Below are 115343 nucleotides of genomic sequence, written 5' to 3'. Positions count from 1 at the left end.
CGCCGGACTCGTCGGCCAGCAGGTACAGCAGCCCCACCAGTGAGGCGCTGCTGACGATCTCGCGGCGGTCGATCATGCCGCGCACCCGGTGCAGCGGCACCCACTCGATGCGGTCTGACTCGTTCTGCTCCGTCGGCGGGCCGATGCGGGTGGCGCTGTCCGCGCGGAAGACGTGGTGCTGCGAGTCGGTGATGCCGTTGGCCGGCTCAGCGTACAGCAGCGGCCGCATCGGCCCCGGCCGCCAGCCGGTCTCCTCCTCCGTCTCCCTGGCCGCCGCCGCCAGCGGGGTCTCGCCCTCCTCGACGAGGCCCATGGGCAGCTCCCATGCCCAGGAGTCAGTGATGAAGCGGTGCCGCCACATCATCAGCACCTCGCGCCGCTCGTTGACGACCGCGGCGACCGCCAGGTGGCGCAGGCGCACGACGCGGTACTCGACGCGCTGGCCGTCCGGCTGCTCGACGTCGACGACCGAGAGATTCACCCAGCGGTCGGTGAGGATCTGCCGTTCCCCGTGGGTCTTCCAGCGCATCCGTGACACGGTCGCATCCTGGCACGGGCGGCCCGGCCCGTGGCCGCCGCCGAGCAGAATCCCCCGGACGGGTGACGGCGGGAACGGCCGCGTACTCTGCCCGCCGCCGCGCTGTCTGGCACACCGCGGCGGCCGGTGGGTTTCGCCCGCGTGACATTCCTGTCAGTTCCCGTGGGGAATTCCCTTCCCATAGCCCGTGGCATATAGGGGCATGACAATTTTCGTATGGCCATTCCTCTGTCCGCTGCGGTGGCGCTGCTGATAGAAATCCCTGGGTCGGCTGCGCGAGCGGAGGAGTTCGGATGGAGTACACCCCCTGGTCACTGCTGAGCGATGCCGGGCTCATCGCGGTTCTGCTCGTCACCGGCACCGTCGCCCGCGCCCGGCTGCGGATCGTGCAGCGCCTGATGCTGCCGTCCAGCGTCATCGCGGGGTTTCTCGGGCTGCTGCTCGGGCCGGAGATCCTGGATGTGCTGCCGTTCTCCAGTGAACTGGGCACGTACGCCTCCGTTCTCATCGTCGTCGTATTCGCGTGCCTGGCCCTGACGAACGAATCGGGATTCGGCGGATTCGGTAAATCAACGGGTAATTTCTCGCTCTACTCGATCGGCAGCTACGCGGTGCAGGTCGGCATCGGCGTCGCGTTCGCGCTGGTGGTGCTGGGACCGCTGTGGGACACGCCGGACGAGTTCGGCGCGCTGCTGTTCGCCGGGTGGGCGGGCGGCTTCGGCACGGCCGCTGCGCTGGGCACGGCGTTCGAGGAGAACGGCTGGGAACAGGCCAGTTCGCTGGGCTTCACGTCGGCGACGGTCGGCATGCTCGTCGGCATCGCCGGCGGGATCATCATCACCAACTGGGGCGCGCGGCGCGGCTATGCCAAGGGCGTCGGCAGGTTCGAGAACCTGCCGGACGAGCTGCGCTCCGGCCTGATCGCCTCCGCCCGGGACCGCGAGGCGACAGGGAGGGCGACCACCTCGGCTGTGTCGATCGAGCCGCTCGCGCTTCAGGTCTCGCTGGTCGCGGCGGTGTCGGCGGCGGCGTACGGCATCGCCGAGTGGGCCGGTGACCTCTACCCCGACTTCGCCGTGCCGGTGTTCGCGGTGGCGTTCCTCGTCGGCCTGCTGCTGCGGCTCGCCGGGAGCCGGACACCCGCCTGGAACTACGTGGACCCGCAGACCCTCAGGGGAGTCTCCGGCGCCGCGACGGACGTGCTGATCGTCTGCGGCATCGCGTCGATCGTGCCGAGCTTCGTCGCCGACTACGTCACGCCGCTGGTGCTCCTGCTGGTGCTGGGGCTCGCGCTGTGCCTCGTCCTCTTCCTGGTCGTGGCGCCGCGCGTGTTCGACGAGAACTGGTTCGAGAAGGCGCTGTTCACCTGGGGCTGGGCCACCGGCTCGGTCTCGACCGGCGTGGCGCTGCTGCGGATGAGCGACCCGAAGCTGGAGTCGCGGACGCTCGACGAGTTCGGCCTCGCCTACCTGCCGCTGGCGCCGGTCGAGACGCTGACCGTGACGCTGACGCCGACGATCATCGCGGGCGGGGCGGTGTGGGCGCTCGCCGGAGGGTGGACGGCGCTGGGCGCGGTCATGCTCGTCCTCGCCCTGGTCCTGGCGCGGGGAGCGCTGACGCCCCGGGGCCGCGCCGGGGCCCGCTGAGAGGGCCTGCAACGGACCGCCGCCGGGGAGCCGGGGACGGACGAACGGGAGAGGTGACGGCACCATGAACGACAACGACGGCACCGCCGGGCGCGGCTACGACGTGGCGGTGGTCGGCCTGGGCGCGATGGGCGCCATGACCGCCTGGCGGCTCGCCCGCGCCGGGGCGTCGGTGATCGGCTTCGAGCAGTTCGGGCTCGCCCACGACCGGGGCGCCTCGGCAGGGGAGTCGCGGCTGTTCCGCATGGCGTACCACGAAGGCGCCGGCTACGTGCCGATGCTGCGCCGGTCGCGCGAGCTGTGGGACGAGCTGTCGCGGGCCAGCGGGCTGCCGCTGTTCCTGCCGACCGGCTGCCTGTCGATCGGCCTGCCGGACCTGCCGCCGATGCGGAACGTGCGGCGGTCCGTCGAGGAGCACGGCCTGCCGCATGAGGTGCTGACCGGGGCGGAGCTGGCCGCCCGGTACCCGCAGCATCTGGCGCTGCAGGGCGAGATCGGCGTGCTGGACGTGAACGGGGGCGTGCTGCGGCCGGAGCTGGCCGTGCTGGCCGCCTGCGAGCGCGCCCGCGCGCACGGGGCGCGGCTGCTTCACCACACGCGTGTCGACGAGGTCCGCTGGGACGAGCGCGGCGGCGGGGTGCGGATCGAGGCGGGCGGGACCAGGTACACGGCGCGGAAGGCCGTGGTGACGGCGGGCCCGTGGAGCGCGCGGCTGGTGCCGTTCCTGCGGGGGCGGCTGACCGTGAAGCCGCTGGTGCTCACGTGGTTCGCGCCGTCCGATCCGGGGGCGTACGCGCCGGAGCGTTTCCCGGCGTTCATCCGTGACACGGAGGGCGTCCACCTCTTTGGGGTGCCGATGCTCGACGGGATGTCGGTGAAGACGGGCTTCGCTGACGTGTGGGAGCCGCTGCCGGGGCCCGAGGCGTTCACCCGGGACTGGGACGAGGAGCGGCTGCGGCCGGTGAGCGAGGCGGTGCGGCGCTTCCTGCCGGGGCTGCATCCGGATCCGGTGCGGCACGACGTGTACCTGGAGGGGTATCTGCCGGACCGGACGGCGCTGGTGGACTGGGTGCCGGAATCCGGGGAGCGGGTGCTGGCGCTGGCCGGGTTCTCGGGGCACGGCTTCAAGCTGGCGCCGGTGTTCGGGCAGATCGCCGCCGACCTGGTCCTGGCGGGCGGCAGCGGCTTCGACCTGACGCCGATGTCCGCCGGCCGCCTGGCCTGACGCGCGCGGGCGGTCACGACTCCAGCAGCCAGCGGCGGAGCCGGGCGGCAGGCCCGCCGGGTGCGCCGGGTTCTTCCGCGGCGCCTGCGGTGACGACCGACAGCGGGGTGACGGCGTACGGCTCCGCCAGCGCCACGCAGGTGACACCCGGCACGGATATCCGCGTCGACGTCTCCGGCACCAGGGCCAGCCCCAGCCCGCACGCCACCATGCCGAGGATGGCCTGGTCGTTGCGGGCCTCCTGGCGGAAGCGCGGGGAGAACCCGGCCCGCATGCAGACCGCCACGAGCGTGTCGAACGCCACGGGCGCCAGCGAGCGGGGGAAGCAGATCAGGTCCTCGTCGGCGAGCCGCGCCAGCGGTACCGGGCGGCCGCCCGCGCCCGGTGCCGCCAGCGGGTGACTGGCGGGGACGGCGCAGTACAGCGGCTCGTCGGTGAGCCGTGTCACCGTCAGGCCGCTGCCCTCCTCGGCGCGGGTCATCCGGCACACGCCAATGTCGATCGCGCCGGTGCGCAGGGCCTCGACCTGGGTGCGCTGCCCCATCTCGTAGACGCGGGGCGCCAGGGACGGGTGCTGCCGCAGGAAGCCGGGCAGCACGCGGGGCAGCAGGCCGGAGACGGCCGAGGCGATGGCGCCGATCCGCAGCACCGTGGGTTCGGTGCCCTGGGCGTGCGGGAGGAGTTCGGTCACCTCGCGGGCCCGGTCGAGCAGGGCGCGGGCCTCAGGCACGAGCAGCCGGCCGGCGGCGGTCAGCCGCAGGCGGCCTCTGGTGCGGTCGAAGAGGGTGACGCCGAGCCGCCGTTCCAGCCGGGTGATGGCCTGGCTGAGCGCGGGCTGCGCCATGTGGAAACGGCGGGCCGCGGCTGTGACGCTCATCTCTTCCGCCACGGCGAGGAAGTAACTCAGCGCCCGCAGGTCCACCATCTCCGTCATGCGCACCAGCGTGGGGGACACGGCCCCGGTGCACGAGCCCGGGGCGCCCGCGGTTGGCGCGCGGGAAGCCGCGAAGAAATGATTTTGCAGACTGTGCAGCTTTTCGTACTCTGCACCGTGTGACAGGAACGGGGGACGCTCCCGAAGGGCTGCGGGAGCGGAAGAAGCGGGCTACGCGCGCGGCCCTGGCGGAGGCGGCCATCCGGCTGGCGGCACGGCACGGCGCGGAGAACGTGACGGTGGAGGCGATCAGCGCGGAGGCTGGGGTCTCCGCCCGCACGTTCTTCAACTACTTCGACTCCCGCGACGACGCGTTCCTCACCGTCGATGCCGATTTCGGCCCCCGGGTGCGGCGGCTGGTCCTCGACGCCCCGGCGGCGCTGCCGCCGCTGCGGGCGGTGCGGGAGGCGCTGGCGGCGGAGCTGGCGGACGTGACCAGGCGGCGCGAGCTGTGGGAGCTGCGGGCGAAGGTGTTCCAGCAGTCCCCGCACCTGCTGGCCCGGGGCATCGGCGCCCACCAGGCGGAGGAGCTCGAACTGGCCGCCGCCATCGCGGAGCGCGTCGGCCAGCGGTCCGGGACGGCCGGGGGCGAGGAGCCCGGCCTGTACCCCCGGCTGCTGGCGGGGGTGGCGATGACGGCGGTGCGCGTGTCCATCGAGTGGTGGAGCGCGGGCGGCGCCTCCGATCCGTTCCTCGACATCTTCGCCCAAGTCTTCGACCACCTGGCGGCCGGGCTTCCCGCCCCCCGCTGACAGGCCCGATTCCGTTGCGACGGAGAAGGACGTTCTGAGTGCAGTGAGCAGCGATATGACCCAAGCCGTGGGCGCCCCCGACGAGGCGCCCACATCCATGACCAACCGGCAGATCCTCCAGGCCATCTCCGGCCTGATGGCGGGCATGTTCGTCGCGATCCTCGCCGGTACCGTGGTAGCCAACGCGCTGCCGCGCATCATCGCGGACCTCGGCGCGAGCCAGTCCTCCTACACGTGGGTCGTCACGGCGGAGCTGCTGGCGATGACCGCGACGGTGCCGCTGTGGGGCAAGCTGTCCGACCTCTACAACAAGAAGCTCCTGCTCCAGCTCTCGCTGCTGATGTTCGTGATCGGCTCGCTGCTGGCGGGCTTCTCGCAGCACGTGAGCCTGCTGATCTTCAGCCGCGTCGCCCAGGGCATCGGCGCGGGCGGCCTGACGGCACTCGCCCAGGTCGTGATGGCGGCGATCATCCCGCCGCGGCGGCTGGGCAAGTACGCGGGCATCTTCGGCGCGGTCTTCGCCGTCGGCACGGTGGCCGGGCCGCTGATCGGCGGCGTGCTGGTGGACACCTCCTGGCTGGGGTGGCGCTGGTGCTTCTTCATCGGCGTGCCGTTCGCGCTGACGGCGATCGTGCTGCTGCAGCGCACGCTGAAGCTGCCGACTGTGCGGCGTGAGGTGAAGATCGACTACCTGGGCGCGTTCCTGCTGGTGGCGGGGGTGTGCGCGCTGCTGATCTGGACGACGCTGGCGGGCAACGAGTTCGACTGGGCGTCCTGGCAGACGGCCGCCCTCACCGGCGGCGGCACCGTGCTGCTGGTGGCGGCGGTCATCGTCGAGGCGCGGGTGCCGGAGCCGGTCATCCCGCTGAAGATCTTCCGCAACCGCACGGTGTCGCTGACCACGATCGCCAGCTTCTTCGTGGGTGTGGCGATGTTCGGCGGCACGGTCTTCCTGTCGCAGTACTTCCAGGTCGCGCTGGGCAAGTCGCCGACGGTGGCGGGCCTGATGAGCCTGCCGATGATCCTCGGTCTGCTGATCTCCTCCACGGTCGCGGGGCAGATCATCAGCGCCACCGGCCGCTGGAAGAGATACCTGATCGCCGGTGGTGTGATCATGACCTCGGGCCTCGGCCTGCTGGCCACCGTGGACGCGGACACCGGCTTCGGGCTGCTGAGCGTCTACATGGCGCTGCTCGGCATCGGCGTCGGCATGCTGATGCAGAACCTGGTGCTGGCGGCGCAGAACGACGTGCCCGCCGCAGAGCTGGGCGCGGCCACCTCGGTGCTGTCGTTCTTCCGCAGCATGGGCGGCACCATCGGCACCAGCGTGCTCGGCGCCGTGCTGGCGAACCGCGTCGCCAGCGAGCTGGGCGGCGGATCCGGCACGCAGGGCGGCGGCCACGGCTCCGTGCCCGACGTGACGCAGCTGCCGCCCGAGGTGCGTGCGGTGATCGAGCACGCCTACGGCGTGGCGACGGCCGAGCTGTTCCTGCTGGCCACCCCGTTCGCCGCACTGGCGCTCATCGTCGTGCTGTTCATCCGGGAGAAGCCGCTGAAGACCACCAGTGGCATGGAGCGCCTCGCGGCCGAGTCGGCTGAGGCGGCTGAAACCGGCGGGTCCGGCGGGCCCGGCGAGCCGGGGGCTTCCAAGGAGCCGTCGGTGATGCACTGAGCGCGCCGCCGCGACGGGCGGGCAACGACGGCAGGGCGTCCGGTCACCACGGGTGGCCGGGCGCCCTTCGTACGTGTGGTGAATACCCCCTACGGGTATATAGCCCGGCACGAGCAAAATACCACCCTGGGGTATCCTCGGCGTGAGGAAGTGAGACGGACGATGACAGGCACCACCCCCGGGACCACCGAGCCCGCCACCCAGGTCGAGCTGGCCATCGACGGCATGACCTGCGCCTCGTGCGCGGCGCGCGTCGAGAAGAAGCTCAACCGCATGGACGGCGTGACCGCCACGGTCAACTACGCCACCGAGAAGGCCAAGGTCACCTACGGCGGGGACGTCACCGTGGCCGACCTCGTCGCCACCGTCGAGGCCGCCGGCTACACCGCCACACCCCCGCCGCCCCCGCCCCCGCCGGCCGGAGCCGGGACCGGCACGGGCACGGACGCCGCCGGGGCGCGCAGCGAGGCCGGTGCCGACCCCGAGGAGGCCCGGCTGCGGCTGCTGCGCCACCGCCTGCTCGTCACCGTCGCGCTGGCCGTCCCGGTGATCGCCATGGCGATGATCCCGGCCCTCCAGTTCGAGTACTGGCAGTGGCTGTCCCTGACGCTGGCCGCGCCCGCCGTCGTCTGGGGCGGCTGGCAGTTCCACCGCGCGGCCTTCACCGGCGCCCGGCACGGCGCAGCCACGATGGACACCCTGGTCTCGGTCGGCACCCTGGCCGCGCTGCTGTGGTCCGGCTGGGCGCTGTTCTTCGGGGACGCGGGCATGCCCGGCATGACGCACTCCTTCGAGCTGACCATCGAGCGCGGCAACGGTGCCTCGGCCATCTACCTGGAGGCGGCGGCGGGCGTCACCGCCTTCCTGCTCGCCGGCCGCTACCTGGAGGCGCGCGCCAAGCGCCGCGCCGGGGCCGCGCTGCGCGCCCTGCTGGAGCTGGGCGCCAAGGACGTCACGGTGCTGCGCGACGGCACCCAGCGGCGCGTGCCCATCGCGGAGCTCCGCCCCGGCGACCGCTTCCTGGTGCGGCCCGGCGAGAAGATCGCCACCGACGGCGTGGTCGTCGAGGGCTCCTCGGCCGTGGACGCCTCCCTGCTGACCGGCGAGTCCGTGCCCGTCGAGGTCGGTGCGGGCGACACCGTCACCGGCGCCACCCTCAACGCCGGAGGCCGCCTGGTGGTGGAGGCCACCCGCGTGGGAGCCGACACCCAGCTCGCCCGCATGGCCCGGCTGGTCGAGGAGGCGCAGAACGGCAAGGCCGCGGCCCAGCGGCTCGCCGACCGGGTCTCGGCCGTCTTCGTCCCCGCCGTGATGCTGCTGTCCCTGGCCACGCTCGGCTACTGGCTGGCCGACGGCGCGGGCACCACCGCGGCCTTCACCGCCGCCGTCGCCGTGCTGATCATCGCCTGCCCGTGCGCCCTCGGCCTCGCCACCCCGACCGCGCTGCTCGTGGGCACCGGCCGGGGCGCCCAGCTCGGCATCCTCATCAAGGGACCAGAGGTGCTGGAGCAGACCCGCGCCGCCGACACCGTCGTCCTCGACAAGACCGGCACCGTCACCACCGGCCGTATGACGCTGCTGGCCGTCCACCCCGCCCCGGGCGAGGACGCCGCGCGGGTGCTGCGGCTGGCGGGCGCCCTGGAAGCGTCCTCCGAGCACCCCATCGCCCGCGCCATCGTGGACGGCGCCGAGCGGGCCGGCGGGGAGCCGCTGCCCGCCCCCGAGGAGTTCACCAGCGTCCCCGGCCTCGGCGTGCACGGCCGGGTCGGCGGCCACGACGTGGTGGCCGGCCGCGAGCGGCTGCTGACCGAGCGGTCCGTCACGCTGCCGGAGCCGCTGGCACGCGCCAAGGCCGAGGCAGAGGCGGCGGGACGCACCGCCGTCGCCGTCGCCTGGGACGGCGAGGCCCGGGCCGTGCTGGAGGTGGCCGACGCGGTCAAGCCCACCAGCGCGGAGGCCATCCGGCGGCTGCGCAGCCTCGGCCTGCGGCCCGTGCTGCTGACCGGCGACAACGAGCGGGCGGCCCGCGCGGTCGCCGCCGAGGTCGGCATCGACCGCCCGGAGGACGTCATCGCCGGGGTCACGCCCGAGGAGAAGGTCGCCGTCGTCCAGCGGCTGAAGGACGAGGGCCGCACGGTCGCCATGGTCGGCGACGGCGTCAACGACGCCGCGGCACTCGCCACCGCCGACCTGGGCCTGGCCATGGGCACCGGCACCGACGCCGCCATCGAGGCCGGCGACCTGACCCTGGTGCGCGGCGATCTGCGCGCGGCGGCCGACGCCATCCGCCTGGCCAGGAAGACGCTGTTCACCATCAAGACGAACCTGTTCTGGGCCTTCGGCTACAACGTGGCCGCGCTGCCGCTCGCCGCCGCGGGCCTGCTCAACCCGATGCTGGCGGGCGCCGCCATGGCGTTCTCCTCCGTCTCGGTCGTCGCCAACAGCCTGCGGCTGCGCACCTTCCGGGCCGAGGCGGGCAGCTGACCCGGGACCGCCGGCGGGGGGCCTCGCACCAGCGGGCCCCTGCCGGGCGGGCCGTGCCCCGTCGCCGTGCCCGTTCCCGTGCCCGTTCCCGTCATCCGGAAGATCCCATGCCGCCCCAGCGGTCGCACTCGTCCCTTACCGTCAGTGACCATCAGTGACGATGCTGGCACGCACCACTGACAACCGCCGGAACCCCGCAGCCGCCCGCCGTCGTTGACGGCACGGAACGGAGTGGACGCGAGAGCCAGAGGTGGCACCGATGTCGATGTTTGACCGGATCAAGGACACGGCGCGCCAGCGCTTGCAAGGGGGCTCGTCGTCCCACTCGGGGGGCCTGGGCCGGCTGGGCGGCGGCAGCGCCGGCAGCGGCAAGAAGTCCCAGCTGGTGTCGATGCTGAAGTCGCAGCTCGCCGCGGCCAAGAGCGAGCTGAAGAGCGGCGCCTACCGGGACGCCAGCATGGCGATGTGCGCGCTGGTGGCCGCCGCCGACGGCACGGTGGACGCCTCGGAGCGGCAGCGCATGGAGTCGCTGATCGTCAGCAACGAGGTGCTGCAGAACTTCCCGCCCGACGACCTGCGCAAGCGCTTCAACAAGCACGTGGACCAGCTGATGTCCGACTTCCCGTCGGGCAAGTCGACCGCCCTCCAGGACATCGCGAAGACGAAGAAGAAACCCGCCGAGGCGCGCGCCGTCGTGCAGACCGGCATCGTCATCGCCGGTGCCGACGGCTACTTCGCCCAGTCCGAGCAGGACGTCATCCGCGAGGCCTGCCACGCCCTGGGACTCGCCCCCACGGAATTCGGCATCTGACGCGGCGCGGCCCCCGCCCCGCCCGCCCCGTGTCCCCGCGACGGAGGACGGCGGGCAGGGCGGCGCGAGGGCCGCGCCGTACGCCGCTGCGGCGGCAGACTGCTCAGGAGGACGCCGGGCGGCGCACCGACAGGTGCAGCTCGCGCAGCCGCGCCTCGTCCACCGGGCTCGGCGCGCCCATCAGCAGGTCCTCGGCGTTGCCGTTGAGCGGGAACGCGATGGTCTCGCGGATGTTCGGCTCGTCGGCCAGCAGCATCACGATGCGGTCGATGCCCGGCGCGATACCGCCGTGCGGCGGCGCGCCGTAGCGGAACGCCCGCAGCATGCCGCCGAAGTCGCGCTCCACGTCCTCCTTGCTGTACCCGGCGATGGCGAACGCCTTGTACATGATCTCCGGATCGTGGTTCCGGATGGCGCCGGAGGACAGCTCCACCCCGTTGCACACGATGTCGTACTGCCAGGCCAGCACGTCCAGCGGGTCCGTCTTCTCCAGCGCCTCAAGCCCGCCCTGCGGCATGGAGAACGGGTTGTGCGAGAACTCGATCGCCCCGGTGTCCTCGTTCCGCTCGAACATCGGGAAGTCCACGACCCAGCAGAACCGGAAGACGCCCTCCTCGAAGTGCCCGGCGCGCTTGGCCGCCTCTACCCGCACCGCGCCCATGATCTTCGAGACCTCGTCGAACTCCCCGGCCCCGAAGAAGATGGCCGAGCCGGGCCCCGCCTGCACGGCCGTGAGCAGCGCCTCGGTGTCCGCCTCGCTGAGGAACTTGGCGATGGGCCCGGTCAGCTTCCGGTCCTCGCCGACCCGCACCCACGCCAGCCCCTGCGCGCCGAGGCTGACCGCGAAGTCACCCATCTCGTCGAAGAACCGGCGCGGCTGCCCCGCCGTGTCCGGCACCGCCAGCGCCCGCACGTGCTTGTCGGCGAACGCCTTGAAGCCATGCCCCGCGAAGATGTCCGACACGTCGGTCAGCTCCAGGCGCGCCCGCAGGTCCGGCTTGTCGGTGCCGTACCGCAGCATCGCCTCGCGGAACGGGATGCGCGGAAACGGCGAGGTGACGTGCCGCCCGCCGCCGAACTCCTCGAAGATCTCGGTCATCACCTTCTCGATGACCTGGAAGACGTCCTCCTGCTCGACGAAGCTCATCTCGACGTCGAGCTGGTAGAACTCGCCCGGCGAGCGGTCTGCGCGCGCGTCCTCGTCGCGGAAGCACGGCGCGATCTGGAAGTACCGGTCGAAGCCCGCGATCATCAGCAGCTGCTTGAACTGCTGCGGCGCCTGCGGCAGCGCGTAGAACGTCCCCGGGTGGAGCCGCGAGGGCACCAGGAAGTCGCGCGCGCCCTCGGGCGAGGTCGCCGACAGGATCGGCGTCGCCATCTCGGTGAAGCCCTGCGCGATCATCTTCTGCCGGATCGCGGTGATCACGGCGGACCGCAGCATGATGTTGCGGTGCATCCGCTCGCGCCGCAGGTCGAGGAAGCGGTACTCCAGGCGGCGCTCCTCGTTCACCCCGTCGTCGGAGTTGATCGTGAACGGCACCTGCTCGCTCGCGCCGAGCACCTCGACCTCGGTGACCTCGACATCGATCTCACCGGTGGGCAGCTCCGGGTTGACGTTCTCCTCGCCCCGGCTGACGACGCGGCCGTCGACGCGGACCACGGTCTCCTTGGGCAGCGAGCTGAGCCGTTCGCTCACGGCCTGCCCGGTGGCGGTGTCCGGGTGGACGACGAGCTGCGTGATGCCGTAGTGGTCGCGCAGGTCGACGAAGAGAATGCCGCCGAGGTTCCGGCGATTGTGCAGCCAGCCTGACAGCCGGACATCAGAGCCGATGTCCGAGGAACGCAGCTCGCCGCACGTGTGGGACCGGTACCTATGCATCGTCGCTTCCGCTTGTTCAGTGAGGTGGCAGGCCGACGGCCACTCAGCCTACCGCCCCGGCACCTCTCTGCTCGCCGAGGCCATGAAGATCTGCATAAAGTAGGTCAATATGGGCACGGAGGAGGCGGTGCACGAGGCGCCGGAGGACGAGCTGGACGACGGGCTGGACGACGCGCTGCGCGCCACCCGCACCGGCCGCTGGCGCTGGGACAGCACCGCGGGCGGCTACACGCTCGACGCCGTCGCCGCGAAACTGCTCGGACTCCCGCCCCGCCCCGCCACCGTGCCCGAGGCCGTCGTGCGCGGCCGCTTCCACGCCGAGGACTACATCGCGGGCCAGCGCTCCCTCGCCTTCTCCGCCGCCGAAGGCGGACTCGCCGAGACCCAGATGCGGGTCGTCGACGCCCAGGGCACGGTCCTGCGCACCGTCCGCCTGCGCGTCCAGGCCATCGCGGACGGCCAGCGCTCCGGCCAGCCCTCCCACATGCTCGGCCTGATGTGCGAGCTGCCCTCCCGGGACCACGCCCCGCCGCCGGAGAGTACGACCTGGCGGCGCGCGCACGAGGCGTTCCTCCTCGACACCAGCCGCGCGCTCTCCGAGGCCGAGACCACCAGGGACGTGCTCCGGGTGGTCGGGGGCCTCGCCATGCCCGACTTCCAGCCCGCGGCCATCAGCGTCTACGGACGCGAGGGCAACGAGATCCGCGTCACCGAGTACGTCGAGAGCGTGCCCAGCAACTACTCCCCGGAGCAGCGCCGGGCCGTGGCCACGCTGCCGCTCGACGCCCCGTTCCCCGCCGCGCAGGTGGCACGGACCGGGCGGGCCGTCTACCTGCACAGCCCCGAGGAGTACGCCGAACGCTTCCCCGAGGCCTGGCCCAGCATCACCCCGTTCGGCCGGCAGTCCTGGGCCTACCTGCCGCTGGTCGTCGCCGGGCGGACGCTCGGGGTGTGGATGACCGCCTTCACCGAGCCCGCCGCATTCACGTTCGAGGAACGCGCCCTGCTCACCGGCATCGCGCGGCTGCTCGCCCAGGCCCTGGCCAGAACCTTCCTGCACGACACCGAGCGGCAGCTGACGGCCGACCTCCAGCACACAATGCGGCCCGCCCCCACCCCCGAAGTCCCCGGCATGGACATCACCGCCCGGTACGTGCCCACCGGCGCCGGGCTGAAGGTCGGCGGCGACTGGTACGACGTGATCCCGCTGCCGTCCGGGCGCTTCGCCCTCGTCATCGGGGACGTGCAGGGCCACGACGTCAGGGCCGCCGCCACCATGGCGCAGCTGCGGATCGCGCTGCGCGCCTACGCCTCGGAGGGACACCGGCCGGACGCGGTGCTCGCGCGTGCCTCACGTTTCCTGGCGACGCTGCCGGCCGAGGGCATCGAGGCCAGCGGGCACCCGGCCGACGAGGACGACGACGCGACGGAACGGTTCAGCTCCGACCAGCGCTTCGCGACCTGCCTGTACATCGAGGCCGACCCGCCCTCGGGGACCCTCGACATCGCCCGCGCCGGGCATCTGGACCCGGCCATGATCATGCCGGACGGGTCGCTGCTGACCCGGCCCACCGCGGGCGGGCTGCCGCTCGGCCTCGACCCCGACGGCGACTACCCGACGACGCGCCTGGTGCTCCAGCCCGGCGAGACGCTGCTGCTGTGCACGGACGGACTGCTGGAGACGGGCCGCCGCGACCTCGACGAGGGCTGGGCACGGCTGCGCGAGGCGATGGCGGGGCAGGCGGGCGAGCCGGTGACGGAGCTGGCCGACACGCTCATCGACACCGTGCGCTCGGGCGACGCGGCGCCGGCCACGGGCGACGAGGAGGACGACATCGCCCTGCTCCTGCTGCGCCGCCCGGCCACGCAGCGGCTGGACGCGACGACACCGGCGCGGCGCGTGGTGCTGACCATCGCCCAGACCGAGAGCGCCCGCGTCGCGGAGGCGCGCGGCCAGCTGGAGGCGCTGCTGCACGACTGGGCCGACGAGGAGCGCGTGTTCGGCGCCACGCTGCTGCTCTCGGAGGCGCTGACGAACGTCCTCACCCACACCGACGGCGACGCGGTGCTCGTCGCCGAACTGAGCGGACCGCCCGGGGACAGGCGGCTGCGCGTGGAGGTGGCCGATGCCAGCGACGAACTCCCGCACCTCCGCGACCCTGGCGAACTCGCCTCGACGGGGCGCGGACTGGTGCTGATGGACTCCTACGCCGACGACTGGGGCGTCGCCCCGCGCGGCTCGGGCAAGGCCATCTGGTTCGAACTGGCCGAGATCCCTCCCGTCACACCCGCTGGGCCCTGAGCCGCCGCAGCAGCGCTTCGCCCCGGCGAGGGGTGGGATGAGGAGGTCGCTCTGTAGGCGCGACCGAGGACCGCGAAGGCTCCCGCCTGGGTAGCAGAAGGTCTTCGACAACGACCCCCGTCCGCTCCCGCCGCTTCCCGTAACTACCGACCCACCGCCGAACCGGGCCGAGGACTGTTCCTGCTCCAATACCTGGCAGCCCGCTGGGGCTCCGAACTGTCGGCGACGCACCCTTCGGCAAGAGCGTCTACTTCGAACTTTTTCACTGAGTCACCAGTGGCCCCCACAATGCAGTAAAAGGCGCGCCGAAATAATTTCCGGTGGCGGTCAGCTGGTACGGCTCGATGCCTGTGGTCGCGCGCTGGTAGGTGATACCGCAAAGCGGCTCATCGTTGGCGCGGTTAGGGGTGTAGGGCTCGCCGATGGCGGAAACGAGTCATTAGGATCAACTGCATCCCGTTTGCCTAATTCGCTCGTCATGCAATTGAGTGCCGAGCCGCTGGATATCCATTCTCCTTTCATTGCTGCTCTCATTACTGTGACTCAGTCCCAGTAGTACTATCACTTCCACAGAGAAATAGATGAGATCACTGTCTTGGTCCCGACATTCCGAATAAGCACGAAAGTGGTTTTCGTCTACATAACCTCCGTCTCCTGTGTTGACTCTGTCGGGAGCAGAAGGGCCATCCCATACGCTGGTCGCCTCCAGAAGGTTGGGCTTGTCAGTAGTAAGGTAGCTGAAAAGGTCAATTGCTCCTTGATCTGATCTTTCCGGAACAGTCAGCATGCAGTTCCATGAGTAATCATTGTTACGCACGCTAAGGTTCCCTTGCACCTCTCCTGCAGAAAGGAAAGGCGCTACGTGTTGTGCATCGAGGTGAAGTTCGCAGGTATCTGGAGGCACAACCAGCTCATCTTTGCCGCCCGAAGAGCCACGTCCGCCGTAGCTTGAGAAGAGGTGATGGTCGACGACGTCGGGACTGCTCAGACTTGCGGCGATCATGAGTTCGTCGGCCATATTCTCCGGCCAGGGGGCATCGTCGTCGGCGGTGCGGTAGGGGGCGTTGAGATAGGAGAGAGTCTGGTCGAAGAATTCTTGGTCGATGGAGATGCGGGACCGCCCCAGCAAATCAAAGGCGATGTCGTATCCGAGGGAGTCGTCCGAACCGAGCTGCTGCGCACCGGCTTCATTGAAGGCGTCGAGGCGCTCCAGGTAGCGCTGACCTTCTGGATTTTCCTCGGTCCACCTTTCGTACGCCACGGTCCCGGGTCTGGCGGGGACGCGCATCGCGGCGGCCAGTGCCGTCCCCATGGAAGCGAGGAGGTGCTCCGAGCCATCCATCGACTCGACGCGTTCAGCTAGCCGGAGGAATTCCTCCATACCCAAGTCGTCAATGACGGCTTCCGCGAAGGCAGGATCACTGGCGTTGCCGTCCATGTAGCCAGCGAGCAGGGCGACGTCCTCGTCGGTGAATTCATCCTTTCCTGAGACTGATACGAACTCTTCAGCTTTGGTCTTGGCTTCAACCTGCCAGTCCGCTAGCTGGAGACCTTCTGCCTGGAATGGGCTTCCCTCCGGGATGTAGCTTGGCCGGTTGCCGCTTGCATACAGGGGACGGTCTACGATGCCGTCTTTGTCGTGGTCGTTGCGGAGGATGTAGGCGTTCTCCCGCAGCTGGATAGCGGCATCGCGGAGCCAGGTCTGGAGCGAGGTGAGACTGGCCATCTCCGCGGTCGCGTCGGCTTCGCGCGCTCGTCGGAACAGGTCGGTCAGCTCCCCGTATGTACCACCGTCGTCGGGAGTCCACATCAGGTCGGCGAGGTGGTCCAGGTCGTCGGGGTTGGCGGTGCGCCAGTCTTCGGACATGTGCGGTGCGGCTTCCCTCCCGCCGGGCTCCCCTCCCGGCGTCGTCCGAGCTGGTCGCGGGCGCGGAGCATGACAACGTGTGGGTGCTCCGTCACTCTAAGCAGAGAGGCGGCGACGTGGACAGGGGAGGGAGAGTTCTGTTACCGGGACTTCACTGCGTGTCCACGCCAGGGGGAGCCCAGGGGAGGGAGCGCGGTGGCGCCTCAGCCGTACATGCGGCGCATGGTGTAGTCGACCATCTCTTCCACGGCCTGCGCGTCGAGGACGAGACGGTGGTCGCCCTCCATGTCGAGGGCGAAGCCGTAGCCGGTCGGGAGCAGGTCGAGCACCTCGCCGCCGGTCACGGTGAAGTAGCGGGATTCCTTGCCCGCGTAGCGGCGCAGCTCCTTGAGCGACGTGAAGAGCGGGATCACCGGCTGCTGGGTGGTGTGCAGCGCCAGGAAGCCGGGCGTCTCGCCGCGGGGGCAGTAGATCTTGGACGACAGGAAGGTGTCGTGGAACTCCTCGGTGGACAGGGCGCCCGAGGTGTACGCCCGCAGCGCGTCCGTCAGGGAGGGCGGCGCCGGCGGCGCGGCGGCCGGAGCGGCCTGCGCCTGTGTCTGCTCCGGGTACAACTGCTGACCCTGCTGCCCGGCGTATCCCTGGCCCGGCGGCTGCGACGGAGCGCCGTAGCCCTGCTGCTGGCCGCCATACGCGGACTGGTCGTAGCCGTACATGGCGGAAAGCGTACTGAGCGGATCCGCCGGGCGCCACGTCCGCTCTTGCGCCTGGTTACTAGCGGGTAGCATGATGGGTGTTACCTGTTGGTACGCGCAGCACGGCAGCGACGGCAAGGAGTCGAGGCATGGGCCACTACAAGGCGAACCTCCGTGACATCGAGTTCAACCTGTTCGAGGTCCTGGGCCGGGAGTCTGTCTACGGGACGGGGCCCTTCGCCGAGACCGACGCCGACACGGCGCGCACGATCCTCGCCGAGATGGGCCGCCTGGCCGAGGAGCAGCTCGCGGCCTCCTACATCGACGGCGACCGCAATCCGCCGGTCTTTGACCCGGAGACCCACACCGCGCCGCTGCCCGAGTCGTTCAAGAAGAGCTACCGCGCGTACATGGAGGCGGAGTGGTGGCGCCTGGGCATCGGCGAGGAGCTGGGCGGCACGACCGCGCCGCGCTCGCTGATCTGGGCCTGCGCCGAGGCGGTCCTCGGCTCCAACCCGGCGATCTGGATGTACGGCTCCGGCCCGACGTTCGGCCAGGTGGTCTGGGACGAGGGCACCGAGGAGCAGCGCCGCATCGCCCAGCTGATGGTCGACAAGCAGTGGGCCGCGACGATGGTGCTGACCGAGCCGGACGCCGGTTCCGACGTCGGTGCCGGGCGTACCAAGGCCGTCCAGCAGCCCGACGGCACCTGGCACATCGAGGGCGTCAAGCGCTTCATCACTTCGGGTGAGCACGACCTGAGCGAGAACATCATCCACTTCGTGCTCGCCCGCCCCGAGGGCCACGGGCCGGGCACGAAGGGGCTGTCGCTGTTCCTGGTGCCCAAGTACGACTTCGACTGGAAGACCGGCGAGCTCGGCGAGCGCAACGGCGTGTTCGCCACGAACGTCGAGCACAAGATGGGCCTGAAGATCTCCAACACCTGTGAGATGACCTTCGGCGCCCACGGCAAGCCTGCCAAGGGCTGGCTGCTCGGCGAGAAGCACGACGGCATCCGCCAGATGTTCCGCATCATCGAGTTCGCCCGGATGATGGTCGGCACGAAGGCCATCGCCACCCTCTCCACCGGCTACCTCAACGCGCTGGAGTACGCCAAGGAGCGGGTGCAGGGCCCGGACCTGACGCAGTTCTCCGACAAGACCGCGCCTCGCGTGACGATCACGCACCACCCGGACGTGCGGCGGTCGCTCATGATGCAGAAGGCGTACGCCGAGGGCATGCGCGCCCTGGTGCTGTACACCGCCAGCATCCAGGACACCATCGCCGTCAAGCAGGCGGCCGGGGAGGACGCCAGCGCGGAGATCGCGCTCAATGACCTGCTGCTGCCGGTGGTCAAGGGCTACGGCTCGGAGCGCTCCTACGAGATGCTGGCCAGCTCGCTGCAGACCCTGGGCGGCTCCGGCTACCTCCAGGACTACCCGATCGAGCAGTACATCCGGGACGCCAAGATCGACACCCTCTACGAGGGCACGACGGCGATCCAGGGCATGGACTTCTTCTTCCGCAAGATCGTCCGCAACCAGGGCCAGGCGCTGACGGCGCTGGCGGAGGAGATCAAGAAGTTCCTCGCCGGGGAGCCGGGCGGCGACGCGCTGGCGGCGCCGCGCGAGCAGCTGGCGAAGGCCGCGGCCGACCTGGAGGCGATCGTCGGCGTGATGCTGACGGACCTCGCGGCCACCGAGAAGGACGTGAAGTCGCTCTACAAGGTGGGCCTGAACACCACGCCGTTCCTGCTGGCCTCGGGCGACGTCATCACCGCCTACCTGCTGCTGCGGGGCGCCGCCGTGGCCGCCGCCAAGCTGCCGGAGGCGACCGGCGACGACCGCCCGTTCTACGAGGGCAAGATCGCCGCGGCCCGCTTCTTCGCCGCGACCGTGCTGCCGCACCTGGCGGCGGTGCGGGCGACGGCCGAGGCCACGGACCTGTCGCTGATGGAGCTGCCCGAGGAAGCTTTCTGACGCAGCCGCGCCACGCGAGTGTGGCCGGGCCCCGGTCGCGGCGGGGCAGGTGCTCCCCCTGCCCCGCCCCTTCTGGACCGGGGCCCGGCCCTTTCCTGCGGCGCGGGTTCCTCCCACGGCTCGCTCGAGCGCAGCGGCGGCGGCCGCAGGCCCGGGGTGCGCCAGCTCTGCGCCAGGGCAGCGGGGGCGGCGGACCGGGCGGTCCCCCGGGACCGCTGCCGCCGGTCAGGGACGGCTTCCGTATCGTGGGAGGATGCGCGCTCCGTTCGACCGGACTCACACCGAGGACCTCATGGGGTTCCTCACGTCCTCGCCCTCCCCGTACCACGCCGCCGCCACCGCCGCCGCCCGGCTGGAGAAGGCCGGCTTCCGGCAGGTTGAGGAGACCGCCGCCTGGGACGGGGGCACGGGCGGCCGGTTCGTGGTGCGCGGCGGCGCGATCATCGCCTGGTACGTGCCGGAGGGCGCCAGCGCCGCGACGCCGTTCCGCATCATCGGCGCGCACACCGACTCGCCGAACCTGCGCGTCAAGCCGGTGCCGGACACCGGCCGTGCGGGCTGGAAGCAGGTCGCCGTCGAGATCTACGGCGGCACGCTGCTGAACACCTGGCTCGACCGCGACCTGGGCCTGTCCGGGCGGCTGGCCCTGCGTGACGGCAGCAGCGTGCTGGTGAGCGTCGACCGGCCGCTGCTGCGGGTGCCGCAGCTCGCGGTGCACCTGGACCGGGGTGTCAACGACGGCCTGAAGCTGGACCGGCAGCAGCACATGCAGCCGGTGTGGGGCATCGGCACGCCGTGCGAGGGCGAGCTGGTCGAGTTCCTGGCTGCCGAGGCCGGTGTCGGGCCGGGCGAGGTCGCCGGCTGGGACGTGATGTGCCACAGCGTGGACGCGCCCGCGTTCCTCGGCCGCGACCGCGAGCTGCTGGCCGCGCCGCGCCTGGACAACCTGCTGTCCGTGCACGCCGGGGTGTCGGCGCTGGTCGCCGCCGCGGCCGTGCCGTCGCCCGCCTGCGTGCCGGTGCTGGCGGCGTTCGACCACGAGGAGATCGGCAGCCTGTCCGACACCGGCGCGCAGGGCCCGCTGCTGGGCACGGTGCTGGAGCGGTCGGTCGACGCCCGCGGCGGCGGCCTCCAGGAGCGGGCGCGGGCGCTGGCGGGCTCCGTCTGCCTGTCGTCGGACACCGGCCACGCGGTGCACCCGAACTACCCGGAGCGGCACGACCCGGGGCACCACCCGGTGCCGGGCGGCGGGCCGCTGCTGAAGACGAACGTCAACCAGCGCTACGCGACGGACGCCAGGGGCCGGAGCCTGTTCCTGGCGGCGTGCGAGCGTGCGGGCGTGCCGTGGCAGCCGTTCGTCTCCAACAACGCGGTGCCGTGCGGCACGACGATCGGCCCGATCACGGCGGCGCGGCACGGCATCGCCACCGTGGACGTCGGGGCGGCGATCCTGTCGATGCACTCGGCGCGTGAGCTGTGCTCGGTGGACGACCCGCACCACCTCGCCAACGCCATGACGGCCTTCCTGACGTCCTGACGCGGCGTCAGCGGACCGTGACGGGCGTGGGGTGCGGCTGTCACGGGATCGTGAACTCGCCGGTGCATGCTGGTGGTTCACGGGGGCGGGTCGCACCGCACTGCACGGCGGTGCGGCTCGTCCCCGGCAGGCCACGGACTCCCTTACATCACGGCCTAGGATCTAGGCTCCAGAAAGCATTCACCGGCTGCCCCCGCGCAGCGTAACGTGTGAACACCCAACCGAGCGTCCAGCGTTCAACCGCTAGAGGGGTCCCGTGAGCGTCCACCCGAGCCTTCAGCCGTCCATCGATGCCTGGACACAGTCGATCGAGGCGATATCCGAGCTGGTCTCCTCGCTGGTTGACGGGGAGTGGAACCGGGCGACCGAGTGCCCGGGGTGGTCGGTGCGTGACGTCGTCTCGCACGTGATCGGCGGGGAGTGCGAGGCGCTTGGCGATCCGCGGCCGATCCACACGCTGCCGCGGGACCTGTTCCACGTGACGGACGAGAAGAGCCGTTACATGGAGGTCCAGGTGGACGTCAGGCGTCACCACACCGGCCCGGAGATGACGGCCGAGCTGGAGTACACGATCATCCGCCGCTCCCGGCAGCTGCGGAACGAGAAGCGAGCGCCGGACGCGTCGGTCTCGCACCCGGTGTACGGCTCGATGACGCTGGCGGAGTTCCTCGAGCTGCGCGCCTTCGACGTGTGGGTGCACGAGCAGGACCTGCGCCGGGCGCTGGGCAAGCCGGGCAACCTGGACAGCCCCGCCGCGCAGATCGCCCGGGACGTGCTGCTGGGCAGGCTGCCGGACGTCGTCGCCAAGACGGCGGCGGCGCCGCGCAAGTCGGCCGTGGTCTTCGACATCAGCGGCCCGGTGGAGTTCCTGCGGACCGTGCGCGTCGACGACAAGGGCAACGGCCGGGTCGACGGCAGCCCGTCGCTGGGCCCGGTGGTGACCTTCACCACCGACTGGGAGACGTTCGTGCGCCTCGCCTGCGGCCGGGTGCGCCCGAAGAAGGTGGCCGACAAGCTGAAGATCGAGGGGGATCCGGGGCTGGCCGACCGCATCCTGGGCGGCTTCCCGAAGACGTTCTGACCGGCCGGGAGGCCGAGCGGGCTAGCCGCGCACGGCCTCCTGCCCGGTGGAGACCGTCAGCTCGATCGGGCCGTCCTCCTCCGGGTTGTACGGGTCGCCCGCCGCGGGTGACTGGTCGACGACCATGTCCCGGCCCTTGAGCACCTCGTCGCGGTAGTTGAGGTCCTCGTCCAGGACCCAGCCGGCGGCGCGGATGCACTCCTTGGCCGAGTCGATGTGGACGTCGTAGAAGTCGGGCATCATCAGCGCGCCCGGCTCCTCCTCCTGGTCCCAGTACTCGCCGGCCTCCGTGCACTCCTCAGGGTCGATCGTCTTGCTCGGGTCGCCCTCCCGGAAGCGGCGCTCGCGCTGCTGCTCCTCCTCGGTGTTCTCGCCGTTGCCGGGCTCGACGGTGCTGCTGTTCTCGCCGTCGGCCTCCGTGTTTTCCCCGCCGTTCCCGCCGCCGCTGTTGACGACCACGACGATCGCGACGGCCGCCACCACGGCGATGGCGATGACGGAGGCGAGGGCGACCATGAGCGTGGTGGACCGCTTGCCCTCCGCCGCCGGTGGCGCCGGGGGCTGGGTGGTGAGGTGGTACGGCGGGGTGACCGGGCCGGTGGTGCCGCCGGGGTAGCCGTAGGCGCTGCCGCCCGGCGCGGGCGTGGCCGGGCCGTAGGGCGACGCGGGCGTCGGCGGGGCGGGCGCGCCGAACTGCGGGAACACCGCCTGCGCGACGGCCGCGCCGCTGTCGCGCGCCTCGTGTGCGCCCGGCACGATGCGCGGCGTCGCGCCCGTGAGCGTGCCCGTGACGCGCTGGCACTCGGCGCGGAACTCCTCGGCGCTGGAGAACCGTTCGTTGGGGTTCTTGCGCATGGCGCGCATCACCAGGGCGTCCACGGCGGGCGGCACGGCCGTGTTGATCGAGGAGGGCAGCGGCGGCTCCTCCTGCACGTGCGCGTAGGCGATCGCCAGCGGCGAGTCCGAGTCGAACGGCAGCCGGCCGGTGAGCAGCTCGAAGAGCATCACGCCGACCGAGTACAGGTCGGAGCGGGCGTCCACGCCCCGGCCCAGTGCCTGCTCGGGGGAGAGGTACTGCGGCGTGCCGACGACCATGCCCGTCTGCGTCATGGACGTCACGCCGGACTGCATGGCGCGCGCGATGCCGAAGTCCATGACCTTGACCACGCCGCGGCGGGTGATCATCACGTTGCCCGGCTTGATGTCGCGGTGGACCAGCCCCATCTCGTGGCTGATCTCCAGCGCCGCCAGCACGTCGTCGGTCACCGACAGCGCCCGCTCCGCGGTCATCGCCCCGAAGCGCTTGACGTCCTCCTCCAGGACGGCGCGCAGCGGGCGGCCCTCGACGTACTCCATGACGATGTACGGCACGGGGACGCCGTCGATCACGTCCTCGCCGGTGTCGAAGACGGAGACGATGTTGGTGTGGGTGAGCTTGGCGACGGACTGGGCCTCACGCTTGAAACGCTCGCGGAACGCGTCCTCGCGCCCCAGGTCGGCGTGCATGGTCTTGATCGCGACCTGCCGCTCGAGCACCGTGTCCCAGGCCAGGTGCACCGAGGCCATGCCGCCCTTGCCGAGCAGGTCGCGCAGCTGGTAGCGCCCTCCGCCGACGGATCGGCCCGCGTAGCCGCCCGGCGTCGGCGCGCCCTGGTCACTCATCTGGTGTGTCCCCCCTGTCAGCGGTGCGGAGTGCGGCGGAGCGGCGAGCGTCGTTGCGGACCGGTTCCCGGCCCAAGTCTGCCTGAGCGCACTTTGACGTCAAGCTCGTTGTCCGTTCCGTGATCGCCGCCACGGACCGTCCGGGCCGGGCGGAGTCAACTTGTCAGTCTGCCCTCTGAACCGGTTTGATGGCACCGCGACCAAGCGACAACGGCGAGGACTGATGGCACAGGACGAAGGCGCTGCGGGCCCTGAGGAGAGGGGGTCCGAGGCGGCCGGTAGCCAGGTGCCCGGCACGCCCGATTCGCCCGAGACGTCTGAGACCCCCGAAGCTTCCGAAACTCCGGAAACTCCCGAGATGTGGGGGAACAACGGCCTCGTGGGCGAGGGCCGTTACCGCCTGACACACCGCATCGGCCGCGGTGGCATGGCCGAGGTGTTCGCCGCCGAGGACGTCCGGCTCGGCCGTCCTGTCGCCATCAAGCTGCTCCGCCCGGACCTGGCCGAGGACCCGGTCTCCAAGGCCCGCTTCACCCGCGAGGCGCAGTCCGTGGCGGGCCTGAACCACCACGCGGTGGTCGCGGTCTACGACTCCGGCGAGGAGTACATGACCACCACCACGGGGCGCGGCAGCGTCGTGCCCTACATGGTGATGGAGCTGATCAACGGCCGCACCATCCGCGACCTGCTGGTCAACGCCGAGGCCCCGCCGGTGGAGCAGGCGCTGCGGATCGTCTCCGGCGTGCTGGAGGCCCTCGCCTACAGCCACCAGCACGGCATCGTGCACCGCGACATCAAGCCGGCGAACGTCATCATCACCGACACCGGCAGCGTGAAGGTGATGGACTTCGGCATCGCCCGGGCCCTGCACGGCGCCGCCCAGACGATGACGCAGACCGGCATGGTCATGGGCACGCCGCAGTACCTCTCGCCCGAGCAGGCGCTGGGCAAGACGATCGACACCCGCTCCGACCTGTACGCGGTCGGCTGCCTGCTGTACGAGCTGCTGGCGCTGCGGCCGCCGTTCACCGGCGAGACGCCGCTGTCCGTGGTGTACCAGCACGTCCAGGACACGCCGCGGCTGCCGTCGGAGGTCTCGCCGTCGTCGCCGCCGGAGCTGGACGGCCTGGTGATGCGGGCGCTCGCCAAGGACCCCGACGACCGGTTCCAGTCGGCCGAGGAGATGCGCGGCCTGGTGCAGTACGCGCTGCGCATGCTGGAGGAGCACGGCGGCCACACCGGCGGCCTGTGGAACACCGGCCCCACCGGCGTCACCGGCACCACCCCCGCCATGGGCACCCCCGCCCCCACCCGCGCGACGCGGGCGCCGGGGGCCGAGACGCCCACCGGGCAGCTCGCCGCGCCCATGCTGCTGGGCGACCCGGACGAGGGCGGCGCGGGCGGCTCCGGCGGCGGGCGCACCGGCGGCCGCGGCCGCCTGCTGCTGGTCGCGCTGCTGGCGGTGGTGGCCATCGGCACGGGCGTGCTGGTCGCCGCCAACCTCGGCGGTGACTCCGGCGGCAACGGCGACGCCGAGCAGAGCCAGACCGATGACGACCGCGGGCGGGAGGACGACCGCGGCACCGGCGGCGCGGGCGGCGACGACGACAGCGGCGAGACCCCGTCCACCGACGGCGTGGGGGACGACGGGACGCAGCAGGACTCGGACTACTACCAGCCCGAGGACCCGTCGTGGAGCGACGACGGCTCCACGCCGGACGCGCCCGAGCAGAGCGAGGGCGGGCAGCCGACCGGCGACGACACGTCCTCGCAGCCGGAGGACCCCGAGCCGGAGCAGCCGCCGGAGCAGACCGAGGAAGAGCCGGACGACCCGCTGCCGACGGACGACACGGAGCCCGAGGACCCGACCGACCCCACCACGTCGCCGACCGGTGAGGAGACGGACGGGGGCAGCGGCTCCGACGACGGCTGAGGTGGCGCCGCCGCTGTCCGGGCGCACGCTCTCCGCGGTGCTGCGCCGGTATGACGCGGGCGAGCCGGTGTCCTGCGAGCCCCTGTCCGAGGGCCTGCTGAACCACGGCTACCGGCTGGCCACCACCCGGGGCCGGTTCTTCCTCAAGCACCACCTCGACGACGTGGACGCCGCCCGCCCGGCCCGGGGCGGCACGACGGTCCGCGTGCTGCGGCGCCAGCACCGTGCCATGGCCGAACTCGCGCGCCTCGGCCTGCCCGTGACGCCGCCGGTGCCGGACCGCGACGGTGAGACGGTCGTCGTCCACCGGGGGCGGCGCTACGCGCTGCACCCGTGGGTCGAGGGCCGCCACCGCCGCGGCGGCGAGCTGAGCGGCGCCGACTGCCGCCGCCTGGGCGCGCTGCTGGGGCGGGTGCACCGGGCGCTGGAACGCGTCATAGTGCGCCCGGCCGGAATCCCCGCCACGGCCGCCGCGGCCGAGCCGAGCGACACGTACGCGCTGATCGACCGGCTGCTGGCGCGCGTGCGCGAGCGCCCGCGCCGCAGCGGCTTCGACGAGCTGGCCGAGCACCGGCTGCTGGAGCGGCGCGAGCTGCTGCGGCGGCACGCCCACGCCAAGCCGACCGCCGAGCAGATACCCGCGGCCGGGTGGGTGCACGGCGACTTCCACCCGCTGAACCTGCTGTACCGGGGCGGGTCCGGCGCCCCGGGGGACGGGCCCGACGAGCCGGTCGCGATCATCGACTGGGACCGGCTGGGGGTGCAGCCGCGCGCCGAGGAGGCGGTGCGGGCGGCCGCTATCTTCTTCCTCCGGCCCGACGGCGGGCTGGACCTGCCGAAGGTGCGGGCCTACGCCCGCGCCTACCGGCGGGCCGCCGGGGCCCCGGCAGAGGAGCTGGCCGCCGCCGTGCACCGCGTGTGGTGGGAGCGGCTGAACGACTTCTGGATGCTGACCTGGCACTACGAGCGGGGGGATCACCGGGCCGATCCGCAGTTCCCGGCGGCCGCCGCGCTGGTGGTGTGGTGGACGCGGAACGCGCCGGCGGTGCGCGACGCCTTCTGCGACTGACCGCCGCCGGGCCGGGCCGCCGGGCAGCGGCGCGTCAGCGGCGCTTTTCGGCCTTGCGCCGTGCGACGTACGCGGCGGCCTGCGACCGCCGCTCCATGCCCAGCTTCGCCAGCAGGCTGGACACGTAGTTCTTGATCGTCTTCTCGGCCAGATGCAGCTCCTCGCCGATGGCCCGGTTGGTCAGCCCGTCCCCGATCAGGTCAAGGATCCGGCGCTCCTGGTCCGTCAGCCGGGCGAGCCGGTCATCACCGCCCTCCGCGGGTCCCCCACCGCGCAGACGTTCGAGTACGCGCTGGGTGGCGTCGGGGTCGAGCAGCGACTTCCCGGCCGCCACGTCGCGGACCGCCGTCAGCAGTTCCGCGCCGCCGATGGCCTTGAGCACGTATCCGGAGGCGCCCGCCATGATGGCGTCGAAGAGCGCCTCGTCGTCCGAGTACGACGTCAGCATCAGGCACTTGATGGACTCGTCCCGCGAGCGGACGTCGCGGCAGACCTCCACGCCGCTGCCGTCGGGCAGCCGCACGTCCAGCACCGCGACGTCGGGCCGGGCGGCCGGGATGCGGGCGACCGCTTCCGCGGCGGTGCCGGCCTCGCCGACGACCTCGATGTCCGGCTCCGCGGACAGCAGGTCGCTCACGCCCCGCCGCACCACCTCGTGGTCATCGAGGAGAAACACGGTGATTTGTCCGTCTTCGGGCACGCAGCAAGTGTCACACAGCCCGGCCTGGCACGCGCTCTGACGCGTGGCCCGATTGCCGTCCGATCCCTTCCGGTCCTCCGGGCAGCGGCGCTACGGTGCGAGTGTCCCACGGCTTTGCGAAGCTATGGATCACGTGGACCAGTGTCGTTCCACGCCGATGCGTAACGCCTGCCGAATACTTGGATTTCCCAGTAAATCCGCAGGTCAGGGCACTTGCGCGAGTCGTGGCTCCTCTGGGTACCGTGCTTCTAGCGGGCCGCCGAACGGGACGCGAGAAACGACTGTGGTCTGTGAGAAACCGCTCGGCTCCGTCCGCGCCGCACCCACCCCGTGCGCCGCACGGGTCCGGGCGGACCGCACTGGCCGCCCGGTGACCCCGGGGGCCGGACCGACGGAGGAGCACGAGTGACCGTGGAGACGACCACCGCAGCCGGCACCACCATGGTGCAGCTGCTGACACCCGAGGGCGAGCGGGTCGAACACCCCGAGTACTCCCTCGAGATCACACCCGGGGAACTGCGCGGCCTGTACCGCGACATGGTCCTCACCCGCCGTTTCGACGCCGAGGCCACCGCGCTCCAGCGCCAGGGTGAACTGGCCCTGTGGCCCTCCCTGCTCGGCCAGGAGGCCGCCCAGATCGGCTCGGGACGCGCCCTGCGCGACAGCGACTACGTCTTCCCGACCTACCGCGAGCACGGCGTCGCCTGGTGCCGCGGCGTGGACCCGACGAGCCTGCTGGGCATGTTCCGGGGCGTCAACCACGGCGGCTGGGACCCGAACAGCAACAACTTCCACCTCTACACGATCGTCATCGGCGCCCAGACGCTGCACGCCACCGGCTACGCCATGGGCGTGGCCATGGACGGCGCCGAGGCGGCCGTCGTCGCCTACTTCGGCGACGGCGCCTCCAGCCAGGGCGACGTCGGCGAGTCGTTCACCTACGCCGCCGTCTACAACGCCCCGGTGGTGTTCTTCTGCCAGAACAACCAGTGGGCCATCTCCGAGCCCACCGAGCGCCAGTCCCGGGTGCCGCTCTACCAGCGCGCCCAGGGCTACGGCTTCCCGGGCGTGCGCGTCGACGGCAACGACGTGCTGGCCGTCCTGGCCGTCACCCGGGCCGCCGCCGACCAGGTGCGGACGGGCCAGGGCCCCGTGCTCGTGGAGGCCTACACCTACCGGATGGGCGCCCACACCACCTCCGACGACCCCACCCGCTACCGCACCAGCGAGGAGCTGAAGGAGTGGGAGGCGAAGGACCCGATCCTGCGCCTGCGCCGCCACCTCGACCGCGAGGGCCTGGCGGACGAGGAGTTCTACACCCGCCTCGACGAGGAGAGCGACCGGATGGCGCGGCGGGTGCGGGAGGCGATCCGCACGATGCCCGACCCGGACGGCACGGCGATCTTCGACCACGTCTACGCCGACGGCCACGCGCTCGTCGACGAGGAACGCGCCCACTACGCGGCCTACGCGGCCTCGTTCGAGGAGGGGAACTGACATGGCCCAGGCGATGGCGCTCGCCAAGGCGCTCAACCTCTCGCTGCGCACCGCGCTCGACAACGACCCCAAGGTCCTCGTCATGGGCGAGGACGTCGGCAAGCTCGGCGGCGTCTTCCGCGTCACCGACGGCCTGCAGAAGGACTTCGGCGAACGCCGCGTCCTCGACACCCCGCTCGCCGAGTCCGGCATCATCGGCACGGCGATCGGCCTGGCGCTGCGCGGCTACCGGCCGGTGACGGAGATCCAGTTCGACGGCTTCGTCTTCCCCGCCTACGACCAGATCGTCACCCAGCTCGCGAAGTTGCACGCGCGGGCCCTGGGCATGGTGCGGCTGCCCGTGGTCATCCGCATCCCCTACGGCGGCGGCATCGGGGCCGTGGAGCATCACAGCGAGTCGCCGGAGGCGCTGTTCGCGCACGTGGCGGGCCTGAAGATCGTCACTCCGTCGAACCCCTCCGACGCCTACTGGATGCTCCAGCAGGCCATCGAGTGCGACGACCCGGTGATCTTCTTCGAGCCCAAGGCCCGGTACTGGGAGAAGGGCGAGGTCGATCCGGAGGGCATCCCGGGCCCGCTGCACGCCGCGCGCGTGGTGCGCGAGGGCAGCGACCTGACGCTCGCCGCGTACGGGCCGATGGTCCGCACCGCGCTCCAGGCGGCGCTGGCCGCCGAGGAGGAGGGGCGGTCGCTTGAGGTGGTGGACCTGCGGTCGATCTCGCCGATCGACTTCGACACCCTGACCGCGTCCGTGAAGAAGACCGGCCGTCTCGTCATCGCGCACGAGGCACCGGTGTTCTTCGGGGCCGGCGCCGAGGTCGCCGCCCGGATCACCGAGCGGTGCTTCTACCACCTGGAGGCGCCGGTGCTGCGCGTCGGCGGGTACCACGCGCCGTATCCGCCGGCGCGGCTGGAGGAGGAGTACCTGCCCGGCCTGGACCGGATCCTGGACAGCGTCGATCGCGCGCTGGCGTACTGAGGGAGTGTCGTGATCCGCGAGTTCAAGATGCCCGACGTGGGCGAAGGGCTGACCGAGGCCGAGATTCTCAAGTGGCTCGTCCAGGTGGGCGACACGGTGACGGACGGCCAGATGGTCGTCGAGGTCGAGACCGCGAAGGCGGCGGTGGAGCTGCCGATCCCGTACGACGGCACCGTCCGGGAGCTGCGGTTCGAAGAGGGCGCCACGGTGGACGTGGGCACGCCGATCATCGCCATCGACACCGGGCCGGGGGACGGCCCGGCGGACGGTGAGTCCGGCGGCACGGCGGAGGACGGCGCGGCACAGGGCGGCGCGGCGGAGGACGGGGAGCGGCGCGAGCCGGTCCTCGTCGGCTACGGCGTCGCCAACGGCACCCCGCACCGGCGCCGCCGCAAGCCGGCCGCTGGCGAGGCGGCCGCCGGCGAGGCGGCCCCGGCACCGGCCGCTCCGGCCCCGGCACCGGCCGCTCCGGCCCCGGCCCCGGCGGCACCGGTACCGGCCCCGGCGGCCCGGGGACGGCGGGTGCCGGAGTCCGGGGGACGGCCGCTGGCGAAGCCGCCCGTGCGGAAGCTGGCCAAGGACCTGGGGATCGACCTGTCGGCGGTGGTGCCGACCGGTCCCGGCGGGATCATCACGCGGGAGGACGTGCGCGGCGCCGCCGAGGCACAGGCCGCCCCCGCCCCGGCACCGGCACCGGCCGAGGCGCCGGCCCCGGCCCCCGGGAAGGCCACCGCGGCCGGGGAGCGGCGGGTGCCGATCCGGGGCGTGCGGAAGGCGACCGCGCAGGCGGTGACGAGCAGCGCGTTCACCGCGCCGCACGTCACGGAGTTCGTCACCGTCGACGTCACCCGCACCGTCCGGCTGGTGGAGCGGCTGCGGAAGGACCCGGACCTTGCGGGCGTGCGTGTGACGCCGCTGCTGCTGGTGGCGAAGGCGCTGCTGCTCGCCGTGCGCCGGAACCCCGAGATCAACGCCGCCTGGGACGAGGAGAACCAGGAGATCGTCTACAAGGACGCGGTCAACCTGGGGATCGCGGCCGCCACCCCGCGCGGCCTGATCGTGCCGAACATCAAGGACGCCGGCGCCAAGTCCCTGCCCGAGCTGGCGCGGGCGCTGGGCGACCTGGTGACGACCGCGCGCGAGGGGAAGACGTCACCGGCGGACATGACGGGCGGCACCTTGACCATCACCAACATCGGCGTCTTCGGCATCGACGCCGGCACCCCGATCCTCAACCCCGGCGAGTCCGCCATCCTGGCGTTCGGCGCGATCAAGGAGCGGCCGTGGGTGCACAAGGGCAAGGTGAAGCCGCGTCACGTGACGACCCTGGCCCTGTCGTTCGACCACCGCCTCGTCGACGGCGAGCTGGGCTCAAAGGTGCTGGCGGACGTCGCCGCCGTGCTGGAGCGCCCCAAGCGTCTGATCACCTGGGGCTGATCCCGGCCGGCCCCGGCCGGACAGAAGCGAGCGGCAACGACGGGACAGCGACGGGACAGCGACGGGCGGTGCGGCACCCCGTGCGGTGCCGCACCGCCCGTCGCGTCGTCCCGGCCGGGCGCCGGGCGAGGTCACAGGTACGGCCCGGAGCGCGCGCCCCCGCGCCGCTCCTCGGCGTGCTGCTCGCCGCCGTCGCCGCCGCCGAGCGCGCCGGGCGGCAGGGCGCGGCGCATCTGCTCCAGCTGGGCCCGGGCGGCCATCTGCTGGGCGAACAGCGCGGTCTGAATGCCGTGGAAGAGGCCCTCCAGCCAGCCGACGAGCTGCGCCTGGGCGATGCGCAGCTCAGCCTCGGTGGGCACGTTGTCGTCGGTGAACGGCAGCGACAGCCGCTCCAGCTCCTCGACCAGCTCCGGCGCGAGCCCTTCCTCCAGCTCCTTGACCGAGCTGGCGTGGATCTCCTTCAGACGCGCCCGGCTGGCCTCGTCCAGGGGAGCGGCCTTCACCTCTTCGAGCAGCTGCTTGATCATGCTGCCGATGCGCATGACCTTGGCCGGCTGCTCCACCATTTCGGTCACCGGGGTCTCGGAGTTCTCGTCCGACTCCCCTCCGTCACCCCCGTTTCCCTTCGGCGCCGCGCTGCCCAGGGCCATGCCGTCCGGGCCGACGACCAGGACGTGCGGGGTGTTTTCCTGCGGAGGTTCGTTCCTCGGCTCAGTCATGCCTCCATCATGCAACGTTGGCCGGGGGCGTGGAGCGCTCAGCGGCGCCCGCCGGAACGGGGGCGGCCGGGTCGGTGAGGGCGCCGTCTTGCAGCAGCAGCACGCGGTCGGCCCACACCGCGTGCGCCGGATCGCGGGTGGTCATGAGTACGGCCTGGCCGCGTGCGGCGCGGGTGCGCAGCAGCGCGAGCACGGTGTCGGCCAGGACCGGTTCCAGGCCGGCCACGGGGTCGTCGGCGACGATCAGCGGGCGGTCGCTGACGAGGGCGCGCGCCGTGGTGACGGCGCGGCGGTGGAAGGGCGACAGCTCGCGGGGGAGCAGGTCCGCCAGGTCGGCCAGCTCGAGTTCGAGGAGGACGGAGAGGGCCATCCGGCGGGCCTCTGCGGCCGGGACACCGTCGAGGGTGGGCCGCAGGGCGATGTTCTCCGCCGCCGTCAGTGAGGGATGGAGCGCGGTGTCCGCGTGCTGCGGCACGCGGGTGACGGTGGTGCGGAGCAGCTCGGCGAGGCGCCGGTGGCCCAGGGTGGCCAGGTCGGCGCCGCCGAGGCGGACGCGGCCGCGCAGCGGCGTGGCCTGGCCGGTGGCCAGCGCCAGCAGCTGTGACTTGCCGGCGCCGGGCGGGGCCAGGACGGAGACGAACTCCCCGGCGCGGACAGTCAGGTCAGCGCCGTCGAGGGTGGGCGCGTGGATGACGCCCCGGATGGCGAGGAGCGCGGTGGGCGCGGCAGTCATGTGAAATGCCCCCTGACGATCGCGGATGGTGACGATGGTGGCGCACCAACGTGACGGCACTGTTGACGTGCGTGACGGCGGTACCCACCGGTCGTCCCGCCGCGGGGCGGGGCGGGGTGCGAGGGTCAGGCGGGGCGGAGGCGGTAGCCGACGAGGCCGATGCCGAGGCCGAAGAGCAACAGGCCGGTGCCGAACGGCAGGAGGGGGAGCAGTTCGCCGCGCGGTTCGGCGCCGGTGGCGGCGGTCTCCGGCACGGCGCGGGGCGCGTGGCGGGATGCCGCGGAGCCGGTGCCGGATTCCGGGGAAGGACCCGAACGGGCGACTGGCTCGGCCGGCTGCCGGTCCGGCTCGGGCGCCTGCTCACCGGCCGGTTCGAGAGGGCTGCCGGGGGCGGAGGAGGCGAGGCCCGCGGGGGCGCCCCGGGAGTGGTCGGATCCGGCGTGGACCGGAGCCATCGCGGCCAGGACCGTCACGATGGCCACCACGATGCCAGCAGCGCAGGCTCTCACGCTTCCGCCTCCGTCGGCGTAGGTGTCGCTTGGGATGCCCTCCCCAAGTCACCACTAGCATCACATAATCGGTCGAATCGGGCATCTCGGAGGCGTGCGCGCTGCCGGCGGCTCTCTCCCGGGGGCCGCGGCGCGTCCGGCGCTATCCGGCCACCAGCAGCAGCTTGCCGACGTGGCCGCTGGACTCCATGATGCGGTGCGCTTCGGCGGCCTGGGGCAGCGGCAGCTGGCGGTCGATGACGGGCACGACGCGCCCGGAGGCCAGCAGCGGCCAGACGTGCTCGCGCACGGCGGCGACGATCGCGGCCTTCTCCCCGGGCGGCCGGGTGCGCAGCGAGGTGGCGGAGAGGGTGCCGCGCTTGGCGAGCAGCGCGCCGAGGTGCAGCTCGCCCTTCACCCCGCCCTGGAGGCCGATCACGGCAATCCGGCCGCCGGGCGCCAGCGCCCGGACGTTGCGGGGCAGGTAGGCGGCGCCCATGATGTCGAGGATCACGTCCGCCCCGGCGCCGCCGGTGGCGCGGGTGATCTCCTCGGTGAAGTCCTGCTCCCGGTAGTTGATCAGGATGTCGGCGCCGAGCGCGGCGCAGCGGGCCAGCTTCTCGGCGCTGCCGGCGGTGACGGCGACGCGGGCGCCGAGCGCCTTGCCGAGCTGGATGGCGACCGTGCCGATGCCGCTGGCGCCGCCGTGAACGAGCAGGGTCTCACCGGGGCGCAGGCCGGCGGTCATCACGACGTTCGACCAGATGGTGGCCGTCACCTCGGGCAGCCCGGCGGCGGTCACCAGGTCGGTGCCGTCGGGGACGGGCAGCAGCTGGCCGGCCGGGACCGCGACGCGCTCGGCGTAGCCGCCGCCGGTCAGCAGGGCACAGACCTCGTCGCCTGCCGCCCAGCCGGTGACACCCGTGCCGACCTCGGCGATCCGGCCCGAGCACTCCAGGCCGGGGTAGGGCGGGGCGCCGGGCGGCGGGGGATAGTGGCCCTGGCGCTGGAGGACGTCGGCCCGGTTCACGCCGCTGGCCGTCACCTCGATGACCACCTCGCCGTCCCCGGGGGCGGGGTCCGGCACCTCAGTCCACTCCAGCACCTCGGGCGGGCCCGGCTGGCTGATCGTGATCGCATGCATGACAGCGACGGTACCGGGCGGGCCCGGTGGCACGCCCGGTGCCGTCTCAGCGGACCGGGGCGGCGGCCCGCGCCCTGCGGGCCACGGGCGTCAGCGGGAGGGTGCCGTTCCCGCTGATGCCTGCCGGCGGCTTCCGCTGCTGCCCGCTCACATTCCCTTCCGCTGCTCACCCGGGTGTACGAGGATGGCACGATGTCCGATTCAGTCTCCGCCACGGCGACCACCCGCACGCCGCGGCAGATCGCCGACGAGTACGTGGAAACCCTGTCCGATCTCGACCCGGTGCTCGCCGTCTACCTCGGCAACCGTCCCGGCTCGGACGCCCTTCCCGACTACTCCCCGGAGGGCATCGCGGCCCTTGCCGACGCTCACCGCGCCACGCTGACGGCGCTTGACGCCGCCGCCCCCGAGGGCGGGGCCGGGCTGCCGGACGACGAGCGGCGGGCGGCCCGCCTGCTCCGCGAGCGGCTGGGCGCCCAGCTGAACCTCATCGAGACCGGGGAGAAGCTCCGCGACGTCGCCGCCCTCTTCTCCCCGGCCCACCAGCTGCGGCAGGTCGTCCTGCTCATGCCCGCCAAGACCGAGGACGACTGGGCCGTCATCGCTCGCCGCCTGCGCAACCTCCCGGGCAGCGCGCGCGGGTACATCGCCTCGCTCCGCGAGGGCCTCGCCCGCGGCCTGGCCGCCGCGCCGCGCCAGGCCGAGGCGCTGCTCGCGCAGATCGACGAGTGGCTCGCCAAGGACTGGTTCCGCGACTTCGCCTCGGCGGGCCCCGACGCGCTCCGCGGCGACCTGGACCGGGCGGCGAGTGAGGCCACCGCCGGCATGGCAGAGCTGCGCGACTTCCTGCGCGACACCTACCTGCCGCACCCGGCCACCGCGGCGGCTCCCGACGGCGTCGGCCGCGACCGCTACCTCCGCCACGCCCGCCACTGGACCGGTTCCGACCTCGACCTGCAGGACGCGTACGCCTACGGCTGGGAGGAGTTCGAGCGCCTCGCCGCCGAGATGCGCGCCACCGCCGGCCTCGTCCTGCCGGGCGCCACCCCGGCCGAGGCCATGGCGCACCTGCGGACCCACGGTGAGGCCATCGAGGGCGAGGAGGAGATCCGCCGCTGGTTGCAGGCCCTGATGGAGCGGGCCACGGAGCAGCTGGCGGGCACGCACTTCGACCTGCCGGAGCCCGTCCGCCGCGTGGAGACGCACATCGCCCCGCCCGGCAGCAGCGCCGCCCCGTACTACACCCGGCCCTCGCTGGACTTCTCCCGCCCGGGCCGTACCTGGCTGCCGACGCTCGGCGCCACGCGCTTCCCCGTCTGGGACCTGGTCTCGGTCTGGTACCACGAGGGGCTGCCGGGCCATCACCTTCAGTTCGCGCACTGGGTGTACGTCAAGGACCGGCTCTCGCGCTACCAGATCGGCCCGGGCAGCGTCAGCGGGCAGACCGAGGGCTGGGCGCTGTACGCGGAGCGGCTCATGGACGAGCTGGGCTTCCTGACCAACCCGGAGTACCGGCTGGGCTACCTGTCGGAGCAGATGCTCCGGGCCATCCGCGTCATCATCGACATCGGCATGCACCTGGGGCTGCGGATCCCGGCGGGCCTGAGCTTCCACCCGGGCGAGGTGTGGACCCCGGCACTGGGCCTGGAGTTCCTCCGCGCCCACACCGGCCTGGCCGGTGACTACGCCGCATCGGAGCTGGTCCGCTACCTGGGCCGGCCCGGTCAGGCCATCAGCTACAAGCTCGGCGAGCGGGCCTGGCTCGCCGGCCGGGAGGCGGCGCGGGCGGCCGCCGCCCGCGAGGGACGCCCCTTCGACCTGAAGTCCTGGCACATGGCGGCGCTGTCCCTGGGCGCCCTCGGCCTCGACGACCTGGCCGAGGAGATCTCCGTCCTGGGCTGACCTCGCCTGACCTCGCCTGACCGGTCCAGCCCGCCCCGGCCGCCGCGCCGGGGCGGGCGCGGGGGCGGCGGGCTACGACTGGCCGCGCACGTGCAGGCCGGCCAGCAGCCGGGACGTCGCCTCGGCGACCTCCGCCACGGCGCGGTCGAAGACCTCCTGGTTGCGGGCGGCGGGGGAGCGGAAGCCGGAGACCTTGCGGACGTACTGCAAGGCCGCCGCGCGGATGTCCTCGTCCGTGACCTCGGGCGTGACCGGCGGGCGGAGCGTCTTGATGCTGCGGCACATGCCCTCAAGTGTGCGCGTCATTGTCCACGCACGCCCCGTCATCGTCCACAGCGTCCCGCCCTAGCATCGGCAGTGCCGAGCCGCGCGGCACCGGTGACGGAAGACAGCACGCTCCACACCCCCCACGACACCGGATGGAGTCCTCCCATGCGCAGGACGAGCGCACGCGTGAAGCTGATGAGTGCTGTCGCGGTGGCCACGGCGGCGGCCGTCGGCGGCCTGACCGCCTACAGCGGCAGCGCCGCGGAACCGGCCCCCACCCAGACGCTCGCCGTCGGCACCCCCGAAGGCTTCGGCGCCGGCACCACGGGCGGCGCGGGCGGCGAGGTCGTGACCGTCACGACAGCCGAGGAGCTGGCGGAGGCCGCCGCCCGCGAGGGCGCCCTCCAGATCGAAGTACGAGGCACCATCGAGCTGGACGACATGACGCGCGTCAGCTCCGACAAGACCATCACCAGCGACGGCAGCGGCCAGATCACCGGCAGCGGCCTGAACATCAGCCGCGCCGACAACGTGATCGTCCAGAACCTGACGTTTACGGGCTCGGACGACGACGGCATCAACGTCGAGTACTCGACGAACGTGTGGATCGACCACAACACGTTCAGCGGCCACAGCGACGGCGCCCTGGACATCAAGCGCGCCTCGGACAACATCACCGTGTCCTGGAACCACGCCTACAACCAGGACAAGAACATGCTGCTGGGCCACGACGACGGCAACGCCGGCGAGGACGCCAACGCCCTGCACGTCAGCTACCACCACAACTGGTTCGACGGCACCAACCAGCGCAACCCCCGGGTCCGCTTCGGCGACCCGGTGCACGTCTACAACAACTACTACAGCGACATCGGCAGCTACGGCGTCGCCTCCACCCAGGACGCCGGGGTGCTGGTCGAAGGGAACTACTTCGAGAACGTCGAGGACCCCTTCCACCTGGGCGAGGGCAACTCCGGCCCCGGTTCCCTGGTGGCCCGCGACAACGAGTTCGTGAACTCCGGCACGGGCGTAACCGGCGGTTCCGTGAGCGACCCGCCGTACAGCTACACCCTCGACCCGGCCGCCGACGTGAAGGCGATCGTCACCGGCGGCGCCGGGGCAGGCAACCTGTAAGCCGTCCCGCCCAGCCCTTCCGCCCGGACCGGCCGGGGCGCGTCCGGGCGCGAGGCTTGTTTGGTCATGGACACGCCAGTATCGTCCTCGTCACATGCGTTTCGGATATGAGCGAGGCATCCCCCATGGCGGAACGCGGGCGGCGGCCGACGATCGGCCTGATCACGGCCAACATCCACCTCGGCGTGGGCCCCACCCTCTGGTCCGGCGTCCTCGCCGCGGCCGAGCGCCATGACGTCAGCGTCCTCTGCTTCCCCGGCGACGCCCTCCGCCCCGGCGGCGCGCCCCGCAACGCCGTCTACGACCTGGTGGGCCCGCACCGCGGCCCGCTCCGCCTCGACGGCGCCATCTGCTGGACCTCCACCCTCGGCCTGCCCACCGCGGGCGAGCGCGCCCAGGCCCTCACCGAGCGCCTGGCCGGCCTCCCCGTCATCAGCCTCAACCGCCCGCTCGGCCCGCACGAAACGCTCCGCATGGACTCCTACTCCGGCATGCGGAAGGCCATCAGCCACCTCATCCGCGACCACGGCCGCCGCCGCGTCGCCTGCCTGCGCGGCCCGCTCGCCAGCCCCGTCGCCGTCGACCGCTTCCGCGCCTACACCGACGCCCTCGCCCGCCACCGCATCCCGTACGACCGCTCCCGCGTCGCCGCCTCCGTCGACTACGCCAACGGCGCGGGCGCCTCCGCCATGCGCGTCCTGGTCGATGTGCGCGGCCTGCGGCCCGGCACGGACTTCGACGCCGTCGTCGCGTGCAGCGACGTCCTGGCCGCCGACGCGCTGCGCTTCCTGACCGAGCGCGGCGTCCGCGTGCCCGACGACGTGGCGCTGATCAGCTTCAACGACTCGCTGGAGGCGCGGCTGAGCGACCCGCCCCTCACCTCCGTCGCCCTGCCGTTCGCCGAACTCGGCGGACTCGCCGTCGACACCCTCCTGGCCCGGCTGCGCGGCGAGCGGCCCCCCGCCGCCCGCGCCGTCTCCGGCACCCTCGTCACCCGACGCTCCTGCGGCTGCCCCTCAGCCCTGACGGCCCAGGCCACCGACGGGCCCGGCGCGGCGCCACCGCCGCTGCCCCGGTCCGCCGCCGCGCTGACCGCCGCGCTCCGCGCCGACGCGCGCGACGGCGGTGTGACCTTCCTGCACACGCTGGAGAGCCACCTCGGCGGCTGGGTGCGTGACGTCGAGGACGCCGCCGCCTGGGACCGCGCCCTGCTCGGGCTGCGCACCACCGTGCTGCCGACGCTGCCGCCCCACGCCCGCCCGCACGCCGAGCGGCTCGTCGGCCAGGCCCGCCTGATGATCGCGGACAAGTCCTACCGCCTGCTGGAGTACGAACGCTGGGCCCGCGAGCAGGAGTCGCGCCGCCTGCGCGCCCTCGGCACCACCCTCACCACCGCCGTCGATCCGGGCGCCATTACCGCCGCGCTCGACCGCCACCTGCCGGGCCTCGACGTTCCCGGCTGCACGCTCCTGCTGCCGGGCAGCGACGCCACCGGGCCGCCAGCTACCGACACCGGGACCGGCGCCGGGAGCATGGTGGCCGCCGCGGACGCCGACGCCCTGTACGCGCGCCTGCCACGCGACCGCCGCTTCACCGCCGTGCTGGAAACCCTGCACATCGGCGGCGAGCACCTCGGCTTCGCCCTCTTCGACGCCGGCCCGCTCCCGGCCGCCGCGCGCCACGGCGCGCTCTTCCGGGCGCTCGGCGACCAGATCAGCGCCGCGCTCAAGGGCGCGCACCTGTTCACCGAGGTGCGCCGGGCCCGCGACGCCGCCGAACAGGCCAGCCAGTTCAAGACCCGCGTCCTGGGCAACGCCACCGGCGAACTGCGCACCCCCGTCGAGGCCATCCTGCGGCGCTGCACCGACCCGGAGATCCGGCAGCAGGCGTCCACGCTGCTGCGTCTGATCGACGACCTGCTTGAGCTGTCCCGCTCCCAGACCGACGCCCTCGGCCTCTCGCCCCGCCTGCTCGACCCGCGCCCGCTGCTCGCCGAGGCGGCCCGCGCCCCGGCCGGCGGGCACCCGCCGGCCCGGCTCGCGCTGCCCGAACGGCTCCCGGCTGTGCGCGCCGATCCCCAGCGGCTCACGCAGCTGCTGCACACCCTGCTCGCCGCCGCACCCGGCGGCGACCGGGACCGCGACAAGGGCGGCGGCAGGAACGGCGGCAGGGGCGGCGGCAGGAACGGCGGCACCGTACTCGCCGCCGAGACGCTGCCCGCCGCCCTGCGCGTCACCGTCGCCTCGCCGTCGCTGCGGGTCCCGCCCGGTGAGGAGGAGCACCTCTTCCAGCCGTTCGCCTCCGGCGGGCCCGGCACCCGCCTCGGCCTGGCCGTCGCCCGCCGCCTCGCCGTCCTGCACGGCGGCACCCTGACGTTCGAACGGCTCGGCACCGGCGGCGTCTTCTGCCTCGACCTGCCGCTGCCCACGCCGGCCGGGCCGGCCCCGCCGGCCGTCCCGCCGAGCAGCGCACCGGCCCCCGGGCGCACCGTCCTGGTCGCCGCGGGCGGCACCGGCCCGCCCCGCGAGCTCACCGCGCTCGCCCGCCGCGAGGGCCTGCGGCTGCGGGTGCTGCACCCCGACGACGACACCGCCTCGCTCACCGCGGGCCCGCCGCCCGCCGCCGTCGCGTGGGACGCCAGCGAGGCGTCCGACGAGGAGTGGCCGCACGTCACCCGGCTCCACAGCCACCCGGCGCTGCGTCATACGCCGTTCCACCTCTACGGCCCCGTCACCGGCGAGACCCTGGAGGACGCCCTGCGGGCGCTGCGCCCCTCCGGGCTCGCCGCTCCCGCCGTCCTCGCCGACGGTTCAGCGTCCTCCCGCGAGCGCTGGCGGCGCACGCTCACCGACGTGCTCCCCGGGCGGACCGTGCGGGCCGCCCCGGACGGCACCACCGCCTGCGCGCTGTTCGCGGACGACCCGCCGGAACTGCTCATCACCGACCTGACGCTGCCCGACATGGACGGCCTCGACCTCGTCGAGCGCCTCAGCGAGATCACCGGTCAGCCCCACCTCCCCGCCCTGATCCTCAGCTCGCGCGGCTTCACCTCAGCCGACGCGGAACGGGCCGAGCAGCACAACGGGGTCGTGCTGCTCGGCCGCGACATCCTCACCGAGGCCGAGACCGCCCGACTGCTGCGCGCCATGCTGGAACGCGCCCGGCGCGGCGACCCGGCCGCCCAGCGGTCGCACGCCCCGGTGCGCCACGCCCTGGCGTTCCTCGAACAGCACTACCGGCACCGCTTCTCCCGCTGGCAGGTCGCGCAGGCCGCGGGCATCAGCGAGGACCACCTCGGCCGCCTGTTCCACCGCGAGATCGGCGTGACGCTCTGGGAGTACCTGACGCGGCTGCGGATCAGCCGCGCCAAGGAACGGCTGGCCCGCAGCGACGACAGCGTGCAGGCCATCGCCCGCGCGGTCGGCTTCCACGACCGGGCGTACTTCAGCCGCGTCTTCCGCAAGGTCACCGGCGTCGCCCCGCACGCCTACCGCGACGCGGACGCCGCCGCCCGCTGAACCGGAGAACCGGGGTGCGGGCCAGACCTCGGCCCGTTACGTGCCGGTGCGTGACCGAACGAGAGCCGGCTGGATGGCGCGGGACGCACCGTGAGAACTGGGACGACCGCGTGCGGATCCACGCGGCCAGCGCCTGCGACGACCTGCCGGGCTTCCGCGCCGGGCGCTCCACGCTGCGCTCCTTCGAGCGGGCGGAGACCGGCGACGTGACGGGGCGTGTCTGGTCCACCTCCAGTGCCACCTGGGGCAGGAACCCTCTCCTGGGCGCGGCTCGGCGCCCGCGCCGCCCGGCGGCGGCACCAGCCTCACCAGTAGACGACGACCTTGTCGCCGACGTTCACCTCGTCGAACAGCGCGGCGATGGCCGCCTCGTCGCGCACGTTGACGCAGCCGTGCGAGGCGCCGTTGTAGCCGTTGGCGGCGAAGTCCTCCGAGTAGTGCACGGCCTGGCCGCCGTCGAAGAACATCGCGTACGGCATCGGCGAGTCGTACAGCGTCGAGACGTGGTCGCGCGACTTCCAGTAGACCTCGAACTCGCCCTCGCGCGTCGGGGTCTCCTCGGCGCCGAAGCGGACGTCCATGGTCGTCTGGATTTCACCGTCGATGACCCAGGACAGGGTCCGGGTCGTCTTCGACACGCACAGCACCCGCCCGGTCAGGCACCGCTCGTCGAGCTCCTGCGCGGGCTCGGCTTCCGGCACGTCCAGCGGCGGGTACATCTCCTCCTCGGTCGGCTGCGCGGTCTCGCTGGTCAGCGCCGACCAGGTGTCCTCGTAGACCGTGCCGGTGGCCTCAAGGCCCGCCGCGCTCTGGTAGGCGCTGACGGCGGTGGCGGTGACGTCGCCGTAGTAGCCCGTCGGGTTCTGCGTGAAGTGGCCGAGCTGGGCCAGGCGGGCCTGGAGTTCGCGCACCTGCTCGGACTGCTGGCCGTAGTCCAGCACCGGCTCCGGCGGGTACATCTCGTCGTGGGTGGGGGTCTCGGTCTCGCTGGTCAGCGCGTCCCAGGTGGACGCGAAGACGGTGCCGGAGATGTCGAGGCCGGCGGCCCGCTGGTACTCGGAGACGGCTCCGAACGTCACGTCGCCGTAGAAGCCGGTGGGCTGGGCCGTGAAGTGGCCGAGCTGGGCCAGGCGGGCCTGGAGTTCGCGCACCTGCTCGGAGGTCTGCCCGCGCTCCAGCACGATCTCCTCGGCCGGCTCGGCGTCCTCCTCGGCCGCTTCCCCGGAGCCGTCATCCCGCTGCTGCGCGGCGGGGTCGGCGTCCCGGCCGCCGCGGCCGGAGTCCTGGTCCTGGGCGCAGCCGGCGAGCAGCGCCGCGGCCGCCAGCACGGACACGACGGGCAGGCGCTTCATGCATCCCCCTGGTCGATCTGGGCGTCAGTGGATCTCACAGTAAAGATGCGCGATTCCGCCAGAATGTTGCGGATCTTTTCATAACGATTCCGTCATCACACCGGACCCGGCCGCACCTGGCGGGCGGTCAGCGCAGCAGCGACCGCACCGCGGCTACGGTGTCGGCGTCACCGGCCCGTTTGTCCTCGCGGTAGCGCACGACACGCGCGAACCGGAGCGTGACTCCTTCGGGGTAGCGGGTCGAACGCTGCACGCCGTCGCACGCCACCTCCACCACCAGTTCGGGCCGTACCCGCACGCCCCCGGGGAACTGGTGCGTCGTCAGCTCCCCCAGCCGCTCGGTCTGCCACCGGAGCGTCTCGTCGGTCAGCCCCTTGAACGTCTTCCCCAGCATCGCGAAGGAGCCGTCGTCCCGCCGCGCCCCCAGGTGGAGATTGGACAGCGTGCCGCGCCGCCGCCCGTGCCCCCACTCGGCCGCCAGCACGACGAGGTCGAAGGTGTGCACGGGTTTGACCTTCAGCCAGCTGGCCCCGCGCCGGCCCGCCACGTACGCCGCGTCAAGCGCCTTGACCACGACGCCCTCGTGACCGCGTGCCAGTACCTCGGCGGCGAACTCCCGCGCCGCGCGCCGCTGCCCGGCGTCGGCCGGGTCGGCCACCACCACGCGTCGCACCCGGCGCGGCTTCGGCGCCAGCCGCGCCAGCTCCGCGTGGCGCCGCGCCGCTGGCAGGTCCAGCAGATCCCGCCCGTCCACGCTCAGCACGTCGAAGAACACCGGCGTCAGCGGCAGCCCGCCCGCCGCCGCCACCCGCCCCGACGTCTCCTGGAACGGCCTCGGCCAGCCGTCCTCGGCCAGCGCGATCACCTCGCCGTCCAGCACCGCCCGCTCCGCCCGCAGCTCCCGCGCCGCCGCCCGCACCTCCGGCAGCCGCCCGCCGATCTCCTCCAGCGTCCTGGTGTAGACCCGCACGTCCGCCGCGCCGGGGCCGCCGACGTGCACCTGGATGCGGATGCCGTCGAGCTTCTCCTCCACCGCGCACGGCCCGAGCCGGTCCACCGCCTCATCCAGGCTGGCCGCGGACCGTGCCAGCATCGGCTGCACCGGCCTGCCGACCTGGAGCCGGAACGCCCCGAGCGCGGCCGGGCCGCCGGCCAGCAGCTCCCGCGCGACCGCCCCCAGCGAACCGCCGAGCATCACCGCGCGCCGCACCTCGGCGGGCGCCGCGCCCGTCGCCGCCGCCAGGCCCTCGGCGGCCAGCGCCTCCAGGGCCCCCTGCCGCAGCTCCCCGCCGATGAGCCGTACCAGGAAGTCCTGCTCGGCGGCGGTGGCGCGGGCCATCAGCCCGGCCAGCAGCCGCCGCCGCTCGGCGTCCGCGCCGGGCCCGGAGACAGCGGCGATCCGCGCCAGCTCCCGGTCGGTGTCGCGGACCGTCAGCGTGGCGCGCGGCGCGGGCGGCGGCAGCTGGGCCAGCGCCCGCCAGCCGATGCCGGTGCGCCGCTGCGGCAGCCGCCCGGCGAGGTAGGTGATGACGACCGGCGCCTCGTCCGGCTCGGTCGCGGCGAACAGCCGCCCCAGCGCGGCGATCTTCGCTGACCGCGCCGGACTGGCCGCGACCTCGCGCGATGTCCCGGCCAGTTCGGACAGCAGCATGCCCTCATGATCCACGAAAGGGATGATGATCACCGGAATTCCTGCTCCGTCCGATTCGGCGGGTAGCATGCCTGATCGGATCTGACAGCTGGGTGAGGGGGCTACACGGCTACATCGAAGAGGTGATGTTGTGGTGTTCAAGCGCCGGTCGCAGCGGCACACGGGACGGTGGTCGGCAAGGAGGGCCGCGCGCGGGACACAGCCCAGGAACCAGGCGCCGCCGATCCCCGCGGGCGCCGGGCGCGTCGCCTGCGAGGTGATCGACCCCGTCGGCCTGCCGATGCGCGCGGACGTCGCCGTCATCGCCGCCGATGGCCGGCAGGTGGCGCGCGGTTGCAGCGACCCGTTCGGGCTGTACCAGGCCACCGTGCCGCCCGGCGACTACCAGCTGGCCGTCAGCGCCGAGGGGTTCCAGCCGCGCCGCACACCGGTGCGCATCACCGAGCGCGACTACGCGGCGGCCGGCCCGATCCAGCTGGACATCGCCCCGCAGCCGCCGCTGCCTTCCCCGGGCCGCTGGGACCTCGACCCGGCCCACACCGCCATCCGCTTCGTCGCCCGCCACATCGGACTGGGCGACGTGCACGGGCGGTTCAACCGTTTCCAGGGCTCGGTGTGGATCGGCGACCCGGTGACGTCCTCGCGGCTGGAGGTGCTCATCGACGCCGCCAGCATCGACACCGGCGTCCAGGCGCGCGACGACCACCTGCGGTCGCCGGACTTCCTCGACGTCCACACCTACCCGCACCTGCGGTTCAGCGCCGACCGCTTCACCCACCGCGGCGGCAACCGGTGGACCGTCGCCGGCGTCCTCGGCCTCCACGGCGTCTCCCGCACGGTGCGGCTGGACACCGTCTACCTCGGCACCGGCACCGGCATGGACGGCGAGACCCGCGCCGCCTGCCGGGCCACCACCGAGCTGCACCGCGAGGACTACACCCTCAACTGGCGCAAGATGCTCGCCGCCGGCATCGCCGTCGTCGGCCCCACCGTCCGCGTGGAGCTGGACATCCAGGCGATACGCGCCGAGAGTTAGGGCACATGGGGCGTGAGGCGGTGCTGCCGGACGGGGTCCGGCTGGCGTACGAGCTGACGGAAGGCCGCACCGGGCGGCGTGAGCCGCTGGTGTACGCCCATGGCCTCTTCGGCAGCCGCGCGGCCGACGACGAGTCCCAGCTGGTCGACTGGCACGCCGTCACGCGCCGGACCGGCCACCGCCTCCTGCGCTACGACGCCCGCGCCCACGGCGAGTCCACCGGCCGCCCGGACCCGGCCGACTACACCTACCCGGTGCTGGCGGCGGACCTGCTCGCCCTGCTCGACCGGCTCGGCGCGACCGGGCCCGTCGCCGCCGCCGGTGCCTCCATGGGGTGCGCGACCGTGCTGACCGCCGCCGTGCGCGCCCCGGAGCGCTTCTCCCGGCTCGTGCTGCTGATCCCGCCCACCGCTTGGGACACGCGCCCCGAGCAGGCCACCGCCTACCGGCGGCTGGCCGCCCTCACCGAGCGGCACGGCGTTCCCGCGCTGACCGCCGCGCTCGCGGCCGGCCCCGCGCCCGCCTGGCGCCGGGACGCCGCCGGCCCGGCGCCCGCGCCGTCTATCGTGCCGCCGCTGCTGCCCGCCGTGCTGCGCGGCGTCGCCGCCACCGACCTGCCGGCGCCCGCCGACCTGGCGGCGCTGACGCAGCCCACGCTGATCCTGGCCTGGGACGACGACCCGGGACACCCCCGGGCCACCGCCGAGCGCCTCGCCGCGCTGCTGCCCGCCGCCGAGCTGCACCTCGCCCGCGACGCCGCGGCGTTCGCCACCTGGGGCGACCGCGCCGCCCGCTTCCTCGCCGGGGACCCGGCGTAACCGGCGGACGCTGCGGCCGTCACGGCGGTCCGGCGGCCCCGCTCCAGGGGCGCGGCGCGCCGTCCGCGCCGTCCGCGCCGTCCGCGCAGGCGAAGCGGCGCGTCAGGGCGGCCAGCGGCGGCAGCGCCAGGCACGCCAGCGCCGTGGCGAACAGCCAGCCCGCCAGCACGTCCGTCGCCCAGTGCACCCCCAGGTACACCCGGCTGTACCCGACCGCCAGCGCCCACACCGCCGGCAGCGCCACCGCCAGCACCCGGGCGCGGCGCGAGCGGCAGCGCGCCAGCAGCGCCGCCGCCAGCCCGGCGGCGGCCAGCGCCGAGGTGGCCGTGTGCCCGGACGGCATCGCGGGCCCGTGGGCGTGCAGCGCCATCACCGCCGCCGGCGGCCTGGGCCGGTCCAGCAGGCTGACCAGCCCCCAGCGGAGCGCCTGGCCGGTCAGCAGCGCGATAGCCCCGGCCGCCGCACCCGGCAGCCAGGCCCGCCAGCGCGGCGATCCCACCGCGAGCGCGCCGGCGACGGCGGCGGCCGCCAGGGGCGGCGCGCCGCTGCCGCTGTGCGTGATCACCGTGAAGACGTCCTCGCCGCCCGGCGTGCGGTGGTCCAGGGCCCAGCGCAGCGCGTCGCGGTCCACCGGGAACGGGCCGCCGCCGCGGGCCGCCACCCACAGCATCAGCGCCGCCAGCCCGGCGGCGGCCACCGCCGCGACGGCGAGCGGCAGCGTCCCGGGCCGGGCCGGGCGGGGAGCCGGGGGGAGGCGCGGCATGGCGGGCAGCCTAGCGGCGCGGCGGGCGGGCGCCCGGCAGCTACACCCGGCGCACCCTCACGTCGGCCCGGCGCACGTACGCCACCCGGTGGCCCAGCTGGATCTGGAGGTACTCCTCGCCGCGCACCACGCGGTGGTGGGAGGGGTCGAAGGTGACGGCGTAGAAGTACTCGCTGGCCGTCACCAGCCCCACCGGGTATTCCTGGTCCGCCGGGATCTCGTAGACCAGCGGGGAGACCTCCTGCACCGGCACGTCCTCGGGATAGGCCGCCGCCTCCGGGTAGGCCCGGCCGTACACGGGGATGACCGCGGCCCCCGGGCGGCCGGTGGCGACCAGCCCGTGCCCGCGCACCGAGACCGGCGCGTCGTCCGGGTCGTGGAACCACGCCCGCTGGCCCAGGTACCAGATGGCCGTCCAGTCCCCCTGCCGGCCGGCGTACGCGTAGCGCTGCCCGGCGGTGGCGCGCGCGCCGACGTCGTTGACGCCGGTGGAGGACTCGCCGTCGCCGTCCGGGTGGGTGCCGACGTCCCGCACCAGGGGCGCGTCGTGCGCGGGAGCGGCGTGCAGGCGCACCGCCGAGGAGCCGTGCGGGGCGCACGCGCCGCCCGCCTCGCCGCAGTCGTCGAACGAGGGGCGGTTGGTGTCGTAGTCGGGCGCGATGGTGACGACGCCGGAGCGGGCATCGTCGCGCGGGCCCGCCGCGGCCCGCGGGAAGGGGGCGCCCAGCAGCGTGAAGTAGTGCGCCCAGTCCCAGTAGGGGCCCGGATCGGTGTGCATGCCCGGGATGGACTCGGTCACGGTCCCGGGCACGTTGTCGTGGCCGATGATGTGGTCGCGGTCGAGCGGGATGTCGTACCGCCGGGCCAGGTAGCGCACGAGCCGGGCCGAGGCGCGGTACATCGCCTCCGTGTACCAGGCGTCGGGGTCGGTCACGAAGCCCTCGTGTTCCAGGCCGATGGAGGTGGCGTTGACGTACCAGTTGCCCGCGTGCCAGCCGACGTCCTTGGTCGCCAGGTGCTGGGCGATGTGCCCGTCCGCTGACCGCAGGCTGTAGTGCCAGGAGACGTACTCGGGGTCGCGCACCAGGTCGAGGGTGGTGTCCCAGTCGGCCTCGGTGTCGTGGATGACGATGTAGTTGATCTGCTGCGAGTGCGGCCGGTCGGCTTTGTCGTGGTTGCCGTAGTCGCCGTCGCCGAGGGAGACGTACGGCGCGGGCAGCCACTCGCAGGACACGGACGGCGGCGCCTCGACGTGCGGGTCGCGCTCCCCGCCGGGCCGCTGCTCCGCCGCGACCGCCACGGGATCCAGCACCAGCCGCTGTCCCTCGTCGGTGACCCGCTCGGCGCCGGTGGCGAGCACGGCGAACACGTCGTCAGCGAAGACCTCGGCGGCCCGCCCGCTGCCCGTGTACGCGAACGCCGCGACCGCGTCGCGCCAGGCCGCCGGGTCCTCGCTGAGCGGGCGTCCCAGCTCCCGCTGGGCCTGGGCCAGCAGTGCCGCGCCGCCGTGGACGTTGGCCGCGCTGCTGGCGCGCAGCTCCTCGGCGGGCAGCCCGGTCAGCGCGGCGGCCCGGCTCAGCGTCCGCGCGCCCGCCGGGAGCAGCCGCTCCTCGGCGGGGTGCGGAACGGCGCGGGGCGCGCGGCGCAGCGGACGCGCCGGGTCGCCGCGCCGGTCGCCGGCGGGCCGCGGCCCCAGCCGCCGGGCGCACAGCGCGTGGGCGGCGTCGGTGAGATGCATCGGGCCGTAGCCGCCCGCGACGCTGGCGGCGCCGTGGTGGCCGTCCCAGCGTGACTGCGCGTACGAGACGGCCAGCAGCACGCTGACCGGCACGCCGTGGCGGGCGGCGGCTTCCTCGAACGCTGCCTGAAGGTCCGTCGAGGCGGCGGACGACGGCCGCTGCGCCGGAACGGTGCGGGCGGCGGCGGTGCCGGCCGGCAGCAGCGCCTCGTGGCCGAGGGCGGCGACGGTGGCGGCGCCGGCGGAGGCGGCGCGCAGCACGGTGCGGCGGCTGTGGGGTGACGGCACGGGGACCTCCTGCGGGGCGGGGCGACTGGGCGGGGGCGTCCTCTGGCCTAACCGCTGGCTGCCGCCGCGTCAATGCGTGTGACACGGCGGGGTGTTGCGTGTCGCGGCGCGCTGCGGTGACGGCCCGTCGGCCACTCGCCCGAGGCGGTTCCCACTCGATCGGGCGATGACGGGTGGACAGGCCGTCGCGGGCGGCGGACGGTTGCCGTATGACGCTTGCGCGCCCGCCGATGGCCCGGCTCACGTCCGCCCTCGCCGCCCTCGCCGCCGCCGTGGGGGTGGCCGCCGGGCCGGCGGCGCCGCCCGCGCTGGCCGCCGACCGCTGGACGGGCGGCACCGCGAGCACGGTCGGCAGGATCATCTGGGACGCGGGGAACGGCCAGCTCGGCTACTGCTCGGGGGCCATCGTGGACGCGCCCAACGGCAGCGTCGTGGCCACCGCGGCCCACTGCCTGCGCACCCCCGACCACCCGTCACCGCCCGCCGACGCCTGGTTCGTGCCCGCCTACGACCACGGTCTGAGCAGCTACCAGCGCGACGGCTGGCGCATCACCGCGCACCACACGCCCGAAGAGTGGGACGTCAGCCGCGAGATGCCGGCGATCCTGCCGCATGACTACGCGTTCGTCACCGTCGAGGAGAAGGACGGCAGGACGATCCAGGAGCGGCACGGCGCCAACCGGCTGGCGTTCGAGCCGGTGCCCGAGGGCGAGGACGTGCAGGTGCTCGGCTACCCGGCGGTGGAGCCGTACGACGGGGAGTCGCTGCGGTACTGCGCTGGGGTGACCACCGTGCTGCGCGAGGGCCAGGCCGAGGCGGCCAACGCCGGCGGCCTGCTGCTGGAGAACTGCGATCTCACCGCCGGGTCGAGCGGCGGGCCGTGGCTGACGGGCTTCGATCCGGCCACCGAGTCCGGCACCGTCGTCGCCGTGATGTCCGTGGGCAGCGGGAAGGGCCATGTCGTCGGCCGCCCCTTCCCGGCCACGGCCCGGACCCTGCTGGAGCGCGCGGGCGCCCCGGCGTCCTGACCGCCTGCCGGGCCAGGCGCACCGCTGCGGCGAGCGGGAGGTGCCCGGCCCCCAGCCGGCGGCCCCGAGGAGAGCCTGCCCCGGAGAGCGGCTGTTCCGTTCGCGGCGGCGTGCCCCGGCGGAAGCGGAGACGGTCTGCTGCGCCCGCACGCGGACCAGCGCACCGGCGATCCCCCGTATCCCTCCCTTGAGTGGAATAGACTCAACTTATCGCACGTTGCCTATGGCAGAGATACGGACACGCTTCGGATTCGGAGGGGTAGCGCTACGTGAACGCCGAGCTGACGAACAAGAGCCGGGAAGCGATCAGTGCGGCCAACGACCGCGCCCTGCGCGAGGGCCACCCGGACATCACCCCGGCGCACCTGCTGCTGGCCCTGCTGGAGGGCCGCGACAACGAGAACGTCCGCGACCTGCTCGCCTCCGTCAACGCCGACCAGGCCGCCCTCCGCTCAGGCGCCGAGCGGCTGCTGGCGAGCCTGCCCAGCGTGCAGGGCGCCTCCGTGGCCCGGCCCCAGCCCAACCGCGAGCTGCTCGCCGTGCTGTCCGACGCCTCCGCGCGCGCCCGCGAGCTGGGCGACGAGTACGTCTCCACCGAACACCTGCTGGTCGGCCTCGCCGCCAAGGGCGGCCAGGCCGGCGAGCTGCTGACGAAGCAGGGCGCGGGCGACCGCAAGCTGCTGGACGCCTTCCAGGCGGCGCGCGGCGGCCAGCGGATCACGACGCCCGACCCCGAGGGCACCTACAAGGCGCTGGAGAAGTTCGGCACGGACTTCACGGCGGCGGCCCGTGAGGGCAAACTCGACCCTGTCATCGGCCGTGACCACGAGATCCGCCGCGTGGTTCAGGTGCTCTCGCGCCGCACCAAGAACAACCCCGTCCTCATCGGCGAGCCCGGCGTCGGCAAGACCGCCGTCGTCGAGGGCCTGGCCCAGCGCATCGTCAAGGGTGACGTGCCCGAGTCGCTGCGGGACAAGCGGCTCGTCGCGCTCGACCTCGGCGCCATGGTGGCCGGCGCCAAGTACCGCGGCGAGTTCGAGGAGCGGCTGAAGGCCGTGCTCGCCGAGATCAAGAGCAGCGACGGCCAGATCATCACGTTCATCGACGAGCTGCACACCGTCGTCGGCGCGGGCGCGGGCGGCGACTCCGCCATGGACGCGGGGAACATGCTCAAGCCCATGCTGGCCCGCGGCGAGCTGCGCATGGTCGGCGCCACGACGCTCGACGAGTACCGCGAGCGGATCGAGAAGGACGCCGCCCTGGAGCGCCGCTTCCAGCAGGTGCTGGTGGCCGAGCCGACGGTCGAGGACACCATCGCCATCCTGCGCGGCCTCAAGGGCCGGTACGAGGCGCACCACAAGGTGCAGATCGCCGACGGCGCCCTGGTGGCGGCCGCCGCGCTCTCCGACCGCTACATCACCTCCCGCTTCCTGCCGGACAAGGCCATCGACCTGGTGGACGAGGCGGCGTCCCGGCTGCGGATGGAGATCGACTCCTCGCCGGTGGAGATCGACGAGCTCCAGCGCTCCGTGGACCGCCTGAAGATGGAGGAGCTGGCGCTGGCGAACGAGTCGGACGCCTCCTCCCAGGAGCGGCTGGCGCGGCTGCGCCGGGAGCTGGCCGACCGCGAGGAGGAGCTGCGGGAGCTGACCGCCCGCTGGGAGAAGGAGAAGCAGGGCCTCAACCGCGTCGGTGAGCTGAAGGAGCGGCTGGACGAGACCAGGGTGCTGGCCGAGCGTGCCCAGCGCGACGGTGACTTCGAGACCGCCTCCAAGCTGCTGTACGCCGAGATCCCCGCGCTGGAGCGGGAGCTGGCCGACGCCTCGGCCGCCGAGGAGGAGGCGTCGAAGAACACGATGGTCAAGGAGGAGGTCGGGCCCGACGACATCGCCGACGTCGTCTCCTCGTGGACCGGCATCCCGGCCGGCCGGCTGCTGGAGGGCGAGACCGAGAAGCTGCTGCGCATGGAGGAGGAGCTGGGCAAGCGGCTGATCGGCCAGGAGGAGGCGGTCCGTGCCGTCTCCGACGCCGTGCGCCGCAGCCGGGCCGGGGTCGCCGACCCGGACCGGCCGACCGGCTCGTTCCTCTTCCTCGGCCCGACCGGTGTGGGCAAGACGGAGCTGGCCAAGGCGCTGGCGGACTTCCTCTTCGATGACGAGCGGGCCATCGTCCGCATCGACATGAGCGAGTACAGCGAGAAGCACTCGGTGGCACGGCTCGTCGGCGCGCCCCCCGGCTACGTGGGGTACGAGGAGGGCGGCCAGCTCACCGAGGCGGTCCGGCGGCGGCCGTACTCGGTGGTGCTGCTGGACGAGGTGGAGAAGGCGCACCCGGAGGTGTTCGACATCCTGCTCCAGGTGCTGGACGACGGGCGCCTCACCGACGGGCAGGGCCGCACCGTCGACTTCCGCAACACGCTGCTGATCCTCACCTCGAACCTCGGCAGCCAGCACCTGATGGACCCGCTGGCCGAGCCGGCCGACCAGCGCGAGGAGGTGCTGGCGGCGGTGCGCGCGGCGTTCCGGCCGGAGTTTCTCAACCGGCTGGACGACATGGTCGTCTTCAGCGCGCTCACCCCCGACGAGCTGGGGCGGATCGCCCGCCTCCAGGTGGACGCGCTCCAGCGGCGGCTGGCCGAGCGGCGGCTCACGCTGGACGTCACCGAGCTGGCGCTCCAGTGGCTCGCCACCGAGGGGAACGACCCGGCGTACGGCGCCCGGCCGCTGCGGCGGCTGGTGCAGACGGCCGTCGGCGACCCGCTCGCGCGCAAGATCCTCGCCGGCGAGGTGCGCGACGGCGACACGGTGCGGGTGGACGCCGCCGTGGACGGCGGGCTGACGCTGACGCCCGTTTCCTGACCGGCCCGCCCCTTTGCTCTGGCTTTTCCCGGTGCCCCGCCGGCACCGGGAAAGCCGGGGACACGGGCGCACGCTTGCCAGGACCCGGCGGTGATGGGGGAGGATTGGCCCGAGCCGCCGCACATGATCCGACGAAGGGACCCAGTTCCGTGTCCATCGACCCGTCCGCGATTCCCAACTTCGGGGGTGTGCCCAGGAAGCCCGAGCAGCCCCAGTCCCCGCAGGGGCAGGCCCAGCCCGCGCAGGACAACGGCACCCCTCAGAACCAGATCAGGGTCCAGGCCAAGAAGCAGGTCCCGGCGATCATCCCCGACCAGAACCTGGTCAAGCAGCTGCTTGACCGCATGAAGCTCAAGTACACGACGGACAAGCACGGCGACCTGGTGGCGCCCTGGCGGAAGTTCCGCACGTACTTCATGTTCCGGGGCGAGGAGAACCAGCGCGTTATCTCCGTGAGGACGTTCTACGACCGCCCCCACACCCTGGACGACAAGCCCAGGCTGCTGGAGACGATCGACGAGTGGAACCGCCGCACCCTGTGGCCCAAGGTGTACACCCACACCAACGATGAAGGCGTCGTCCGCATGATCGGCGAGGTACAGATGCTGATCGGCATGGGCGTCGCCCCCGACCACTTCGTCAACAGCTTCGCCAGCTGGGTGCGGGCGTCGATGGAGTTCGACAAGTGGATCGCCCAGCAGCTCGGCCTCGACCAGGACCAGGCTGAGCCTGGAGACAAGCCCGGAGACGGGACCGGAGACAAGCCCGGAGACGGGACCGCCTCCGCGTAGCGGCCACAGCGCCGCCACAGCGCCGCCACAGCGCCGCACCGCCGGCTCCGGACGCCGTCACCCGGGGCCGGCGGTCGCGTGTGCGCAGGGGCCGTCCGGGCGGACGGCCGCTGACGCGAGACGGCCCCGGGCCACAGCCGTGCCCGGGGCCGCCCCCGCCGCGTGCTCAGGGCAGATCAGGCCGCCACCGACGAGCCCACTTCCGCGAAGTGGCAGGCCACCGGGTGACCCGTTCCCCGGTTCTCCAGCTTCGGCTCCTCGGTCGCGCAGATGTCCTGGGCCTTCCAGCAGCGGGTCCTGAACCGGCAGCCGCTCGGCGGGTCGAGCGGGCTCGGCACGTCCCCGGTCAGCACCGTCCTGCGGCGGCGGCGCTCCTTCTTCGGGTCGGCCAGCGGCGCCGCCGACAGCAGCGCCTGCGTGTACGGGTGCGAGGGCCGCTCGTACACGTCCTCGTGGGTGCCGGTCTCCACGATCTTGCCGAGGTACATCACGGCGATCCGGTCGGAGATGTGCCGCACCACGGACAGGTCGTGGGCGATGAACACGTAGGCCACGCCGAGCCGGTCCTGGATGTCCTCCAGCAGGTTGACGACGCCCGCCTGCACCGACACGTCCAGCGCGGAGACCGGCTCGTCCAGGATGAGCAGCTTCGGGTCGAGCGCCAGCGCGCGGGCGATCCCGATGCGCTGGCGCTGGCCGCCGGAGAACTCGTGCGGGTAGCGGTTGCCGTGCTCAGGGCTCAGGCCCACCAGCTCCAGCAGCTCGGCCACCCGCTGCTTGCCGCCGTTGCGCCAGACGCCCTGCACCTTCAGCGGCTCGGCGATGATGTCGTTCACCGGCAGCCGGGGGTTGAGGGAGGCGTACGGGTCCTGGAAGACCATGCCCATGCGCCGCTGCACCGGCCGCAGCTGGGAGCCCTTCAGCCCGGTGATCTCCTGGCCGTCGAAGACCACGGAGCCCGACGTCGGCTTGATGAGCTGGAGCACGGCCCGCCCGGTTGTGGACTTGCCGCAGCCCGACTCGCCGACGACGCCGAGCGTCTCGCCCGCGCCGACCGTGAACGACACGCCGCTGACGGCCTGCACCTGCGCCACCACGCGCCGGATCAGGCCATTGCCGCGCACCGGGAAGTTGACCACGAGGTCGGACACGCGCAGGAGCTCGCCGCCCTCCCCGCCGTTCTTGCCGTCGTCCTTGGGGCCCTTGGCCAGGCCGGTCTCGGCCGTCATCGCCCCTCCTCGCTCTCGCTGCTGGTCTGGTCTGTGGTCCCGGCGTCCCCGCTGTCGCCGGTTCCGCTGTCCGGCCCGGCCGCCGGCCCCGCCTCGGCGTCGGGCCGGAAGAACTCCGTCGGGTCGTCGGCGGCGGCGAGCCGGTCGCTGTGGTGGCAGGCCGCCAGGTGGACCTGCGTGCCGTCCCCGCCGTCGCCGGATTCCGCGCCGCTGGCCACGGGCGCCAGCGGCGGCTCCGCCGCGGTGCACTCCTCGGTGGCCAGCGGGCAGCGCGGCGAGAACGGGCAGCCCGGCGGCAGGAAGATCAGCGACGGCGGCGTGCCCGCGATGGGACGCAGCCGCTCCTCCCGCTCGCCCTCCAGGGACGGGATCGAGCCCAGCAGGCCCGCCGTGTACGGCATCCGCGGGCCGTAGAACACCTCGTCGGTCTCGCCGACCTCCACCGGCTTGCCCGCGTACATCACCAGGGTGCGGTGGGCCATGCCCGCGATCACGCCGAGGTCGTGCGTGATCATCAGGATCGCCGCGTTGACCTGGTCCTTGACCTCGAGGAGCTTCTCCAGGATCTGCGCCTGGACGGTCACGTCCAGCGCCGTCGTCGGCTCGTCGGCGATGATGACGTCCGGGTCGTTGATGATCGCCATCGCGATCATCACGCGCTGCCGCATGCCGCCGGAGAACTCGTGCGGGTAGGCCCGCAGCCGCTTGTCCGCCTGCGGGATGCCGACCAGGTCGAGCATCTCGCGCGCCCGCTTCATCGCCTGCTTGCGCGGCACCAGGTGGTGCGCCAGGACCGCCTCGGCGAGCTGGTCGCCGATGGTGCGGACCGGGTTGAGCGACGTCATCGGGTCCTGGAAGATCATCGCGATGTTCCGGCCGCGCAGCGCCCGCCGCTCCTTGGGGCGCATCGCCAGCAGGTCCGTGCCCCGGTAGCGGATGCTGCCGGTGACGCGGGCCGACTTGGGCAGCAGGCCCATGACCGCCATGGACGACACCGACTTGCCGGAGCCGGACTCGCCGACGATGCCCAGGACCTCGCGGGCGCGCAGCCGGTAGCTGACGCCGCGCACGGCCTTGACCACGCCGTCGTCGGTGGGGAACTCGACCGTCAGGTTCTCGACGGAGAGGATCTCCTCGTCGGTCGGCGGCAGCGAGTCGGCCAGCGTCCGCGCGGCGTGCACCTCTTCCGCGGCACTGGAAACGGTGCCCTGCTTGGCGAGGGCCACCTCGCCGCCTGCGGTGTTGGGGGGAGGAGTGATCGACATCAGTCACGCACCCGGGTCTGTCGGGGGTCAAAGGCGTCGCGCAGGCCGTCGCCGATGAAGTTCACCGACAGGGCGATGGCGATGATGAACGCGCCGGGCCAGTAGAACAGCCAGGGCCGGACGGTCAGCGCGGTCTGGTAGTCCGTGATCAGGCGTCCCAGCGACGTGTCGGGCGGCTGGACGCCGAGCCCGACGTAGGACAGGGCCGTCTCCGTCAGCACCGCGGAGGCGATGGCCAGCGTCACCGAGACGATGATGATGCCGATGGTGTTCGGCAGGATGTGTTTGGCGATGATCCGGTACGCCGGGGTGCCGACGGACCTGGCCGCCTCCACGTACTCCTTCTCGCGGAGCGAGAGCACCTGCCCGCGCACCAGGCGCGCCGTCTGCGTCCACAGCGCCAGCCCCAGGAACACGGCGAAGGCGACGATGCCCTTGCCCGCGACGATCACGCCGATGAGCCCGGCGAGCAGCAGCGTCGGCACGGCGATGACGATGTCCGTCAGCCGCATCAGCACGGACTCGGTCCAGCCGCGGAAGTAGCCCGCGGCGGCGCCGACGATGGTGCCGACGAGGGTGGCGCACACGCCGACGATCACGGCGATCGTCAGCGACGCCTGGGCGCCCCGCATGGTCAGGGCGAAGTAGTCACGGCCCGAGTTGTCCTGGCCGAACGGGTGCTCGCCGAGGTGCACGCCGCCGCCGCCGAGGAACTCCGGTACGACGGACAGGGTGGGGCGGCCCTCGTTGGTGACCGTGCCGATGGTGTTGGGGTCCTTGTCCCACCAGCCGGGTATGGGGCCGTAGCCGATGGACGTCACCGTCAGCAGCACCACGAAACCGAAGAGGATCATGCCCGCCAGCGCGCCCTTGTGCCGGAAGAAGCGGCGCAGGACCAGCTGGCCCTGGGTGCGGGCAACGACGTTCAGGCCCTCGGCCGCGTCGCTGGTGGCGCCGCTCCCGGCCTTCCCAGGCCGCTTGCCGTCCGGCTGTCCGGGCGCGGCGGCTGTCTGCGCTTCGCGCGTCATGTCGGTCTCCTTCTACGACAGCCGGATACGGGGGTCGAGGAACGCGTAGGCGATGTCGGCGATCATGTTGAACAGCACGATCGAACCGCCGGCGACCAGGAAGAACGCCATGATCGGCATGGGGTCGCCCTGCTGGATGCCTTCCAGCAGCAGCGTGCCCATGGCGCGCCAGCCGAAGGCCGTCTCGGTGACGACGGCGCCGCCCAGGATGGTTCCGATGTCGTAGGCGCCGAGCGTGGTCACCGGGATCAGGCCGTTCCGCAGGACGTGGCGCGTGATGACCGTGCGCTCGGGCAGGCCCTTGGCGCGCGCGGTCCGCACGTAGTCCTGGTTCATGACCTCCAGCATGCTGGCCCGGGTGTAGCGGGAGTACTGGGCCATCGACAGCAGCACCAGCGCCAGCGTGGGCAGCGCCAGGTGGCCGAACGAGTCGAGGCCGCTGAGCCAGAAGTTGTCCCCGTGCGGGTAGTTGGGGGTTTCGGCGCCGATGGTGGAGATCGGCCGCCCGGCGACGGTCGCGCTGTAGTCGTCGAACGAGCTGAGCATCCGGTCGGTGAAGATCAGCCCGCCGGTGAACAGGCCCGTCAGCATGGCGGCGGGGATCGCGGAGCGCCGGTGCAGCTCGCCGCCGAGCACCCAGCCGACGCCGAAGCAGACCGCGGCGGTGAGGACGGCGAGGCCGAAGATCGTCAGCAGCGTCGGGTTGTCGAGGACCGGCCCGGTCGCGAAGTAGGCGGCGATGCCGAGCCCGGCGGCGGCGAGCGCGGCCTGGAACGGCGGATGCCAGCCGAGTCCGCTGATGAGGGCGGTGAACCCGGCGGCGGCCCCGACGGCGGTCACCGCGATGACGGCCAGGCCGAGGCTGGGGCTGGCGAACCACTCGGTGGCGGACAGGAACGCGAAGACCGCTCCGGAGAAGAGCGCCGTTCCGGCGAAGACGGTCAGGCGGGTGGTGCGGCTGCCGACCACGAGGCCGCCGCCGATGAGCCCGCTGACCAGGGCTATGCCGACCAGGAACGGCACGGATATGTGCGGGTCGGCCAGCCAGTCGTTGAAGTCCAGGGCGAGGAAAGACTTCAGCAGCGTGGCGATCCAGAACGACGGGAGCGAGAAGCAGACGAAGGCCAGGAAGGTCACGCCCTGGTCCAGCGCGCTGTACTGGCGCAGGGCGGAGATCACGCCGATGGTGATGCCGAAGACGATCGCCAGGACGGTGGCGCCGGTGACGAGCTGGAGGGTGGCGGTGAACGCGCTCTCCAGCATGGAGTTCACGCTCAGCCCTTGGCGGTTCTCGCCGAGGTCACCGGTCAGGGCGTCACCCAGCCAGTAGAAGTAACGGGCGATCACCGGCTCGTCGAGTCTCATGCGTTCGGTGATGTCGGCCATCACGGCCTCCCGCGTCCCGTCCGGGAGCTGCCTGGCATCGGCCAGGGGGTCGCGGACGTTGGTCGCGAGGAAGAAGATCACGACCGTGGAGACGAGGAAGACCCATATCGAGACGAAGAGCCGCCGCACGATGAAGACGAGCATTGGGCTGACTCCTGAGAAGGGTTGGTGAGTGCGTGTGCGGGCGGTCGGACGGGACGTACGGGACAGCGGGGCCGGGGAAAGCGTTTCCCCGGCCCCGCGTGTCATTGTCCGGAGGGGCGTGCGGCCCGGTCGCACCGGGGGGCGGACCGGGCCGTCACCGGGCCGGGATCAGGCCTTTGACCACTCCGGCATGTTCCAGACGACGCCGGTCTGGCTCGGGTCGGGCACGACGTTCTCGACCTGGCTGGACCAGGCGGTGATGCCCGGGTGCTGGAACAGCGGGATGGTGACCATGTCCTCCCAGAGGATGCGCTCGATGTCGGCGACGATCCGGTGCGTCTCCTCGGGCTCGGTGGTCAGCATGACCTCCTCGAGGAGCTCGTCCACCTCCGGGTTGCTGTAGCAGCCGTTGTTGTTGCCCTTGCCCGCCGCGGAGCACTCGTCCACGGTGGCGTACGTCGACAGCCAGCCGGAGACCAGCGAGGAGCCGATCCAGGCGTACATCGCCACGTCGAAGGTGCCCTGGGACAGGCCGCCGGACGTGTCGAAGAAGTCGGCGTCGGAGGAGAACTCGACGTTGAACCCGGCCTCGTCGCAGGCGGCCTTGATCATCTGGCCGGTGTCGTTGCGGCGCTGGATGTCCAGGGTCTGGAGGCGGACGGTGGTGCCGACGGCGTCCTCCTGCTCCAGGATCTCGCGGGCGCGCTCGATGTCCTGCGTGCCGTACTCGGTCGCCTGCTCGGCCACGGCCTCCTCGGCGATGTCGTAGCCCGGGTCCCACGGCGCGACGTTGCGGACGTTCTTGACCTCGGCGTCCGGGACCACCGGGCGGATCAGGTTCTCGACGATCTGCTCACGCGGCACGCACAGCGAGAACGCCCGGCGCAGCTCGAGGTTGTCCGCGAAGACGCCCTCGTCGAAGTTGAAGTCGAGGTGCTCGTAGGTGTACTGGTCGCCCACCTCGTACTCGATGTTGCCGGCCTGCGCGGCCTGCTCGATCTGGCTGACCAGGTCGACGGTCGGCTGCGGGTGGATGACGTCGACCTCGCCGTTCTGCAGGGCCTGGACCTGGCCCTCCTCCGGGATCGTGCGGATCACGATCGTGTCGGCGGCACCCGGCGTGCCCCAGTAGTTCTCGTTACGGGTCAGCGTGACCGACTGGCCCTCGACGAAGTCGGAGAGCATGTACGGGCCGGCCGACGGGATGAGCGACGGGTCGGGCAGGCTGCCCTCGATCACCCAGCCCTCGTTGAAGAACTGCGCGGCCTCCTCCAGGGCGTCGCGGTCCTGCTCCTGGAGCGCGGTCAGGAACTCCTCGGTGCTCAGGCCGCCCTGCTCGGCCACGACGTGGGCCGGCATGAACGACTCGTTGCCGTGGCTGGGGCCGTTGGCGGCCCAGTCGGCGAACGGCTGGTCGTAGACGAGGGTGAACGACTTGTCGCCGGGCTGGCAGTCGGGCATCTCGGTGTTCTCGATGCCCTCGGTGCCGATGGCGGAGAACAGGCCGTCCATGGCGCCGCTCTGGGCGGTCCACCACAGCAGCACGTCGTCGCAGTCGATCGGCTCGCCGTCCGACCAGGCCGCCTCCTCGTTGATGTGGTACTCAACGGTGAGCGGGTCGTCGGAGGTCTTCTCGTAGGTGCCGAACTCCTCGTTGGGGGTCAGGGCGCCGTCGCCGCCCCCGAAGTACCAGAACCCCGTGATCACCCAGTTCATCACGGTGCTGTTCATCGAGGAGTTCGCGGCCGCTGTGGTGTTGTTGTAGCTCTGGAAGGGCTGTGCTTCCGCAAGCGTGATGACGGAGCCGCCGGCAGCGTTGCCGCCGTCGTCTCCGCCGTCGTCATCCCCGCCGCCACACGCGGAGAGCACCAAGGCCCCTCCGAGCGTGGCCGCGAGGATCTTCGACGTTGTGCCGAATCGGGTCATCTTCGGGCCTTCCGCGGTAAGTGACTTCTGGTGTGAAGTTGCGCAGAGCTTCCTCACAGAATCTGGCGCGAACAAGTGTGCATGGGTGACCGTTGTGCAGCCGAGATGTGAACCAGTCCGAGCTGTGATCGGAATACCGCCTCAAACGGGGACAAACTCGGCAGAAATCGGCACGGTACGCGCGTAAACCGTGCACACCTGTTCGTAATGCGGGCAAGCTGGCGGAGAACACCAGACCTACCCCGTCCCCGACACGATGGAAACTTGGTGAGATTGGGTAAAATCGCTGTGGGAGCGGCATGTTCCGTGATTCGGTGATCCCGTGTCCGGGTCCGGCGCCCTGGACGTCATCCAGAGCGGCAACGGCCCGGCGGCCGACCGGCCTTGAGGGGCTTCCCGGCCCCGAGGGGCGGGTCCGCACCGTACCCCACTGCGTGCATGCGGGAGCCGACCCATGCTCACCACGATCCAAACCTCGTTCACTGACACCCGAGCCAACGACCTGGCGTGGGCGCTGGACCGGGAGCCCTTGCCCTCCCTGGCCACCCTCGACCTCGAACTGAGGGGCGGGCGTATCCAGCTGCGGGTGCTCGGCGCCTCCCACCAGGTATTCGTCGACCGGTCGGAGGGTACCTGCTCCGAAACCGTCGCGTGCATGCCGGGTAGCAGCACCCCGCTCCCGCTGGGGGTCTCCAAGCGCCTGGGCAACCTCGCGTACGAGTTCGCCGCGCGCGTGGAGAGTTTGAGCGCCGGCTCGTTCGCGGGGCGGGCGCAGGAGCTGCTGGCGCTCGTCGCCGAGCATCCCCACGGCCTCGCGGGCGTGTTCCCCGGTGATCCCCACGCGTTCACCGCCCTTCTCGCTCAGTGCGGTGACGGACAGATCCAATGGCGCACGTGGCATGCCTACCCCCAGGAGCGGCGTCTGGTCGCCACCCGCACGCGCATCAGCCCTGAGCCGCACGGGACTTGACGTACACCGCCGCCGAATCCCACTCCTGTGGGTGACAGGATGAACGCGCAGAGTAACGTAACGTGCACAGCATGATCGAGACGTACCCGCCCAAGGCCGAGCGGCCGCCCGCCGCCGACCTGCCCGTCCCCGCGGCGGCGGCGCGGTTCCTGGTCCTGCTGGCCGTCTTCGTCTGCGCCGCCTGCGGCCTGATCTACGAGCTGGAACTCATCGCGCTGGCCGACTACCTCCTGGGCGACACCGTCACGCAGACGTCGGTCGTGCTGTCGCTGATGGTGTTCGCCATGGGCATCGGGTCGCTGGCCGCGAAGCGGCTCAAGGGCCCCGCCTCGGCCTGCTTCGGCGTCATCGAGATCCTGCTCGCCCTGGTAGGCGGGACGCTGGCGATATCCCTCTACCTGTGCTTCGCGCTCTTCGGCGAGGCCCGGCCGGTGCTCATCGGCCTCGCGCTGACGATCGGCGTGCTGATCGGCGCCGAGATGCCGCTGCTGATGACGCTGATCCAGCGGATCCGCCAGCAGGACCCCGGCCGCGCCGTCGCCGACCTGTCCGCGGCGGACTACGTCGGCGCGCTCCTCGGCGGCCTGGCGTTCCCCTTCCTCCTGCTGCCGATGCTCGGTGAGGTGGCGGCCGCGCTGCTGACCGGCGTGATCAACGTGCTGGCCGGCGGCATCATCGTGCTGTGGCTGTTCCGCGGCGACCACCCGCCGCGCGTCCGCCGCCGCCTCGCGCTGACGAACGCCGCCGCCGTGCTCACGCTCCTCGCCTCGTCCCTGCTGGTCGCGCCGCTGGAAGGGGCGGCTGACCGGATGCTGGCCGAGCAGCTGGAAGCACCACCGGGCACGCACGAAGGACTGAGGAATGAGTGACCCGCGCCGGGGCGGTGGGTAGGCTCCGCGCCATGGAGCACGAGGTCTATGTCCCATTTGCCGTGACCGCCGTGCGGAGCGCCTTCGCCGACCCCGCGCGTCTCGCCCGCTGCGTGCCGGGGCTCCGGCTCGGCGAGGGCGAGCGGGAGCCGGGCGCCGACGGCCGGCTGCGGGTGCGGGTGGGCCCGTCCACCATCACCTACCGTGGGACGCTCTCCCTCGTCGAACGCGGTGAGGGCTTCGCCGTCACCGGCGAGGGCACCCAGTCGCGGGGCAGCGGCACCGTCAGCCTCCGGCTCACCATCGTGCCCAGGCCCGTGCCGGACGGCTCGGGCACCACGCTGGCGTTCACCGGCACCGTCGAAGCCTCGGGCCGCCTCGCCGCGTTCGAGCCCCGGCAGCGGGAGGCGGCGGCGCGGCGCCTGCTCGACCGCTTCGCCGCGGCGCTCGCCGAGGATCTGGAGCGGGCGTCCGGTGGGCAGCCCATGCCCCCGGCGCAGCCGCCGGCCGCCGGGGGCATCGGCGCGCCCGACGACAACGAGCGGGCGATCCCCGGCATCCCCGCGCCGGAGACCGCGCCCGAGGCAGTGCCGGAGACCGTGACCGGAACAGGGCCCGAGACAGTGCCCGACACAGTGCCCGACACAGTGCCCGACACAGCGCCTGCCGCGGACGCCGACCCGCTCGCGGAGGAGGTGGCCGAGGCGTACGCCAGCGAGCGGCCGGTCGAGCCGGAGGCGGACTTCGCCCGGCGCACCATGATCGGCCGCAGCGCCGAGGAGGTGGACCACGCGCCGCCCCGCGGCCGGTACGCCCCCGAGCCGCCGCCCGGCCGCACGCCCGCCCAGGCGGCCACGCTGCGGTGGGCCGCCCCGGTCGCCGCCCTCGCCGCCGCGACGGCCGTGCTGGTCACCCGCCGCCTCCTCCGCCGCCACCGCTGACCCGGGGCCCCGCCAGCCGGACCGCCGTGGCGGGGGCGACACCGGATCGTTATCGTGCGACCGTGACGACGAACGACGACATACGCCTGGCCGCCGGCAGGGCCGAGGCCACGCTCAGCCCTGGCCGCGGCGGCCGCATGACCTCCCTGCGCGTCGACGGCCTGGAGCTGCTCCGCCAGGGCGACCGGTTCGGCTCCTTCATCATGGCCCCCTGGTGCGGACGCACCCGGGAGGGCCGGTTCCGCAACGGCGCCACCGCCCACCAGCTGCCCCGGAACGCCGGCCCCCACGCCATCCACGGCACGGTCCGCGACCGCGCCTGGCGCGCCGTCACCGCCGGCCCCGCCTCGGCGACTCTGGACTGCCCGCTCGGCGATCCCTGGCCGTACGACGGCCTGGTCACCCAGACCGCCGAGCTCGCGGGCGGCCAGGACGGGCACGACGGCAGCCTGACCCTCACCCTCGCCGTGGAGACCAGCGGCGACTCGTTCCCGGCGCAGGCGGGCTGGCACCCGTGGTTCAACCGGGTGCTGACCCCCGGCGGCGCGGCGGCCGAGCTGGCCTTCGAGGCCGCCTGGCAGGAGCAGCGCGGCGAGGACCACCTGCCGACCGGCCGCCGGATCGCCCCCACTCCGGGGCCGTGGGATGACTGCTTCGGCATGCCCGACGGCGTGCGTGTCACCGTGACCTGGCCCGGCGAGCTGGAGCTGACGGTGACCAGCCGCGCCGAGTGGGTCGTGATCTACGACGAGGTGCCCGAGGCGGTGTGCGTCGAGCCGCAGTCGGGCCCGCCGAACGGCCTGAACACCCATCCGCGGCTCGTCACCCCCATCCAGCCCCTGGAGATCGCCACCACCTGGACGTGGCGGCGGCTGGCCAGCGCATAGGGTCACAGGCATGAGCGATGTGACCGAGGCGCGCGACCGCCTGCTGCGCCAGATCAAGGAGAAGGCCGTCGTCCACGGCCGCGTCGTGCTCTCCTCCGGAGCCGAGTCCGACTACTACATCGACGTGCGCCGCGTGACGCTCGACGGCGAGGCCGCGCCGCTCGTCGGCCAGGTGATGCTGGACCTGACGGCCGACCTGGACTACGAGGCCGTCGGCGGCCTCACGCTGGGCGCCGACCCGGTGGCCACCGCGATGCTGCACGCGGCGGCGGCGCGCGGCCGGGCGCTGGACGCGTTCGTCGTCCGCAAGTCGGCCAAGACACACGGCCTCCAGCGCCGCATCGAGGGGCCGGACATCGCCGGCCGCCGGGTGCTGATCGTCGAGGACACCTCCACGACCGGCGGCTCGGCGCTGACGGCGGTCGAGGCGGCCCGGGAGGCGGGCGCCGAGGTCGTGGGCGTCGCGGTGATCGTCGAGCGCGGCGCCGCCGCCGCGATCGCCGGGGCCGGGCTGCCGTACCGCCAGGCGTTCGAAACCTCGGATCTCGGTCTGGGAGGATAGGGCGCGACAACGACGTCCCCCCCAGTTACGTGGGCCCTCGCACGCGGGGCCCTGCTGCCCCACACGGCACACTCACGAGGACACTCACGAGGAGCGGACAGATGCCCATCGCGACCCCCGAGGTCTACAACGAGATGCTCGACCGGGCCAAGGCTGGCAAGTTCGCCTACCCGGCCATCAACGTCACCTCGACGCAGACCCTGCACGCGGCGCTGCGCGGCTTCGCCGAGGCGGAGAGCGACGGCATCGTCCAGATCTCCACGGGCGGCGCCGAGTTCCTGGGCGGGCAGTACAACAAGGACATGGTGAGCGGCGCGCGGGCGCTGGCGGAGTTCGCGCACATCGTGGCCGAGAAGTACCCGGTGAACATCGCGCTGCACACCGACCACTGCCCCAAGGACAAGCTCGACGGCTACGTCCGCCCGCTGCTGGCCCTCTCCGCGGAGCGCGTCAAGCGCGGTGAGAACCCGCTGTTCCAGTCCCACATGTGGGACGGCTCCGCCGAGACGCTCCAGGACAACCTGGCGATCGCCGAGGAGCTGCTGGCCCAGGCCGCCGCCGCGAAGATCGTGCTCGAGGTCGAGATCACCCCGACCGGCGGCGAGGAGGACGGCATCAGCCACGAGATCAACGACGAGCTGTACACGACCGTCGAGGACGCGCTGCGCACCGCCGAGGCGCTGGGCCTGGGGGAGAAGGGCCGCTACCTGCTGGCCGCGTCCTTCGGCAACGTCCACGGCGTCTACAAGCCGGGCAATGTGGTGCTGCGCCCGGAGCTGCTGCGCGAGCTGCAGGACGGTGTGGGTGCCAAGTTCGGCAAGCGGGACCCGTTCGACTTCGTCTTCCACGGCGGCTCCGGCTCCACCAAGCAGGAGATCGCGACCGCGCTGGACAACGGCGTCGTGAAGATGAACCTGGACACCGACACCCAGTACGCCTTCACGCGGCCCATCGCCGGGCACATGTTCGCCAACTACGACGGCGTGCTGAAGGTCGACGGCGAGGTCGGCAACAAGAAGACGTACGACCCGCGCAGCTGGGGCAAGCTCGCCGAGGCGGGCATGGCCAAGCGCGTCACCCAGGCGTGCGCCGACCTGCGCTCCGCCGGGACCCGGCTGTCCTGAGGTCCGCGCGGTCCTTTGGCTGTCGCCGCCGCCAGGCAGACTGGACACATGATCATGCACGAGAACCTGCTCGGGGGCCCGCCCCCGGTGCACCTGCCCGACGACCCCGAGCCCCGCGCCCTGCTGGCCGCGGGCAAGGATCCGGCCGAGGTGGCCGCCCGGCACCCGGCGTCCTCGCTGGCGTGGGCGCAGCTCGCCGACGACGCCTTCGCCGAGGGCCGGACCATCGAGTCCTACGCCTTCGCCCGCACCGGGTACCACCGCGGGCTGGACGCGCTGCGGCGCAACGGCTGGAAGGGCCACGGCCCCATCCCCTTCGAGCACGAGCCGAACCGCGGCTTCCTGCGGGCGCTGCACGCCCTGGCCAGGGCGGCGCGGGCCATCGGCGAGGAGGCGGAGTACGAGCGCTGCACCCAGTTCCTGCGTGACAGCTCGCCGACGGCCGCGGAGACGCTGAAGTAGGTCAGCGTTCCGTGGCGCGGGCCAGGGTGGCGTAGGCGACGATGTTCGAGTCGTAGCCGCCGTCTTTCGTCCAGGTGCCGCCGCAGGTGATCAGGCGCAGCTGGGGCGTGACGACGGGGCCGTAGACGCGCTGGTCGGGGAAGTCGTCCTTGGGGTACTGCTCGACGGAGTCGACGCGGAAGACGGCGGTGGTGCCGTCGGCGCGGTCGATCTCGACGGTCTGGCCGGGCCGGAGCGTGCCGAGCCCGGCGAAGGCGGCGGGGCCGTCGTAGGTGTCCAGGTGGCCGACGAGTATGGCGGCGCCGCGCTCTCCGGGCGCGGCGCCGCCCTCGTACCAGGCGGCGCGCAGCGCGTCGTCGGCCGCGGGGGTGGGCGGGCCGCCGTCGGGGGCCAGGCCGGCGCCGTAGACCTCGGCGTCGGTGCCGAGGGAGGGTATGCGGACCCGCAGCGGGTCGGACCGGGGCAGGGGCGGGGCATCCGTGGCGGGGCGTGCGCCCCCGGATATGTGGCTGCCCGGGGCGTCCACGGCGTCGGGGCGGGAGACGCCCTCGGCGATGCTGACGGCGCGCGGCTCGCGGGAGCCGGCGGCGTCCGTGCCCAGGTACACCCCGGCGATGCCGAGGCCCAGCGCCGTGACCACGGCCGCCGTCTCCAGGCGCCGGGCGCGCACCTCGTGGCGCCGCTGCCGGTGGCGGGGGGCGCCGGCGTCGGGGCGGAGCGGGCGCGCCATCTCAGTACCGGCTTCCGGTCAGGCGGCGCCACCGCGCCGCGGGCCGGCGGGACAGCAGGGCGTAGGCGACGGCCCCGCTGATGGCGATGCCGCCGCCGATGGCCAGGGCCGTGGCCCGGGCGCCGCCGTCCTCGGCGCCGCCGCCGAAGCCGGCGGAGACGCCGCCGTGCGGCATCCCGGCCGTGAAGGTGAAGGACGTGCTCAGCGTGACGCCGTCGTCGCAGCGGACGGCGACGGGGTAGCTGCGGCCGATGACGAGCCCGTCGGGCTTGACGGCGGCGGTCCCGGTCCACGTGCCGTCGCCGGCCTGTTCCAGGCCGACGCTGTCCTGGAACGCCTCGGAGGTGGCGTGGCCGTCCGGCCGGCAGGTGGTCGTGACGGTCACGGCGGTCTCCGCGCTCCCGGCGCCCGGGGAGACGGTCAGCGGTGCCGTGTCGCCGCCGGCGGCCGAAGCCGGGGCCGCGGCGAGTGCCGTGAGGGCGGACAGGCAGAGTGCCAGCGTGGCGGTCGCCGCTCCCGCGGCCGTCGCGCGGGCCGGGCGGCGGCGCGGTGACTTCGGGGACTTCATGGCGGTGGATGACCTCCGGATCGTGGCGGCACGCGCGCGGTGGTGCGTGGCGGTCGCCACCCATGCCAGCAGCGCGTGACCGTGTCCGCACCCGGAGTGGGTCCCGGCGGGTGGCCCGCTGCTCCCTTGGGGGCAACGGGCCCGGCGTGTCAGGGCGTGTGCAGGTCGCGGCGGCGGAATCCGGCCAGGCCCGCGCAGCACAGCGCGGCCGCCAGCGCCGTCATGACCAGCAGCGGCGTCCACGTCAGGCCGGCGGCGGGCACCCGCGGCACGTGCCCGAGGGGGGAGAGCCAGGCCAGCGGGTCCGGCATGTCGATGAGTTCGCCCAGGTAGACGGTGACGAAGGCATAGGCCGGGAGCAGCCAGGCGGCGGCCGACAGCCGGGGCAGCCAGCCGAAGAGCAGCAGCGTGAGGCCGGAGATGACCCACAGCGCGGGCGCGTAGGCGAGTGAGGCGCTGGTCAGCCGCCACAGCAGGCCGGTGTCCAGGCCCGGGTCCGGGCCGGTACCGCCGGCGGTGAGCGCGCCCGCGACGCCGAAGCCGAAGCCGCCGAGGAGCATCACGGCGGTGCCGCCCGCCAGCGCCACGGCCAGGTGGCTGCCCGCCCACCGGGCGCGGGACAGCGCGGTGGCCAGCACCGGCTCGGCGCGGCGCGCGGTTTCCTCGGCGCGGGCCCGCAGCACCGCCAGCACCGACAGGCAGGCGGCGACGATGGCCAGCATGCTCATGATCGCGGAGGCGAACGACTCGGCGACGCCGCCGCCCAGGTCCTCGATGGTGCGGCGCAGCCGTTCGTTGTCCGCGATCATCTCCTCGGCCTCGCCCAGCACGGAGCCGTACATCAGGCCGAAGACCAGCATCCCGGCGGCGAACCCGGCCAGCACGCCGCGCTGGAGCCGCAGCGCGAAGCCCAGGGGACGGGTCAGCGCGCCGCTGGCGGTGGTCCGGCCGCGGCGCGGCGGCCGCAGTCCGGCGCCGACGTCGCGCCGGTCGCTGAGCGCGTAGGCGGCGGCCATGGTGGCGGCGGCGAGCGCCGCGCACAGCAGCAGCGGCCACCAGCGGTCCGCCACGTAGGCGTAGGTGCGCTGGATCCAGCCGGTGGGGGTCAGCCACGACAGCGCCGCCGTGGCGGCCGTGCCGCCCGCGTCGCCCGCGGCGCGCAGCACGTAGGACAGGCCGATGGCGGCGGACGCCAGCCCTGTCGCGCCGCGCGCGAACGGCGTGAGCTGCGCGGCGACGGCGGCGACGCCCGCGAAGACGAGGCCGGCCGCGGCGTGGCCCGCCCCGTACAGCAGGGAGCCTGAGAACGTCAGGCCCGCCGGCCCCAGCGCGGGCAGGCTCAGCCACAGCAGCACGCCCAGCAGCAGGCTGGCGGCGGCGGCCAGCACCAGTGCGGCGGTCAGCTGGGCGTGGCGGCCGACGACGGAGGAGCGCAGCAGCTCCGCCCGGCCCTTCTCCTCCTCCGCCCGGGTGTGGCGGACCACGGTCAGCGCGCTCATCAGGCCGGCGAAGACGGTGACGAAGCCGAGGAGCTGGTGCGCGGTCATGGCGCCGTAGGTGTAGTCGGCGAGGTAGCCGCGGGGGCCGGAGACGGCGAGCATGGCCGGGCTGTCCAGGGTGGCGGCCAGCTGGGCGCGGTCGGCGGCCGTGGGGTAGGTGCCCGCGAAGCTCGCCACCGACGCCACAGTCAGCAGCCACAGGGCGGCGATCCAGGCAGGCAGGCGGATCCGGTCCCGGCGCAGCGCGAAGCGCAGCAGGGTGCCGGTGCCGGTGAACGCAGGGCTCACCGCGGGCTCCCCTCGCCGGTGCCGGCCGCGAGGTCGTCGCCGTAGTGCCGCAGCATCAGCTCCTCCAGCGTCGGCGGGTGGCTGACGAGGCTGCGGACGCCGAGGCCGCTGAGCGCGCGGAGGGCGGCGTCGAGGTGGGCGCCGTCGACGCTGAAGCGGACGGTGGTGCCCGTCGCGGTGAGGTCGTGCACGCCCGGCAGCTGGTCCAGCCCGGCGGCGGGCCGGCTGGTCTCGGCCTCGATGGTGGTGCGGGTCAGGTGCCGCAGCTGCTGGAGGGTGCCGGACTGCACGGTGCGGCCGAGGCGGACGATGCTGACGCGGTCGCACAGCTTCTCCACCTGGGCCAGGATGTGGCTGGAGAGCAGCACGGTCCTGCCCTCGGCCCGGGCCTCGTTGATGACGTCCTGGAAGACCGCTTCCATCAGCGGGTCGAGCCCGGAGGTGGGCTCGTCGAGCAGCAGCAGCTCGGCGCGGGAGGCCAGGGCGGCGACGAGGGCGACCTTCTGGCGGTTGCCCTTGGAGTAGGTGCGGCCTTTCTTGCCCGGGTCCAGGGCGAAGCGCTGGATCAGCTCGTCGCGCCGGGCGGTGTCAAGGCCGCCGCGCAGCCGGGCGAGCAGGTCGATGGCCTCGCCGCCGGTGAGGCTGGGCCACAGCTCGACGTCGCCGGGGACGTAGGCCAGGCGCCGGTGCAGGGTGACGGCGTCGGCCCAGGGGTCGCCGCCGAGCACGCTGACGTGGCCGGCGTCCGGGCGCAGCAGGCCGAGCAGTACGCGGATGGTCGTGGACTTGCCGGCGCCGTTGGGGCCGAGGAAGCCGTGGACCTCGCCGGTGCGGACGGTCAGGTCGAGCCCGTTCAGGGCGCGGGTAGCGCCGAAGGTCTTCACCAGGCCGGAGACGGTGATGGCGTCGGTGCGTGCCTGCGTCATGAGGCGACCGTACTCTTCGTTCACAAATTTGTGAAGGTACATAACTGCCGAAGGTGGGAGGATGAGCCACGTGACCGAGCAGCACCACGACTCGTCCCGCCCGGGTCAGGAGTACGGCCCCGAGACCGCCGCCTTCGTGGAGCGGTTCGCCTCCGACATGACCGAGGCCGGCATGCAGCGCATGGCGGCCCGCGTCTTCGCCTGCCTGATGACCGCCCCCGGCGCCGTGCTGTCGGCGGCGGAACTCGCCGAGCGGCTGCGCGTCTCGCCCGCCGCCGTCTCCGGCGCCGTGCGGTACCTGTCCCAGATCCACCTGGTGAGCCGGGAACGCCAGCCGGGCTCCCGCCGCGAGCTGTACCGGCTGCACCCGGACGTCTGGTACGAGGCGTTTCTCAGCCGGGGGCCGCTGCTGTCCCGGTGGCGCGCCACGCTGCTGGCGGGCGCCGGCACCGCGCCGCCGGACTCGGACGTGCGGCAGCGGCTGCTGGACACGGCCGCCTTCATGGACTTCCTGGCGGACGAGCTGGACGGCCTGCTGGAGCGCTGGCGCCGCCGCCGGGCGGCGGAGGCGAGCGGCCCCTAACTGAAGACGATCATGGCGCCCTGCGCCAGGCTCCGCGTGGCGGCGGCGTGAAGGCCCAGCCATACGTGCCGCTCCCGCATGAACGGCCCCTCTTCTCCCGCCACGGCCAGCGGCTCGTCCAGCCGCGTCGGCCGCTGCGGCGCCGCCGGCGCGGGCGGCGGGTTCCGCGGGTCGATGCCGAGCACCGGGGCCACCGCCTGGAGCTCCCGCAGCAGACCGTGGCTGGAACCCAGCGGCCCGCCGCTCTCCATCAGGGCGTCATTGACCACCGGATGGGGGAAGTCCACCGGCACATACGCCCCGGCGTGGTCGAAGTGCCACACCAGATGCGCCTGCTGCGCGGCCGCCTCGAACATCTCCAGCAGCTGCTGGTAGTCCCCGTCCAGCCGCTCGGCCGGGGTGACCGGCAGCCCGCTGAGGTGCAGCAGGTAGGCCCGGCGCAGCAGATGGAGGTCGGCGTAGTTGAAGCCCGCGACCGGCGCCACCCGCCCCGACGTGCCCGGCACGTACGACGTCACCGGCACCGGCGGCAGGCCCGCCTCGGCGAGCGCCTGGTCGTAGCAGGCCAGTTCTTCGGAGAAGGGGTTGTCCGGGCGCTGGCAGAGGACGTCGACGAGCGGGACCAGCCACAGGTCACAGGCCACGAAGGGACTCTCTCTCGCGCGGAAGGCCGGGGCTCCTCCAGGGTAGGGTCAGCGGTCCTCAGCCGCGAGATCGAAGGCGAGGGCGAGCTGGTGCGCGCGGTGGTCGCGCAGCAGCCGGGCGGCCTGCCTGACGTCGTTGTGCTCGACGGCGTCCGTCAGCTCCAGGTGCCCGGCCCACAGCCGTCCGGCGATGGCGTCGGCCCGGGCCAGGCGCTTGAGGTGCGGCACGCAGAACGCCCACGAGCGCACCCGCAGCCGGTCGAGGAACTCCCCGAGGTAGGGGTTGCCGACCAGGGCATCCAGCTCGCGCCAGAACCGCAGGTCGTAGGCGATCAGCACGTCAAGGTCCCCGGCGAGGGCGGCTTGCCGGGCGGCGGAGGCGCGGCGGCGGATGGAGGTGTACGCCTCGGGGCCCGCGCCGCGCAGCGTCAGGGCGGGGTGGTGGAGCGCGCCCTCCACCACGATGGTCTGCGCCTCGATCATGTCCTGGAAGTCGGTGAGCGAGTACTCCCTGATCCGGAAACCGCGGTGCTGTTCGACCTCCAGCAGCCCCTGCGCCGAGAGGTCAACGAGGGCCTCCCGCACGGGCGTTGCGGAAACGCCGTACTGTTCGGCTATCTCCCGCACCGTGAACTCCCCACCCGGAGCGAGCCGCCCGGCCAGGATTTCCTCACGGAGCGCGTCCGCGAGCTGCTCGCGCAGGGTGGTCCGCTGAATCACGGGAGTTAAGCGTACAAGTAGGAGAAAAATCCCAGGAGTCGCGCCCGCCGGCGCCGTCTGTGACAGTCCGCGGGCGAACCCGTGACGATATCGGAGTAGTATCGGCCGTTCACCCAGAGCGAGTTGACCCTATCCTCGAAGTGACGGCGGCGAGAAGGCGGAGGACCCGTCATGGAGCGGCTATGGCCCGAGGACCCGCGCAGCATCGGCGGGTACCGGCTGCTCGGGCGCCTGGGCGCGGGCGGCATGGGCCAGGTATACCTGGCACGGTCCGACCGCGGCCGCATCGTCGCGGTGAAGACCATTCAGCCCGCGCTCGCCAGCCAGCCGCACTTCCGGCAGCGGTTTGCCCAGGAGATCGCCACCGCGCGCAAGGTCGGCGGGCGCTGGACCGCGCCCGTGCTGGACGCCGACACCGAGGGCCGCATGCCCTGGGTGGCGACCGGCTACATCGCCGGACCCACCCTCCAGCGCGTCGTCGACGACGACTACGGCCCGCTCCCCGAGCCGAGCGTGTGGTCGCTGGCCTGCGGCCTGGTGCAGGCGCTGCGTGACATCCACGGCGCGGGGCTCGTGCACCGCGACCTGAAGCCGTCGAACGTGCTGCTCACCATCGACGGCCCCCGCGTGATCGACTTCGGCATCGCCCGCGCCCTCGACTCCGTCACCAGCGGCGGGCTGACCAGGACCGGAGCCGTCATCGGCTCGCCCGGCTTCATGTCGCCCGAGCAGATACGCGGCATCAGCGTCACGGCCGCCAGCGACATCTTCTGCCTCGGCTCGGTCCTGGCCTACGCCGCCACGGGACGGCTGCCGTTCGCCGGGGACGACACCGGCCCCCACGCCCTGATGTTCCGCATCGTCGAGGCCGAACCCGACCTCACCGGCATCCCCGGCGGGCTCCGCGCCCTCGTCAGCCGCTGCCTGACCAAGGACAGCGCGGACCGCCCCACCATCGCCGAGCTGCTCCAGGCCACGGAGGGCTACGAGCCGGGCGACCGGCCCTGGCCGCCCGCCGAACTCCTCGCCCAGCTCGGCAAGCAGGCCATCGTCCTGCTCGACAGCGAGGAGCCTGACAGCCAACCGGGCGCCCCGGCCCCGGTCCCGTCCGCCCCCGCGCCGCAGCTCTCTCCGGCCGCGCCGGCGGCGCTGGCCGCGTGGACCACGGCGGCGCCGGGGTTCGGTCCGCCGCACCAGCCGACCGCCGTCGCCACCACGCCGTCCCCGCAGGCGTGGCCGGCGGCCTGGCCCGCCCCGGTCGCCGGCCCCGCCGGCGACCTGGGGTTGCCGCGCCAGCCGCGCTCCCTCACCGGCCTCGCCACCGCCCTGTACTGGCTGTTCGGCGCCATGCTGGTGCTGACGTACCTCAGCCTCGGCCACACCATCGAGGCTGCCGTTAAGCTCAGCGAGTGGCAGAGCCACGCGGGCGACATGGTCACCGGCTCCCTGTACCTGTCGGAGCAGGAGGTCGCCGAGGAGGTCGCGACCGTCCTGATGCTGCTGGGCGCCCTGCTGCTCCTCGCCCTGGCCATCGTCTTCTGGGCATGGTTCTGGCGGCTGCGCGTCAACGCCGAGTTCCTCGCCGGGCCTGGACGCCTGCGCTACCCGCGCGGCATGGCGTTCTGGGGCTGGCTCATCCCCGTCGGGATGTTCTTCATCCCCAAGCAGATGGCCAACGACATCCGCGCCGTCTCCCTGGGGCCCACGGCGGGCAGGACACCCCTGGACGTGTGGTGGACCATCTGGGTGTGCTGCCTGGCGGGCATGCACGTGCCACGGCTGTGGGTGCCCTGGCAGGACGCGAACACCTACGACGAGGCCCGCACCGCCGCGGCGCTCAACGCCCTCATGCACGTGCCCGTTCTCGCCGCCGCGACCGCGGCGATCGTGGTCGTGCGACGCCTCACCACGGGGCAGCACGACCGCCTCGCCGCCCAGATGACCTGATGTCCGCGCGGACGGCCGCCGGACGGCGGCCGTCCACTCACCTCTATCCTCGGTGAGACCACTATCGTCCGAATCGGGGGAACCAGCAGCCAATGGAAAAGCTGACGCCGGATGACCCGCACCACATAGGTCCCTACCGCCTGATGGCCCGGCTGGGCGAGGGCGGCATGGGCATGGTCTACCTGGCCCGCTCCGACCGCGGCCGCACCGTCGCGGTGAAGACCATCCGTCCCGAGCTCGCGAGCGAGCCGGACTTCCGGCAGCGCTTCAACCAGGAGATCACCGCGGCGCAGCAGGTGGGCGGCCAGTGGACCGCGCCCGTGCTGGACGCCGACACCGAGGGCCGCATGCCCTGGGTGGCGACCGGCTACATCGCCGGTCCCTCCCTCCACCAGGTGGTCGCCAACGACTACGGCCCGCTCCCCGAACGCAGCGTCCTGCTGCTCGCCGGCGGGCTCGCGCAGGCGCTGCACGCCATCCACGGCGCGGGGCTCGTGCACCGCGACCTGAAGCCGTCGAACGTGCTGATGACCATCGACGGCCCGCGCGTGATCGACTTCGGCATCGCCCGTGCACTGGAGACCAACCCCGGGGAGGGGCTGACCCGCACCGGCGCGACCGTCGGCTCGCCCGGCTTCATGTCGCCCGAACAGGTGCGCGGCCAGCGGCTGACCCCCGCGAGCGACGTGTTCTGCCTGGGCTCGCTGCTGGCGTTCGCCGCCACGGGCAAGACCCCGTTCGGCGCCCTCGACTCGGGCGTGCACATCCTGATGTTCCGTATCGCCGAGGAGACGCCCGACCTCACCGGCCTCCCCGGCGACCTGCACCAGCTCATCGCGGCCTGCCTGCACAAGGACCCGGCGCAGCGCATCACCGTCGAGGAGCTGATGCGGTACCCGGCGCCCGACGGCAACGGTGAGCCGTGGCTGCCGGGCGCGCTGGTGGCGCAGCTGGGCCGGAACGCCGTGTCGCTGCTGGACTCCGAGAGCCCCGAGACGCAGCTGCACACCCCGACGGTCGCCGCGCCGGGTACGCCCCCGCCGTCCCCGCCCCCGGCCCCGAACTCGAACCCCTCGCCGTACGCGCAGCCGACTGCGCCGTACTCCTCGGGCGGCTTCGGCCCCGCCAGCGGCGGCGCCGGGGCTGCGGCCGGGCCCACGCAGGCCGCGGGCACGCCGCCGCCGAGCCCGCCGCCGCCCAGCCCGTACAGCGCCTCGCCCTACGGGCCGCAGCAGTCCCAGCAGCCGCAGCAGCCGCACCCCACGGGGACCGGCGGCGGTAACAGCCGTGCCAAGCTGCTGGCGATCGTCGTCGCGGTCGTCGTCGTTGTGGCGGGCGGCGTCTTCGCCGCGGTGTCGATGACCGGTGACGACGACGAGGGCGGCTCCGGTGGTTCCGGTGGCGGCGGTGGCGGCGGTGGCGGCGGGTCCGCGATCGCCGAGGATTATCTGGGCGCCTGGCAGGGCGAGTACGGGGAGCGCGGCACGTCCGGCTGGCGCGCCATGCGCGTGGAGATCCAGCAGGGCGCGCCCGGCGACACCATCGGCACGGTCGCGGTGACCTCCCAGGACGTGCTGTGCGTCTACGACATGCAGCTGGCCTCCTTCGACCAGCAGCTGACGTTCACCGAGACATCCCGCTCGGCGGTGCCGGAGAGCGCCGTGCAGGACACCTGCCGCGACAACAACGATGAGCAGACGCTGACCCTGAACGACAGCGGTCAGATGCAGTGGTCCTACAACCAGCAGTCGGCGACGCTCCAGGCGGCGCCCGCGGGCGACCAGCTGGTTCCCCAGAACCTGCTCGGCACCTGGGTGGATGACTACGTGAACACGGATGATGTGGAGATGCGGGACACCGCCGTCGTCGAGCAGGGCACCACGGGCGACCCGGTCCTGACCTTCTCGATCACCGACTTCATCAACACCTGCACCTGGCAGAACCGCCTCGTCCAGGCCGAGCAGGACCGGATACTCGTCGGCCCCGACTCGCTCGTCGAGGCGGAGAGCGACGCGGGCTGCAACACCGGTGTCGCGTTCTGGGTCTACGAGGAGGGGGGCGTGCTGTACTTCCAGCTGACCAACGACCCGGACGGAAACCCGTACCCGGTCGAGCCGAACTGACCCTGCCGCCGGGCCGCTGCCGGCGGACCGGCGGCGAGGTCATCGCCAGGTCACAAATCGGCAGCGGCCCGGCCTTTACGGGCCGGGCCCGGAACCGATAACGGTTCGGACTCTGTCCTGTCCGGTGTATACATCCGCCCGTACTCTCATGAGGCCATCGGGGAGCGAAGAGGAGTAGTACGAGATGAAACCGCTCGGGCCGAACGACCCACAGCGGGTGGGCCAGTACCGGCTCATCTCCAAGCTGGGTGCTGGCGGGATGGGCAGCGTCTACCTTGCTCGCTCCGACCGCGGCCGTACCGTCGCAGTGAAGCTGGTGCAGCCCGAACTCGCGGCCCAGCCCGAGTTCCGGCAGCGCTTCCAGCAGGAGGTGGACGCGGCCCGGCGCATCGGCGGTGAGTGGACCGCGCCCGTGCTGGACGCCGACACCCAGGCGGAGACTCCGTGGGTGGCCACCGGCTACGTCGCGGGTCCCTCCCTGCACGAGGTCGTCACCAGCACGTACGGCGTACTGCCGGAGCGGACGCTGCGCATCCTCGCCAACGGCCTGGTGCACGCGCTGCGTGACATCCACGCCGCCGGCCTGGTCCACCGCGACCTGAAGCCGTCGAACGTGCTGATCACCATCGACGGCCCGCGCGTGATCGACTTCGGTATCGCCCGCGCCCTCAACGCGGGCGGCGACGGTCTCACGCGCACCGGCGCGGCCGTCGGCTCCCCTGGCTTCATGTCCCCCGAGCAGTGCCGCGGCGAGCTGGTCACGCCCGCCAGCGATGTCTTCTGCCTCGGCTCCGTCCTGACGTTCGCGGCGACCGGGCGCACCCCGTTCGGCGAGGCCAATTCGCCGATGACCGCGCTGATGCTCCGCATCGTGCAGGGCGAGCGGGACCTGAGCGGGGTGCCCGAGAGCATGCGCGGGTTCATCGAGGCGTGCCTGGCGCAGGAGCCGTCCGCCCGGCCCACCCTCGACCAGCTGCTCCAGTGGTCGGAGGATCCGAGCGACAACGGCGAGGAGCCCTGGCTGCCCGGTGCCCTCGTCGCGACGCTGGGCCGCCACGCCGTGGGCCTGCTCGACTCCGAGGACCCGCTCCAGGTGCCGCCGCAGCCCGGCACGCCGCCGCCCGCGTCGCAGCCGTCGGTGACGCCGCTGCCGCCGACGATGGCGCCCGGCGGCCCGGCCCCGACCGCGCTGAACGTCCCCGGCACGCCGCCGCCGAACGCGCCCGGCGGGGGCATCGAGGCGATGAACACCATGGCCGCGTCGAGCCCGCCGCCCGGCATGTATCCCGGTGCTCCGAACGCCCCGGGTGCCCCCGGTGCGGCTCCCGGCGGCTACGGCTACCCGCAGGCCCCCGGCGGCGTGAACACGCCGTACCACATCGGCGCCGTCGGCCCGAACGGACAGCCCGTGGGCCCCGGGCAGCAGAACAACAAGCAGAAGAAGATCTGGATGGGCGTGGGCGCGGCCGCGGCCGCCGCCGCCCTGGTCGTCGGCATCCTCGTGGCCACCTCCGGGGGCGACGATGACGACGGCAGCAACCAGGCGAGCGGCAACGAGCAGGCGCAGGAGCAGAACCCCGGCGGCGGCGACGTCGATAACGGCGGCGGGAACGGCGGCGACGGCGGGAACGGCGGCGACGGCGGGAACGGCGGCGACGGCGGGAACGCGAGCGGCCAGAACCCGCAGCCCGCGCCGACCGCCGAGATCGACCCCAACGCCGCGGTGCCCAGCAACCTGGTGGGCGCCTGGGAGGGCGAGATCACCGACGCCAACGGCAATCCGACCGGCTCGTTCCGCCGCGTGGACATCGTGGAGGGCACCGGCGGCAGCACCGTCACCAGCGGCTGGACCGTCCACCCCAACTCGATGTGCAAGGACGCCGGGATCCTGGCGAACTCCGCCGACGGCATCACCGTCAACTTCTCGGTGAACGCGTCGGAGCCGAACGCCGACGAGTGCGCCCAGTCCGGGAGCGAGACCATCACGCAGCAGGGCAACGGCTCGCTGCTGTGGACCAGCGGCGACCTCCAGGCCGTGCTCCAGCCCGGCACCGAGACCGGCAGGGACGCCATGCCGTTCGACATGTACGGCAACTACACCGGCCAGCTCCCGGACGGCACCCCGGTCGAGATCACGCTCGACGTCATCGGCCCGATCGGCGAGAAGGTATCGACCTGGACCGCCGGCTCGTGCACCTGGGAGTTCGAGATGGTCTCCGGCGACCTCCACGCCGAGTCGGTCATCCTGGGGCCGGGCACGGGCACCAGCCCGGGCTGCGACACGCTCGGCCCGTACCGGGCCGTGATCGTCGAGGCGGACGAGCAGATCGCCTTCCAGCGGCTCGACAGCGGGGAGACCGAGGTCACGGCGGTCAACTGACCCGGACTCCGGCGCCCGGCGCCGCACGCGCGACGACGGCGGCGGACCGGTCCCCGCGGGGACCGGTCCGCCGCCGTCCCGCATGGGTCACAGGAACGGGTTGATCTGGATGGTCTGCTCGCGGCCCGGGCCCACGCCGATCGCCGAGACCGGAGCGCCCGACATGTCCTGGAGCGCCTCGACGTACGCCCGCGCGTTCTTCGGCAGGTCCTCGAAGGACCGCGCGCCCGAGATGTCCTCGCTCCAGCCCGGCAGGTACTCGTAGACCGGGGTGGCGTGGTGGAAGTCGCTCTGGTTGTACGGCAGCTCCGTGACCTGGCGGCCGTCGATGTCGTAGGCCACGCAGACCGGGATGCGCTCCAGGCCGGTGAGCACGTCCAGCTTGGTGAGGAAGAAGTCGGTCAGGCCGTTGACCCGGGCCGCGTACCGCGCGATCACGGCGTCGAACCAGCCGCAGCGGCGGTCCCGCCCGGTCGTCACGCCGAACTCGTGGCCCACGGTGCGCAGCCGCTCGCCGTCCTCGTCGAACAGCTCCGTGGGGAAGGGGCCGGCGCCGACGCGCGTCGTGTACGCCTTGAGGATGCCGATGACCCGGTTGATCCGGGTCGGCCCCACGCCCGAGCCGGTGCAGGCGCCGCCCGCCGTCGGGTTGGAGGAGGTGACGAACGGGTACGTGCCGTGGTCCACGTCCAGCAGCGTGCCCTGACCGCCCTCGAACAGCACGACCTTGCCCTCGTCGAGCGCCTCGTTCAGCACCAGCGTGGTGTCGCGGACATACCCGGAGATCCGGTCCGCGTAGCTCAGCAGCTCCTCGACGACCTGGTCGGCGACGATCGCGCGGCGGTTGTAGAGCTTGGCCAGCACCTGGTTCTTGTAGTCCAGGGCCGCCTCGACCTTCTGCCGCAGAATCGATTCGTCGAACAGGTCCTGGACCCGGATGCCCTGGCGGTTGACCTTGTCCGCGTACGTCGGGCCGATGCCGCGTCCGGTGGTGCCGATCTTCCGCTTGCCGAGGAAACGTTCGGACACCTTGTCCAGGGTCCGGTGGTACGACGTGATCAGGTGCGCGTTCCCGCTGATCAGCAGCTTCGAGGTGTCCACACCGCGTTCGCTGAGCCCGTCCAGCTCGGCGAAGAGAACCTTGGGGTCGACGACGACGCCGTTGCCGATGACGGGGGTGCAGCCGGGCGTGAGAATCCCCGAGGGCAGCAGGTGGAGCGCGTATTTCTGGCCATTGGCGACGACCGTGTGACCGGCGTTGTTGCCGCCCTGGTAACGGACCACGTAGTCCACGGAACCACCGAGCAGATCGGTGGCCTTGCCCTTGCCTTCATCACCCCACTGAGCTCCGATCAGCACAAGTGCGGGCACAGGCGTACACCCCTTCCGAGCGGGGAAGCAGGAGAAAGCTGCCCCGGATCGACGAAACCCCTGGCGCAAGCGGCGACAGGGGCTCTTGCACAGAGAGCTTACGGGAGACGCGGCCAGGAGGCGAAGAGGTGCTCATCGTCATCGACCCGACGGCCCGCCGCACCGACGGGGAATCGGTGCGGATCGCCAGGGACGTGCTGTGCGCGGGCGCGCCCGGGGGTGCGACGGTGTGTGTCCTGGAGAAACCGCAGGCCATGAGCCACGTGCTGGCCCGCAGCGGCGACCACCAGGTGGTGATCGTCGGCGACGACCGCGCCCTGCTGCGGGCCGTGAGCGCGCTGCATCTGCGCGGGCAGCTCCAGACGAGCCCGCTGGCGGTGGTGCCGGTCGGGCCGCCGGCGGCGGTGACGCTGGCCAGTGCGCTCGGTGTGCCCACGGACGCGGTGGCCGCCTCCCGGGCCGTGCTGTCCGGCACCGACCGCCGGCTGGACCTGCTGACGGACGACACCGGGGAGGTCGTGCTCGGCCCGCTCGGCATCCCGGCGCCCGGCCGGGTGTGGTGGCGGAGCATGCACCGGCCGCGGCGGCGGCTGCGGGTCGTCGCCGACGGCAGGCTGCTGGCCGACCTGGACCGCCCGGTGGCCGGCGTCTCGGTCCGGGCGGAGGGCGGGCTGGCGGAGGTCGTGGTGCGGCCGAGCCCGGCGGGGGAGAACGTGACGGCCCGGGTGACCTCGGTGACGGTCTCGGGCCCGGCCTTCAGCTACCGCGCCAACGCCGTGGACGTGGGGCCGACGCGGACCCGCACCTGGACCGTCCGCCCCGGCGCCCTGCGCCTGACCATCCCCGACCAGCGCCGCTGAGCCGCGGCCCTGCGGCCAGAGGGGCCCGGCGGCCCGTCCCGTCCCCTGCCCGCGGCGGCCGGAGCGGGGCGGGGAAACGGTCCCTCAGCGGGGCCCTTCCAGCGGGCGCTGCCGCGGCATCACCGGCCGCAGCGCCGGATGCGCCGGCGGCCGGGACAGCGCCGGCGCCGACGGCGCGGGGACCTCCAGCCCGCGTGCGGCCGGCCCGGTGCCGCCGGAGCCCGCCGCGTGCACCATGAGCCCCGGCCCGAGGCCCGACTCCGCCATCCGGGCCGCTGACTCCGCCCGCACCAGGTCCGCCACGTCCTCCGAGAAGCGCCGCAGCACCAGCAGCCGCCGCTCCGCCGCCTCCCGTTCCGCGAGCGCCTCGGCCTCGTTGTCCTCCCGGTCTCCCCGGTCTCCCCGGTCTCCCCGGTCCATCAGGTCCTCCCGGTCGGCACGGGCGACCCGGTGCTCCCGCAGGTCCCGTACGTCCCGCGGCTCGTGCGGATCCCGGACCCGCTCGGCGGCCCACTCGTACCGCAGCGCTTCGACCCGCCGCCGCACCGCCTGGGCGGTCGCCTCGTTCCGCACCCACCCCGAGGTCACGCCGAAGTACCGGTCGCAGCCCAGGCACACCGCCGCCACCAGCAGCGACGCGTAGCCATAGCTCCCGTCCACCCCGGCCAGCGGCAGTATGGCGCCCGCGGCCGCGCCCGCGAACACCCCGCCGCGCAGCAGCCGGCTGGCCCGGCGCTTCCACCGGCCGCCGGCGGCATACCGCTCGATCGTGCTTACCGCCTCGCGTTCGGCGCGCGCGTACAGCTCCGCCAGCCACGCGCCACCGCCGGACGGGTGTGGCTCCCGGCCCGGCTGACTCAGCTGGTTCAATCTGACCTCCACGAGGACGATCGACGGCACAACGGCGCACGCGTCCAATCAGCCGCCCTTGCGCCCTTCGCACCTTTTCTACCGCCCCGTTTCTACCCCTTGGTCCCGTGCTGCCCACCCGCCCCGGCGGGCAGCCTCCGGCCGCCCACCGCCCCCGGCCAGGGACAAGAGACGCACCGGGCGCCACAACCCCCCGTCTGGGCTCACCCGAAAGAGTGGGTTCCGCCCGCGCGTCGTTAGGCTGCTCCCGTGCGAATCCTTGTCATCGGCGGCGGCGCCCGCGAACACGCCCTGTGTCACGCCCTCTCCCGCGACCCCGAGGTCACCGCCCTGCACTGCGCCCCCGGCAACGCCGGGATCGCCGAGGTGGCCGAGGTCCACGACGTGAAGGCCACCAGCGGCGAGGACGTGGCCCAGCTGGCCGCCCGGCTCGGCGCCGGACTCGTCGTCATCGGCCCCGAGGCGCCCCTGGTCGCCGGGGTCGCCGACGCGGTGCGGGCGGCGGGCATCCCGGTCTTCGGCCCGTCCGCCGAGGCCGCGCGGCTGGAGGGCAGCAAGGCGTTCGCCAAGGAGATCATGGCCGCCGCGGGTGTCCCGACCGCGCGGTCCTACGTCTGCGTCACCGAGGAGCAGGCCGACGAGGCGCTCGACGCCTTCGGCCCGCCCTACGTCGTCAAGGACGACGGGCTGGCCGCCGGCAAGGGCGTCGTGGTCACCAGCGACCTCCAGGCCGCCAGGGACCACGCCCGCTCCTGCGAGCGCGTCGTCATCGAGGAGTACCTCGACGGGCCCGAGGTCTCGCTGTTCGCCGTCACCGACGGGACGACCGTGGTGCCGCTCCAGCCCGCCCAGGACTTCAAGCGCGCCTACGACGGCGACCAGGGGCCGAACACCGGCGGCATGGGCGCCTACTCGCCGCTGCCGTGGGCCGGCCCCGCGCTCGTGGACGAGATCACCGCCACCGTCGTGCAGCCGGCCATCGACGAGATGCGGCGGCGCGGCACCCCGTTCACCGGGCTGCTGTACGCGGGCCTCGCGCTGACCTCGCGCGGCCTGCGGGTGGTGGAGTTCAACGCCCGGTTCGGCGACCCCGAGACGCAGGCGGTGCTGGCGCGGCTGCGCACGCCGCTGGCCGGCCTGCTGTACGCCGCCGCCACCGGCGGCCTCGCCGACTTCCCGCCGCTGCGCTGGAGCGAGGGCGCCGCCGTGACCGTCGTCGTGGCCGCCGAGGGGTACCCGGCCGCGCCGCGTACCGGCGACCCGGTGGGCGGGCTCGACGAGGTGGCCGCCGAGGACGGTCCCGCAACGTATGTGCTGCACGCGGGCACGCGGCGGGACGAGGCGGGCCGCGTCGTCTCCGCCGGCGGGCGCGTGCTGTCCGTCACCGCCACCGGCGCGGACCTCGCCGAAGCGCGGGAACGCGCCTACCGGGCTGTCGCGCGGATCCGGCTTGACGGCTCCCACCACCGCACGGACATCGCCCAGCGCGCGGCCGAGGAGGCGGCCCCGGCCGCCGGCGCGTCCTGACCACGGGCTGCCCTGGCCGCGTGCCCGGCTGCCGCCTGGCCGAAAAACACCCCCCGCCCTCTGCCCAAAGCACCACCATCGAGTGACGTGCCGTCCTTCGGGCTGACGGGCTCCTCCGCCCGCAACTAGGGTGCCGCGCAGCGTCGTTCACGGCGCCTCCCGGCCGCCCTGCGGCGAACGGCTCACCGCGCGTTGCGAAGTCAAGACCCGGTGACACAGTGGTGATCACGCGGCGTGGACGAGGACGGGAGCCAGCGGCGTCGGCAGTCGGCAGTGCGGAGGACAGGGCCATGAGGCGGCGTAGAGGCAGACACTCCGCGCGGGGGCACGCGCTGGCCGTGCTGCGCGTACGCGACGGCGCGCTGGCGCTGGCGCTGCTCCCGGCCGCCGCCGCGACCGTCCTGGCCGCCGGCGGCGCCCCCGCCGCGGTGACCGGCGCCGTCGCCGCGCTGGCGGCGGCCTCCCTCGCGCTCGCCGCCGCCACGGCCACCCTCATCGCCCGCGCCCGCCCCGCCGTCACGCCCACGATCGACATACCTGAGCCCGCCGCCCCGGCGCTCCACCTGCTGGTGCGGGACCTCGCCGACCGGCTCGGCGTGCCCGCGCCCGGCGGCATCGCGCTCACGCCCGACTGCGACAGCTGGCTGGAGGAGCGCCCGCGCCGCGCCGGGCAGGGCTTGGGGCAGCGCGGGTGGCGTGCCGCGCCGCGCCCGCCGGTGCTGGTGATCGGCTCGCCGTTCCTGTGGTGGATGCGCGTGCCGGAGCTGCGCGCCCTGCTCGCGCCCGTCGTCGCTGGCACCGGCCCCTCGGCGCACCCGGACATCGCCGCCGCCCGCCGCTGCGTCCGCGCCTGGGACGCCGCTGCCGCGCGCCGCGGCGCCGGGTCGCGGCACGGCCCGCTCACGCGCTTCGCCGGGTGGTGCGCGCGCCTGCTGCTGCGCGCCGCCGGGCGCCACGCCGCCGAGATGGAGCGGGGCGTCGCGGCCGCCGCCTCCGCCCGTGCCCAGGCCGTCGACTCCGGCCTGCGGGTGGCCGCCCAGGAACAGGTCGGGCTCGCCTACGCCGGCTGGGACCGGCTGCTGACGCGCGTCGCCCTGCCCGCCTGGCGCACCGGCCGCTGGCCGCGGCGCCTCGACGCCGGGGTCGTCGCCGCGCTCACGGAGCTGTCGCGCCGCGACCGGCTGGCGGAAGGGTTCTCCTCGCGCCTCGGCCAGCGGCCCGCCTGCGACCTGCTGGAGGAGCCCGGCCTGGTGGATGAGGAGATCTCGCTGCTGGCCGCGCGCCTGTTCTACGGCATGCCCGACGACCCGGACGCCGAGTGGTACCCGGTGGACTGGTCCGCCTACCCGGAGGAGGTCGTCGACCGGATCTGGCGTGACCGGGCGGCCCGCCTGTTCGCCGCGCTCGACGCCGCCGAGACCCCGACCCTGGCCTGCGCCGTGCAGCGCCTTCTCGCGGCGGCCGCGGGCGCGGGCGGCACCGACGCGGTCGCCGCCCGGCTCAGCGGCTCCCTGCCGCCGGAGCGCGGCCAGCCGCCGGCCGGGCCGCCGGGTACCCCGGAGACCGGCGCGCCGCTGGGGTTTCCCGCGCCGCCGCCGCGCACCGGCCGGGAGCTGCTGCTGGAGCACATGGCCGCCGCCGTGTGCTGCGCCGCCGCCGACTCCGGGGACGCCGCGCCCGGCCTGGACTGGCTCGACGGCCCCGTGCTCGTCTCCGGCGGCCGGCGCAGCGCCGACCTCACCGCGCCGCTGCGCAGCCTGGTGGACGACGGCGACCCCGGCCCGCTGAGCGCCTGGCTGGCCGGCGCGGGCGTCAGGGCCGACAAGCCGGTGCGGCTGGTCTGAGCCATGTCGCGGCGAGCGGTGACGCCAGCGCCCCGACATGTGATGTGCTGGAAACCGGCACGCCGCCACCACGGCACGCGCGCCCGCGCGCGCCCGCGGCGGCACGGGCGGCACGGGGGAGGAGCGAACGACGATGGGTGGGGAGCCAGGCCGCACCGCGCGGTACGCGAGCGCCGGCGCGGTCCACGGGACGTCCAGCGGCCCGTGCGCCGAGCCGTACGGGCAGGGCCCGCCGCCGTTCTTACCCGGCGGCGGCGCGCGGTTCGCCGACGACGTCGCCTGCCAGATCAAGGGGTTCACCCCGCAGGACGCGGTGGCGCCCGGTGAGACGGTCGACTTCCGCGTCACCGTGAACCCGCCGCGCGACTTCACTATCGACGTCTACCGCGTCGGCGACTTCGGGGGCCGGGGCGCCCGGCTGCTGGCGCGCAGCCCCCGGCTGCCGGGGCTGTGCCAGCCCGCCCCGCTCATCGCCGGCCGCACCGTCTCCTGCCACCACTGGTGGCTGTCCTGGCGGCTGAGGATCCCGGCCCACTGGAGACCGGGGGCGCACGTCGCCGTCCTCACCACGGCCGACGGCGCCTACCAGTCGCTCGTGCCGTTCACCGTCCGGGACGACCGCCCCGCCGACCTGCTGCTCGTGCTGCCCGACGTGTCCTGGCAGGCGGACAACGCCTTCCCCGGGGACGGCCGCCGCGGCGCCAGCCTCCGGCACGCCTGGGACGACGACGGGCGCCTGCTCGGCGAGGCCGACGCCGCCGTCACCCTGTGCTTCGACCGCCCCTACACCGGCAGCGGCCTGCCGCCGGACGCGGCCCGCGCCTACGACGTCATCCGCTGGGCCGAGCGCTGCGGCTACGACCTGGCCTACGCCACCGCCCGCGACCTGCACGCCGGCCGCGTCGAGGCGGGCCGCTACCGCGCCCTGGTCTTCCCCGGCCGCGACGCCTACTGGTCCGTGCCGATGCGCCGCGCCGTCGAGCGCGCCCGCGACGGCGGCACCTCCCTGGTGTTCCTCGCCGCGGCCGCGCTGACGTGGCGCGTGACGCTCGGCGCCCTGCCCTCCGGCGACCCCGACCGGGTACTGACCTGCCGCCGCCGCAAGGGGCCTGGCCGCCCCGCGCTCTGGCGCGAGCACGGCGCGCCCGAGCAGCTCGTGCTGGGCATCCAGCACGGCGGCCCGGTGCCCAGCCCGGCCCCGCTGGTGGTCCGCAACGCCGGCCACTGGCTGTGGGAGGCGACCGGCGCGCGCGAGGGCGACGAGCTGCCCGGCCTGGTCGCGGGCGAGGCCGACCGGTACTTCCCCCGCACCCCGCTGCCGCCGCACGACAGCCGGGTCCTGCTGGCCCACTCCCCCTACCGGGACGCCGCTGGCACCCGCCGCTACCAGGAGACCTCGCTGTACCAGGCGCCCAGCGGCGCCTGGGTCTTCGCCGCCGGGACCCTCGCCTGGACCGCCGCGCTTGCCCGCCCCGGGCACGTGCATCCGGTGGTGCGGCGCGTCACCGCGAATCTCTTTGACCGCATCTGCAAACGAGACTGATTTACCCCGGGCCCGGCTGGCCGCCCGAAGGCCGGTCGTGAATCCGGTACCACGCTGGGCGACAATAGAGCCGCGCGGCCAACTCACACTCACGTTGCCAGGAGGCGCTGTGCCAGGATTCGTCGAGAAGCCCGAGCCCGTCGAGGTACCGGGACTTGTGCACCTGCACACCGGGAAAGTCCGCGAGATGTACCGGGACGAGGCCGGCCGCATCGTGCTCGTCGCCACTGACCGAGTGTCCGCATATGACTGGGTGCTGGCGACGGAGATCCCCGACAAGGGCCGGATTCTGACCAGGCTGTCGCTGTGGTGGTTCGACCAGCTCGCCGATCTCATCGGCCACCACGTCCTGTCCACGGACCCGCCCCCCGGCGCCCCCGCCGACTGGGAGGGCCGGACGATGATCTGCCGCCCGCTGCGCATGATTCCCGTCGAGGCCGTGGCGCGCGGCTACCTCACCGGCAGCGGCCTGGCCGAGTACCAGCGGGACCGCACCGTCTGCGGCCTCGCGCTGCCCGAGGGGCTGGTCGACGGTTCGGAGCTGCCCGCGCCCATCTTCACGCCCGCCACCAAGGCCAGCATCGGCGACCACGACGAGAACGTCAGCTACGAGGAGGTCGCCCGCCAGGTCGGCCCCGAGACCGCCGCGCAGCTCAGGCAGGCCACCCTCGCCATCTACAGCCGGGGCCGGGACATCGCCCGGGACCGGGGCATCATCCTCGCCGACACGAAGTTTGAGTTCGGCCGCGCCGAGGAGGACGGCGAGGACGGGCCGCTGATCCTCGCCGACGAGGTCTTCACGCCCGACTCCTCGCGGTTCTGGCGCAAGGACCAGTGGGAGCCGGGCCGCCCGCAGATCCCGTACGACAAGCAGCTCATCCGGGACTGGCTGGCCTCGCCCGAGTCCGGCTGGGACCGCACAGGCACGACGCCGCCCCCGCCGCTGCCCGACGAGATCGTGGAGCGCACCCGGGAGCGCTACACCGAGGCCTACCGCATGCTGACCGGCCTGCCCTGGGACTGAACGGGGCGCGCCGGGCCGGGGCCCGCTGGCCGGGCCCCGGCGTGTCAGCGGACACGCCGCGGCGTGGCGTTGCTCACATCCCGCCGGGCACACGATCCCCACCGGCCCCGCGACCGCCCGGCCGAGCAACGCGGGTGCACCCGACGGCACAACAAGACGGCTGACAAGACGGCTGACAAGACGGAGAGGCCCGGCCGTTACCGGCCGGGCCTCTCTCTTGAGCGGACGACGAGATTCGAACTCGCGACCCTCACCTTGGCAAGGTGATGCTCTACCAACTGAGCCACGTCCGCGTGTGCCGCTTACTCTACCCGATCCTGGGACCGGGTGGAGACGGCTGGAGCGGGTGACAGGAATCGCACACTGTGCCTCCCCCTTGGAAAGGGGGTGTTCTGCTACTGAACTACACCCGCACGTCTCCGGGCCGGAATCTCTTCCGTGCCCCTCGGCGTGCTCCAGACTCTAGCGGATCACCCGGGGTTGATGGCAAGTCGGGCTCAACCGCTGGTGGCGTGGGCCTCGTTGAAGGCGTCGTACACGCGCTTGGGGATGCGCCCGCGGGCGGGCACGCCGAAGCCGTTGGACTCCGCCCAGGCACGCACGGCCTTCGGGTCGGGCGCCACCGCCGTGTGGTGGAAGGCCTTGCCTGACCGGGACCGCTTGCGTCCCGCCCGGACGTAGGGAGCGAGCGCCGTGCGCAGCTTCTTCGCGTTCTCCGAGCTGAGGTCGATCTCGTAGGTCTTCCCGTCGAGTCCGAACGCAACCGTTTCCGCCGCTTCGCCGCCGTCAAGGTCGTCGAAGAGGGTCACCACTACACGCTGTGCCACGGATATAGGTCCTTTCGAGAGCATTGCTGCTGCCGCGCGTCCACGGGGCTGACGTGCGGCGATGCCATCGCTCCCACCGGTCGGGATGTCGTTCTTTTATTTGTACTGCCCACAGCACGTGAATGGGAAGCGGCGAATTCCCGCTCGCCACTGACGCCGTACTGGGGACTTTACTTTTATCCGGTCGACGGGTGGAGGGGGTTTGGGTCCCGAGACCCTAACGTGACCCGCGCCACCTTCCCGATTCCTCCATCCCTTCTTCATCTACTCGAGTAGATTTTCGTGCCAGGTAGGCTGATGCCGCGGCCGCAAGGAGCCGTAAACACCGGCATCAGCACCATCACCAGCAGGAGTACCCGTGGCTCGCGTCGTCGTCGAGGTCATGCTCAAACCGGAGATCCTCGACCCCCAGGGCCAGGCGGTGCAGCGCGCACTGCCCCGGCTCGGCTTCGAGGGCGTGACGGACGTCCGCCAGGGCAAGCGGTTCGAACTCGAGCTGGACGGCCCCGCCGACGAGGCCGCGCTCGCCCGCGTCCGGGACATGGCCGAGACCTTCCTGGCCAACACCGTGATCGAGGACTACACGGTCCGCGTCGAGGACGCCGGGGACACCCCGGACCTCGCCGCCGCCGCGCCGGCCGGGGAGACCGCGCAGTGAGCGCGCGGGTAGGGGTCGTCACCTTCCCCGGCTCCCTCGACGACCGGGACGCGCAGCGCGCGGTGCGGCTGGCCGGCGCCGAGCCGGTGCCGCTGTGGCACCGCGACCGGGACCTCAAGCAGGTCGACGCGGTCATACTCCCCGGTGGCTTCTCCTACGGCGACTACCTGCGGTGCGGCGCCATCGCCCGGTTCTCGCCCGTGATGGAGACCGTCATCGACCAGGCCCGCGCCGGCATGCCGGTCCTCGGCATCTGCAACGGCTTCCAGGTGCTGTGCGAATCGCACCTGCTGCCCGGCGCGCTGACCCGCAACGACCACCTGCACTTCATCTGCCGCGACCAGCGGCTGCGGGTCGAGCGGACCGCGACCCCCTGGACGTCGGACTACACCGAGGGCCAGGAGATCACCGTCCCGCTCAAAAACGGCGAGGGCGGTTACGTCGCCGACGAGCGCACCCTTGACGCCCTGGAGGCCGAGGGCCGCGTCGTCTTCCGCTACCTCGGCCGCAACCCCAACGGTTCGCGCCGCGACATCGCGGGCGTCTGCAACGAGGCGGGCAACGTCGTCGGCCTCATGCCCCACCCCGAGCACGCCGTCGAGCCGCTCACCGGCCCCACCACCGACGGCCTCGGCTTCTTCACCTCGGTCGCCTCCTCGGTCATGCGAAAGCTGGTTTCCTGATGTCCGCCCCGCGCCACACGCGGCCCGGCCCCGACACCGTGGAACGTGCCGCCGCCACCCCCGACACCCCGCAGCCCTGGGCCGAACTCGGCCTGAAGGAGGACGAGTACCGCCGCATCCGCGAGATACTCGGCCGCCGCCCCACCGGCGCCGAGCTGGCCATGTACTCGGTGATGTGGTCCGAGCACTGCTCCTACAAGTCCAGCAAGGTCCACCTGCGGCAGTTCGGTGAGAAGGCCCCGCACTCGGACGCGCTGCTCGTCGGCATCGGCGAGCAGGCGGGCGTGGTGGACGTCGGCCAGGGCTACGCCGTCACGTTCAAGATCGAGTCGCACAACCACCCCTCGTACGTGGAGCCGTACCAGGGCGCGGCCACCGGCGTCGGCGGCATCGTCCGCGACATCCTCGCCATGGGCGCCCGCCCGGTCGCCGTCATGGACCCGCTGCGCTTCGGCGCCGCCGACCACCCCGACACCCGCCGCGTGCTGCCGGGCGTCGTGGCGGGCATCGGCGGCTACGGCAACTGCCTGGGCCTGCCGAACATCGGCGGCGAGGTCGTCTTCGACCCGTGCTACCAGGGCAACCCGCTGGTCAACGCCCTGTGCGTGGGCGTGATGCGGCACGAGGACATCCACCGGGCGACGGCCTCCGGCCCGGGCAACAAGGTCATCCTCTACGGCGCCAGGACCGGCGGCGACGGCATCGGCGGCGCCTCCATCCTCGCCTCCGAGACCTTCGACGACGCCAAGCCCTCCAAGCGGCCCGCCGTGCAGGTCGGTGACCCGTTCCAGGAGAAGCTGCTCATCGAGTGCACGCTGGAGGCGTTCCGCGAGGGCCTGGTCGTCGGCATCCAGGACCTCGGCGCCGCCGGGCTGTCGTGCGCCACCTCCGAGCTGGCCTCGGCGGGCACGGGCGGCATGCGCGTCGACCTTGAGGCCGTGCCGCTGCGGGACTCCTCGCTGACGCCCGAGGAGATCCTGATGAGCGAGTCGCAGGAGCGCATGTGCGCGGTCGTCGCGCCGGAGCACGTGGACCGCTTCCTGGCGCTGTGCGAGAAGTGGGACGTGATCGCCACGGTCATCGGCGAGGTCACCGACGGCGACCGCCTGGAGATCTACTGGCACGGCGAGCAGATCGTCAGCGTGCCGCCGCGCACCGTCGCCCACGAGGGGCCGGTGCTGGAGCGCCCGTACGCCCGCCCCGCCTGGCAGGACGACCTCCAGGCCGACGACGCGGCCCGGCTGCCGCGCCCGGCCAGCGGCGAGGAGCTGCGCGCCCAGGCACTGGCGCTGATCTCCTCGCCCAACCAGGCCGCGAAGTCGTGGATCACCGACCAGTACGACCGGTACGTGCTGGGGAACACCGTCCTCGCCTTCCCGGAGGACGCCGGCGTGATCCGGGTGGACGAGGAGACCGGCCTCGGCGTGGCCCTCGCCACGGACGGCAACGGCCGGTACGCCAAGCTCGACCCGTACGCCGGGGCCCAGCTCGCGCTCGCCGAGGCCTACCGCAACGTGGCCGCCACGGGCGCCAGGCCGCTGGCGGTCACCGACTGCCTCAACTTCGGCTCGCCCGAGGACCCGGCCGTCATGTGGCAGTTCGCCGAGGCCACGCGCGGTCTCGCCGACGCCTGCCAGGTCCTGGGCACGCCGGTGACCGGCGGCAACGTCTCGCTGTACAACCAGACCGGCGACGCCGCTATCCACCCGACACCGGTCGTGGGCGTGCTCGGCGTGATCGACGACGTGGCGCGGCGCACGCCGATGGCGTTCCGCGAGGAGGGGCAGCTGCTGTACCTGCTCGGCGATACCGCCGAGGAGTTCGGCGGCTCCGCCTGGTCCCAGGTGGTGCACGGGCACCTCGGCGGCCTGCCGCCGCGGGTGGACCTCGAACGCGAGCGGCTGCTCGCCGAGGTGCTGATCAACGCCTCGCGCGACGGCATGATCGACGCCGCGCACGACCTGTCGGACGGCGGGCTCATCCAGGCGGTCGCCGAGTCCTGCCTGCGCGGCGGCCAGGGCGCCAGGCTGGTGGTGCCGGACGGGCTGGACGCCTTCACCTTCCTGTTCTCGGAGTCGGCGGGACGGGCCGTGGTGGCGGTGCCGCGCAGCGAGGAGGTCCGGTTCACGGACATGTGCCGCGTGCGCGGGCTGCCCGCGACCCGGATCGGCGTCGTGGACGGCACCGCCCTCGAGGTCCAGGGCCAGTTCTCGCTGCCGCTGGAGCAGATCAGGGCCGCGCACGAGAACACGCTGCCAGCGCTCTTCGGCTGACGGGACCCCGCCGCGACAAGCGGCCGCGCGCCACCGCGCAGAAAAGGGGGGACCCCTTGCCGGCGCCCGGGGTTCCGGCCCGGGCGCCGGCCGGCTTCACGGGGCCGCGGTCCGAAGGGCTTCGGCCTTGGGACCGGGAGAAGCCGGGGTCCCGCGGGCCCGGGGGAGGGTCTTCCCGGTGTCACACCGGTGTCCGCCCCCGGACGTCACCGGCCGGGCCCCTCCCCGGCCGGCGTCGCCGGCCCGTCCCGCAGCCGCCCGGCTGCCCGGGACGTCCGCGCTGCCGCGCCGGCGGGGCAGCCGGCTATCTCTGGTAGAGCCCGACCGTCGTTCCGCTGGCGAGCTGCCGCTCGTCCACCGCCTGGTGCACCTCGTCGGCCGTGGCCCGGTCCGGCAGGTCCACGTGCTCCGGCAGCGCGTAGAGCCGGAAGCAGTACCGGTGCGGGGTGTCGCCGGGCGGCGGCAGGGGACCGCCCCAGCCGCGCTCGCCGAAGCCGTTGGTATGTGCGTCACCGTGGGCCGGCAGCTGCCCAGGGTCCACGCCGTGGCTGGCCGGATCGATGTCCGTCACCAGCCAGTGCAGGAACCGCCCCGAGGGCGCGTCCGGGTCCTCGCACATCAGCACCAGCTCCGCCGTGCCCTCCGGCACGTGGTCCCAGCGCAGCGGCGGCGAGACGTTCTCGCCGTCCCGGGCGTAGTGGCGCGGGATCGGCGAGTAGTCGGTGAATGCCTCACTGCGGAGGTTGATTCCAGCCATGGCTCCCGCGTACCCGCCGGACTCGGGGCGATTCACTCACCGGCGTGAGATGGCCGTGGTACCTGTCCCCCGATTGGTTCACACGTCGTAAGCTCCGTGACATGTCTGGTGCCGTCCGGCGCAAGCCTCGCGCCTACCCTCCCGACCGGGTCCGTGACGCACTGCTGGGACAGGTGGAATCCGTGCGACTGGCCGCCCGCCAGCTGGACGACGAGCGGCTGGCCGCCCCGTCGGGGCTGCCCGGCTGGGACGTGCGCACGCTCCTGGCCCACCTCGCCGGGCAGATCGACGCGCTGCCCCGGCTGCTGGCCGAGCCGCCGCCCGCGGCCACGCGCCCGGAGACGGACCTCAACCGCTGGACCGTCTCGGTCGCCTCGCTCGCCGACAAGACCGACGCCAGGGCGCGGAGCGACGCGGCTGCCACCGCGGACCAGGCCGCGGCGATCGACGCGGCCGCCGAGGAGCTGGAAGCCGTGCTGGAGACGGCGGTGCGCGAGGACGTGCTGCTGCCGCACGACTTGGGCGCCATGCGGGCGCTGGACTTCACCGTCACCCGGGTCGTGGAGCTGGTGGTGCACAGCGACGACCTCACCAGGGCGACCGGCGTGCCGGTGCGGCTGCACCGCCAGGCGATGGCGGCGACGGCGCGGGTGCTGGCGGACGCGCTGGCCGCGAAGGCGCCGGGGGCGTCGACCGAGGTACGGGTGCCGCCCTTCGTCGCCGTGCAGTGCCTGCCGGGGCCCCGGCATACCCGGGGGACGCCGCCGAACGTCGTCGAGACCGACCCGGTGACCTGGATGCGGCTGGCGACGGGCCGCCTGAGCTGGGAAAAGGCCGTCGCCAGCGGGCGCCTGAAGGCCAGCGGGGAGCGCGCCGCCGCCCTCGCCGCCGAGCTGCCGCTCCTGGGCTGAGGCGGGCGGATGGGGTCTGTCTCACAGTCCAAGAGGGTCTCGCTGGGATCCCCGCCTGGCCTAAACTCGTGGTGTGCCACGTGGTGATGAAGGACGACACAGCCACGACCGTGATCCGCTCAGCGATTGTGTGAGCGGCCTCCCCGAGCAGGGCCCCCGGGACGCGTGCGGGGTCTTCGGCGTCTGGGCGCCGGGCGAGGAGGTCGCGAAGCTCACCTTTTTCGGTCTCTACGCGTTGCAGCACCGCGGCCAGGAGTCCGCGGGCATCGCGGTGAGCGATGGCTCGAAGATCCTGGTCTTCAAGGACATGGGCCTGGTCTCGCAGGTCTTCGACGAGACGTCGCTGACCTCGCTGACGGGGCACATCGCCGTCGGCCACGCCCGCTACTCCACGACCGGCGCTCCCACCTGGGAGAACGCCCAGCCGACGTTCCGTGCCACCGGCCATGGCTCCATCGCCCTGGGGCACAACGGCAACCTGGTGAACACCGCGGAGCTCGCCGAGCTCGCCGCCGCCCTGCCGGGGCAGGGCCGGTCCGCGCGCCGCCAGGCCACCAACGACACCGACCTCGTCACCGCCCTCCTCGCGGGCCAGCGGGACGAGAACGGCAACCCCCTGACCGTCGCCGAGGCCGCGCCGAAGGTGCTGCCGCTGGTCAAGGGCGCCTACAGCTTCGTGTTCATGGACGAGGACACGCTCTACGCGGCGCGTGACCCGCAGGGCATCAGGCCGCTGGTGCTCGGCCGCCTGGAGCGCGGCTGGGTCGTGGCCTCCGAGACGGCCGCGCTGGACATCGTCGGCGCCTCCGTGGTCCGCGAGGTCGAGCCGGGCGAGATGATCTCCATCGACGAGGGCGGGCTGCGCTCCACACGGTTCGCGGAAGCGAAGCCGCGGGGCTGTGTCTTCGAGCACGTGTACCTCGCGCGCCCGGACTCCGACATCTCGGGGCGGAACGTCTACCTCTCCCGGGTGGAGATGGGCCGGCGCCTGGCGGCCGAGGCTCCGGCCGACGCCGATCTGGTGATATCCACGCCGGAGTCCGGGACGCCGGCCGCGATCGGCTACGCCGAGGCCAGCGGCATCCCGTACGGCTCCGGTCTGGTGAAGAACTCCTACGTGGGCCGCACGTTCATCCAGCCGAGCCAGACCATCCGGCAGCTGGGAATCCGGCTGAAGCTGAATCCGCTGAAAGAGGTCATCCGGGGCAAGCGGCTCGTCGTCGTGGACGACTCGATCGTCCGGGGCAACACCCAGCGCGCGCTGGTCCGGATGCTCCGCGAGGCGGGCGCCGCCGAGGTGCACGTCCGCATCAGCTCCCCGCCGATCAAGTGGCCCTGCTTCCTCGGCATCGACTTCGCCACCCGCGCGGAGCTGATCGCCAACGGCCTGGCCGTGGACGAGATCGCCGCCTCGATCGGCGCCGACTCCCTGGCGTACATATCCCTGGACGCCATGGTCGAGGCCACCACCCTCCCCAAAGCGGACCTGTGCCGGGCCTGCTTCGACGGCGACTATCCGATCGACCTGCCCGAGCCGGAGCGCCTCGGCAAGGACCTGCTGGAGCAGCCCTCAGGCGGCCCCGGGCAGACCGCCGGCGGGGCCGCTGGTGAGACCGCCGGTGAGGCCGCGGCATCGCCGCGGACCCGGCTTCCCCTGCTGACCGGCCCCGGCGCCGCCGACGCGCTGCGGCGTCCCTGACGAGGGCACGCACCCGCGGCCGCGGTGAGCCCTGTGACGAGAGAGACACTATGACCAACGACACGCCCGGCGCCTCCTACGCCGCTGCGGGGGTGGACATCGCCGCCGGCGACACCGCCGTCGAGCTGATGAAGAAGTGGGTGGCCACGGCGCAGCGCCCCGAAAGCATCGGTGGCCTCGGCGGCTTCGCCGGCCTGTTCGACGCGTCCGCGCTGACCCGGTACCGCCGCCCGCTGCTGGCCTCGGCCACCGACGGCGTCGGCACGAAGCTGGCCGTGGCCCAGCGCATGGACACGCACGACACGATCGGCCGTGACCTGGTCGCCATGGTCGTGGACGATCTGGTGGTCTGCGGCGCCGAGCCGCTGTTCATGACGGACTACGTCTGCGTCGGCAAGGTCGATCCGGAGCGGGTCGCCGCCATCGTCAAGGGCATCGCGGAGGGCTGCGCGCTGGCGGGCTGCGCGCTGGTGGGCGGCGAGACCGCCGAGCACCCCGGCCTGCTGGGCCCGGACGAGTACGACGTGGCGGGCGCGGCCACCGGCGTGGTCGAGGCGGACCGGCTGCTGGGGCCCGACCGGGTCCGGGCCGGTGACACGGTGCTCGCGCTGGCCTCCTCGGGCCTGCACTCCAACGGGTACTCCCTGGTGCGGCACGTCTTCCGGCACTTCACGGCCGAAGGCGGCTGGACGCTGGAGCGGCACGTGCCGGAGCTGGGCAGGACGCTGGGCGAGGAGCTGCTGGAGCCCACCCGCATCTACGCCCTCGACTGCCTGGATCTGGCGGCGCGCTGCGAGGTGCACGCCTTTGCGCACGTCACGGGCGGCGGGCTCGCCGGCAACCTGGCGCGGGTGATCCCGGACGGCCTGACGGCCGTGGTCGACCGCTCGACCTGGACGCCCGCGCCGGTGTTCTCGCTGGTCGGCGAGGTCGGCGGGGTGGCGCGCGACGAGCTGGAGCGCACGTTCAACATGGGCGTCGGCATGGTGGCCGTCGTCCCGGCCGGCGCGGCGGACGCCGCGCTCGCCGTCCTGTCGGAACGGGGAGTGCCGGCCTGGGCCGCCGGTGAGATCCGGCCGCGGGCTCAGGGCGGCGCGCCGGTCGAGACGCACGGTGACTATGGAGGCTGACCACAGCACGAAGCCCGGTCCGGCAGGGGCCGGACCGGGTCAGTGCTTGCGGGAGTTAGCCTCGCGCGCTCGGGGCAGGGCGGCTCAGGCGCCGCCTCGCCGTTTGGAGGACGCATCCGAGGACGGTTCGTCGTCCTCATCCTCCTCGTTGTACAGCTCCGCGTACCGTGCGTACAGGTCGTCGTCCAGCTCGTCGCCGTCCTCGAACCGCTCGCCGTTCGACGGCCGGTCCGGCGTCGATGCACCCAGCTCTTCGGCCAGGCGGGAGAGGTCCGTCCTGCCGCTGTTGTACTTCAGCTGGCGGGCGACCTTCGTCTGCTTGGCCTTGGCCCGGCCGCGCCCCATTGGCTCGACCCCCTCAACGACGGGGCGCAACGGCCCCGGAGTGTTGACATCGTTCACATGATTGAGAGCGGACTCTCAGGTGAGAATCCGGTCCATCGGGCTTCAACCGTACCTGCTTCCGCGTGCCTGCGGTACGCCGTCCACATCACCCGGACCCGTCGACGGCGGCTCGATGGTCCTCTCCGTGCTGGTCGCTGTCGATTTTACCTTCTTTCCCCGCACGACTCGCGCCGGGCTTGGCCTACGCCGTCGTGGCGGCGGCCATCCGCTGCTCCGCGATGCGGTCAGCGGCGGCTGCCGGGGGGATGCCCTCCGCGGCCGCGCGCTGGAAGATCTCCAGCGTGGTGTCGAAGATCTTCGCCGTTTTTTCCTTCGCACGTGCAAAGTCGAAGCCCTGGAGCTCGTCGGCGACCTGGATGACGCCGCCGGAGTTCACGACGTAGTCGGGGGCGTAGAGGATGCCGCGGTGGTCGAGGTCCTTCTCGACGCCGGGGTGGTGGAGCTGGTTGTTGGCGGCGCCGCAGACGATGCCGGCGGTCAGCGCGGGCACGGTGGCGTCGTTGAGCGCCCCGCCGAGGGCGCAGGGCGAGTAGATGTCCAGCCCTTCGGTGCGGATCAGCGCGTCCGTGTCGGGCACGGCGGTGACGCCGGGGTGCGCCTGGAGCACGCGCCGCACCGCCGCCTCGCGCACGTCGGTGACGATGACCCGCGCCCCCGCCTCGACCAGGTGTCCCACCAGCAGGTGGCCGACCTTGCCGACGCCGGCCACGCCCACCGTGCGGCCCTCGAGCGAGGGATCTCCCCAGCGGTAGGCGGCGCAGGCCCGCATGCCCTGGAACACGCCGTAGGCGGTCAGGACCGACGAGTCGCCCGCCCCGCCGTGCTCCGGCGAGCGGCCGGTCGTCCAGGGGCACTCGCGGGCGATGACGTCCATGTCCGGCACGTAGGTGCCCACGTCGCACGCCGTGACGTAGCGGCCGCCGAGCGAGGCCACCAGGCGGCCGTAGGCGAGCAGCAGGCGCTCGGTCTTGATCTCCTCGGGATCGCCGATGATCACCGCCTTGCCTCCGCCGTGCGGCAGGGAGGCCATGGCGTTCTTGTAGCTCATGCCCCGGGCGAGGTTGAGGGCGTCGCGGAAGGCCGCCTCCTCGGCGGAGGCGGCGTGCGGGTAGGCGTGGAACCGGGTGCCGCCGAGGGCGGGACCCAGGGCGGTCGAGTGGATGGCGATCACGGCCTTCAGGCCGGTCTCCCGGTCCTGCCCGAGCACGACCTGCTCGTGGCCCCCCTGGTCGGCCGGGTCGGATTGGAACAGGGTCTCCAGCACGCTGGCGGTACGTACGTCATCGGTCACGGTGGTGACTCCTGCGTGGCGATAGCGGCGGCGCCCTCCCATGGGTGGGGAGGGCGATGGTGAGATGAGGGTACGGCGGTGCGGACCGGCTGTGTGTTCCGGGTTGGTCACACTGCCGCCACTACAGGGTTCCGCCCCGTCGCCCACGGATGCCACCCACCGGCCAGGACAACCCCGTACTGCCGGGACTACTGCCAGGACCGTCCACGACACAGCAGGGAGGGCCGCGTGCCGCACGTGCCGTACGCCGCGTTTCTCAGGGTCTACGAGCCGCTCGCGGCCTTTCCCGAGCCCGAGCGGGCCTACTGGGCCGAGTACGCCCAGCGCGAGGCGCTGCCGGACGTGCAGGACGAGCTGCGGCAGGCCCTCTCGGGGCTGCTGGCTATCCCGCCGCGGGCGGCGCCGCGGCACGAGAGCGGGGACGCGTACGTGGCGCGGGTGGACGGCGTCGTGTGCGTGTGCCCGTGGCGGCTGCGGCTGCGGGCCTGGCAGGCGATGGGTGAGGTGGGGCACTGGCTGATGCCGCAGCCGGTGGTGGACGCCGCGATGCCGCCGGCGGCGCGGCGCTCGGCGGCGGACGAGTACCGCCGGTGGCGGGTGCGGAATCCGGACGCCAGGCCGTGGATCAGGTCGGCGCTGTGGCACGTGCCGGTGCGGTGGTTCGTGCTCTTCGGCGAGGAGGACCGCTGCTTCCGCCCGGCCGGGGAGTCCGGTCAGCGGGTGCCCAGCCTGCGGTACCGGACGCCGATGGTGCAGGCGCGGCGGCGGGTGGCGCGGGGGCTGCGGACGGTGCGGGAGTCGATGCCGCAGGGACCGCTGGCGGAGGCGCTCACGGACGTGGGCCGGTGGCTTGAGGAGTTCCATCCTCGTTCACTTGTCGAACTGGACTACGGCGGATTGGTTTATACGATCTCCGAAGAGCAGTTGGCGGCCGACCGTTCGGTGGCTCAGGTGACCGAGGCGCTGGCCGCGCTCGCCAAGGGCGACCTGGAGCGGGCGAGCCAGCTGTACGAGGAGCTCACCGATCGCTGGATGACGGTCCGCGAGCGCCAGTTCGCCAACTGAACGGCGGCCGGCTGGCGGTGCGGGGACCATCGTCCGGGACGAAAGTCCCTTAAGCGTGACGTAAGGCACATCTGCGGGAGTCTTGCCTCCAAGCAGTATCCTCGTGTCAAAATAGGACAAGGAGCCCGGACCGGCTCCATCTATCCGCGACAGGGCGGATAGGTCGGTATTGCGGCTCGTCGGCGGGGCTGCTGACGGCCCGTCATGAAGTGACGGATCGTCACGGACGGGTAACTGTCCGCTATGGCATAGTCCATCGGCTTCCGTCGAGGTTGAACACCTGAGAGGGCAATTCCATCGGTTTGGCCGACCCGGCTGGACGGATGGTGTAGTTGTAGTGCCGAGGACAAGCCGTTCGTCCTATAACCGACTCGGCCCGCGTCTGCCATTTCGGGCAACGCGGGTCAAGGTGCAGAATTTAGAGGAAAGAACCGTGATGGTTCGGTTCTCCCGAGGAGGCCGCTCATGACCGCTCGCACCCCTGATGCTGAGCCGCTGCTGACCCCGGCTGAGGTTGCCACCATGTTCCGCGTCGACCCGAAAACGGTCACACGCTGGGCAAAGGCGGGCAAGCTCACCTCGATCCGCACGCTCGGCGGGCACCGCCGTTACCGCGAAGCGGAGGTGCGCGCGCTTCTCGCGGGCATCCCGCAGCAGCGTGGCGAGGCCTGAGCAACACCGCACAACCCAGGCTCCGGAGCCCCCACTCCGGTCCGCTTGGTCTCAAGATCGCGCCGGACTCCGCCGGGTCCGGCGCGATCTTTGTGTCCGCGCGAGGGCCCCGCGGTGGCCTCGGAACGGCCGTGCAATTGCACATATTAAATGGGGGCGTATCGCTGCGGGGTCGTACGGCCTCAGCCCGCAGTCGAGTTGAGTGACTCCCGTCACACCTCGTCCCTCTTGTCCCGGAGGTCGGGCATGAGGTATTAGCGCACACAAGAAACCCGGACCCCTTCGGTTCGGCATCGAATCGATGAGGTCCGGGCTACGGCCGCGGTCCTGACGGGATTTGAACCCGCGGCCTCCACCTTGACAGGGTGGCGAGCACTCCAAGCTGCTCCACAGGACCATGTCGCGAACGGGACTCTACCCCAGCCGCGCCGCAGGTAGCTAATCGCCCTGGACGCGACGCCCTCCCGGCGGCAGAGCCCCGGCCGCTCACCCGGCGTGCGCCGGCGCCAGCGCGTCCACGGCCTTCATGATCCGCTTGTCGGACACGGGGTACGCGGTGCCCAGGGCGTGCGCGAAGTAGCTCACCCGCAGCTCCTCGATCATCCAGCGCACCTCGGTGACCTCCGGCGGCAGCGGCTCGCCCGGCGGGAACTGCTCACGCAGCCACTCGTACTCGTCGCGCATCTGCCGCACCTTCGCCGTCCGCGCCCGGTCGCGCTCGGCGTGCTGCGGCAGCTGCTGGAGGCGGCGGTCCACCGCCCGCAGGTACCGCAGCAGGTCCGGCAGGCGCCGCGCCCCGTGCTCGGTGACGAACCCCGGGCGGATCAGCTCGTCCAGCTGCTGCCGCACATCCGCCACCGAGTCGCGCAGCGAGGCCCCGCGCAGGCCCGCCAGGCGCCGCTCGCACGCCTGCCAGGCGGCCAGCACCTCCCGGGCCTGCCGCAGCGTCCGCATGGTCGCGTCCACGATGTCGCCGCGCACCGCCTCGCGCAGCCGCGTAAAGGCCGCCTCATCCCACGCGGGCCCGCCGTGCGCCGCGACCAGCCGGTCGGCCGCCGCCGTCACACAGTCGTCCAGCAGCGCCCGCACGCCCCCGTGCGGCGTGCTTGCCAGCGTCAGCTTCGCGGCGTTGTCCAGCCGGTCCTGGGCGAACTTCGCCGGGTCCACGGGCAGGGTGAGCAGCAGCAGCCGCCGCGTGCCGCGTGCCATGGCCTGACGCTGCGCCGCCTCGCTGTCGAACAGCCGCACCGCCACCGTGGCGCCCTCGTCCGCCAGCGCCGGGTACGCCTTGACCGGCTGCCCGCCGCGCCGGGTCTCCACCACGCGCGGCAGCGTCCCGATCGTCCACGACGTGAGCCCTTCACGCAGCCACGGCGCCGCGGGCTCCGCCGCCGCGCCGCCGCCCGGCCGCCCGGCGGGCTCGCCGCCGCGCCGCTGCCGTCCCGGCTTCCCGGCCCCGGAGAACGCCCGGCTGACGGCCGCCCGCGCCTGCGTGCGCAGCGCACGCTTCAGCGCGGCCAGGTCCTTGTCTTCGCCCAGCGTCTTGCGGCGCTCGTCCACCACCCGGAAGGTGATCTTCAGGTGGTCCGGCACCCGGTCCGGGTCGAAGTCCTCCGCCGTGATCCGCTGCCCGGTCAGCCGTGTCAGCTCCCGCGCCAGCGCCGCCCGCAGCGGTTCGCCGCCCGCGCCGGTCTCCCGGTCCGCCGCCGGCGTCGCCAGGAAGCGCCGGGCGAAGTCCGGGGCGGGCACGCAGTGGCGCCGCAGCGGCTTGGGCAGCGAGCGGATCAGCTCCGTCACCAGCTGCTCGCGCAGGCCGGGGATCTGCCAGTCGAACCCCTCCGGCTCAAGCTGGCTGAGCACCTGCACCGGCACGTGGACGGTCACGCCGTCGGCGTCCGCGCCCGGCTCGAACTGGTAGGTCACGCGCAGCGACAGGCCGCCCTGGCGCCAGACGTCCGGGTAGTCGGCCTTGGTGACGTCCGCTGCCCGCTCGTTGATCAGCATCGACTTCTCGAAGCTGAGCAGGTCGGGGTCCTCGCGCTGCTTCTTCTTCCACCAGGCGTCGAAGTGCGCCCCGGAGACGACGTGGTCGGGGATGCGCTGGTCGTAGAAGTCGTACAGCGTCTCGTCGTCCACGAGGATGTCGCGCCGCCGCGCCCGGTGCTCCAGCTCCTCGACCTCCGCCAGCAGGCGGCGGTTCTCGTGGAAGAAGCGGTGCCGGGTGCGCCAGTCGCCCTCCACCAGGGCGTGCCGCAGGAACAGGTCACGGGAGGTCTCCGGGTCGATCCGCCCGTAGTTGACCTTCCGCTGCGCCACGATGGGCACGCCGTACAGCGTCACCCGCTCGTACGCCATCACGGCGGCCTGCTTCTGCTCCCAGTGCGGCTCGCTGTAGGTCCGCTTCACCAGGTGCCCCGCGAGCGGCTCGATCCACTCCGGCTCGATCCTGGCGTTGATCCGCGCCCACAGCCGGGAGGTCTCCACCAGCTCCGCCGACATCACCCAGCGCGGCGGGCGCTTGAACAGGGCGGAGCCGGGGAAGACGGCGAACTTCGCGTTCCTGGCGCCCAGATACTCGTTCTTGTCGGTGTCCTTCAGCCCGATGTGCGACAGCAGCCCGGCGAGCAGCGACTGGTGGATCAGCCGGGGATCGGCGGGCGGGTCGCCCTCCTCGCGCTCCCGGACGGTCACGCCCAGGCTCCGGCCGATGGCGCGCAGCTGGGCGTAGATGTCCTGCCACTCCCGTATCCGCAGGTAGTTGAGGAACTCCGCGCGGCACATCCGGCGGAACGCCGAGGAGGACAGGGCCCGCTGCCGCTCGCGCACGTACTCCCACAGGTTGAGGAACGCCAGGAAGTCCGACTCCTCGGCCGGGCCCTCGCGGAACCGCTGGTGCTTGGCGTCCGCCTGCTGCTGCTTGTCCGCCGGCCGCTCGCGCGGGTCCTGGATCGACAGCGCGGCGGCGATCACCATCACGTCCCGGGCACAGCCGTTGCGCTCGCCCTCCAGCACCATGCGCGCCAGCCGCGGGTCCACCGGCAGCTGCGCCAGCTTCCGGCCCAGCGGCGTGAGCCGGGAGCCCGCCAGTGCCCCCAGCTCCTCGAGCAGCTGCACGCCCGCGCGGATGGAGCGGTGGTCCGGCGGGTCGATGAACGGGAACCGCTCGATGTCGCCGAGCCCGGCGGCGTTCATCTGGAGGATGACGGACGCCAGGTTGGTCCGCAGGATCTCGGCGTCGGTGAACTCCGGCCGGGACAGGAAGTCCTCCTCGGAGTACAGCCGCACGCAGATGCCGTCGCTGGTGCGGCCGCAGCGGCCCTTGCGCTGGTTGGCGCTGGCCTGCGAGATGGGCTCGATCGGCAGCCGCTGCACCTTCGTGCGGTGGCTGTAGCGGGAGATGCGGGCCGTGCCGGGGTCGATCACGTACTTGATGCCCGGCACCGTCAGGGACGTCTCCGCCACGTTCGTCGCCAGCACGATGCGGCGGCCGCTGTGCGGCTGGAAGACGCGCTGCTGCTCGGCGTGCGACAGCCGCGCGTACAGCGGCAGCACCTCGGTGTGGGGCAGCTTCTTCTTCTCCAGCGCCTCGGCGGTGTCGCGGATCTCCCGTTCACCCGAGAGGAAGACGAGGATGTCGCCGGGCGGCTCGCGGCGCAGCTCGTCCACGGCGTCGCAGATCGCCGTGATCTGGTCGGTCTCGCCGTCGCCGTCCGCGTCGCCCTCGCCGATCGGCCGGTACCTGACCTCGACGGGGTAGGTGCGGCCCGAGACCTCGATGATCGGGGCCTCGCGGCCCTCGCGGTCGGCGAAGTGGCGGGCGAAGCGCTCCGGGTCGATCGTCGCCGAGGTGATGATCACCTTCAGGTCGGGGCGGCGCGGCAGCAGCTGGGCGAGGTAGCCGAGCAGGAAGTCGATGTTCAGGCTGCGTTCGTGGGCCTCGTCGATGATGAGGGTGTCGTACGCGCGCAGCTCCCGGTCGTGCTGGATCTCCGCCAGCAGGATGCCGTCGGTCATCAGCTTCACCAGCGTGTCGTCGCTGGACTGGTCGGTGAAGCGGACCTTGTAGCCGACGGCCTCGCCCAGCGGCGTCTTCAGCTCGTCGGCGACGCGCTGCGCCACGGTGCGCGCGGCGATCCGGCGCGGCTGGGTGTGGCCGATCAGGCCGCGCACGCCGCGGCCCAGCTCCAGGCAGATCTTGGGCAGCTGCGTGGTCTTCCCGGAGCCGGTCTCGCCCGCGACGATGACGACCTGGTGGTCGCGGACGGCCGCCAGGATCTCGTCCTTCTTCTGGCTGACTGGCAGCTGCTCCGGATACGTGATCGCGGGAACGGCGGCCCGCCGCAGCGCCACGCGCTCCTCGGCGGCGTCGATGGCGGCGGCGATCTCGGCGAGCACGGCCTGCCGCGCCTCGCCCGCGCGCACGCGGCGCACCCCGTCGAGCCGCCGCCGCAGCCGCCGCTCGTCGCGGAGCATCAGCTGGGGCAGGCGCTCGGCCAGGGCGCGCGGTGACAGCGGTGCGGAGGGCGGTGAGGCTGGTGGGGAGGCGTGTGTAGACATACGCACCCAAGGGTCTCACTCCGCTTCCCCGGCGGCGAACCCTTATCCGGGGGCAGACGGGGCACCGATCGGTGCGGTACGTGGGTGATATGTGCGTTTATGCCTGGTTTGCGGGGGCGGGCGGCCTAGGCTGAGCCGGGTGAGCCCTGCGGAGCGCTGGCGGAGATTCCGCGTCTCGCCGTTCTTCCCCGCGGCGGTGCTGGTGCTGCTCCCCGCCGCCTCGGCGGGGCTCTTCGCGGGCTCCTCCGCGTACGCCATGGCCGATCCTGCGCCGCGCCTCCCTTAACCTCCCCTTCCTGTCCACAGGCTGTGGACGCCGTCGAGATGCCGTTCGCGGAGTCCTGGCTGATCCTGGCGGTGACGATGTTCGCCTCCGGCATGGTGTTCACGATGTGCAGCGCCCAGGCGGGGCGCTGGGCACTTCTTCCCCCGTGGGGGCTGATGGTGATGACCGGCAACCCCTCCCCGGGCGGGGCGGTGCCGTGGCCGCTGCTGCCGTCGCCGCTGGGCGCCACCGGGCGGTGGGTACCGCCCGGGGCCCCGGTCAACGGGCAGCACACGGCCGTTCATTTCCGCGATCACCAGCACGCGCGGCGGGCCGTGGCTACGTGCGCGGTGTGCTGGGCGCGGCGCCCGGGCGGCAGATAGGCGGGCCGGCGTGTGGCAGACGGTCGCGGACGACCTGCGGCGGCGCATCGCGGACGGCGAGTGGCCGCCGGGCCGGGCGCTGCCGCCGCCGCAGGAGCTGCGGCGCCGCTACGCCGCCGAGGGGCCGGGGGCGCTGCGGCAGGCGCTGGCGGTGCTCGTCGCCGAGGGCCTGATCGCGGTCCATCCCGGGCAGGGACCGTACGTCCGGTCGCCGCGGCGGCGGATCCGCCGGGAGTGCGGCAGCCACCAGTGGGAGAAGGACCGCGCGCGGGCGTCCGACGAGATCCGGCGCGGCACCGGCGCCACCGAACGCCAGACCGGGCTGGCCGTCACCGACCTGGTGTTCAGCATCGACTACGCCGAGCGGCGGGCCAGCGGGGAGCTGGCGGCGGCGTTCGGCGTCGCCCCGGGCACGCCGCTGGTCGAGCGGGTCTACCGCACCCGCTGCGCCACCGAGCCGGTGCCGATGTCGCTGGTCCGCTCGTACCTGGTGCGCGAGCACGTCGCCGCCAACCCGGACCTGCTCAGCCCGGCGTGCGAGCCGTGGCCGGGCGGCACCCAGGCCCAGCTGCTGACGGTCGGCATCGAGCTGGACCGCGTCGTCGAGCGCGTCACCGGGGCGCGGCCGCCGACGCGGGAGGAGGCGGCGCTGCTGGGGATGGGGCCGGGGATGGCGGTGCTCCTGCTCCGCAAGACGTGCGTGGACACGGCCGGGCGGGTGGTGGAGGTCGCCGACGTGACCCTCCCCGGCGACCGGGCGGAGTTCGTGTGCACGACCCGGCTGGCCCGCTGGTAGCGGCCCGGCCGGCCCGTCTCACCCGTCAGGCGGCGGCGGGCGTGCCGCTGGCGGGCCGGCGCGGTACACGTGGGGGATGGAGCTACCCGAGGCAGAGGCGCGGCGGCGGCTCGCCGGGGCACGGGTGGCGCGGCTGGCGACGGCCGGCGCCGCGGGCGTGCCGCACCTGGTGCCCGTCACCTTCGCCGTCCGCGGCGGGCTGCTGGCCACCGCCGTCGACGGCAAGCCCAAGCGCCACGACGGTCTGCGGCGGCTGCGGAACGCCGAGGAGAACGCGCGGGTGTGCGTGCTGGCCGACGCCTATGAGGAGGACTGGTCCCGGCTGTGGTGGGTGCGCGCTGACTGCCTGGCGGCCGTCGCGCGCGGGGACGCCCGCCGCGCCCCGCTGGCCTGGCTCGCCGCCAAGTACCCGCAGTACCGCGAGCGGCCCCCGGCTGGGCCGGTGCTCGTCCTCACCGTGACCCGCTGCACCGGCTGGTCGGCGCAGCGCTGAGCCGCCGCGCGGCTCACCCTTAAGGGGGCGGCGGCTGCCGGGTGCGAGCTGGGTGGCTGAGCCGAAGACTGCCTCGTGCTGCCTCGTGCCGCTGCTGCCGGGCACGGCTGTCACAGGCACACGTGCACAGGCAGACGTTCACAGGCACACGTCAACGCCCTCTCCACGGCTGCGGAGAGGGCGTTCGCTGGTGGCTGGGGCCGGGGTCGAACCGGCGACCTTCCGCTTTTCAGGCGGACGCTCGTACCAACTGAGCTACCCAGCCGGAGCGGTCCTGACGGGATTTGAACCCGCGGCCTCCACCTTGACAGGGTGGCGAGCACTCCAAACTGCTCCACAGGACCTTGCATGCGCGAGGACTAGTCTCGCACAGGAAGTCGCGTGTCCCCAACGGGAGTCCGGTGGTGTGCTGGCGTGCGCGCCACCGGGTTGAGGTCGCCCAGGCAGCCTACCACGCCGCGGGACCGCGGTCGGCCGGTCCCACCTGCGCGAACCTTCCCCTCCTAGGCGAAAGGGTGCTACGGTCCGGCGCGACCATGCCGGGATGACCACCCGCATACCCGAACGAGGGACACGGCGGTGCTTGCACAAGACACGACCGACGAGTGGACACAGACCCTGGACGCGGGGCCGCTGCTGGCGATCGCAGGTCTCGCGATCGCCGCGCTCCTCTTCCTCATCATCCGCCTGAAGGTGCACGCCTTCCTGGCGCTGGTCGTGATCAGCCTGCTGACCGCCTTTGCGACCGGCATCCCCGCCGACATGGTGGTCCCGACCATGACCGACGGCTTCGGCACGACGCTCGGCAGCGTCGCGCTCCTCGTCGGCCTCGGCGCGATGCTCGGCCGGCTGCTGGAGGTCAGCGGCGGCGCACAGTCGCTGACCGACGCGCTCATCGCGCGGTTCGGTGAGGACCGGGCGCCGCTGGCGCTCGGCGTCGCCTCGCTGCTCTTCGGCTTCCCGATCTTCTTCGACGCGGGCCTGGTCGTCATGCTGCCGGTGATCTTCGCCGTCGCCCGCCGCCTCGGCGGCGGCCTGCTGCGGTACGGCCTCCCGGCGGCCGGCGCCTTCTCGACGATCCACATCTTCTCCCCGCCGCATCCCGGCCCGGTGGCCGCGACTGAGCTGCTCGGCGCCGACGTCGGCCTCGTCACGGCGGTGGCCATCGTCTGCTCGGTGCCGATCTGGTTCGTGACCAGCCACCTGTACGGCCTGTGGATCGGCAAGCGGATCGTGCTGCCCGTGCCGTCGCTGCTCAGCGGCGGTGAGCCCGCCGAGAAGATGGCCGCCCCGCCCCGCGCCTCGACCGTGGTGTGGCTGCTGCTCCTGCCGCTGGTGCTGATCTTCGCCAACACCGGGCTGGACGCCGCCCGTGCCGCCGGGTGGGTCGACGGCGAGGCCGGGTGGTACAGCCTGGCGCAGGCCCTGGGCTCGACGCCGGTCGCGCTGCTCATCGCCGTGTTCGCCGCCTCCTACGTGCTCGGCACCCGGCGCGGCCGCGGCCAGGAGATGCTCGAGAAGACCATCGACTCGGCGCTCGCCCCGGTCTGCGCGATCATCCTGATCACCGGCGCGGGCGGCATGTTCGGCGGCGTGCTGCGCGCCAGCGGCATCGGCGACGCGCTGGCCGAGGCCCTGGAGGACCTGGGCCTGCCGGTGATCGTCGCCGGGTTCATCATCGCCGTGGTGCTGCGAATAGCCCAGGGCTCGGCCACCGTCGCGCTCACCGCCGCCGCCGGGATCGTGCAGCCGGTGGTGGAGGCGGGCGACTACAACGCCCTCCAGCTCGCCGCTCTGGTCCTGGCGCTGGGCGGCGGGTCCGTCGTGGCCAGCCACGTCAACGACTCCGGCTTCTGGCTCGTCGGCCGCTTCTTCGAGATGGACGTCAAGACCACGTTCAAGACCTGGACGGTCGTGGAGACCACCATCGGCCTGTCCGGCTTCACCCTCGCCTGCCTCCTGTACGCCATCGCCTGACACCGGCTGGCACCGGCTGGCACCGTCCGGAGGCGCCCCGCCCCCCGGCACACGGCCCTGGCGGGACGGGGCGGTACGGAGGGAGGTATGAAAGAGGGATGCCGCGCATCCCCGCCACCGGGACCGGCTCCCCCGCCGTGCCCGCGCCCCCGGGAGAGGAACCCCCGGCCACGCTGCTGCCCGCGCCCCCCGGCGGCCCCCGGTCGGTGACGCACCAGCGGGCGGCGCGCCGCCTCCTGGCGCTCCTGGACGACGCCGCCCGCGAGGCCGGCGCGGAGGTCGAGGCGCTGCCCGCCGTCGCCGTGCGCCTGCCGGACGGATTCGCCGTGCCCGATCTGGTGGTGGCGGACGCCGCTGCCGTGCGCCGGGCGGCTGCCGGTGCCGGTGCGGCGCTCGACGCCCGCGACGTCCGCGTCGCCGTCGAGATCGTCTCCCCGGACACGCGCGTCGCCGACCACACCGTGCGGCCCGCGCTCTACGCGGCCGCCGGCATCCCGCAGCTGTGGCAGCTGGAACTCGCCCCGCTGCCGCTCTTCCGCGCCGGGCGGCTGCGCCGCGGCGTCTACGAGGAGACCGCCGCGGCGCTGGGCGGGTTCGCCGTGCGCGTCGAGGAGCCGTTCCCCGCCGCGATCGATCCCGGGGTCCTCACCCGCTCCCGGTGACCGGCCGCCCGCGCGGACCAGGCGCCAGGGGACGGGGGAGGCCGCGGTGGCGGCTGCGCCAGGTGCTTTTAAAGCGGGGCGATGCGGGGCAAGGGCCCCAGCATGCACGAGGGGCTAGTACGAACACTGGGGCGTTGGGAACGAGTGGCGCGGCAGCGCCTGGAGCCGCGTACGCACGTGCGGATCGGCGGCGTCACGATCGGCGCCTGGCACGTCGGCGGCGGCACCGGCGAGCCCGTGCCGGTGGCCGAGGCGCTCGCCGCCGACTACGAGCCGTTCGAGGTCGGCCAGGAGTGGGGGCCCGCCTGGGGCACGACGTGGTTCCGCATCGAGGGCACCGTGCCCGAGGGACGGGGGCCCGTGGAGCTGGTCGTGGACCTCGGCTGGCGCGAGGGCATGATCGGCGGCCAGGCCGAGGGCCTGGTCTACGACGCGGACGGCCGGGCGCTCAAGGCGGTGCACCCGCGCAGCGGCTGGGTGCGGCTGCCGCCGGGCCCGTTCACCGTCTACCTGGAGGCCGCCGCCAACCCGCTGGTCCACTGCGAGGGCCCGCACGCCTTCGAGCCCACGGCCGTGGGCGAGAAAGACACGGCCGGGCCCGCCCCGCACTACCGCCTGAACCGGGCGGAGCTGTGCGTGTTCGACGAGGAGACCTGGGCGCTGCTGCGCGACCTGGAGGTGGCGGCCGGGATCGCGGCCGGGCTGCCGGACGAGGACCCGCGCCGCTGGACGCTGCTGCGCGCCGTTGACGCGGCGCTCGACGCCGCCGACGAGCCGGCCGTGGCGCGCGCCGCGCTCGCCCCCGAGCTGGCGAAGCCGGCGCACGCCAGCGCCCACCGCGTCACCGCCGTCGGGCACGCGCACATCGACTCGGCGTGGCTGTGGCCGGTGCGCGAGACCGTGCGGAAGGTGGCGCGGACGGTCGCCAGCGTGCTGGAGCGCATGGACGACGACCCCTCGCTGGTGTACGCCATGTCCTCGGCGCAGCAGTACGCCTGGCTGGAGGAGCACTACCCGGAGCTGTTCGGCAGGCTGCGGGACCGGGTCGCCGAGGGCCGCTTCGTGCCGGTCGGCGGGATGTGGGTGGAGTCCGACACCAACATGCCGGGCGGCGAGGCGATGGTGCGCCAGTTCACGTACGGCAAGCGGTACTTCCTGGAGCGGTTCGGCGTGGAGCCGCGCGAGGTGTGGCTGCCGGACAGCTTCGGCTACTCGGGCGCGCTGCCGCAGCTGGCGCGGCTGGCGGGTTTCCGGTGGTTCCTCACGCAGAAGATCTCGTGGAACGACACCAACCGCTTCCCGCACCACACCTTCTGGTGGGAGGGCATCGACGGCACCCGCATCTTCACGCACTTCCCGCCCGCCGACACCTACAACGCCGAGGTGACGGCCGCCGAACTCCGCCATACCGTGCGGAACTTCCGCGAGAAGGGCTACTCCTCCCACTCCCTGGTGCCGTTCGGCCACGGCGACGGCGGCGGCGGTCCCACCCGCGAGATGCTGGCCCGCGCCGCCCGGTTCGCCGACTGCGAGGGCGCCGCCCGGGTGACCGTGCGTGAGCCCGCCGCGTTCTTCGCGGACGCCGAGGCGGAGCTGGGCGACGCGGCGGCGGTGTGGGTCGGCGAGCTGTATCTGGAACTGCACCGGGGCACGTTCACCTCGCAGCACGCCATGAAGGCGGGCAACCGCCGCGCCGAGGCGCTGCTGCGCACCGCCGAGTACCTGGCGGCCAGCGCGGCGGTCCGCGCGGGCGCCCCCTACCCGGCGGCCGAACTGGACGAGATCTGGCGGACGGTGCTGCTGCACCAGTTCCACGACATCCTGCCCGGCTCGTCCATCGCCTGGGTGCACCGCGAGGCCCGCGCCACCTACGCCGAGGTGGAGCGCAGGCTGACGGAGCTGATCGACCGGGCGGCCGGCGCCCTGCGCGGCGACCGCGAGGCCGGCCCCCCGGCCCGGCTCGTCCCGGCGGACTGGTCCGGCTCCGGCGCCGCCGCCTGGCGCCCGCTGCCCGAGCGGGAGACCGCCACGGCGCCCGCGCCGGCCGCTGACGACGGCGCGCTCGTGCTCGACAACGGCCTGCTGCGCGCCGTGATCGACGCCCGCGGCTACGTCGTGTCGCTGCGCGAGGAGGGCACCGGCCGCGAGATCGTGCCGCCCGGGCAGGCGCTGGGCGTGCTGCGCGTGCACCGCGACGAGCCGGTGCGCTGGGACGCCTGGGACGTCGAGCGGGACGCCCGGCGGCTGTTCACGGCCCTGGACACGCCGGTCAGCGTCACGCCGGGACCGGGGCGCGTCACCGTCACGCACCAGGGCGCCGCGCTGCCGGGCGGATCCCGGCTGACGCTGACGATCAGCCTGCCGCCGGGCGCGCGCCAGCTGGAGTTCGACCTGCACGCCGACTGGCGCGAGCGCGAGAAGCTGCTGAAGGTGTCGCTGCCGCTGGACCTGCACACCGCCTCGGCGCGTTACGAGACGCAGTTCGGCTTCACCGAGCGGGCCGTGCACGACAACACCAGCTGGCACGAGGCCCACTTCGAGGACTGCGCCCACCGCTATGTGCACCTGTCGGAGCCGGGTTTCGGCGTCGGCGTCGTCAACGACACGGTCTACGGCTGCGACATCGCCCGCCTCGGCGGCCCCGCCGGCGGGGTGGACGTGCGGCTGTCGCTGCTGCGCTCCCCGGCGTTCCCGGACCCGGGGGCCGATACCGGTGAGCACCGGCTGCGCTGGGCCGTGCTGCCCTCGCCGGACATCGGCGAGACGGTCACCGCCGGGTACGCGCTCGGCGCGCCGCTGGTGCGGGGCCTGCCGCAGGACCTGCCGCCGCTGCTGTGGCTCCAGGACGCCACGGGCATGCCGGTGATCGACACGGTGAAACTGGCCGATGACGGCTCCGGCGACGTGGTCGCCCGGATCTACGAGGCGCGCGGCGGGCGGGCCTCGGCGGTGCTGCGCTGGGCGGACGAGCTGGGCGGCGACGGGCGGGCCGGTGCCGGTGCGCCGGGGGTGACCGTGCGCGAGACCGACCTGCTGGAACGCCCGCTGCGCGGGGATGACGGCGTGCGGCGGGCGCTGCGCGGCGCGGAGGGCGGCGGCGCCCGCCTGGAGCTGGCGCCGTTCCAGGTGGTGACGGTGCGGCTGACCCGCCCGGCCGCCGCTACTGGCCGACCAGGCCGGGACGGAGCGTCTTCGTGAACAGCACGCCGTTGCCGGTCTCCCGCAGCCGGACGGTCAGGTCGCCGCTGCCGCCGTCGATCTCCACCTCGCCGAAGAACTGGAAGCCCTCGGCGGGTGAGACGTTGGCGCGGTCCGGCGCCTTGAGGTAGACGCGCTCCGGCCCGAAGGTGCCGTCCAGCTCGCTGGCGGGGAACGCCCCCGCGTGCAGCGGGCCGGTGACGAACTCCCAGAACGGGGCGAAGTCGCCGAACGCGGCGCCCTCGGGCCGGTAGTGCTGCGCGGAGGTGTGGTGCACGTCGGCGGTCAGCCACACCGTGCCGGTGATGCGGTGGTGCTTGATGAACCGCAGCAGCTCGGCGAGCTGCGCCTCGCGGCCCAGCGGCGCGCCCGGGTCGCCGTTGGCGATGGCCTCGAAGTCGGTGTCGCCGTCGGGCACGACCAGGCCGAGGGGCAGGTCGGCGGCCAGCACCTTCCAGGTGGCGGTGGAGCGGGCCAGCTCGCGCTTGAGCCATTGCAGCTGCCGCCGCCCCAGCACGCCCTGCTCGTCGAGGGGCTGGTCGTTCGGGGAGTTGGCGTTGCGGTAGGTGCGCATGTCGAGCACGAACACGTCCAGCAGCGGCCCGTACCGCACGACCCGGTACAGGCGCCCGGCCAGGCCGCCGCCCGGCAGCGCGGGCAGCGGGAAGTACTCGGAGAACGCGCGGCGGGCGCGGGCCGCCAGCACGTCCACCGACCGTTCGGTGTAGCGGTCGTCGTCGAGGATCTCGCCGGGGTACCAGTTGTTGGTGACCTCGTGGTCGTCCCACTGCACGATCGCGGGCACCTGGGCGTTGAAGCGGCGCAGGTGCTCGTCGAGCAGGTTGTAGCGGAAGTTGCCCCGGTACTCCGCCAGGGTCTCGGCGACCTTGGACTTCTCCTCGGTGGTCACGTTCTGCCACACCCGGCCGTCGGGCAGCGTCACGGTGCGCTCCAGCGGGCCGTCGGCGTAGACCGTGTCGCCGCTGAAGAGGAAGAAGTCGGGGTCGAGCCGCCGCATCTCCTCGAACGTGCGGTAGCCGCCGAACGCGGGGTCGATGCCCCAGCCCTGCCCGGCCAGGTCGCCGGACCACACGAACCGGACGCCGCCGCGCCGCCGGCCCGGGGCGGTGCGGAAGGTGCCGGTGACCGGGGCGCTGACGCGCCGCGGGTCGTCGGGATCGGCCAGCAGCACGCGGTAGTGCACCTGCTCGCCGGCGGGCAGGCCGTGCAGCGCCGTGGTGCCGGTGAAGTCGGTGCCCGGGCCGAGCAGCGGCCCGGGGTAGCGGCGGGTGCGGGCGAACGACTCGGTCGCTGACGTCTCGACGATCATGCGCGCGGGGCGGTCGGACCGCACCCAGACCAGGCCCGAGTGGGCCGTGACGTCCCCGGCCTGCACGCCCCAGCGCGCCTGCGGCCGCCCGCCGCGCGCGAACGCCGGCACGGCTCCCGCGCCCGCCGCGGCCAGCCCGGCGGTAGCGGCGAGTGTGCCCCGCAGCACGGTGCGGCGCCCGGGTCCGCTGGCTGTCGCTGCCATGGTGGTGTTCCCCTTTCGTCGTGCGTCCCCCCGTGGCCTTCCGGCGGCCGCCTGGCAGCATGGCGCCGCTGGCCGAACGCCTGGCGAACGGCGGACGAACGGCCGGCATGCGCGGCCGGCCGGTCACTGCGACGATGGAGGTGTGACGCGTGAGCGGCCGCTGGATGCCTACCTCCGCAGGCGGGACTTCGCCAGGACCGCCGAGCCGCGCGGCGGCGGGGCCGGGGCGGGGGACCGGCCGTGCTTCGTGGTGCAGCTGCACGACGCCCGCCGGGTCCACTTCGATTTCCGGCTGGAGGCGGACGGGGTCCTCATGTCGTGGGCGGTGCCGAAGGGCCCCTCGGCGGACCCGGGGGTCAAGCGCCTGGCCATGCCGACGGAGGACCATCCGCTCGCGTACCGGGACTTCGAGGGCGTCATCCCGCAGGGTGAGTACGGCGCGGGGCCGGTGATCATCTGGGACGAGGGCACCTGGGAGCCGGAGCACGACGTGCCGGTGGCGCGGGCGCTGCGGGCAGGCCACCTGTCGTTCCGGCTGGCCGGGCGGAAGCTGCGCGGCGGCTGGGCGCTGACGCGCTTCCGTGACGGCGGCCCGGGCGGGCGGGGCGAGGCGTGGCTGCTGGTGAAGCGCGCCGGGTCCGGTGGCAACGCGGGGGCAAGGGGCGCCCCGGACCCGGCGCGGGCCCGTTCGGCGCGCTCGGGCAGGACTCTCGGGCAGGTGCGCCGCGAGGCCGAGCGAGCCGGCTAGAACTCGGGAAGGTCAGGGAGAACGCGGGAAGGTCAGGGCAGCGCGGGCAGGTCGAGGGTCCAGCCCTGGGAGCGGATCTCCGGGATGTACCGGCTGACGGCGTCCACCGTGGCGGAGCGGTCGCCGCCGCCGTCGTGGAGCAGGACGACCGCGCCCGGGGTCACGCCCTGGCGGAGGCGGTCAAGCAGCTGGTCGGAGGTGGCGGGCTCCCAGTCGTTGATCGCCAGGCGCCAGCCGAGCGGCTGCATCCCGAGGTCGGCGGCGACCTGCGGGCTCTGGCCCCAGTTGCCGTTCGGGGCGCGGAAGTAGGGGATCTCCGCGCCGGGGACGGCGGACTGGATGGCGGCGTTGGTCTGCTCCAGGTTCTGCCGGATCTGGTCGGGCGACCAGTAGCCCAGGTCCTCGTGGGCCATCGTGTGGTTGCACAGCACGTGCCCGTCGGCAACGATCTGCTGGACGATGTACGGGTACTGCTGGGCGTAGGTGCCCCACAGGCAGAACACGGCGGTGACGTTGTTCTGCCGCAGGATCTCCAGCAGGCGGGGGGTGTCCGCGGGGTTCGGGCCGTCGTCGAAGGTCAGCGCGACGCTGTAGCCGCCGCTGCGGGTCGAGTCGACGATCTGCGGCGTCGCGGTGGGGGCGGCCGGGGCGGCGGTCGCGGCTCCGGCGGTGACCAGGCACAGGGCGGCGGCCAGCAGCGTGACGAGCCGCAGGCCCCGCCAGCCGGTCCGTCCGGTCCGTCGCAGGCGGCGCGGGGAAAGGGGCGGGGTGGGGGAGAGAGCCCCAGTCCCGTCCAGGGTGTCGCTCATGCCCACTCCTCTCCACGGTGACCGAAAATCTTTCGGTTCCTTCCGGTGATGTGGGGACAGTAAGGAGGCCGCCAAGGGGCGTCAATACGCCCGGACACCCTCCGTGCGACGAGCGGTCGGTTTGGCACGACGAACGGTTGAACGGTCGAAACCTTCATCAACGGGGGGATGTTGTGAGCGGCGACGGGGGCGGGCAGGGCTCCGCAAGAAACCGAAAGTATTCCGGAAGAACAGGTTGACGTGCTCGCCACAGCGCCGCGATACTCCCCGAGGCTTCAGCAGCAAGCCCTCCCCGACCATCTGTCACACCCCCCACCGCGGCGCGGCGGCCCGCCCGGCCGCCGCGCCGTGCTTCCGTCCGGCGTCACGCCGCGCGCCGGGCGGGGCTGCGTCACTTGACCGAGCC

At 73.2% G+C, this 115343-nt stretch carries 90 protein-coding genes, 5 tRNA genes and 2 pseudogenes (2 of these 97 only partly in view); 55 read left to right on the top strand and 42 right to left on the bottom strand.

Annotated features, from left to right (window positions below; translation table 11 throughout):
• Positions 1-529 carry the 5' portion of an NUDIX domain-containing protein gene (locus JK356_RS05110; RefSeq protein ID WP_201866314.1) on the bottom strand. Its footprint begins 14 nt before the window's first position, so 529 of the gene's 543 nt are visible here — the first part of the coding sequence; the start codon lies at positions 527-529; its stop codon lies off the left edge, out of view.
• A gap of 302 nt (positions 530-831) precedes the next feature.
• On the opposite strand from JK356_RS05110, the gene JK356_RS05105 reads away from it, so the two are divergent.
• The gene (locus JK356_RS05105; RefSeq protein ID WP_201866313.1) at positions 832-2184 is read left to right on the top strand and encodes a sodium/glutamate symporter; all 1353 of its coding nucleotides are present in this window, start codon (positions 832-834) and stop codon (positions 2182-2184) included.
• A 64-nt stretch (positions 2185-2248) separates the two neighbouring features.
• Positions 2249-3409 carry an N-methyl-L-tryptophan oxidase gene (gene solA / locus JK356_RS05100; protein ID WP_201866312.1) on the top strand — a complete coding sequence of 387 codons (1161 nt, stop codon included), beginning with the start codon at positions 2249-2251 and terminating at the stop codon, positions 3407-3409.
• 13 nt (positions 3410-3422) lie between these two features.
• Here the strand turns inward: solA and JK356_RS05095 are convergent, their stop codons facing one another.
• Positions 3423-4343 carry a LysR substrate-binding domain-containing protein gene (locus tag JK356_RS05095; protein ID WP_201866311.1) on the bottom strand — a complete coding sequence of 307 codons (921 nt, stop codon included), beginning with the start codon at positions 4341-4343 and terminating at the stop codon, positions 3423-3425.
• Between the two features lie 110 nt (positions 4344-4453).
• On the opposite strand from JK356_RS05095, the gene JK356_RS05090 reads away from it, so the two are divergent.
• The 4 genes from JK356_RS05090 (at position 4454) to JK356_RS05075 (ending at position 10062) form a co-directional block, all read left to right on the top strand.
• Positions 4454-5095, top strand: coding sequence for a TetR/AcrR family transcriptional regulator (locus JK356_RS05090; protein ID WP_201866444.1), 642 nt, complete (start codon positions 4454-4456; stop codon positions 5093-5095).
• 55 nt (positions 5096-5150) lie between these two features.
• On the top strand, positions 5151-6767 hold the full coding sequence (locus JK356_RS05085) for an MDR family MFS transporter (RefSeq protein ID WP_201866310.1): 1617 nt from the start codon (positions 5151-5153) through the stop codon (positions 6765-6767).
• A gap of 162 nt (positions 6768-6929) precedes the next feature.
• A complete protein-coding gene (locus JK356_RS05080; protein ID WP_201866309.1) occupies positions 6930-9251 on the top strand; it encodes a cation-translocating P-type ATPase in 2322 nt (773 codons plus the stop codon).
• Between the two features lie 259 nt (positions 9252-9510).
• Entirely contained in the window at positions 9511-10062 is a 552-nt protein-coding gene (locus tag JK356_RS05075) for a tellurite resistance TerB family protein (protein WP_201866308.1), read from the top strand.
• Between the two features lie 103 nt (positions 10063-10165).
• On the opposite strand, the gene aspS is transcribed toward JK356_RS05075, so the two are convergent.
• Positions 10166-11941, bottom strand: coding sequence for an aspartate--tRNA ligase (aspS, locus tag JK356_RS05070; RefSeq protein ID WP_201866307.1), 1776 nt, complete (start codon positions 11939-11941; stop codon positions 10166-10168).
• Between the two features lie 109 nt (positions 11942-12050).
• Here aspS and JK356_RS05065 point away from each other — a divergent pair, with 109 nt between their 5' ends.
• Positions 12051-14243: a SpoIIE family protein phosphatase gene (locus JK356_RS05065; protein ID WP_201866306.1), complete on the top strand. Its 2193-nt coding sequence runs from the start codon at positions 12051-12053 to the stop codon at positions 14241-14243.
• Between the two features lie 445 nt (positions 14244-14688).
• On the opposite strand, the gene JK356_RS05060 is transcribed toward JK356_RS05065, so the two are convergent.
• Positions 14689-16110: a hypothetical protein gene (locus JK356_RS05060; RefSeq protein WP_201866305.1), complete on the bottom strand. Its 1422-nt coding sequence runs from the start codon at positions 16108-16110 to the stop codon at positions 14689-14691.
• Positions 16111-16313: 203 nt separating this feature from the next.
• The gene (locus JK356_RS05055) at positions 16314-16826 is read right to left on the bottom strand and encodes an SseB family protein (protein WP_201866304.1); all 513 of its coding nucleotides are present in this window, start codon (positions 16824-16826) and stop codon (positions 16314-16316) included.
• A 128-nt stretch (positions 16827-16954) separates the two neighbouring features.
• On the opposite strand from JK356_RS05055, the gene JK356_RS05050 reads away from it, so the two are divergent.
• The 3 genes from JK356_RS05050 (at position 16955) to JK356_RS05040 (ending at position 21402) form a co-directional block, all read left to right on the top strand.
• The gene (locus JK356_RS05050) at positions 16955-18784 is read left to right on the top strand and encodes an acyl-CoA dehydrogenase (RefSeq protein ID WP_201866303.1); all 1830 of its coding nucleotides are present in this window, start codon (positions 16955-16957) and stop codon (positions 18782-18784) included.
• Between the two features lie 253 nt (positions 18785-19037).
• Positions 19038-20321: a M18 family aminopeptidase gene (locus JK356_RS05045; protein WP_201866302.1), complete on the top strand. Its 1284-nt coding sequence runs from the start codon at positions 19038-19040 to the stop codon at positions 20319-20321.
• 256 nt (positions 20322-20577) lie between these two features.
• Positions 20578-21402 carry a maleylpyruvate isomerase family mycothiol-dependent enzyme gene (locus JK356_RS05040; protein ID WP_201866301.1) on the top strand — a complete coding sequence of 275 codons (825 nt, stop codon included), beginning with the start codon at positions 20578-20580 and terminating at the stop codon, positions 21400-21402.
• A gap of 21 nt (positions 21403-21423) precedes the next feature.
• On the opposite strand, the gene JK356_RS05035 is transcribed toward JK356_RS05040, so the two are convergent.
• Positions 21424-23064: a protein kinase gene (locus JK356_RS05035; RefSeq protein ID WP_201866300.1), complete on the bottom strand. Its 1641-nt coding sequence runs from the start codon at positions 23062-23064 to the stop codon at positions 21424-21426.
• A 358-nt stretch (positions 23065-23422) separates the two neighbouring features.
• Here JK356_RS05035 and JK356_RS05030 point away from each other — a divergent pair, with 358 nt between their 5' ends.
• Both JK356_RS05030 and JK356_RS05025 read left to right on the top strand, forming a co-directional pair.
• Positions 23423-24997: a protein kinase gene (locus JK356_RS05030; RefSeq protein WP_236670764.1), complete on the top strand. Its 1575-nt coding sequence runs from the start codon at positions 23423-23425 to the stop codon at positions 24995-24997.
• Positions 24998-25034: 37 nt separating this feature from the next.
• Positions 25035-26066: a phosphotransferase gene (locus JK356_RS05025; RefSeq protein WP_307815410.1), complete on the top strand. Its 1032-nt coding sequence runs from the start codon at positions 25035-25037 to the stop codon at positions 26064-26066.
• 34 nt (positions 26067-26100) lie between these two features.
• Here JK356_RS05025 and JK356_RS05020 read toward each other — a convergent pair whose 3' ends face one another.
• Complete coding sequence (locus JK356_RS05020) at positions 26101-26766, bottom strand: response regulator transcription factor (protein WP_201866297.1); 666 nt, start codon at positions 26764-26766, stop codon at positions 26101-26103.
• A gap of 405 nt (positions 26767-27171) precedes the next feature.
• Here JK356_RS05020 and pdhA point away from each other — a divergent pair, with 405 nt between their 5' ends.
• The 3 genes from pdhA to JK356_RS05005 are packed head-to-tail and all read left to right on the top strand — an operon-like array spanning position 27172 to position 30679.
• Complete coding sequence (pdhA, locus tag JK356_RS05015) at positions 27172-28263, top strand: pyruvate dehydrogenase (acetyl-transferring) E1 component subunit alpha (protein WP_307815409.1); 1092 nt, start codon at positions 27172-27174, stop codon at positions 28261-28263.
• 1 nt (position 28264) lies between these two features.
• Positions 28265-29242 (top strand): alpha-ketoacid dehydrogenase subunit beta, encoded by a 978-nt coding sequence (locus JK356_RS05010; RefSeq protein WP_201866296.1) that lies wholly within the window; start codon positions 28265-28267, stop codon positions 29240-29242.
• A gap of 27 nt (positions 29243-29269) precedes the next feature.
• Positions 29270-30679, top strand: a complete 1410-nt coding sequence (locus tag JK356_RS05005; RefSeq protein WP_201866442.1) for a dihydrolipoamide acetyltransferase family protein — start codon at positions 29270-29272, stop codon at positions 30677-30679.
• 131 nt (positions 30680-30810) lie between these two features.
• Here the strand turns inward: JK356_RS05005 and JK356_RS05000 are convergent, their stop codons facing one another.
• The 4 genes from JK356_RS05000 to JK356_RS04985 all read right to left on the bottom strand — a co-directional run bounded on the left by JK356_RS05000 (position 30811) and on the right by JK356_RS04985 (position 33763).
• Complete coding sequence (locus JK356_RS05000) at positions 30811-31398, bottom strand: bacterial proteasome activator family protein (protein WP_201866295.1); 588 nt, start codon at positions 31396-31398, stop codon at positions 30811-30813.
• 7 nt (positions 31399-31405) lie between these two features.
• Positions 31406-32131, bottom strand: coding sequence for an ATP-binding cassette domain-containing protein (locus tag JK356_RS04995; RefSeq protein ID WP_201866294.1), 726 nt, complete (start codon positions 32129-32131; stop codon positions 31406-31408).
• Between the two features lie 125 nt (positions 32132-32256).
• On the bottom strand, positions 32257-32640 hold the full coding sequence (locus tag JK356_RS04990) for a hypothetical protein (RefSeq protein ID WP_201866293.1): 384 nt from the start codon (positions 32638-32640) through the stop codon (positions 32257-32259).
• 142 nt (positions 32641-32782) lie between these two features.
• Positions 32783-33763, bottom strand: a complete 981-nt coding sequence (locus JK356_RS04985; protein WP_201866292.1) for an NAD(P)H-quinone oxidoreductase — start codon at positions 33761-33763, stop codon at positions 32783-32785.
• Between the two features lie 192 nt (positions 33764-33955).
• Between JK356_RS04985 and JK356_RS04980 the strand changes: the two genes are divergently transcribed.
• Positions 33956-35665, top strand: a complete 1710-nt coding sequence (locus tag JK356_RS04980; protein WP_201866291.1) for a DUF885 domain-containing protein — start codon at positions 33956-33958, stop codon at positions 35663-35665.
• Positions 35666-35737: 72 nt separating this feature from the next.
• Here JK356_RS04980 and JK356_RS04975 read toward each other — a convergent pair whose 3' ends face one another.
• Positions 35738-35950: a DUF2277 domain-containing protein gene (locus tag JK356_RS04975; RefSeq protein ID WP_201866290.1), complete on the bottom strand. Its 213-nt coding sequence runs from the start codon at positions 35948-35950 to the stop codon at positions 35738-35740.
• Between the two features lie 147 nt (positions 35951-36097).
• On the opposite strand from JK356_RS04975, the gene JK356_RS04970 reads away from it, so the two are divergent.
• Both JK356_RS04970 and JK356_RS04965 read left to right on the top strand, forming a co-directional pair.
• Positions 36098-37063, top strand: a complete 966-nt coding sequence (locus tag JK356_RS04970; protein WP_201866289.1) for a polysaccharide lyase family 1 protein — start codon at positions 36098-36100, stop codon at positions 37061-37063.
• A 107-nt stretch (positions 37064-37170) separates the two neighbouring features.
• Positions 37171-40581 carry a substrate-binding domain-containing protein gene (locus tag JK356_RS04965; protein WP_201866288.1) on the top strand — a complete coding sequence of 1137 codons (3411 nt, stop codon included), beginning with the start codon at positions 37171-37173 and terminating at the stop codon, positions 40579-40581.
• Positions 40582-40886: 305 nt separating this feature from the next.
• Here JK356_RS04965 and JK356_RS04960 read toward each other — a convergent pair whose 3' ends face one another.
• Together JK356_RS04960 and JK356_RS04955 are read right to left on the bottom strand one after the other, a co-directional pair.
• Positions 40887-41933: a peptidoglycan-binding protein gene (locus tag JK356_RS04960; RefSeq protein WP_201866287.1), complete on the bottom strand. Its 1047-nt coding sequence runs from the start codon at positions 41931-41933 to the stop codon at positions 40887-40889.
• A gap of 127 nt (positions 41934-42060) precedes the next feature.
• Entirely contained in the window at positions 42061-43584 is a 1524-nt protein-coding gene (locus tag JK356_RS04955; RefSeq protein ID WP_201866441.1) for an ATP-dependent DNA ligase, read from the bottom strand.
• A 133-nt stretch (positions 43585-43717) separates the two neighbouring features.
• Here JK356_RS04955 and JK356_RS04950 point away from each other — a divergent pair, with 133 nt between their 5' ends.
• Positions 43718-44620 carry a YceI family protein gene (locus JK356_RS04950; RefSeq protein WP_307815408.1) on the top strand — a complete coding sequence of 301 codons (903 nt, stop codon included), beginning with the start codon at positions 43718-43720 and terminating at the stop codon, positions 44618-44620.
• 5 nt (positions 44621-44625) lie between these two features.
• Positions 44626-45438: an alpha/beta fold hydrolase gene (locus JK356_RS04945; RefSeq protein ID WP_201866286.1), complete on the top strand. Its 813-nt coding sequence runs from the start codon at positions 44626-44628 to the stop codon at positions 45436-45438.
• Positions 45439-45457: 19 nt separating this feature from the next.
• Here JK356_RS04945 and JK356_RS04940 read toward each other — a convergent pair whose 3' ends face one another.
• Positions 45458-46201, bottom strand: a complete 744-nt coding sequence (locus JK356_RS04940; RefSeq protein WP_201866285.1) for a phosphatase PAP2 family protein — start codon at positions 46199-46201, stop codon at positions 45458-45460.
• A 40-nt stretch (positions 46202-46241) separates the two neighbouring features.
• Positions 46242-48227 (bottom strand): N-acetylmuramoyl-L-alanine amidase, encoded by a 1986-nt coding sequence (locus tag JK356_RS04935; protein WP_307815407.1) that lies wholly within the window; start codon positions 48225-48227, stop codon positions 46242-46244.
• Between the two features lie 209 nt (positions 48228-48436).
• Here JK356_RS04935 and JK356_RS04930 point away from each other — a divergent pair, with 209 nt between their 5' ends.
• From JK356_RS04930 to JK356_RS04920, 3 genes are all read left to right on the top strand, one after another.
• Positions 48437-49255, top strand: coding sequence for a serine protease (locus JK356_RS04930; RefSeq protein WP_201866284.1), 819 nt, complete (start codon positions 48437-48439; stop codon positions 49253-49255).
• Positions 49256-49524: 269 nt separating this feature from the next.
• The gene (clpB, locus tag JK356_RS04925; protein WP_201866283.1) at positions 49525-52113 is read left to right on the top strand and encodes an ATP-dependent chaperone ClpB; all 2589 of its coding nucleotides are present in this window, start codon (positions 49525-49527) and stop codon (positions 52111-52113) included.
• A 149-nt stretch (positions 52114-52262) separates the two neighbouring features.
• Positions 52263-52904 carry a YbjN domain-containing protein gene (locus tag JK356_RS04920; RefSeq protein ID WP_201866282.1) on the top strand — a complete coding sequence of 214 codons (642 nt, stop codon included), beginning with the start codon at positions 52263-52265 and terminating at the stop codon, positions 52902-52904.
• 176 nt (positions 52905-53080) lie between these two features.
• On the opposite strand, the gene JK356_RS04915 is transcribed toward JK356_RS04920, so the two are convergent.
• From JK356_RS04915 to JK356_RS04895, 5 genes are all read right to left on the bottom strand, one after another.
• Positions 53081-54133, bottom strand: a complete 1053-nt coding sequence (locus JK356_RS04915) for an ABC transporter ATP-binding protein (protein ID WP_201866281.1) — start codon at positions 54131-54133, stop codon at positions 53081-53083.
• Positions 54130-55398, bottom strand: a complete 1269-nt coding sequence (locus JK356_RS04910) for an ABC transporter ATP-binding protein (protein WP_201866280.1) — start codon at positions 55396-55398, stop codon at positions 54130-54132. Before JK356_RS04910 ends, JK356_RS04915 begins: the two co-directional genes overlap by 4 nt.
• A complete protein-coding gene (locus JK356_RS04905; RefSeq protein ID WP_201866279.1) occupies positions 55398-56426 on the bottom strand; it encodes an ABC transporter permease in 1029 nt (342 codons plus the stop codon). Before JK356_RS04905 ends, JK356_RS04910 begins: the two co-directional genes overlap by 1 nt.
• A gap of 12 nt (positions 56427-56438) precedes the next feature.
• Positions 56439-57956: an ABC transporter permease gene (locus JK356_RS04900; protein ID WP_201866278.1), complete on the bottom strand. Its 1518-nt coding sequence runs from the start codon at positions 57954-57956 to the stop codon at positions 56439-56441.
• Between the two features lie 168 nt (positions 57957-58124).
• Positions 58125-59882, bottom strand: a complete 1758-nt coding sequence (locus JK356_RS04895; RefSeq protein WP_201866277.1) for an ABC transporter family substrate-binding protein — start codon at positions 59880-59882, stop codon at positions 58125-58127.
• Positions 59883-60336: 454 nt separating this feature from the next.
• Here JK356_RS04895 and JK356_RS04890 point away from each other — a divergent pair, with 454 nt between their 5' ends.
• The 7 genes and pseudogenes from JK356_RS04890 (at position 60337) to JK356_RS04860 (ending at position 65697) form a co-directional block, all read left to right on the top strand.
• Complete coding sequence (locus JK356_RS04890; protein ID WP_201866276.1) at positions 60337-60852, top strand: DUF2617 family protein; 516 nt, start codon at positions 60337-60339, stop codon at positions 60850-60852.
• 71 nt (positions 60853-60923) lie between these two features.
• A pseudogene (locus JK356_RS04885) lies at positions 60924-61655 on the top strand (spermidine synthase); the annotation flags it as partial.
• Between the two features lie 98 nt (positions 61656-61753).
• A complete protein-coding gene (locus JK356_RS04880; RefSeq protein ID WP_201866274.1) occupies positions 61754-62662 on the top strand; it encodes an SRPBCC family protein in 909 nt (302 codons plus the stop codon).
• A gap of 62 nt (positions 62663-62724) precedes the next feature.
• Positions 62725-63549 carry an aldose 1-epimerase gene (locus JK356_RS04875; protein ID WP_201866273.1) on the top strand — a complete coding sequence of 275 codons (825 nt, stop codon included), beginning with the start codon at positions 62725-62727 and terminating at the stop codon, positions 63547-63549.
• Positions 63550-63559: 10 nt separating this feature from the next.
• Entirely contained in the window at positions 63560-64111 is a 552-nt protein-coding gene (gene pyrE / locus JK356_RS04870; protein ID WP_201866272.1) for an orotate phosphoribosyltransferase, read from the top strand.
• A 101-nt stretch (positions 64112-64212) separates the two neighbouring features.
• On the top strand, positions 64213-65235 hold the full coding sequence (gene fbaA / locus JK356_RS04865; protein ID WP_201866271.1) for a class II fructose-bisphosphate aldolase: 1023 nt from the start codon (positions 64213-64215) through the stop codon (positions 65233-65235).
• A 48-nt stretch (positions 65236-65283) separates the two neighbouring features.
• Complete coding sequence (locus JK356_RS04860; RefSeq protein ID WP_201866270.1) at positions 65284-65697, top strand: DUF3151 domain-containing protein; 414 nt, start codon at positions 65284-65286, stop codon at positions 65695-65697.
• Between the two features lies 1 nt (position 65698).
• Here the strand turns inward: JK356_RS04860 and JK356_RS04855 are convergent, their stop codons facing one another.
• The 4 genes from JK356_RS04855 to JK356_RS04840 form a co-directional block, all read right to left on the bottom strand.
• Positions 65699-66427 (bottom strand): class F sortase, encoded by a 729-nt coding sequence (locus JK356_RS04855; RefSeq protein ID WP_201866269.1) that lies wholly within the window; start codon positions 66425-66427, stop codon positions 65699-65701.
• A gap of 1 nt (position 66428) precedes the next feature.
• Positions 66429-66995 (bottom strand): hypothetical protein, encoded by a 567-nt coding sequence (locus tag JK356_RS04850; protein WP_201866268.1) that lies wholly within the window; start codon positions 66993-66995, stop codon positions 66429-66431.
• Positions 66996-67144: 149 nt separating this feature from the next.
• On the bottom strand, positions 67145-68782 hold the full coding sequence (locus JK356_RS04845; protein ID WP_201866267.1) for an ABC transporter permease: 1638 nt from the start codon (positions 68780-68782) through the stop codon (positions 67145-67147).
• Complete coding sequence (locus JK356_RS04840) at positions 68779-69708, bottom strand: ABC transporter ATP-binding protein (RefSeq protein ID WP_201866266.1); 930 nt, start codon at positions 69706-69708, stop codon at positions 68779-68781. The genes JK356_RS04845 and JK356_RS04840 overlap by 4 nt, the downstream gene beginning before the upstream one ends.
• Positions 69709-69769: 61 nt before the next feature.
• Here JK356_RS04840 and JK356_RS04835 point away from each other — a divergent pair, with 61 nt between their 5' ends.
• Positions 69770-70291: a GbsR/MarR family transcriptional regulator gene (locus JK356_RS04835; protein ID WP_201866265.1), complete on the top strand. Its 522-nt coding sequence runs from the start codon at positions 69770-69772 to the stop codon at positions 70289-70291.
• On the opposite strand, the gene JK356_RS04830 is transcribed toward JK356_RS04835, so the two are convergent.
• Both JK356_RS04830 and JK356_RS04825 read right to left on the bottom strand, forming a co-directional pair.
• Entirely contained in the window at positions 70288-70935 is a 648-nt protein-coding gene (locus tag JK356_RS04830; RefSeq protein WP_201866264.1) for a hypothetical protein, read from the bottom strand. The genes JK356_RS04835 and JK356_RS04830 overlap by 4 nt on opposite strands.
• A 48-nt stretch (positions 70936-70983) precedes the next feature.
• Positions 70984-71655, bottom strand: coding sequence for a GntR family transcriptional regulator (locus tag JK356_RS04825; RefSeq protein ID WP_201866263.1), 672 nt, complete (start codon positions 71653-71655; stop codon positions 70984-70986).
• Between the two features lie 171 nt (positions 71656-71826).
• On the opposite strand from JK356_RS04825, the gene JK356_RS04820 reads away from it, so the two are divergent.
• The 3 genes from JK356_RS04820 (at position 71827) to JK356_RS21680 (ending at position 78105) form a co-directional block, all read left to right on the top strand.
• The gene (locus tag JK356_RS04820; protein ID WP_201866262.1) at positions 71827-73602 is read left to right on the top strand and encodes a DUF4328 domain-containing protein; all 1776 of its coding nucleotides are present in this window, start codon (positions 71827-71829) and stop codon (positions 73600-73602) included.
• Between the two features lie 92 nt (positions 73603-73694).
• Entirely contained in the window at positions 73695-75725 is a 2031-nt protein-coding gene (locus JK356_RS04815; RefSeq protein WP_201866261.1) for a serine/threonine-protein kinase, read from the top strand.
• Positions 75726-75909: 184 nt separating this feature from the next.
• The gene (locus tag JK356_RS21680) at positions 75910-78105 is read left to right on the top strand and encodes a serine/threonine-protein kinase (RefSeq protein ID WP_236670762.1); all 2196 of its coding nucleotides are present in this window, start codon (positions 75910-75912) and stop codon (positions 78103-78105) included.
• Between the two features lie 87 nt (positions 78106-78192).
• Here JK356_RS21680 and JK356_RS04805 read toward each other — a convergent pair whose 3' ends face one another.
• Positions 78193-79476, bottom strand: coding sequence for an adenylosuccinate synthase (locus JK356_RS04805; protein ID WP_201866260.1), 1284 nt, complete (start codon positions 79474-79476; stop codon positions 78193-78195).
• A gap of 128 nt (positions 79477-79604) precedes the next feature.
• Between JK356_RS04805 and JK356_RS04800 the strand changes: the two genes are divergently transcribed.
• Positions 79605-80336 carry a diacylglycerol kinase gene (locus JK356_RS04800; protein WP_374100608.1) on the top strand — a complete coding sequence of 244 codons (732 nt, stop codon included), beginning with the start codon at positions 79605-79607 and terminating at the stop codon, positions 80334-80336.
• Between the two features lie 84 nt (positions 80337-80420).
• Here the strand turns inward: JK356_RS04800 and JK356_RS04795 are convergent, their stop codons facing one another.
• Entirely contained in the window at positions 80421-81206 is a 786-nt protein-coding gene (locus JK356_RS04795) for an SLATT domain-containing protein (protein WP_201866259.1), read from the bottom strand.
• Between the two features lie 249 nt (positions 81207-81455).
• On the opposite strand from JK356_RS04795, the gene purD reads away from it, so the two are divergent.
• The 4 genes from purD (at position 81456) to JK356_RS04775 (ending at position 87144) form a co-directional block, all read left to right on the top strand.
• Positions 81456-82733, top strand: coding sequence for a phosphoribosylamine--glycine ligase (purD, locus tag JK356_RS04790; protein WP_201866258.1), 1278 nt, complete (start codon positions 81456-81458; stop codon positions 82731-82733).
• A gap of 290 nt (positions 82734-83023) precedes the next feature.
• Positions 83024-84577 carry a hypothetical protein gene (locus tag JK356_RS04785; RefSeq protein ID WP_201866257.1) on the top strand — a complete coding sequence of 518 codons (1554 nt, stop codon included), beginning with the start codon at positions 83024-83026 and terminating at the stop codon, positions 84575-84577.
• A 133-nt stretch (positions 84578-84710) separates the two neighbouring features.
• The gene (locus tag JK356_RS04780; RefSeq protein ID WP_236670761.1) at positions 84711-86120 is read left to right on the top strand and encodes a N,N-dimethylformamidase beta subunit family domain-containing protein; all 1410 of its coding nucleotides are present in this window, start codon (positions 84711-84713) and stop codon (positions 86118-86120) included.
• Positions 86121-86229: 109 nt separating this feature from the next.
• Positions 86230-87144, top strand: coding sequence for a phosphoribosylaminoimidazolesuccinocarboxamide synthase (locus JK356_RS04775; protein ID WP_201866256.1), 915 nt, complete (start codon positions 86230-86232; stop codon positions 87142-87144).
• A 220-nt stretch (positions 87145-87364) separates the two neighbouring features.
• Here JK356_RS04775 and JK356_RS04770 read toward each other — a convergent pair.
• The 3 genes from JK356_RS04770 to JK356_RS04760 all read right to left on the bottom strand — a co-directional run bounded on the left by JK356_RS04770 (position 87365) and on the right by JK356_RS04760 (position 87971).
• Positions 87365-87437, bottom strand: a tRNA-Gly gene (locus JK356_RS04770).
• Between the two features lie 45 nt (positions 87438-87482).
• A tRNA-Gly gene (locus JK356_RS04765) sits at positions 87483-87557 on the bottom strand.
• Between the two features lie 84 nt (positions 87558-87641).
• Positions 87642-87971, bottom strand: coding sequence for an Lsr2 family protein (locus JK356_RS04760; RefSeq protein ID WP_201866255.1), 330 nt, complete (start codon positions 87969-87971; stop codon positions 87642-87644).
• A 358-nt stretch (positions 87972-88329) separates the two neighbouring features.
• On the opposite strand from JK356_RS04760, the gene purS reads away from it, so the two are divergent.
• Genes purS through purL form a run of 3 tightly spaced genes read left to right on the top strand, consistent with a single transcriptional unit; the run spans position 88330 to position 91585 of the window.
• A complete protein-coding gene (gene purS / locus JK356_RS04755; protein WP_201866254.1) occupies positions 88330-88629 on the top strand; it encodes a phosphoribosylformylglycinamidine synthase subunit PurS in 300 nt (99 codons plus the stop codon).
• On the top strand, positions 88626-89312 hold the full coding sequence (purQ, locus tag JK356_RS04750; RefSeq protein WP_201866253.1) for a phosphoribosylformylglycinamidine synthase subunit PurQ: 687 nt from the start codon (positions 88626-88628) through the stop codon (positions 89310-89312). Before purS ends, purQ begins: the two co-directional genes overlap by 4 nt.
• Positions 89312-91585: a phosphoribosylformylglycinamidine synthase subunit PurL gene (gene purL, locus JK356_RS04745; RefSeq protein ID WP_201866252.1), complete on the top strand. Its 2274-nt coding sequence runs from the start codon at positions 89312-89314 to the stop codon at positions 91583-91585. Before purQ ends, purL begins: the two co-directional genes overlap by 1 nt.
• Positions 91586-91889: 304 nt before the next feature.
• On the opposite strand, the gene JK356_RS04740 is transcribed toward purL, so the two are convergent.
• Positions 91890-92342, bottom strand: a complete 453-nt coding sequence (locus JK356_RS04740; protein WP_201866251.1) for a YbhB/YbcL family Raf kinase inhibitor-like protein — start codon at positions 92340-92342, stop codon at positions 91890-91892.
• 101 nt (positions 92343-92443) lie between these two features.
• On the opposite strand from JK356_RS04740, the gene JK356_RS04735 reads away from it, so the two are divergent.
• From JK356_RS04735 to purM, 3 genes are all read left to right on the top strand, one after another.
• Complete coding sequence (locus tag JK356_RS04735) at positions 92444-93253, top strand: maleylpyruvate isomerase family mycothiol-dependent enzyme (protein ID WP_201866250.1); 810 nt, start codon at positions 92444-92446, stop codon at positions 93251-93253.
• Between the two features lie 73 nt (positions 93254-93326).
• Complete coding sequence (purF, locus tag JK356_RS04730; RefSeq protein ID WP_374100607.1) at positions 93327-94952, top strand: amidophosphoribosyltransferase; 1626 nt, start codon at positions 93327-93329, stop codon at positions 94950-94952.
• A gap of 50 nt (positions 94953-95002) precedes the next feature.
• Complete coding sequence (gene purM / locus JK356_RS04725) at positions 95003-96082, top strand: phosphoribosylformylglycinamidine cyclo-ligase (protein ID WP_201866248.1); 1080 nt, start codon at positions 95003-95005, stop codon at positions 96080-96082.
• A gap of 84 nt (positions 96083-96166) precedes the next feature.
• Here the strand turns inward: purM and JK356_RS04720 are convergent, their stop codons facing one another.
• Both JK356_RS04720 and JK356_RS04715 read right to left on the bottom strand, forming a co-directional pair.
• The gene (locus JK356_RS04720) at positions 96167-96427 is read right to left on the bottom strand and encodes a DUF3073 domain-containing protein (RefSeq protein ID WP_201866247.1); all 261 of its coding nucleotides are present in this window, start codon (positions 96425-96427) and stop codon (positions 96167-96169) included.
• A gap of 241 nt (positions 96428-96668) precedes the next feature.
• Positions 96669-97820 carry a Glu/Leu/Phe/Val dehydrogenase gene (locus JK356_RS04715; RefSeq protein WP_201866246.1) on the bottom strand — a complete coding sequence of 384 codons (1152 nt, stop codon included), beginning with the start codon at positions 97818-97820 and terminating at the stop codon, positions 96669-96671.
• Positions 97821-98006: 186 nt separating this feature from the next.
• Here JK356_RS04715 and JK356_RS04710 point away from each other — a divergent pair, with 186 nt between their 5' ends.
• Together JK356_RS04710 and bldC are read left to right on the top strand one after the other, a co-directional pair.
• Positions 98007-98843, top strand: coding sequence for a hypothetical protein (locus JK356_RS04710; RefSeq protein WP_201866245.1), 837 nt, complete (start codon positions 98007-98009; stop codon positions 98841-98843).
• A 465-nt stretch (positions 98844-99308) separates the two neighbouring features.
• A complete protein-coding gene (bldC, locus tag JK356_RS04705) occupies positions 99309-99515 on the top strand; it encodes a developmental transcriptional regulator BldC (RefSeq protein WP_019431930.1) in 207 nt (68 codons plus the stop codon).
• Between the two features lie 322 nt (positions 99516-99837).
• Here the strand turns inward: bldC and JK356_RS04700 are convergent.
• Both JK356_RS04700 and hrpA read right to left on the bottom strand, forming a co-directional pair.
• Positions 99838-99912, bottom strand: a tRNA-Asp gene (locus tag JK356_RS04700).
• Between the two features lie 89 nt (positions 99913-100001).
• Entirely contained in the window at positions 100002-104072 is a 4071-nt protein-coding gene (hrpA, locus tag JK356_RS04695) for an ATP-dependent RNA helicase HrpA (RefSeq protein ID WP_201866244.1), read from the bottom strand.
• Positions 104073-104211: 139 nt separating this feature from the next.
• Between hrpA and JK356_RS04690 the strand changes: the two genes are divergently transcribed.
• From JK356_RS04690 to JK356_RS04675, 4 genes and pseudogenes are all read left to right on the top strand, one after another.
• Entirely contained in the window at positions 104212-104358 is a 147-nt protein-coding gene (locus tag JK356_RS04690) for a hypothetical protein (RefSeq protein WP_201866243.1), read from the top strand.
• A gap of 29 nt (positions 104359-104387) precedes the next feature.
• Positions 104388-104720 (top strand): annotated as a pseudogene (locus JK356_RS04685) (ABC transporter permease); the annotation flags it as partial.
• A gap of 10 nt (positions 104721-104730) precedes the next feature.
• The gene (locus tag JK356_RS04680) at positions 104731-105516 is read left to right on the top strand and encodes a GntR family transcriptional regulator (protein ID WP_201866242.1); all 786 of its coding nucleotides are present in this window, start codon (positions 104731-104733) and stop codon (positions 105514-105516) included.
• Positions 105517-105592: 76 nt separating this feature from the next.
• On the top strand, positions 105593-106009 hold the full coding sequence (locus tag JK356_RS04675) for a TIGR03668 family PPOX class F420-dependent oxidoreductase (protein WP_201866241.1): 417 nt from the start codon (positions 105593-105595) through the stop codon (positions 106007-106009).
• A gap of 188 nt (positions 106010-106197) precedes the next feature.
• Here JK356_RS04675 and JK356_RS04670 read toward each other — a convergent pair.
• Both JK356_RS04670 and JK356_RS04665 read right to left on the bottom strand, forming a co-directional pair.
• Positions 106198-106274, bottom strand: a tRNA-Phe gene (locus JK356_RS04670).
• Between the two features lie 4 nt (positions 106275-106278).
• Positions 106279-106353, bottom strand: a tRNA-Asp gene (locus JK356_RS04665).
• A 235-nt stretch (positions 106354-106588) separates the two neighbouring features.
• Between JK356_RS04665 and JK356_RS04660 the strand changes: the two genes are divergently transcribed.
• From JK356_RS04660 to JK356_RS04650, 3 genes are all read left to right on the top strand, one after another.
• Positions 106589-107986 carry a GntP family permease gene (locus JK356_RS04660; protein WP_307815406.1) on the top strand — a complete coding sequence of 466 codons (1398 nt, stop codon included), beginning with the start codon at positions 106589-106591 and terminating at the stop codon, positions 107984-107986.
• Between the two features lie 98 nt (positions 107987-108084).
• On the top strand, positions 108085-108648 hold the full coding sequence (locus tag JK356_RS04655) for a Uma2 family endonuclease (protein ID WP_201866240.1): 564 nt from the start codon (positions 108085-108087) through the stop codon (positions 108646-108648).
• A 144-nt stretch (positions 108649-108792) separates the two neighbouring features.
• A complete protein-coding gene (locus tag JK356_RS04650) occupies positions 108793-111846 on the top strand; it encodes a glycoside hydrolase family 38 C-terminal domain-containing protein (RefSeq protein WP_307815405.1) in 3054 nt (1017 codons plus the stop codon).
• Here the strand turns inward: JK356_RS04650 and JK356_RS04645 are convergent.
• Positions 111809-113380: an alkaline phosphatase gene (locus JK356_RS04645; protein ID WP_201866239.1), complete on the bottom strand. Its 1572-nt coding sequence runs from the start codon at positions 113378-113380 to the stop codon at positions 111809-111811. The genes JK356_RS04650 and JK356_RS04645 overlap by 38 nt on opposite strands.
• A 142-nt stretch (positions 113381-113522) precedes the next feature.
• Between JK356_RS04645 and JK356_RS04640 the strand changes: the two genes are divergently transcribed.
• Entirely contained in the window at positions 113523-114128 is a 606-nt protein-coding gene (locus JK356_RS04640; protein ID WP_307815404.1) for a DNA polymerase ligase N-terminal domain-containing protein, read from the top strand.
• Positions 114129-114160: 32 nt separating this feature from the next.
• Here JK356_RS04640 and JK356_RS04635 read toward each other — a convergent pair whose 3' ends face one another.
• Both JK356_RS04635 and JK356_RS04630 read right to left on the bottom strand, forming a co-directional pair.
• Positions 114161-114937 carry a polysaccharide deacetylase family protein gene (locus tag JK356_RS04635; protein ID WP_201866237.1) on the bottom strand — a complete coding sequence of 259 codons (777 nt, stop codon included), beginning with the start codon at positions 114935-114937 and terminating at the stop codon, positions 114161-114163.
• Positions 114938-115328: 391 nt separating this feature from the next.
• Positions 115329-115343: the final stretch of a carbohydrate ABC transporter permease gene (locus JK356_RS04630; protein ID WP_201866236.1), read on the bottom strand. It continues 879 nt past the right edge of the window; only the last 15 of its 894 coding nucleotides appear in the window; its start codon lies off the right edge, out of view; its stop codon occupies positions 115329-115331.

The organism is Streptomyces sp. 7-21 (genome assembly GCF_016741785.1).
Lineage (GTDB): Bacteria > Actinomycetota > Actinomycetes > Streptomycetales > Streptomycetaceae > Streptomyces.
Note: the sequence above shows the minus strand (reverse complement) of the source record. Positions and strands in the feature narration are given on the sequence as shown.

Coding starts and splice junctions, on each gene's coding strand:
- JK356_RS04785 (WP_201866257.1), top strand. CDS start 83,024: ATGAGGCGGCGTAGAGGCAGACACTCCGCGCGGGGGCACGCGCTGGCC.
- JK356_RS04940 (WP_201866285.1), bottom strand. CDS start 46,201: ATGCCGCGCCTCCCCCCGGCTCCCCGCCCGGCCCGGCCCGGGACGCTG.
- JK356_RS04895 (WP_201866277.1), bottom strand. CDS start 59,882: ATGACCCGATTCGGCACAACGTCGAAGATCCTCGCGGCCACGCTCGGA.
- JK356_RS04965 (WP_201866288.1), top strand. CDS start 37,171: ATGAGCGAGGCATCCCCCATGGCGGAACGCGGGCGGCGGCCGACGATC.
- JK356_RS05050 (WP_201866303.1), top strand. CDS start 16,955: ATGGGCCACTACAAGGCGAACCTCCGTGACATCGAGTTCAACCTGTTC.
- purM (WP_201866248.1), top strand. CDS start 95,003: ATGACCAACGACACGCCCGGCGCCTCCTACGCCGCTGCGGGGGTGGAC.
- JK356_RS04880 (WP_201866274.1), top strand. CDS start 61,754: ATGGAGCACGAGGTCTATGTCCCATTTGCCGTGACCGCCGTGCGGAGC.
- hrpA (WP_201866244.1), bottom strand. CDS start 104,072: ATGTCTACACACGCCTCCCCACCAGCCTCACCGCCCTCCGCACCGCTG.
- solA (WP_201866312.1), top strand. CDS start 2,249: ATGAACGACAACGACGGCACCGCCGGGCGCGGCTACGACGTGGCGGTG.
- JK356_RS04820 (WP_201866262.1), top strand. CDS start 71,827: ATGGAGCGGCTATGGCCCGAGGACCCGCGCAGCATCGGCGGGTACCGG.
- JK356_RS04915 (WP_201866281.1), bottom strand. CDS start 54,133: ATGACGGCCGAGACCGGCCTGGCCAAGGGCCCCAAGGACGACGGCAAG.
- JK356_RS04970 (WP_201866289.1), top strand. CDS start 36,098: ATGCGCAGGACGAGCGCACGCGTGAAGCTGATGAGTGCTGTCGCGGTG.
- JK356_RS04715 (WP_201866246.1), bottom strand. CDS start 97,820: ATGGGAGGGCGCCGCCGCTATCGCCACGCAGGAGTCACCACCGTGACC.
- purL (WP_201866252.1), top strand. CDS start 89,312: ATGTCCGCCCCGCGCCACACGCGGCCCGGCCCCGACACCGTGGAACGT.
- JK356_RS04960 (WP_201866287.1), bottom strand. CDS start 41,933: ATGAAGCGCCTGCCCGTCGTGTCCGTGCTGGCGGCCGCGGCGCTGCTC.
- JK356_RS04985 (WP_201866292.1), bottom strand. CDS start 33,763: ATGCATGCGATCACGATCAGCCAGCCGGGCCCGCCCGAGGTGCTGGAG.
- JK356_RS04655 (WP_201866240.1), top strand. CDS start 108,085: ATGCCGCGCATCCCCGCCACCGGGACCGGCTCCCCCGCCGTGCCCGCG.
- JK356_RS05030 (WP_236670764.1), top strand. CDS start 23,423: ATGTGGGGGAACAACGGCCTCGTGGGCGAGGGCCGTTACCGCCTGACA.
- pyrE (WP_201866272.1), top strand. CDS start 63,560: ATGAGCGATGTGACCGAGGCGCGCGACCGCCTGCTGCGCCAGATCAAG.
- fbaA (WP_201866271.1), top strand. CDS start 64,213: ATGCCCATCGCGACCCCCGAGGTCTACAACGAGATGCTCGACCGGGCC.
- JK356_RS04910 (WP_201866280.1), bottom strand. CDS start 55,398: ATGTCGATCACTCCTCCCCCCAACACCGCAGGCGGCGAGGTGGCCCTC.
- JK356_RS21680 (WP_236670762.1), top strand. CDS start 75,910: ATGAAACCGCTCGGGCCGAACGACCCACAGCGGGTGGGCCAGTACCGG.
- JK356_RS04860 (WP_201866270.1), top strand. CDS start 65,284: ATGATCATGCACGAGAACCTGCTCGGGGGCCCGCCCCCGGTGCACCTG.
- JK356_RS04995 (WP_201866294.1), bottom strand. CDS start 32,131: ATGACTGCCGCGCCCACCGCGCTCCTCGCCATCCGGGGCGTCATCCAC.
- JK356_RS04945 (WP_201866286.1), top strand. CDS start 44,626: ATGGGGCGTGAGGCGGTGCTGCCGGACGGGGTCCGGCTGGCGTACGAG.
- JK356_RS05105 (WP_201866313.1), top strand. CDS start 832: ATGGAGTACACCCCCTGGTCACTGCTGAGCGATGCCGGGCTCATCGCG.
- JK356_RS04930 (WP_201866284.1), top strand. CDS start 48,437: ATGACGCTTGCGCGCCCGCCGATGGCCCGGCTCACGTCCGCCCTCGCC.
- JK356_RS04975 (WP_201866290.1), bottom strand. CDS start 35,950: ATGTGCCGCAGCATCAAGACGCTCCGCCCGCCGGTCACGCCCGAGGTC.
- JK356_RS04835 (WP_201866265.1), top strand. CDS start 69,770: ATGAGCCACGTGACCGAGCAGCACCACGACTCGTCCCGCCCGGGTCAG.
- JK356_RS05000 (WP_201866295.1), bottom strand. CDS start 31,398: ATGACTGAGCCGAGGAACGAACCTCCGCAGGAAAACACCCCGCACGTC.
- JK356_RS05045 (WP_201866302.1), top strand. CDS start 19,038: ATGCGCGCTCCGTTCGACCGGACTCACACCGAGGACCTCATGGGGTTC.
- JK356_RS05035 (WP_201866300.1), bottom strand. CDS start 23,064: ATGAGTGACCAGGGCGCGCCGACGCCGGGCGGCTACGCGGGCCGATCC.
- JK356_RS04955 (WP_201866441.1), bottom strand. CDS start 43,584: ATGCTGCTGTCCGAACTGGCCGGGACATCGCGCGAGGTCGCGGCCAGT.
- JK356_RS05085 (WP_201866310.1), top strand. CDS start 5,151: ATGACCCAAGCCGTGGGCGCCCCCGACGAGGCGCCCACATCCATGACC.
- JK356_RS05060 (WP_201866305.1), bottom strand. CDS start 16,110: ATGTCCGAAGACTGGCGCACCGCCAACCCCGACGACCTGGACCACCTC.
- JK356_RS04720 (WP_201866247.1), bottom strand. CDS start 96,427: ATGGGGCGCGGCCGGGCCAAGGCCAAGCAGACGAAGGTCGCCCGCCAG.
- JK356_RS05075 (WP_201866308.1), top strand. CDS start 9,511: ATGTCGATGTTTGACCGGATCAAGGACACGGCGCGCCAGCGCTTGCAA.
- JK356_RS05055 (WP_201866304.1), bottom strand. CDS start 16,826: ATGTACGGCTACGACCAGTCCGCGTATGGCGGCCAGCAGCAGGGCTAC.
- JK356_RS05005 (WP_201866442.1), top strand. CDS start 29,270: ATGCCCGACGTGGGCGAAGGGCTGACCGAGGCCGAGATTCTCAAGTGG.
- JK356_RS05080 (WP_201866309.1), top strand. CDS start 6,930: ATGACAGGCACCACCCCCGGGACCACCGAGCCCGCCACCCAGGTCGAG.
- JK356_RS04675 (WP_201866241.1), top strand. CDS start 105,593: ATGGAGCTACCCGAGGCAGAGGCGCGGCGGCGGCTCGCCGGGGCACGG.
- JK356_RS04635 (WP_201866237.1), bottom strand. CDS start 114,937: ATGAGCGACACCCTGGACGGGACTGGGGCTCTCTCCCCCACCCCGCCC.
- bldC (WP_019431930.1), top strand. CDS start 99,309: ATGACCGCTCGCACCCCTGATGCTGAGCCGCTGCTGACCCCGGCTGAG.
- aspS (WP_201866307.1), bottom strand. CDS start 11,941: ATGCATAGGTACCGGTCCCACACGTGCGGCGAGCTGCGTTCCTCGGAC.
- JK356_RS05095 (WP_201866311.1), bottom strand. CDS start 4,343: ATGACGGAGATGGTGGACCTGCGGGCGCTGAGTTACTTCCTCGCCGTG.
- JK356_RS04815 (WP_201866261.1), top strand. CDS start 73,695: ATGGAAAAGCTGACGCCGGATGACCCGCACCACATAGGTCCCTACCGC.
- JK356_RS04905 (WP_201866279.1), bottom strand. CDS start 56,426: ATGACGCGCGAAGCGCAGACAGCCGCCGCGCCCGGACAGCCGGACGGC.
- JK356_RS04840 (WP_201866266.1), bottom strand. CDS start 69,708: ATGACGCAGGCACGCACCGACGCCATCACCGTCTCCGGCCTGGTGAAG.
- JK356_RS04645 (WP_201866239.1), bottom strand. CDS start 113,380: ATGGCAGCGACAGCCAGCGGACCCGGGCGCCGCACCGTGCTGCGGGGC.
- JK356_RS05010 (WP_201866296.1), top strand. CDS start 28,265: ATGGCCCAGGCGATGGCGCTCGCCAAGGCGCTCAACCTCTCGCTGCGC.
- JK356_RS05065 (WP_201866306.1), top strand. CDS start 12,051: ATGGGCACGGAGGAGGCGGTGCACGAGGCGCCGGAGGACGAGCTGGAC.
- JK356_RS04980 (WP_201866291.1), top strand. CDS start 33,956: ATGTCCGATTCAGTCTCCGCCACGGCGACCACCCGCACGCCGCGGCAG.
- JK356_RS04900 (WP_201866278.1), bottom strand. CDS start 57,956: ATGCTCGTCTTCATCGTGCGGCGGCTCTTCGTCTCGATATGGGTCTTC.
- JK356_RS04850 (WP_201866268.1), bottom strand. CDS start 66,995: ATGAAGTCCCCGAAGTCACCGCGCCGCCGCCCGGCCCGCGCGACGGCC.
- JK356_RS04735 (WP_201866250.1), top strand. CDS start 92,444: ATGTCTGGTGCCGTCCGGCGCAAGCCTCGCGCCTACCCTCCCGACCGG.
- JK356_RS04780 (WP_236670761.1), top strand. CDS start 84,711: ATGGGTGGGGAGCCAGGCCGCACCGCGCGGTACGCGAGCGCCGGCGCG.
- JK356_RS04740 (WP_201866251.1), bottom strand. CDS start 92,342: ATGGCTGGAATCAACCTCCGCAGTGAGGCATTCACCGACTACTCGCCG.
- JK356_RS04890 (WP_201866276.1), top strand. CDS start 60,337: ATGCTCACCACGATCCAAACCTCGTTCACTGACACCCGAGCCAACGAC.
- JK356_RS04855 (WP_201866269.1), bottom strand. CDS start 66,427: ATGGCGCGCCCGCTCCGCCCCGACGCCGGCGCCCCCCGCCACCGGCAG.